Source organism: Eleftheria terrae (assembly GCF_030419005.1).
Lineage (GTDB): Bacteria > Pseudomonadota > Gammaproteobacteria > Burkholderiales > Burkholderiaceae_C > Caldimonas > Caldimonas terrae.
In genome coordinates this window covers 3,067,874-3,181,836 of sequence record NZ_CP106951.1, presented here as the reverse complement: position 1 = coordinate 3,181,836, position 113,963 = coordinate 3,067,874, and the positions used below count along the sequence as shown (strand labels likewise).

The 113,963-nt window shown below is 66.2% G+C and carries 104 protein-coding genes, 1 tRNA gene and 1 pseudogene (2 of these 106 running past the window's edge); 78 read left to right on the top strand and 28 right to left on the bottom strand.

Annotation, left to right across the window (positions count from 1 at the left end; translation table 11 throughout):
* A protein-coding gene (glnE, locus tag N7L95_RS14030; RefSeq protein ID WP_301255866.1) for a bifunctional [glutamate--ammonia ligase]-adenylyl-L-tyrosine phosphorylase/[glutamate--ammonia-ligase] adenylyltransferase crosses the window boundary here: on the bottom strand, positions 1-1,736 show its 5' portion. The gene continues 1,036 nt to the left of window position 1, outside the view; only the first 1,736 of its 2,772 coding nucleotides appear in the window; it begins with the start codon at positions 1,734-1,736; the stop codon falls past the left edge of the window.
* A 193-nt stretch (positions 1,737-1,929) separates the two neighbouring features.
* On the opposite strand from glnE, the gene N7L95_RS14025 reads away from it, so the two are divergent.
* Positions 1,930-6,012, top strand: a complete 4,083-nt coding sequence (locus N7L95_RS14025; protein ID WP_301255865.1) for a YhdP family protein — start codon at positions 1,930-1,932, stop codon at positions 6,010-6,012.
* Positions 6,013-6,032: 20 nt separating this feature from the next.
* On the top strand, positions 6,033-6,869 hold the full coding sequence (locus N7L95_RS14020; protein ID WP_301255864.1) for a carbon-nitrogen hydrolase family protein: 837 nt from the start codon (positions 6,033-6,035) through the stop codon (positions 6,867-6,869).
* Between the two features lie 13 nt (positions 6,870-6,882).
* Here the strand turns inward: N7L95_RS14020 and N7L95_RS14015 are convergent, their stop codons facing one another.
* The 5 genes from N7L95_RS14015 to N7L95_RS13995 form a co-directional block, all read right to left on the bottom strand.
* On the bottom strand, positions 6,883-7,275 hold the full coding sequence (locus N7L95_RS14015; protein WP_301255863.1) for an ElaB/YgaM/YqjD family protein: 393 nt from the start codon (positions 7,273-7,275) through the stop codon (positions 6,883-6,885).
* 141 nt (positions 7,276-7,416) lie between these two features.
* Positions 7,417-7,857, bottom strand: a complete 441-nt coding sequence (locus N7L95_RS14010) for a response regulator (RefSeq protein ID WP_301255862.1) — start codon at positions 7,855-7,857, stop codon at positions 7,417-7,419.
* Between the two features lie 152 nt (positions 7,858-8,009).
* Positions 8,010-8,648 (bottom strand): response regulator, encoded by a 639-nt coding sequence (locus N7L95_RS14005; RefSeq protein WP_301255861.1) that lies wholly within the window; start codon positions 8,646-8,648, stop codon positions 8,010-8,012.
* A gap of 234 nt (positions 8,649-8,882) precedes the next feature.
* On the bottom strand, positions 8,883-9,035 hold the full coding sequence (locus tag N7L95_RS14000) for an entericidin A/B family lipoprotein (RefSeq protein WP_301255860.1): 153 nt from the start codon (positions 9,033-9,035) through the stop codon (positions 8,883-8,885).
* 117 nt (positions 9,036-9,152) lie between these two features.
* The gene (locus N7L95_RS13995) at positions 9,153-9,320 is read right to left on the bottom strand and encodes a DUF1328 domain-containing protein (RefSeq protein ID WP_301255859.1); all 168 of its coding nucleotides are present in this window, start codon (positions 9,318-9,320) and stop codon (positions 9,153-9,155) included.
* A 217-nt stretch (positions 9,321-9,537) separates the two neighbouring features.
* Here N7L95_RS13995 and N7L95_RS13990 point away from each other — a divergent pair, with 217 nt between their 5' ends.
* Positions 9,538-11,040, top strand: a complete 1,503-nt coding sequence (locus tag N7L95_RS13990; RefSeq protein ID WP_301255858.1) for a sensor histidine kinase — start codon at positions 9,538-9,540, stop codon at positions 11,038-11,040.
* An 84-nt stretch (positions 11,041-11,124) separates the two neighbouring features.
* Here N7L95_RS13990 and N7L95_RS13985 read toward each other — a convergent pair whose 3' ends face one another.
* Positions 11,125-12,300 carry an FAD-dependent monooxygenase gene (locus tag N7L95_RS13985; RefSeq protein ID WP_301255857.1) on the bottom strand — a complete coding sequence of 392 codons (1,176 nt, stop codon included), beginning with the start codon at positions 12,298-12,300 and terminating at the stop codon, positions 11,125-11,127.
* A gap of 102 nt (positions 12,301-12,402) precedes the next feature.
* Entirely contained in the window at positions 12,403-13,314 is a 912-nt protein-coding gene (locus tag N7L95_RS13980) for an AraC family transcriptional regulator (protein ID WP_301255856.1), read from the bottom strand.
* Positions 13,315-13,409: 95 nt separating this feature from the next.
* Here N7L95_RS13980 and N7L95_RS13975 point away from each other — a divergent pair, with 95 nt between their 5' ends.
* Entirely contained in the window at positions 13,410-15,560 is a 2,151-nt protein-coding gene (locus tag N7L95_RS13975; RefSeq protein ID WP_301255855.1) for a glycoside hydrolase family 52 protein, read from the top strand.
* Positions 15,561-15,574: 14 nt separating this feature from the next.
* Here N7L95_RS13975 and N7L95_RS13970 read toward each other — a convergent pair whose 3' ends face one another.
* Complete coding sequence (locus tag N7L95_RS13970) at positions 15,575-16,966, bottom strand: aminopeptidase P N-terminal domain-containing protein (protein WP_301255854.1); 1,392 nt, start codon at positions 16,964-16,966, stop codon at positions 15,575-15,577.
* Positions 16,967-17,048: 82 nt separating this feature from the next.
* Here N7L95_RS13970 and N7L95_RS13965 point away from each other — a divergent pair, with 82 nt between their 5' ends.
* Positions 17,049-18,020, top strand: coding sequence for a potassium channel beta subunit family protein (locus tag N7L95_RS13965; protein WP_301255853.1), 972 nt, complete (start codon positions 17,049-17,051; stop codon positions 18,018-18,020).
* A gap of 47 nt (positions 18,021-18,067) precedes the next feature.
* Here the strand turns inward: N7L95_RS13965 and N7L95_RS13960 are convergent, their stop codons facing one another.
* On the bottom strand, positions 18,068-18,778 hold the full coding sequence (locus tag N7L95_RS13960; protein WP_301255852.1) for a hypothetical protein: 711 nt from the start codon (positions 18,776-18,778) through the stop codon (positions 18,068-18,070).
* A gap of 61 nt (positions 18,779-18,839) precedes the next feature.
* The gene (locus N7L95_RS13955) at positions 18,840-19,514 is read right to left on the bottom strand and encodes a nucleotidyltransferase family protein (protein ID WP_301260152.1); all 675 of its coding nucleotides are present in this window, start codon (positions 19,512-19,514) and stop codon (positions 18,840-18,842) included.
* 323 nt (positions 19,515-19,837) lie between these two features.
* Here N7L95_RS13955 and tkt point away from each other — a divergent pair, with 323 nt between their 5' ends.
* The 3 genes from tkt to N7L95_RS13940 all read left to right on the top strand — a co-directional run bounded on the left by tkt (position 19,838) and on the right by N7L95_RS13940 (position 24,933).
* A complete protein-coding gene (gene tkt / locus N7L95_RS13950) occupies positions 19,838-21,853 on the top strand; it encodes a transketolase (RefSeq protein WP_301255851.1) in 2,016 nt (671 codons plus the stop codon).
* Between the two features lie 82 nt (positions 21,854-21,935).
* Positions 21,936-22,946, top strand: a complete 1,011-nt coding sequence (gene gap / locus N7L95_RS13945; protein ID WP_301255850.1) for a type I glyceraldehyde-3-phosphate dehydrogenase — start codon at positions 21,936-21,938, stop codon at positions 22,944-22,946.
* A 310-nt stretch (positions 22,947-23,256) separates the two neighbouring features.
* Positions 23,257-24,933 (top strand): S8 family serine peptidase, encoded by a 1,677-nt coding sequence (locus N7L95_RS13940; protein ID WP_301255849.1) that lies wholly within the window; start codon positions 23,257-23,259, stop codon positions 24,931-24,933.
* Positions 24,934-25,150: 217 nt separating this feature from the next.
* Here the strand turns inward: N7L95_RS13940 and N7L95_RS13935 are convergent, their stop codons facing one another.
* From N7L95_RS13935 to N7L95_RS13925, 3 genes are read right to left on the bottom strand one after another with little or no spacing between them, the layout of a single operon-like run.
* On the bottom strand, positions 25,151-25,996 hold the full coding sequence (locus N7L95_RS13935) for a hypothetical protein (protein WP_301255848.1): 846 nt from the start codon (positions 25,994-25,996) through the stop codon (positions 25,151-25,153).
* Positions 25,990-26,775, bottom strand: a complete 786-nt coding sequence (locus tag N7L95_RS13930; protein ID WP_301255847.1) for a biotin--[acetyl-CoA-carboxylase] ligase — start codon at positions 26,773-26,775, stop codon at positions 25,990-25,992. Before N7L95_RS13930 ends, N7L95_RS13935 begins: the two co-directional genes overlap by 7 nt.
* 37 nt (positions 26,776-26,812) lie before the next feature.
* Complete coding sequence (locus tag N7L95_RS13925; RefSeq protein WP_301255846.1) at positions 26,813-27,325, bottom strand: SET domain-containing protein; 513 nt, start codon at positions 27,323-27,325, stop codon at positions 26,813-26,815.
* 279 nt (positions 27,326-27,604) lie between these two features.
* On the opposite strand from N7L95_RS13925, the gene N7L95_RS13920 reads away from it, so the two are divergent.
* From N7L95_RS13920 to N7L95_RS13855, 14 genes are all read left to right on the top strand, one after another.
* Entirely contained in the window at positions 27,605-30,199 is a 2,595-nt protein-coding gene (locus N7L95_RS13920; RefSeq protein WP_301255845.1) for a DNA topoisomerase III, read from the top strand.
* A 336-nt stretch (positions 30,200-30,535) separates the two neighbouring features.
* The gene (locus N7L95_RS13915; RefSeq protein ID WP_301255844.1) at positions 30,536-31,507 is read left to right on the top strand and encodes an AEC family transporter; all 972 of its coding nucleotides are present in this window, start codon (positions 30,536-30,538) and stop codon (positions 31,505-31,507) included.
* A gap of 49 nt (positions 31,508-31,556) precedes the next feature.
* Positions 31,557-32,837 (top strand): glutamate-5-semialdehyde dehydrogenase, encoded by a 1,281-nt coding sequence (locus N7L95_RS13910; protein ID WP_301255843.1) that lies wholly within the window; start codon positions 31,557-31,559, stop codon positions 32,835-32,837.
* 1 nt (position 32,838) lies between these two features.
* Complete coding sequence (gene queC, locus N7L95_RS13905; RefSeq protein WP_301255842.1) at positions 32,839-33,594, top strand: 7-cyano-7-deazaguanine synthase QueC; 756 nt, start codon at positions 32,839-32,841, stop codon at positions 33,592-33,594.
* A gap of 274 nt (positions 33,595-33,868) precedes the next feature.
* On the top strand, positions 33,869-34,462 hold the full coding sequence (locus N7L95_RS13900) for a LemA family protein (RefSeq protein WP_301255841.1): 594 nt from the start codon (positions 33,869-33,871) through the stop codon (positions 34,460-34,462).
* 38 nt (positions 34,463-34,500) lie between these two features.
* Positions 34,501-36,441 carry a M48 family metalloprotease gene (locus N7L95_RS13895; RefSeq protein ID WP_301255840.1) on the top strand — a complete coding sequence of 647 codons (1,941 nt, stop codon included), beginning with the start codon at positions 34,501-34,503 and terminating at the stop codon, positions 36,439-36,441.
* A 118-nt stretch (positions 36,442-36,559) separates the two neighbouring features.
* Positions 36,560-37,909: a 16S rRNA (cytosine(967)-C(5))-methyltransferase RsmB gene (gene rsmB / locus N7L95_RS13890; RefSeq protein WP_301255839.1), complete on the top strand. Its 1,350-nt coding sequence runs from the start codon at positions 36,560-36,562 to the stop codon at positions 37,907-37,909.
* A 15-nt stretch (positions 37,910-37,924) separates the two neighbouring features.
* Entirely contained in the window at positions 37,925-38,572 is a 648-nt protein-coding gene (locus N7L95_RS13885) for a DUF4390 domain-containing protein (RefSeq protein ID WP_301255838.1), read from the top strand.
* A 50-nt stretch (positions 38,573-38,622) separates the two neighbouring features.
* Positions 38,623-40,911: a sensor histidine kinase gene (locus tag N7L95_RS13880; protein WP_301255837.1), complete on the top strand. Its 2,289-nt coding sequence runs from the start codon at positions 38,623-38,625 to the stop codon at positions 40,909-40,911.
* A gap of 6 nt (positions 40,912-40,917) precedes the next feature.
* Positions 40,918-41,619: a response regulator gene (locus N7L95_RS13875; RefSeq protein WP_301255836.1), complete on the top strand. Its 702-nt coding sequence runs from the start codon at positions 40,918-40,920 to the stop codon at positions 41,617-41,619.
* A gap of 39 nt (positions 41,620-41,658) precedes the next feature.
* Positions 41,659-41,734 (top strand) — tRNA-Phe (locus tag N7L95_RS13870).
* A gap of 459 nt (positions 41,735-42,193) precedes the next feature.
* Entirely contained in the window at positions 42,194-44,221 is a 2,028-nt protein-coding gene (locus tag N7L95_RS13865; protein ID WP_301255835.1) for an ATP-binding protein, read from the top strand.
* A 167-nt stretch (positions 44,222-44,388) separates the two neighbouring features.
* A complete protein-coding gene (locus tag N7L95_RS13860; protein WP_301255834.1) occupies positions 44,389-45,063 on the top strand; it encodes a TIGR02391 family protein in 675 nt (224 codons plus the stop codon).
* An 831-nt stretch (positions 45,064-45,894) separates the two neighbouring features.
* Positions 45,895-46,251 (top strand): H-NS family nucleoid-associated regulatory protein, encoded by a 357-nt coding sequence (locus N7L95_RS13855; RefSeq protein ID WP_301255833.1) that lies wholly within the window; start codon positions 45,895-45,897, stop codon positions 46,249-46,251.
* Between the two features lie 49 nt (positions 46,252-46,300).
* Here N7L95_RS13855 and N7L95_RS13850 read toward each other — a convergent pair whose 3' ends face one another.
* On the bottom strand, positions 46,301-46,876 hold the full coding sequence (locus tag N7L95_RS13850) for a hypothetical protein (protein WP_301255832.1): 576 nt from the start codon (positions 46,874-46,876) through the stop codon (positions 46,301-46,303).
* A 229-nt stretch (positions 46,877-47,105) separates the two neighbouring features.
* Positions 47,106-47,207 carry a SymE family type I addiction module toxin gene (locus N7L95_RS29625; protein WP_363324881.1) on the bottom strand — a complete coding sequence of 34 codons (102 nt, stop codon included), beginning with the start codon at positions 47,205-47,207 and terminating at the stop codon, positions 47,106-47,108.
* 1,208 nt (positions 47,208-48,415) lie between these two features.
* Between N7L95_RS29625 and N7L95_RS13845 the strand changes: the two genes are divergently transcribed.
* The 6 genes from N7L95_RS13845 to N7L95_RS13820 all read left to right on the top strand — a co-directional run bounded on the left by N7L95_RS13845 (position 48,416) and on the right by N7L95_RS13820 (position 58,176).
* Positions 48,416-49,354 carry a LysR family transcriptional regulator gene (locus N7L95_RS13845; RefSeq protein ID WP_301255831.1) on the top strand — a complete coding sequence of 313 codons (939 nt, stop codon included), beginning with the start codon at positions 48,416-48,418 and terminating at the stop codon, positions 49,352-49,354.
* A gap of 250 nt (positions 49,355-49,604) precedes the next feature.
* Entirely contained in the window at positions 49,605-52,376 is a 2,772-nt protein-coding gene (locus N7L95_RS13840; RefSeq protein WP_301255830.1) for a type VI secretion system Vgr family protein, read from the top strand.
* 30 nt (positions 52,377-52,406) lie between these two features.
* On the top strand, positions 52,407-54,971 hold the full coding sequence (locus N7L95_RS13835; protein ID WP_301255829.1) for a T6SS effector phospholipase Tle3 domain-containing protein: 2,565 nt from the start codon (positions 52,407-52,409) through the stop codon (positions 54,969-54,971).
* Entirely contained in the window at positions 54,968-56,719 is a 1,752-nt protein-coding gene (locus N7L95_RS13830; protein WP_301255828.1) for a type VI lipase adapter Tla3 domain-containing protein, read from the top strand. The genes N7L95_RS13835 and N7L95_RS13830 overlap by 4 nt, the downstream gene beginning before the upstream one ends.
* Before the next feature lie 93 nt (positions 56,720-56,812).
* A complete protein-coding gene (locus N7L95_RS13825; protein ID WP_301255827.1) occupies positions 56,813-57,079 on the top strand; it encodes a PAAR domain-containing protein in 267 nt (88 codons plus the stop codon).
* 35 nt (positions 57,080-57,114) lie between these two features.
* Positions 57,115-58,176, top strand: coding sequence for a hypothetical protein (locus N7L95_RS13820; RefSeq protein WP_301255826.1), 1,062 nt, complete (start codon positions 57,115-57,117; stop codon positions 58,174-58,176).
* Between the two features lie 61 nt (positions 58,177-58,237).
* On the opposite strand, the gene N7L95_RS13815 is transcribed toward N7L95_RS13820, so the two are convergent.
* The 5 genes from N7L95_RS13815 to N7L95_RS13795 form a co-directional block, all read right to left on the bottom strand.
* Entirely contained in the window at positions 58,238-58,846 is a 609-nt protein-coding gene (locus tag N7L95_RS13815; protein WP_301255825.1) for a hypothetical protein, read from the bottom strand.
* 297 nt (positions 58,847-59,143) lie between these two features.
* Entirely contained in the window at positions 59,144-59,620 is a 477-nt protein-coding gene (locus N7L95_RS13810) for a hypothetical protein (protein ID WP_301255824.1), read from the bottom strand.
* Positions 59,620-61,014, bottom strand: a complete 1,395-nt coding sequence (locus tag N7L95_RS13805; RefSeq protein ID WP_301255823.1) for a recombinase family protein — start codon at positions 61,012-61,014, stop codon at positions 59,620-59,622. The genes N7L95_RS13810 and N7L95_RS13805 overlap by 1 nt, the downstream gene beginning before the upstream one ends.
* A 17-nt stretch (positions 61,015-61,031) precedes the next feature.
* Positions 61,032-61,505: a DUF2924 domain-containing protein gene (locus N7L95_RS13800; protein WP_301255822.1), complete on the bottom strand. Its 474-nt coding sequence runs from the start codon at positions 61,503-61,505 to the stop codon at positions 61,032-61,034.
* A complete protein-coding gene (locus N7L95_RS13795) occupies positions 61,502-61,735 on the bottom strand; it encodes a hypothetical protein (protein WP_301255741.1) in 234 nt (77 codons plus the stop codon). The genes N7L95_RS13800 and N7L95_RS13795 overlap by 4 nt, the downstream gene beginning before the upstream one ends.
* A gap of 333 nt (positions 61,736-62,068) precedes the next feature.
* Here N7L95_RS13795 and N7L95_RS13790 point away from each other — a divergent pair, with 333 nt between their 5' ends.
* From N7L95_RS13790 to N7L95_RS13715, 16 genes are all read left to right on the top strand, one after another.
* The gene (locus N7L95_RS13790) at positions 62,069-63,022 is read left to right on the top strand and encodes a hypothetical protein (RefSeq protein ID WP_301255821.1); all 954 of its coding nucleotides are present in this window, start codon (positions 62,069-62,071) and stop codon (positions 63,020-63,022) included.
* Positions 63,023-63,422: 400 nt separating this feature from the next.
* On the top strand, positions 63,423-63,707 hold the full coding sequence (locus tag N7L95_RS13785) for a helix-turn-helix transcriptional regulator (RefSeq protein WP_301255739.1): 285 nt from the start codon (positions 63,423-63,425) through the stop codon (positions 63,705-63,707).
* A gap of 10 nt (positions 63,708-63,717) precedes the next feature.
* Complete coding sequence (locus tag N7L95_RS13780; protein WP_363324840.1) at positions 63,718-64,245, top strand: hypothetical protein; 528 nt, start codon at positions 63,718-63,720, stop codon at positions 64,243-64,245.
* Positions 64,245-65,078 (top strand): ATP-binding protein, encoded by an 834-nt coding sequence (locus tag N7L95_RS13775; protein ID WP_301255820.1) that lies wholly within the window; start codon positions 64,245-64,247, stop codon positions 65,076-65,078. The genes N7L95_RS13780 and N7L95_RS13775 overlap by 1 nt, the downstream gene beginning before the upstream one ends.
* The gene (locus tag N7L95_RS13770; RefSeq protein ID WP_301255819.1) at positions 65,075-65,767 is read left to right on the top strand and encodes a hypothetical protein; all 693 of its coding nucleotides are present in this window, start codon (positions 65,075-65,077) and stop codon (positions 65,765-65,767) included. Before N7L95_RS13775 ends, N7L95_RS13770 begins: the two co-directional genes overlap by 4 nt.
* A gap of 12 nt (positions 65,768-65,779) precedes the next feature.
* The gene (locus N7L95_RS13765; protein WP_301255818.1) at positions 65,780-66,259 is read left to right on the top strand and encodes a DUF6511 domain-containing protein; all 480 of its coding nucleotides are present in this window, start codon (positions 65,780-65,782) and stop codon (positions 66,257-66,259) included.
* On the top strand, positions 66,256-66,990 hold the full coding sequence (locus N7L95_RS13760; RefSeq protein ID WP_301255817.1) for a PD-(D/E)XK nuclease family protein: 735 nt from the start codon (positions 66,256-66,258) through the stop codon (positions 66,988-66,990). The genes N7L95_RS13765 and N7L95_RS13760 overlap by 4 nt, the downstream gene beginning before the upstream one ends.
* Positions 66,987-67,220, top strand: coding sequence for a DNA-binding protein (locus tag N7L95_RS13755; RefSeq protein ID WP_301255816.1), 234 nt, complete (start codon positions 66,987-66,989; stop codon positions 67,218-67,220). The genes N7L95_RS13760 and N7L95_RS13755 overlap by 4 nt, the downstream gene beginning before the upstream one ends.
* A complete protein-coding gene (locus tag N7L95_RS13750) occupies positions 67,213-69,492 on the top strand; it encodes a phage/plasmid primase, P4 family (protein ID WP_301255815.1) in 2,280 nt (759 codons plus the stop codon). Before N7L95_RS13755 ends, N7L95_RS13750 begins: the two co-directional genes overlap by 8 nt.
* Before the next feature lie 120 nt (positions 69,493-69,612).
* Entirely contained in the window at positions 69,613-70,086 is a 474-nt protein-coding gene (locus N7L95_RS13745) for a hypothetical protein (RefSeq protein ID WP_301255814.1), read from the top strand.
* Complete coding sequence (locus N7L95_RS13740) at positions 70,083-70,628, top strand: antA/AntB antirepressor family protein (RefSeq protein ID WP_301255813.1); 546 nt, start codon at positions 70,083-70,085, stop codon at positions 70,626-70,628. The genes N7L95_RS13745 and N7L95_RS13740 overlap by 4 nt, the downstream gene beginning before the upstream one ends.
* 11 nt (positions 70,629-70,639) lie before the next feature.
* On the top strand, positions 70,640-70,849 hold the full coding sequence (locus tag N7L95_RS13735; protein ID WP_301255812.1) for a hypothetical protein: 210 nt from the start codon (positions 70,640-70,642) through the stop codon (positions 70,847-70,849).
* Positions 70,842-71,285, top strand: a complete 444-nt coding sequence (locus N7L95_RS13730) for a DUF6362 family protein (protein WP_301255811.1) — start codon at positions 70,842-70,844, stop codon at positions 71,283-71,285. Before N7L95_RS13735 ends, N7L95_RS13730 begins: the two co-directional genes overlap by 8 nt.
* 634 nt (positions 71,286-71,919) lie before the next feature.
* The gene (locus N7L95_RS13725; protein ID WP_301255810.1) at positions 71,920-73,179 is read left to right on the top strand and encodes a DNA modification methylase; all 1,260 of its coding nucleotides are present in this window, start codon (positions 71,920-71,922) and stop codon (positions 73,177-73,179) included.
* 51 nt (positions 73,180-73,230) lie between these two features.
* Positions 73,231-73,458, top strand: coding sequence for a hypothetical protein (locus N7L95_RS13720; protein WP_301255809.1), 228 nt, complete (start codon positions 73,231-73,233; stop codon positions 73,456-73,458).
* Between the two features lie 111 nt (positions 73,459-73,569).
* On the top strand, positions 73,570-73,875 hold the full coding sequence (locus N7L95_RS13715; RefSeq protein ID WP_301255808.1) for a hypothetical protein: 306 nt from the start codon (positions 73,570-73,572) through the stop codon (positions 73,873-73,875).
* A 54-nt stretch (positions 73,876-73,929) separates the two neighbouring features.
* Here N7L95_RS13715 and N7L95_RS13710 read toward each other — a convergent pair whose 3' ends face one another.
* The 4 genes from N7L95_RS13710 to N7L95_RS13695 form a co-directional block, all read right to left on the bottom strand.
* Positions 73,930-74,295 carry a hypothetical protein gene (locus tag N7L95_RS13710; RefSeq protein ID WP_301255807.1) on the bottom strand — a complete coding sequence of 122 codons (366 nt, stop codon included), beginning with the start codon at positions 74,293-74,295 and terminating at the stop codon, positions 73,930-73,932.
* Between the two features lie 97 nt (positions 74,296-74,392).
* Complete coding sequence (locus N7L95_RS13705) at positions 74,393-74,767, bottom strand: hypothetical protein (RefSeq protein WP_301255806.1); 375 nt, start codon at positions 74,765-74,767, stop codon at positions 74,393-74,395.
* A gap of 106 nt (positions 74,768-74,873) precedes the next feature.
* Positions 74,874-75,227, bottom strand: coding sequence for a hypothetical protein (locus N7L95_RS13700; RefSeq protein WP_301255805.1), 354 nt, complete (start codon positions 75,225-75,227; stop codon positions 74,874-74,876).
* A gap of 146 nt (positions 75,228-75,373) precedes the next feature.
* Positions 75,374-75,967, bottom strand: coding sequence for a DUF3489 domain-containing protein (locus tag N7L95_RS13695; RefSeq protein WP_301255804.1), 594 nt, complete (start codon positions 75,965-75,967; stop codon positions 75,374-75,376).
* 127 nt (positions 75,968-76,094) lie between these two features.
* Here N7L95_RS13695 and N7L95_RS13690 point away from each other — a divergent pair, with 127 nt between their 5' ends.
* The 28 genes from N7L95_RS13690 to N7L95_RS13555 all read left to right on the top strand — a co-directional run bounded on the left by N7L95_RS13690 (position 76,095) and on the right by N7L95_RS13555 (position 101,362).
* Entirely contained in the window at positions 76,095-76,616 is a 522-nt protein-coding gene (locus N7L95_RS13690; protein WP_301255803.1) for an elements of external origin, read from the top strand.
* Positions 76,616-78,607, top strand: a complete 1,992-nt coding sequence (locus tag N7L95_RS13685; RefSeq protein ID WP_301260150.1) for a phage terminase large subunit family protein — start codon at positions 76,616-76,618, stop codon at positions 78,605-78,607. Before N7L95_RS13690 ends, N7L95_RS13685 begins: the two co-directional genes overlap by 1 nt.
* 378 nt (positions 78,608-78,985) lie before the next feature.
* A complete protein-coding gene (locus tag N7L95_RS13680) occupies positions 78,986-79,195 on the top strand; it encodes a phage head-tail joining protein (protein WP_301255802.1) in 210 nt (69 codons plus the stop codon).
* Entirely contained in the window at positions 79,195-80,670 is a 1,476-nt protein-coding gene (locus N7L95_RS13675) for a phage portal protein (protein ID WP_301255801.1), read from the top strand. The genes N7L95_RS13680 and N7L95_RS13675 overlap by 1 nt, the downstream gene beginning before the upstream one ends.
* Position 80,671: 1 nt before the next feature.
* Positions 80,672-81,925, top strand: a complete 1,254-nt coding sequence (locus tag N7L95_RS13670; protein WP_301255800.1) for a S49 family peptidase — start codon at positions 80,672-80,674, stop codon at positions 81,923-81,925.
* 3 nt (positions 81,926-81,928) lie between these two features.
* A complete protein-coding gene (locus N7L95_RS13665) occupies positions 81,929-82,306 on the top strand; it encodes a head decoration protein (protein ID WP_301255799.1) in 378 nt (125 codons plus the stop codon).
* Between the two features lie 79 nt (positions 82,307-82,385).
* Positions 82,386-83,387 carry a major capsid protein gene (locus N7L95_RS13660; protein WP_301255798.1) on the top strand — a complete coding sequence of 334 codons (1,002 nt, stop codon included), beginning with the start codon at positions 82,386-82,388 and terminating at the stop codon, positions 83,385-83,387.
* Positions 83,387-83,668, top strand: coding sequence for a head-tail joining protein (locus tag N7L95_RS13655; protein WP_301255797.1), 282 nt, complete (start codon positions 83,387-83,389; stop codon positions 83,666-83,668). Before N7L95_RS13660 ends, N7L95_RS13655 begins: the two co-directional genes overlap by 1 nt.
* 12 nt (positions 83,669-83,680) lie before the next feature.
* On the top strand, positions 83,681-84,106 hold the full coding sequence (locus N7L95_RS13650; RefSeq protein ID WP_301255796.1) for a hypothetical protein: 426 nt from the start codon (positions 83,681-83,683) through the stop codon (positions 84,104-84,106).
* Positions 84,078-84,278, top strand: a complete 201-nt coding sequence (locus N7L95_RS13645; RefSeq protein ID WP_301255795.1) for a hypothetical protein — start codon at positions 84,078-84,080, stop codon at positions 84,276-84,278. The genes N7L95_RS13650 and N7L95_RS13645 overlap by 29 nt, the downstream gene beginning before the upstream one ends.
* Positions 84,279-84,280: 2 nt before the next feature.
* On the top strand, positions 84,281-85,033 hold the full coding sequence (locus tag N7L95_RS13640; protein ID WP_301255794.1) for a phage tail tube protein: 753 nt from the start codon (positions 84,281-84,283) through the stop codon (positions 85,031-85,033).
* Entirely contained in the window at positions 85,030-85,428 is a 399-nt protein-coding gene (locus N7L95_RS13635) for a DUF6631 family protein (RefSeq protein WP_301255793.1), read from the top strand. The genes N7L95_RS13640 and N7L95_RS13635 overlap by 4 nt, the downstream gene beginning before the upstream one ends.
* Before the next feature lie 50 nt (positions 85,429-85,478).
* Entirely contained in the window at positions 85,479-85,619 is a 141-nt protein-coding gene (locus tag N7L95_RS13630; protein WP_301255792.1) for a hypothetical protein, read from the top strand.
* On the top strand, positions 85,616-86,263 hold the full coding sequence (locus N7L95_RS13625; protein ID WP_301255791.1) for a DUF6441 family protein: 648 nt from the start codon (positions 85,616-85,618) through the stop codon (positions 86,261-86,263). The genes N7L95_RS13630 and N7L95_RS13625 overlap by 4 nt, the downstream gene beginning before the upstream one ends.
* 20 nt (positions 86,264-86,283) lie before the next feature.
* The gene (locus tag N7L95_RS13620; protein WP_301255790.1) at positions 86,284-89,832 is read left to right on the top strand and encodes a tape measure protein; all 3,549 of its coding nucleotides are present in this window, start codon (positions 86,284-86,286) and stop codon (positions 89,830-89,832) included.
* 12 nt (positions 89,833-89,844) lie between these two features.
* Entirely contained in the window at positions 89,845-90,777 is a 933-nt protein-coding gene (locus tag N7L95_RS13615; protein WP_301255789.1) for a hypothetical protein, read from the top strand.
* Between the two features lie 8 nt (positions 90,778-90,785).
* Positions 90,786-91,748, top strand: a complete 963-nt coding sequence (locus tag N7L95_RS13610; protein WP_301255788.1) for a hypothetical protein — start codon at positions 90,786-90,788, stop codon at positions 91,746-91,748.
* Positions 91,749-91,751: 3 nt separating this feature from the next.
* Positions 91,752-93,446 (top strand): hypothetical protein, encoded by a 1,695-nt coding sequence (locus N7L95_RS13605; RefSeq protein ID WP_301255787.1) that lies wholly within the window; start codon positions 91,752-91,754, stop codon positions 93,444-93,446.
* Positions 93,443-94,252 carry a phage/gene transfer agent baseplate hub protein gene (locus tag N7L95_RS13600; RefSeq protein ID WP_301255786.1) on the top strand — a complete coding sequence of 270 codons (810 nt, stop codon included), beginning with the start codon at positions 93,443-93,445 and terminating at the stop codon, positions 94,250-94,252. Before N7L95_RS13605 ends, N7L95_RS13600 begins: the two co-directional genes overlap by 4 nt.
* A 6-nt stretch (positions 94,253-94,258) precedes the next feature.
* Complete coding sequence (locus N7L95_RS13595) at positions 94,259-94,498, top strand: hypothetical protein (protein WP_301255785.1); 240 nt, start codon at positions 94,259-94,261, stop codon at positions 94,496-94,498.
* A 5-nt stretch (positions 94,499-94,503) separates the two neighbouring features.
* Positions 94,504-94,707: a hypothetical protein gene (locus N7L95_RS13590; RefSeq protein WP_301255784.1), complete on the top strand. Its 204-nt coding sequence runs from the start codon at positions 94,504-94,506 to the stop codon at positions 94,705-94,707.
* Positions 94,704-96,902, top strand: a complete 2,199-nt coding sequence (locus N7L95_RS13585) for a phage tail protein (protein WP_301255782.1) — start codon at positions 94,704-94,706, stop codon at positions 96,900-96,902. The genes N7L95_RS13590 and N7L95_RS13585 overlap by 4 nt, the downstream gene beginning before the upstream one ends.
* Positions 96,902-97,252, top strand: a complete 351-nt coding sequence (locus N7L95_RS13580) for a DUF2793 domain-containing protein (RefSeq protein WP_301255781.1) — start codon at positions 96,902-96,904, stop codon at positions 97,250-97,252. Before N7L95_RS13585 ends, N7L95_RS13580 begins: the two co-directional genes overlap by 1 nt.
* 96 nt (positions 97,253-97,348) lie before the next feature.
* Positions 97,349-97,612, top strand: a complete 264-nt coding sequence (locus N7L95_RS13575) for a DUF6127 family protein (protein ID WP_301260149.1) — start codon at positions 97,349-97,351, stop codon at positions 97,610-97,612.
* Complete coding sequence (locus N7L95_RS13570; RefSeq protein ID WP_301255780.1) at positions 97,609-98,091, top strand: hypothetical protein; 483 nt, start codon at positions 97,609-97,611, stop codon at positions 98,089-98,091. The genes N7L95_RS13575 and N7L95_RS13570 overlap by 4 nt, the downstream gene beginning before the upstream one ends.
* A complete protein-coding gene (locus tag N7L95_RS13565) occupies positions 98,078-98,560 on the top strand; it encodes an HNH endonuclease signature motif containing protein (protein ID WP_363324839.1) in 483 nt (160 codons plus the stop codon). The genes N7L95_RS13570 and N7L95_RS13565 overlap by 14 nt, the downstream gene beginning before the upstream one ends.
* Positions 98,557-99,024 (top strand): lysozyme, encoded by a 468-nt coding sequence (locus tag N7L95_RS13560; protein ID WP_301255779.1) that lies wholly within the window; start codon positions 98,557-98,559, stop codon positions 99,022-99,024. Before N7L95_RS13565 ends, N7L95_RS13560 begins: the two co-directional genes overlap by 4 nt.
* A 328-nt stretch (positions 99,025-99,352) precedes the next feature.
* Positions 99,353-101,362 carry a hybrid sensor histidine kinase/response regulator gene (locus N7L95_RS13555; protein WP_301255778.1) on the top strand — a complete coding sequence of 670 codons (2,010 nt, stop codon included), beginning with the start codon at positions 99,353-99,355 and terminating at the stop codon, positions 101,360-101,362.
* A 96-nt stretch (positions 101,363-101,458) separates the two neighbouring features.
* Here N7L95_RS13555 and N7L95_RS13550 read toward each other — a convergent pair whose 3' ends face one another.
* Positions 101,459-102,817, bottom strand: coding sequence for a response regulator (locus N7L95_RS13550; protein WP_301255777.1), 1,359 nt, complete (start codon positions 102,815-102,817; stop codon positions 101,459-101,461).
* 900 nt (positions 102,818-103,717) lie between these two features.
* Between N7L95_RS13550 and N7L95_RS13545 the strand changes: the two genes are divergently transcribed.
* Together N7L95_RS13545 and N7L95_RS13540 are read left to right on the top strand one after the other, a co-directional pair.
* Entirely contained in the window at positions 103,718-104,059 is a 342-nt protein-coding gene (locus tag N7L95_RS13545) for a PilZ domain-containing protein (protein ID WP_301255775.1), read from the top strand.
* A gap of 29 nt (positions 104,060-104,088) precedes the next feature.
* Positions 104,089-104,357 (top strand): annotated as a pseudogene (locus tag N7L95_RS13540) (glycoside hydrolase family protein); the annotation flags it as partial.
* Here N7L95_RS13540 and N7L95_RS13535 read toward each other — a convergent pair.
* The gene (locus N7L95_RS13535) at positions 104,354-105,208 is read right to left on the bottom strand and encodes a restriction endonuclease (RefSeq protein WP_301255774.1); all 855 of its coding nucleotides are present in this window, start codon (positions 105,206-105,208) and stop codon (positions 104,354-104,356) included. The pseudogene N7L95_RS13540 and the gene N7L95_RS13535 overlap by 4 nt on opposite strands.
* 168 nt (positions 105,209-105,376) lie before the next feature.
* The gene (locus tag N7L95_RS13530) at positions 105,377-106,069 is read right to left on the bottom strand and encodes an SOS response-associated peptidase (RefSeq protein ID WP_301255773.1); all 693 of its coding nucleotides are present in this window, start codon (positions 106,067-106,069) and stop codon (positions 105,377-105,379) included.
* 165 nt (positions 106,070-106,234) lie between these two features.
* Between N7L95_RS13530 and imuA the strand changes: the two genes are divergently transcribed.
* The 4 genes from imuA to N7L95_RS13510 form a co-directional block, all read left to right on the top strand.
* Positions 106,235-107,044, top strand: coding sequence for a translesion DNA synthesis-associated protein ImuA (gene imuA, locus N7L95_RS13525; protein WP_301255772.1), 810 nt, complete (start codon positions 106,235-106,237; stop codon positions 107,042-107,044).
* Positions 107,045-107,975: 931 nt separating this feature from the next.
* A complete protein-coding gene (locus N7L95_RS13520; RefSeq protein ID WP_301255771.1) occupies positions 107,976-108,779 on the top strand; it encodes a hypothetical protein in 804 nt (267 codons plus the stop codon).
* Between the two features lie 903 nt (positions 108,780-109,682).
* Entirely contained in the window at positions 109,683-110,378 is a 696-nt protein-coding gene (locus tag N7L95_RS13515) for a hypothetical protein (RefSeq protein WP_301255770.1), read from the top strand.
* Between the two features lie 9 nt (positions 110,379-110,387).
* Positions 110,388-113,963: the 5' portion of an SPM autocatalytic domain-containing protein gene (locus N7L95_RS13510; RefSeq protein WP_301255769.1), read on the top strand. It continues 3,495 nt past the right edge of the window; the window shows 3,576 of its 7,071 coding nt (coding positions 1-3,576); it begins with the start codon at positions 110,388-110,390; its stop codon lies off the right edge, out of view.

Here is a 113,963-nt window from a genome sequence, read left to right as displayed (position 1 = left end):
TCGAAGCGGGTGTAGATGAGCCGCGGGTCTGCCAGCTCGTCGATGACGCCGGGATGGCGCATCAGATAGCGCATCGGCCAGCGGGCCAGCCCCAGCAGGCGCAGCAGCCGGTGGTGCACCTCCTGCCGCTCCAGCAGCAGCGCGACATAGCTTTCCCGGCGCAGCAGCGGTTCGACCCAGTCGACGAAGCGCACCGCGGCCTCGATGGTGCAGATGTCCTGCTGCGCCGCCTGGGCCGAGCGCAGGATCAGCTTGGCCAGGCGCTGCCGGGTCTCGTCACGCAGCCCGCGCACCCGCGCCTGCTGCGCCCACGGCCGCACCCGCTCGGCCAGGGGCGCGGGCAGGCGCTCGTAGAAGCTGTCGCTGTCGAGCGAGACCGGCTGGCTGCAGCCCTTGCAGCCCTTGGAGGCTCCCTTGGGTGCCTGGCCGTCGTGCAGCAGCGCGTCGAACTCCAGGGCGACGAATTCGCGCGTCTCCCCCAGGTGCTCCAGCAGCTCGCAGGCGTCCTCGCTGCAGCGGAAACCGAGGCTGCGGGCGATCCAGCCCAGGTCGCCGTCGGCGGTGGGCAGCTGGTGGGTCTGCTGGTCGTCGAGGTACTGGATGCGGTGCTCCAGCCGGCGCAGGAAGGTGTAGGCCGCGGCGAGCCGGTCGGCGGTCTCCGGCGGGATGACGCCGACGGCAGTGAGCCGGCTCAGCGCCTTCAAGGTGGAGCGGGTCCGGATCTCGGGGTATTGCCCGCCACGCACCACCTGCAGCAGCTGCACGGTGAACTCGATCTCGCGGATGCCGCCGCGCGAGAGCTTGACGTCGTTGGCGCGCTCCGGCCGCCCGGCGGCGCGGCGCTGCGCTTCCTCCCGCACCTTGCTGTGCAGGCTGCGCAGGCTCTCGAACACGCCGTAGTCGAGGTAGCGGCGGAACACGAACGGGATGACGATGTCACGCAACTGCAGCGCGCGGCCTGAGGCCACCGACGCGCGTGGCGCCACCACCCGGCTCTTGAGCCAGGCGAAGCGCTCCCACTCCCGGCCCTGCACCAGGAAATACTCTTCCAGCATCGCCAGGCTGACCACCGGAGGACCGGAGTTGCCGTTGGGCCGCAGCGCCAGGTCAACGCGGAACACAAAGCCGTCTTCGGTGGTTTCGCCGATCTGGGTGTACAGCGAGCGCGCCACCTGCGAGAAGTACTCGTGCGCGCTGATGCGGCCGGTGCCGTCGGGGCGGCCGGTGGTCTGGCCGTCTTCCTCGTAGACATAGATCAGGTCGATGTCGGAGGACACGTTCAACTCGCGGCCGCCGAGCTTGCCCATGCCGACCACCCAGAAGTCGATGCGCTCGCCGGCTTCATTGAGCGGCGCACCGTAGCGCTCGTCCTGCTCGGCGAGCGCGGCGGCCAGGGCCCGGTCCAGGGTGACCTCGGCCAGCTCCGTCATGACCCGGGCCACCTCGGGCATCGGCGCATCGGCCTCGATGTCGAGGCTGGCCAGGCGCTCCAGCGTCAGCTGCCGCGCCACGCGCAGCGCGCTGGTGAGCGGGCGGCCTCGGGCGGCCAGGGTGTCGATCAGGGCCGAGAGCTGTTCCCGGCTCGGCAGGCCGGGGGACAACAGCGGCAACTCGGCCTCGTAGCGGCGCCGCACGCGCTGGACAAAACGGGAATGTGTTGCCAGCGCGAGCGGCAGCTGGTCTTGCTGTTGATCTCGGTTCACGGCCGCCTTTGCAACATCGTCATGGAAACCCATCGAACTGTTCCGGCTCTATGCTAGATTGGCCGCGCCTTCTTGTCGGGGGTGCGCAAAGCACAACCCCTGTCCCTGCAAAGTCTTCATGCCGTTTCTCCCCTCCCCGGCCCTGCTGGCGCCTGCGTGGCGCCGTTTTCGCGTGGCCGTGCGTGTTGCCGGAATCTTCGTGTTGCTTGCATGGAGCCTGCTCTTGGTGGCATGGCTCGTTTTGCAGTGGGCGATTCTGCCGCGAATCGAATCATGGCGCCCGGACATCGAGCGAGCGGCCACCCGTTCGCTGGGGGTGCCGGTGCGAATCGGCCACATCCGTGTTGAATCTCACGGCTGGGTGCCGGCCCTCGAACTGACCGACGTGGTGGTGCGGGACGCCGGGGGACGCGATGCACTGCGGCTGGCCAAGGTCAATGCCACGCTGTCGATGCGCTCGCTGCTGCACTGGCGGCCGCGCTTCGAGCAGCTCGTGATCGACCGCCCGACCCTGGAAGTGCGCCGCGATGCCGAAGGCCGCCTGTTCGTGGCCGGCCTGCAGATGCGCTCGCAGCCGGGTGGCCCGCGCGACACGCAGGGGGCCGACTGGTTCTTCAGCCAGCACCAGTTCGCCATCCGCGGCGGCACGCTGCGCTGGATCGACGAGCAGCGTCGCGCACCGCCGCTGCAGCTGGCCGATGTCGAGCTCGTCATCCACAACGGCTCGCAGCTGGGATCGCGCCGCCACCACTGGCGGCTCGATGCGACACCGCCGGCCGACTGGGGGGCCCGCTTCACCGTGCGCGGCCGCTTCACCCATCCCTTGCTGGCACCGGCCGGGGACATCGAACGCTGGAGCGGCACCGCTTACGCCGACCTGCCGCGTGCCGACGTTCAGCGCCTGCGCCAGTATCTGGACCTGCCCTTCGAGTTGCGGGAGGGCGCCGGTGCATTGCGGGTCTGGGCCGACATCACCGAGGGCCAGCTGGCGGCGGCGACGGCCGACCTGGCGCTGCAATCGGTCCATGTCCGGCTGGCGCGCGAGGTCCAGCCGCTGGTGCTGCAGCAGCTCACCGGCCGGCTGGCCGGCCGGCGTGACGCCGAGGCCTACAGCCTGTCGGCCAGCGCGCTTGCCTTTCGCACGGGCGACGGTGATGCCTGGCCGGCGTCCGACTGGTCGCTGCGCTGGCGCCAGCCCGTCGGCCAGCCGGCGGCCGGCGGGCAGCTGCAGGCCGCGCAGCTGGACCTGGCCATCCTGGCGCGCCTGGCCGGCAGCCTGCCGCTGGGCCAGCGGCTGCGCAACGACCTGGTCGCGCTGCAGCCGCAAGGCCGGGTGCAGGGACTGCAGCTGCATTGGGATGGGCCGCCCGATGCGCCCACCGGCTACCGGGTGCAGGGCCGTGTACAGGGGCTGAGTCTGGCGGCCGAGCGGCCGGACCCGGCCCGGCCCGGCCATGTCGGCCGGCCCGGCCTGGCCCGGGCCGACCTGGATGTGGTGGCCAGCGACCGCGGCGGCGAAGCCCACCTGCGCATGCAGCAGGGCCTGCTGGCCTTCCCCGGTGTGTTCGAGCAGGCCGAGGTGCCGCTCGACCGGCTGTCGGCTCGGCTGCAATGGCGGCTCGAGCGCGACACCCCCGGTGGCCTGCCCCATGTCGAGCTGCGAGTGCAGGACACGGAGTTCGCCAATGCCGACGCGGCCGGCTCCCTCAGCGCGGTCTGGCGCACCGGCCGCCCGGCGGACGACTCGCCGCCGGCCGCCCGCCTGCCCGGTGTGCTCGACCTGCAGGGCCACCTGGTGCGGGCCGACGCCACCCGGACCTGGCGCTACCTGCCGGCGGCCCTGCCGCCCCAGGTGCGCGACTATGTGCGGCGTGCGGTGGTGGCAGGCAGCTCCAGCCAGGTCGACTTCGTCGTCAAGGGCGACCTCGAGCACTTCCCCTTCCGGGACCCGGGCCGCGGCGAATTCCGCATTGCCTCGCAGATCGACAATGCCACCTTCGCGTATGCGCCCGCCGACAGCGGCGCGCCGGCAGACTGGCCAGCCTTCACCGAGGTGCGAGGGCAACTGGTCTTCGACCGCACGTCCATGCAGATCCGCGACGCCCGGGCCCGGTTGTTCGGCTTCCAGCTGGCCCAGGTGCAAGGTGGCATCGCCGACCTCGACCAAGGCTCGGTGCTGGTGCTCGACGGCCAGGGCCGCGGGCCGCTTGCCGATGCGCTGCGCTTCGTCAACGAAACGCCGGTGGCGGCCTGGACCTCGCATGCCCTGCAGCATGCCCGGGGCACCGGCGAGGCGCAGTTGAAGCTGGGCATCCGGCTGCCGCTGGACGACATGGAGCGGGCACGGGTGAACGGCCTCATCACGCTGGCCGGCAACGACGTGCAGATCACGCCCGACACCCCGTTGATGAGCCATGCGCGCGGCAACGTCGAGTTCTCGGACCGGGGCTTTGCGATCCGCGCCGCCACCGCGCGGGTGCTTGGCGGGGAGGCCAGCTTCCAGGGGGGCACGCAGCAGGATGGCTCGCTGCATTTCAGCGGCCACGGCGTGGCCAGTGCCGAGGGGCTGCGCCAGGCCGGCGAGCTGGCGATGCTGCCCGCGTTCGGCCGGCATGCCAGCGGGCAGGCCGCCTATGGCATGGAGTTGAAGGTGGTGAAGGGCCATGCCGAACTGGACATCCAGAGCAACCTGGCAGGCCTCGGGCTGGAGCTGCCGGCACCGTTCGACAAGCCGGCCGCCGCCAGCTGGCCGCTGCGGCTGCGGACCGTGCTGGACCCGACCAGCCTGGACGGAGCCGCCGTGCCGCGCGACCGCCTGTCCATCGACCTCGGCGAGGTGTTGCACGCCCGTTACGAGCGTGAGCTGCGGGACGAGGGTGCGCGGGTGGTGGCCGGCGGCATCGGCATCAACCAGCCGGCGCCAGAGCCGGCGGCCGGGGTGACGGCCCAGGTGCAGCAGGGCCGCATCGACCTCGACGCCTGGCAGGCCGCGGCCCGTTCGCTGGCCGGTGGCCAGGGGCCAGCCGGCGCGACGGCTGCCGGTGCCGAGCCGGGTACCGGCGATGCGGACGGCATGGCCCTGCCCGGCTATGCGCCAAGCCGCGTGATGCTGAAGGCCGACGTCCTGAATATCGACCAGCGCCGCCTCAGCCACGTGGTGGCCGGCCTGTCGCAGGACGACGGCGTCTGGCGCGTGAATGTCGATGCCGACCAGCTCAATGGCTACCTTGAATACCGCTTGCCCGGCTCGCCGCGCACCGAGGCGGGCGGCCGGGTGGTGGCGCGGCTGTCGCGGCTGTCGCTGCCCGAGAGCGCGGCCCAGGATGTCGAGAGCCTGCTCGACGAGACCCCGGCCGCATTGCCGGCCCTGGACGTGGTGGTCAACGAATTCGAGCTGCGCGGCATGAAGCTCGGCAAGCTGGAGATCGACGCCGTCAACCGCCGTACCGGCGAGATTCGCGAATGGCGGCTCGAGAAGTTCAGCATCGCCAATGCCGACGCGCGGCTGGACGCCAGCGGCAGCTGGCAGGGCGTGCCGGGCAGCGCCGCCCGCTGGCGCTCGGCCATGGACTTCCGGCTCGATCTGACCGACAGCGGCGCCTTGCTGGCGCGCCTGGGCCTCGGGCAGGTGGTGCGCGGCGGCAAGGGCCGGCTGCAGGGGCAGGTGGGCTGGCTGGGCTCGCCGCTGTCGCTCGACTATCCGAGCCTGGACGGGCAGTTCAACGTGGAGGTGAGCAAGGGCCAGTTCCTGAAGGTCGAGCCGGGCATTGCCAAGCTGGCCGGCATCCTCAGCCTGCAGTCGTTGCCGCGCCGGCTCACGCTGGATTTCCGCGATGTGTTCCAGGAGGGCTTTGCCTTCGATGCATTCACTGGCGACGTCAGGATCGAGCAGGGCGTGGCCCAGACCAACAACCTCCGCCTGCGCGGTGTGACGGCGGCGGTGCTGATGGAAGGGCGTGCCGACGTCGCACGCGAGACGCAGGACCTGCGGGTGGTGGTGGTGCCCGAAATCAATGCCGGCACCGCCTCGCTGGCCTACGCCGCCATCAATCCCGCGGTGGGCCTCGGCACCTTCCTGGCACAGATGTTCCTTCGCAAGCCGCTGATGCAGGCCGGCACGCGCGAGTTCCATGTCACCGGCGCCTGGGCCGATCCGAAGGTCGAGCCGGTGCAGCGCAAGCCGGGCCAGCCTCTGCCCGAAGGTGCGGCCACCGGGCCGCTGTTCGGGCTTGCCCCGGGCCAGGCCACAACGGCTGCACCGGCCCGGCCACAGAACGAGGCCGCCCTGCCGCAGCCGGCCGCCCCTTGATGCCCCAGAGGAGTTCCTTGATGAAGATCGCCGCCGTGCAGATGGTCACCTCCTGCTCCCTGCCCGACAACCTGGCCACCGCACGCGAGCTCATCGCCCGGGCTGCGGCCGAAGGGGCGGAGCTGGTCGCGCTGCCCGAGAACTTCGCCTTCATGGGGCGCGATGACCGCGACAAGCTGCCGCTGGCCGAGCCGCTCGGGCAGGGCCCGGCGCAGGCCATGCTGAGCGCCGCGGCACGGGAGCACGGCGTGTGGCTGATCGGCGGCTCCATCGCCATCGCGACCGAAGACCCGCAGCGGGTGGGCAACACCACGCTGGTCTACGACCCGCGCGGCGAGCGGGTGGCGCGCTACGACAAGATCCACCTGTTCCGCTACCAGGAGCCGGCGAGCGGCGAGGGCCGTGGCCGCCTGTATGACGAAGCGGTGGTCTTGAAGGCCGGCGATCGCCCGGTGGCATTCGAGGCGACGGACAACGGCGGCTCACCTTGGCGCGTGGGCCTGAGCATTTGCTACGACCTGCGTTTTCCCGAGCTGTACCGGCAGCTCACCCGGCCCGCCTGCGACCTGCTGGTGGTGCCGTCAGCCTTCACCTGGACGACGGGCCGGGCGCATTGGGAGCTGCTGTTGCGTGCCCGGGCGGTGGAGAACCAGTGCTACGTGATGGCGCCCGCGCAGGGCGGCATCCACGAGAACGGCCGCCGCACCTGGGGACACAGCCTGATCGTCGACCCCTGGGGCGAGGTGGTGGCGGTGCAGGCCGAAGGCGCCGGCTTGGCCACCGCCTCCCTCAGCCGCGAACGGCTCCTGCAGGTGAGGGCGCAGCTGCCGGCGCTGGCGCACCGCCAGCTGGGTTGACCGTTGACGGGCTTCAGCGCCGCCGGGTCGCGGCGAGGAAGCCGATCACGACGCCGGCCAGCATGGCGATGGACGCCACCTTCCACGGCTGGTCATGCACATAGTCGTTGGTGGCGCTGGCGGTATGCCGCACTCGCTGGGTGAGGCCATGGCTCGCATCGGCCACGGCCTCGCTGGCCAGGTGCAGCGAACGCTGCAGGCGCTGCTTGAGCGCGTTCATCTCGGGCGTGTCCTTCAACTGCGGGTTGGACACCAGCTCCTGCACATCCGCCTTCAGCCCGGCCCATTGTCGCTGCAATGCCGTGGCGCCATGCTTCACCGGGGCGGGCACGGGCTCGTCGAAGCCGCGCATGGCGCGCTCGCTGCTGAAGTCGGAAGCTGGGTCACCGTAGGTGTAGGAAGGCATGGAAGGGCTCCTCTGGGTCTCGCTGCTGGCGCATGCTGGCCTGCAGTCCTGGCCCTGATGCTAGGGAAGCGGCTGGGGATTGCGCGTCGGACGACGGCCGCCAGCGTTGTCGGTCCTCTCCGACAAGGCGCCGCGGTCGGCTCAGAACACCGCTCCGGGGCCGCGCAGCGCTTCCAGCGCCTGGGCCACCCGGTCGAACTCGTTGGACTTGTCGAAGAAGTGATGCGCGCCGAGCGCCAGGCAACGTTCGCGGATTGGACGGGTGCTCGTGTTGGTCAACACCATGGTGAGGGGCCGCGGTTCGCTGCGTCGCAGGGCGGCCAGCACCCCAAAGCCATTGCCCTCGCGCAGCTGGAGGTCGACCACCACTGCGTCGAAGCGGCTACGCTCCAGCGCCGCCAGGGCTTCGGCCTCGGTTTCGGCCTCGGCGCTGACTTCGAAGCCTTCGCAACTGCCGATGAGATCGAGCAGGCGCTCGCGGATCAGGCGCGAGTCCTCGATGACCATCACTTGCAGGGGGCGGGCCGCGTCTGGCGTGAAGGGGGCCGACGCAGCATTCAGGGGTGAGACTGACGCACTCATCTCGCAACGACTCTCTCTCGGCGGGTACTGTTCCTAGCTTGGAACCAGCCTAGTGGCTGCGCCGCAGGGTGTCTGTAGGCCGTTACCCGACGGTCGGCCAGACGTTGTGCGAGCGCCACCCGGGGGCGCGAGAGCAGCCTTTGCGTGGGCCGCTACTGGATGAGCCCGTTCTTGACGGCGTAGTAGGTCAGCTCTGCATTGCTGCCGAGCTGCAGCTTCTCGAGCAGGCGGCTGCGATAGGTGCTGACGGTCTTCACGCTGATGAAGAGTTCGTCGGCGATCTGCGTCACCGACATGCCGCTCGCCAGCTTGCACAGCACCTGGAATTCGCGCTCGGACAGGTCCTGGTGCGCCGGACCGGCGCCGGGCTGGTCGAGCCGGCTGGCCACCAGGTCAGCCGCAGTGGGGCTCAGGTAGCGGCGGCCTTGCAGCACGACGCGGATGGCACGCAGGATTTCGTCGACGTCCGCGTCTTTCTTGAGGTAGCCGTTCGCACCGGCGCGCAGCAGGTTGATGGCGTATTGCTCTTCGGGAAAGGCGCTGACGATCAGCACCGGAATCTCGCCGAGATGGTTGCGAATGAGCCGGAGGGTGTCGACGCCGGTACGGTCCGGCAGCGAGATGTCCAGCAGCACGAGATCCCAATGGCCTTCACGCAACAGGGCAAGGGCTTCGGCACTGGTCGCCGCCTCGCCAGCGACATGCAGGTCGGGCTCCGCGTCGATCAGTTGTTTCAGGCCGGCGCGCACGATCTGGTGATCGTCCGCCAGCAGGATGCGTTTGCGCTCCATGACCCATGACGATTAGTGATGTCAGGCAGTCTGGCACAGCGCAGGCCGGGGCGTCAAAGCCCGCGCCAGCGTGTGCATGCCCGCCCTTGAGCGTTTGCAGGCGCACCCAGTAAAAAAGAAGGGCTGTGCGAGCACAGCCCTTCAAGAACCACGGAGCGGTCGGGGAGGGTCAAAGGAGTAGGAGACTCCGTGGCGGAACCGGTAAAAATTTCCGGGAAACAGCGATTCGGTTGGTTACATTTTTTTCTTAGTTTCTTGTGCCTTGTCTTGCAGCTTCTCGCCTCCCCGCTCGACGTCCTTGCCCACGCCTTGCATCGTGTTGCAGGCGCTGAGAGTGAACATGGCGGCCATCAGGGCGGACAGAAGGGTCAGGAAACGGGTTTTCATGGTTTTCTCCTTGGAAGCGGATCGTTGTGACGCGGGCCCGAGGTCGGGAGCCTGCGGCCGGAAGACGGGAGCGCCGCTTGCTCCTCCTAGGGTCTCGAACAGTGAAGCGGCGCTCGACTACCTGTTGCGCTTGAAGAGACCCACCAGGAACGAAATGACTGTGAGCGCGACGAACACGAAGAACAGAATCTTGGCGATGCCGGCCGCCCCCGCGGCGATGCCGCCGAAGCCGAACAGCGCAGCGACCAGCGCGATGACAAAAAACACGGCAGCGTAATAAAGCATGGAACACCTCCTGTTGTGCCTGCGGGCGCCTGGCGTTGCGCTTGGGCCGCGGGCCTTGATTCGATGGACAGATGGTAGAAATCGCGGCGGTCCTCTTCTGTAGGCTCGCTCATCGGCCAACTGTCGGAACCGTCTTACGCTTCTCGTGATGCCACCCACTCCCCCGGACACCTCCCCTGCAGACGCTCCTGCGCGGCCCTCTCGCTGGCAGGCCGTCGTGGCTCGCCTGCAGGCAGCGCGCCACGAAGTGGAGTCGGCCGCGGCGCGTTCCGGCCAGGTGCCGGCCACGCTGCTGCGACGGCTGGCGGTGCTCAAGCTGGCGGTGCCAATCACCCTGCTGTTGGGCGGCACCATGCTGTGGGTCACCGAGCAGGGCTACCAGCGGCTCGAGCACATGTACGCCGACCTGAGGGTTTCACGCGACTTCACGCGCGAGTTGAACGACTTGTCCTTCCTGGCCGCTCGCGTCGACGCGACCCAGGCCGAGTACCTGCTCGCACGCCATCCCGACAGCCTGGCAAGGCACCGGGCGACGCTGCAGGACATCACCGCGACACGCGAACGACTGGCGGTGGGGGCGGCCGCCGGACTGGCGGAGCCCGACATGGTCACGGTGCTGCGCTACATCGACGGCGAGCAGGCCGAGTTGCAGCGGCTGGAAGCCCTGCCGCCACAGGCACCGCCCTCGCAGGTGGACTCCCAGCTGCAGCCCAACCCGGTGGCCGACGGCACGCTGCGAGACGCGCTCAGCAAGCTGGTGATGCATGAGCGTGAGCGGCTCGACAAGGCCGAACTGGCGGCTGCGGTCGAGGTGAGGCGGCAGCGCTGGTGGTCGCTGCTGTCGATTGCCTTCGGCGTGTTGCTGCTGATCCTGCTGTTCCAGACCTACCGTGCCCAGCTCGACGACGAGCAGCACATGGCGCATCGCCTGGAGCAGGAACGCGACCGGCTCGAACGCGCGGTGCGCGAGCGCACACGCGAACTGTCGGAGCTCGCCACCCACCTGCAGCACCTGGCCGAGCAGGAGAAGGCACACCTGGCGCGCGAGCTGCACGACGAGCTGGGCGCCATCCTCACGGCCAGCAAGATGGACGTCGGCATGTTGCTGCGCCGCCAGCTGGAGCCGCGCCAGGCCGCGCTGGACACCTTGCGGCGCCTGCAGGAAACGCTGGAGCGCGGCGTCCAGCTCAAGCGCCGTGTGATCGAAGGCCTGGTGCCGACCACCTTGCGCAATCTCGGGCTGTCCGCGGCGCTCGAGGTGCTGGCCGAGGAGGTCGAGGCGCTGTCCGGCCTGAAGATCGATCGCCACCTGCCGGAGGAACTGCAGTGTGATGCCGACCGCAGCATCGCGGTCTACCGCATCGTGCAGGAGGCGTTCACCAACGTGCAGAAGCACGCGCGGGCGCAGCGGGTCGAGCTGGACATCGAGGAGCGCGGCGACCTGCTCTACCTGCGGCTGTGCGACGACGGCGTCGGCATCGGCCCGGCCGGCATGCGCAAGCTCAAGAGTCACGGGCTGCGCGGCATGAAGCACCGGGTCGACGCTTTCCACGGCCGCTTCCACATCGGCCCGGGCCCGCAGGGCGGTACCGAGCTGCGGGTGGAGCTGCCGCTGCGCAATGTTCCGGAAGACGAGATCGATACCTCCGCAGACGACAGCCGCCCGGTGGGCGCTCCGGTGCCGGCAGCGTTGCGGGAACCGCGCCGCGCGGCGGCCTAGCCCCGCGCACCCGGCCACGTCACCCGCTGGCCCGCTCCCGCGGCCGTCCGGCGTGGCGCCGCGGCGATTCGCCTCGTTGCGTGCTCAGCGGCGGCCGAACATCATCTGCCGGGCCAGCAGCGACTTGGCCGGACCGAGCCGCTGCAATGCCGCCATGCCGAGGCCGCGCAGGGCAGCCAGCCCCGGCAGCCGCCAGGTGAAGCTGCGTGCCAGGAAGTCGGTGGTGGCGATGGTGCCCCAGCGGTCGGGCGCGCGCTTGAGCTCGAGCCGGCGCAAGGCGCTCTCCACGCTGGCCTCGCGGCCCAGCAGCCGCACCAGCTCGAAGGCGTCACGCAGGCCCAGGTTGAGGCCCTGGCCGGCCACCGGATGCAGCGTTTGCGCGGCATTGCCGATGCGCACCACCCGGCCTTGCGACAGCGAATGCTCGGCATTGAGGCCGAGCGGAAAGCGCTTGAGCGGCGAGATGCCGGTGATGCGCCCGGCTCGCTCTGGCATGACGTGGTTGATCACGGCCACGCGTTGCGCGTCGTCGAGCGGTGCCACCGGGTCGTCGTCGTTCGGCACGCACCAGACCAGCGCGGCCCGGCCGGGCCCGAGCGGCAGCAGCGCTGCCGGACCGTGCGAGGTGAAGCGCTCGAAGGCGGTGCCCTCGGGCAGGCCGTCCACCTCCACCTGCCCGACCCAGGCGACCTGGCGGTAATCGCGGCTGAGCGGCTTGCGGGCCTGCTCGGCGAACACGCCGCCTTCGGCCACCACCACCAGGTCGAAACGCTCGGCAATGTCGGCATCCACCTCGGCGCCGCCGTCCAGCGGCTTGAGGCCGCGCACCCGGGTGCCATATCGGCTGGCCAGGCGATGCGGCTCGGCCAGCACGGCCTGGTCCCAGGCGCGCTGCAGCGGCGCCACGAGGGCGCCATAGCTCAGCACGGCGCCGAGCAGGGGCACGCCTTCCTTGCCCGCATCGATCTCCACCTCGGCCTCGGCCCAGGGGCCGGGCAGGGCGCTGGCCTGCTGCTGCGACACATGCACGCGGCGGATCGGCTGTGCCGCCGCCGGCGACCAGACGCCCAGCCGCTGCAGCAGCTGGACGCTGCCGAGCGACAGGGCCAGCGTGCGCGGATCGCCGCTCACGTCGTGCGCGGCATCCCGGGCGTCGAAGACGCAGAGCCGGGCCCGCGGCAGCTCGCGTTGCGCCAGCAGGGCCAGCGCCAGGCCGGCCGGCCCGGCACCGACGACGGCAATGTGAAGGTCAGCTTGCATGGAGGGGATCCTTGTCGCTTGTGTCTGCATTATCGAAGCAGGCGCGGCGGCCGGGGCATGCGTCCGCCATGGGGCAGCGGCAGGCGGGCCGATGCCACTCGTTCAGGCCGCTCGCTGCCGGAACTGCAGCGGCGACACGCCCTCCCAGCGCTTGAATTGCCGGCTGAAGTGCGCCATGTCGTCATAGCCCAGCGCCTCGGCCACCGCGCGGACGGTCAGCGTTGCATCCTGCAGCAGCAGCCGCGCGCGCCGGTGCTTGAGCCGGGTGCGGTACTGCTGCGGCGCCATGCCAAAGACCTCGCGGAACAGGTGGTGGATGTGGCTGGCGCTGTAGCCCAGCCGCGCCACCAGCGCCTGCAGGCTCTGCTCGCACCCGGGGTCTTGCACCTGCTGCTCGATCCAGCGCGACAGCTGCGTGGCCAGCCGAAGCCGGGCGGCCGGCACCGGCGGGTGGCTGGCCAGCTCGTCCTGCAGGCAGGCGGTGAGGGTGGACAGCACGTCGAACCAGGCAGACAGGCCTGCCAGCCGCTGCTGCAGCCCTTGTGCCTCGGCGTCGGTGCCCGGCGGCGGAGTGGCTTGCGCCAGCTCGATCAGCCGCTGCAGCTTGGGCGTGAGCGCCCGGGCGATCGGGCTGCCGGCCACGAACAGGCGGGTGCCGGAGCGGCACAGCATCTGGCGCAGCAGCGGGTCGTCCAGGTCGAAGTGGAGGCAGAAGTAGCTCAGCGCGCCGCTGCCGGCATTGCGGCTGGAGTGCGCATCGAAAGGGGCAAACAGCAGCAGGTCGCCGGGCCGCTGGTGCAGCTCGCCCGAGGCCAGCGCCGTGCGCTGCTCGCCCGCTGTCACCAGGTTCAGCTCGAAGCAGGCATGGTCGTGCCAGGGATAGCGCCAGCCTTCATTCACCGTGCGCAGGTGGGCCCCCGTGAGTTCGACGGCGGCCTCCAGGTCGGGCAGGTGCACGCTGTGTGCGATGCCGGCGGCGGCATGGGCCGGCAGGCCGTGTGAGGAAGGTTTCATCGGCCAGAGAAAAGTGCAATTCGAGGCGTGATTTGAGCATGGCCGCGCTGCAGCCCGCTTCCTACGATGGCTGCCGACCTGTGGACCGCGCTGCCATGACAGAACACGACGCCTTCAACGCCCACCACGCGCCGCTGGGAGCCTTCGCCAGCTTCACCCTGGGTCACCCGGGTGCCAGCGGCGGCTTCGACCTGGAGCGCGCGGCGCCGCCGTGCGTGCCGGTCTACATCGGGCTGGAGCGCAACAATGTCGTGACCGCGGGCGCCACCCGCTTCGACCTGCTGCCCTTCACCGGCGATGCGGTGGCGGCCGACGCGGTCCTGCGCTACGCCGTGTCGGACGACACGCCGGCCCGTGCCGGCACCCTGGCCACCTGGCCGTTGGCGGCAGTGGACCGCGAGTTCTCGCTGGCTGCCGATCGATGGCGCTGCGGCGACCTCGGCTTCACCCTCTACAGCCCGGTGGTGGGTGCGCCGGACCTGCGGGAGGCGCCATTGGTGGCCCAGCGAGCCGCGCTGGTCCCGGCGGTGCGGGCCGAGCTGGTGATCGACAACCGCCACGGGCACAAGCCGCGCAGGGCCTTCATTGGCATTGATGGCAGCGACCCATGCCGCGGCCTGCGCCACCTGCGCTCGGGCACCCTGGTGGGCGTGGCCCAGGGAGGCGAGACGGCCATCGTCACCGAGGCGCCCGGGGCCTGGAGCGGCATCGGTTTCGATGCCGCCGGCGTGCTGCTGGAGAGCCGGGCCGGCAACCGCGACAGTTTCCTCGGCAACACCGGGCTGGTGGTGGTGGAAGCGCCGCCCGGCCATGTGAGCCGCTTCCGCTTCGCCCTCTGCTTCTATCGCCAGGGGATGGTGACCACCGGCCTGCAGGCGCGCTACTGGTACACGCGGCTGTTCGACAACATCGAGGCGGTGGCGCGGCACGCGCTGTTGAACTTCGACGATGCGGTGGTCGCCGCAGCACGTGACGACGCGCGCTGGCGTGCGGCGGCCGGACTGAACGAGCACCAGCGCTTCCTGCTGGCGCAGGCGGTGCACAGCTACTACGGCAGCACCCAGCTGCTGGAGCACGATGGCCAGCCGCTGTGGGTGGTCAACGAGGGCGAGTACCGCATGATCAACACTTTCGACCTGCAGGTCGACCACCTCTTCTTCGAGCTCGCCAAGCACCCCTGGGCCGTGCGTGACACGCTGGAGCTGTACCGGCGCCGCTACAGCTACGAGGATCAGGTGCGGCTGCCGGGCGAGTCCGTCGAGCATCCCGGCGGCCTGGCCTTCACGCATGACATGGGGGTGGCCAACAATTTCGCACCCGCCGGACGCTCGTCCTACGAGCGAGCCGGCCTGAATGGCTGCTTCTCCTACATGAGCCACGAGCAGCTGCTGAACTGGGTGCTGTGCGCGGCGGCCTATGCCCAGGCCAGCGGCGATGATGTCTGGCTGCTGCAGCAGCGGGCCACCCTGCAGCGCTGCCTGGCGAGCCTGCAGCAGCGCGACCATCCGGAGCCGGCCCTGCGCGACGGCCTGATGGGCGCCGACAGCAGCCGCTGCGACGGTGGCAGCGAGATCACCACTTACGACAGCCTGGACGCCTCGCTCGGCCAGGCGCGAGCCAACAGCTACCTGGGCGGCAAGACCTGGGCCGCCCATGTGCTGTTGCAGCACCTGCTGCAGCGACTGGGCGATGCCGAGGGGGCCGGCCAGGCCGCCACCCAGGCCCGCCTGGCCGCCCAGACGCTGTGCGCCCATCTGCAGCCCGATGGGGCGCTGCCCGCGGTGCTGGAGCCCGCCTCGCCCGGTTGGGCCGCGCGTGTCATCCCGGTGATCGAAGGCCTGGTCTATCCCTGGCATGCCGGCTGCCGCGAGGCGCTGGCCCTCGACGGCCCGCATGCCGAGCTGCTGCAGGTGCTGAGGCAGCATCTGCAGGCCGTGTTGAAGCCGGGCGTCTGCCTGTTTCCGGACGGCGGCTGGAAGCTGTCGTCCACCAGCGGCAACTCCTGGCTGTCGAAGATCTTCCTGTGCCAGCATGTGGCGCGTGCCATCCTCGGCCTGCCATGGCAGGCGGAAGGCCTGGCGGCCGATGCCGCCCACGCGGGCTGGTTGAAGGACCCGGCCAACAGCCGGTGGGCCTTCTCCGACCAAGTGGACAGCGGCCGCGTGGTCGGCAGCCGCTACTACCCGCGCGGCGTGACGGCCTGGCTCTGGCTCGACGAACGCGGCCTGGCAGGGCCGCCGCCCTGAGCGGCCGAACGGCCTCAGGCCTCGCGCATCAGCGCCTCGATCTCGTCCGGCGCGACCGGCACATCACGCGTGATCAGCTCGCAGCCGCCAGGCGTGACGACCGCATCGTCCTCGATGCGGATGCCCAGGTTCCAGTAGCGCTCCGGCACCCCCTCGGCGGGCCGCACGTACAGGCCGGGTTCCAGCGTCACCACCATGCCGGGCTGCAGCCGGCGCGACGGCTTCTTGACCACCCGCCCGCCCATGCCGTCGGGCTGCTCCACCGGCGGCTCGTCGTCTTGCAGGTAGTTGCCCACGTCGTGCACGTCCATGCCGATCCAGTGGCCGGTGCCATGCATGAAGAACTGGCGGTAGGCGGCGCTGTCAATCACGTCGTCCACGCTGCCGTGGCGGTCGCGGCTCAGGAGGCCGAGCGCCAGCATGCCTTCGGACAGCACCCGCACGGCGGCCTGGTGGGCGTCGCGCTGGCGGGCGCCGGGATGGGTGGCGGCCACTGCCGCTTCCTGGGCCGCCAGCACCAGCTCGTACAGCTCACGCTGCGGCGCGGTGAAGCGGCCATCCACCGGGAAGGTGCGCGTGATGTCGCTCGCATAGCCATCGAGTTCGCAGCCGGCGTCGATCAGGCACAGCTCGCCGGGCTTCAGCTCGGTGGCCCCCGCGGCATAGTGCAGCACGCAGGCGTTCGCACCGGCCGCGACGATGCTGGGATAGGCCGGCGCCTGCGCGCCGCGGCGGCGGAATTCGTGCAACAACTCCGCTTCGAGGTGGTATTCGCGCCAGGGGGTGCCGCCCGGCTCGCGCATCCAGCGGGCGCTGTACTGCATGGCGCGCAGGTGGGCGGCGGCCGAGATGCGGCCGGCCTGCCGCATCAGGGCGAGCTCGCCCTCGTCCTTGACCAGGCGCATGTCGTCGAGCGCCACGGTCAGGTCGCGCAGCGCGCGCGGCGCCGCGACGCCCCGGCGCTCCTGCGCACGCAGTTGCGCCAGCCAGCCTTCCACGCGGTTTTCAAGGCCGACATGCAGGCCGAACGGGTAGTGCACCGCCGCACGGTCGGCCAGCAGCAGGGGCAGCTGCTCGTCGAGAGCCTCGACTGGGAATGCGGCATCCACGCCCAGCGCCGCCGGGGCCGCTTCGGGTCCCAGGCGATAGCCGTCCCAGATCTCGCGCTCGGGGTCGCGCGGCCGGCAGAACAGCGTGCTGCGGCCCTGCTCGTCGATCACCAGCCAGCTGTCCGGCTCGGTGAAGCCGGTGAGGTAGTAGAAGTAGCTGTCGTGCCGGTAGGGGTAGTGGGTGTCGCGGTTGCGAATGCGCTCGGGCGCTGTCGGCAGCACGGCCACGCCGCCTCCGCCTTCGCGCAACACGCGCGCCACTTCCATGCGTCTGCGGGAATAAGTTGAGCGATCCATGGGGGATGGGGGCAGCCAGTAGTCTGGCCAGTCTATCGCCGTACCGGGCGCCGTGCCCGTTCAACCACAGAGAGACACAAAGATGCAATATCGACGTCTGGGCCGCGCCGGCCTGCAGGTCAGCGAGCTGTCCTTCGGCTCCTGGGTGACCTATGCCAACCAGATCGACGTGAAGGCTGCGCGCGAGTGCATGGCAGCCGCCTACGAAGCCGGCGTCAACTTCTTCGACAACGCCGAAGCCTATGCCGCCGGCCAGAGCGAGGTGGTGATGGGCGAGGCCTTCAAGGCGCTCGGCTGGCCGCGCATGAGCTACATCGTCTCCACCAAGTTCTACTGGGGCCTGGCCGAGGGCCCCAACCGCAAGAACACCCTCAACCGCAAGTACCTGATGCAGGCCATCGACGGCTCGCTGCAGCGCCTGCAGCTGGAGCATGTGGACCTGGTGTTCTGCCACCGGCCGGACCCGCACACGCCGATCGAGGAAACCGTGTGGGCCATGAGCGACATGATCCGGCAGGGCAAGGCGCTCTATTGGGGCACCAGCGAATGGTCGGCCGAGGAAATCCGCGCGGCCTGGGAGATTGCCGAGCGCCACCACCTGCACAAGCCGGTGATGGAGCAGCCGCAGTACCACCTGTTCCACCGCCGGCGGGTCGAGAAGGAATATGCCCGCCTCTACGAGGACCTGGGCCTGGGCCTCACCACCTGGAGCCCGCTCGCTTCGGGGCTGCTGACGGGCAAGTACCGCGGCGGCATCCCGGATGACAGCCGCGGCGCGATGCAGACCATGGCCTTCCTGCGCGACCAGCTCACCGACACCGCGCGCAACGAGGCGGTGGCCCGGCTCGACGGCCTGGCGCGCGACCTGGGCGGGACGGTGGCGCAGCTGGCCATCGCCTGGTGCGCTCGCAACCCGCATGTCAGCACCGTCATCACCGGCGCCTCCCGCCTGAGCCAGCTGCAGGACAACCTGAAGGCGGTGGACCTGCTGCCCAAGCTGACGCCGGAGGTGATGCAGCGCATCGACGAGCTGACGCTGGACCTGGCTCGCTGAGCGCCGGCGCCCGCCCGCGCTGCCCACCGCAGGTGGGCGCGGGCGCGTCAGCCGAGGTCTTGCGGCGCCGTGTCGGCGCTGGCCGTGCGGCCTTCGCGCAAGGCCTTCAGCTTGGCCCGCAGTTCGCGCTCCACCGGGTCCACCGCCGGGCGACCGCGACGGCGGTCGTTGCTGGCGCGGCGGCGCATGTCCTGCACCTGCTGCATCTGCAGCCGGATGAAGTTGGCCACGTCTTCGGCGCGTCCCAGGCCACCCCAGCTGCTGCAGCGGGGCAGCTTGACGATCTTGCCGTCGTCCAGCGTCAGCACCAGGCGGCACACGCCGGCCGGGCCGCGGCCAGGCTTCTCGTGCACCGTCACGTCGGCCAGCCGGGAGATCGGCACCTGCCGTACCGACTGGCGCCAGCCGCGCCGCCAGCTGACCAGCTTCACGCTGGCCGCCACCCGCTCCCAGCTCCACAGGTCCCAGGCGAGGGCGGCACCCCAGGCCAGAATGGCCGGCAGCAGCAACAGGTACTGCTGGAAATGGAAGGCGCTCCAGCCGGCCGCCGCAGCGGCGACCAGGGCCAGCCAGAGCCAGGCCAGGTCGCGTTCGCCGAAGGTCCACGGCATGCGGTCGTAGGTGAAGGAGTCCGCCTGGTCGCCCGACAGCGGGGCGCTTGCCTGCAGCACCGCGCGCACCATGCGCACGACCAGCTGCTCCAGCCCGAAGGCCGCGGCCAGGCAGGCCAGCAGGGCCAGCATGCTGCCGGCGCTCATGGCCTCACCCCGCTGCGGTGGATGTCGCGCATGCAAGTGCGTTGCAAGGGGCGCAGCGGGTTCATGGCGCATCCTCCCCCAGCGGTGAGGCATTGAGCGCCGCCAGCTGCTGGGGCGTGCCGACGTTCTCCCAGCGGCCCGGGTAGGCCGTCACGCCGATGCGGCCCTGCCGCATGCCCTCGAACAGCAGCGGCCCGAGCGGTGCGCGCGTGCCGCTCGGCACGCCGCGGCACAGCTCGGCCCGCAGCAGGGCGAGGTTGCTGTAGGTCCAGCGGCGGCCGTCCGGGCCCGGCCCGTCGGCCAGGCCAAGGCCATCGGCGGAGATCCCGAAATCACCCCGGGGGTGGAAGTCCGGGTTGGGCACCAGCCACAGCTGGGCCAGCCGGTCACTGGCGGTGAAGTCGTGCGCCAGCCCGGCATCGAAGCGGAAACCGGGGCAGTAGATGTCGCCCGACACCACCCAGAAGGCCTCGCCCAGCCAGGGCAGGGCGCTGGCGATGCCGCCGGCGGTCTCCAGCGCGCCGCCGTGGTCGCGGCCTTCCATCGAGTAGTGCAGCTTCAGGCCCCAGCGTGAGCCGTCGCCCAGTGCGGCGGGGAAGCGCTCCTCCAGCCAGGCGGTGTTGATGACGACCTCGCGCACGCCGTCGCGGGCCAGTGCCTCCAGGTGCCAGACGATCAGCGGCTTGCCATGCACTTCGAGCAAGGGCTTGGGCGTGTGGTCGGTCAGCGGGCGCATGCGCTCGCCGCGGCCGGCGGCCAGCACAATGGCCTTCAGGTTGGTGGCGCTCAAGAGGCGGCCTCCATGCCGAGCCCGGCGGTGCGGGCGCCTTCGGCAGGGTGGGAGCACTCGCTGACGGCGCCGCTGGGCGCAGGCCGCGGTGCAGGGCGGGCGAGGGGGAACATCGACATGGGAGCGGGGGATGAAATCAAACGGGTTTCGGTCGCGCCCGGTGATTATCGGGCGGCCTTTACAATCCGGGCTTCCTCCCAAACCCTTTGAACTTCCGCTTGCGCGCTGGCCGCAGCGTTCCGGCGGGAGGCAGTCTGAACAGGTTCCGCATGGCCGATACGACCCTGATGGCCAACGCAATCCGCGCGTTGGCAATGGATGCAGTGCAACAAGCCAATTCCGGTCATCCGGGCGCCCCGATGGGCATGGCCGACATCGCGGTGGCGCTGTGGAACCGCCACCTGCGCCACAACCCCGCCAACCCCCAGTGGTTCGACCGTGATCGCTTCGTGCTGTCCAACGGCCACGGCTCGATGCTGATCTACGCGCTGCTGCACCTGACCGGCTACCCGCTGCCAATCGAGGAGCTCAAGGGCTTCCGCACGCTGCACAGCAAGACGCCGGGGCACCCCGAGGTGGGCATCACCCCCGGTGTCGAGACCACCACCGGCCCGCTGGGCCAGGGCATCACCAACGCAGTCGGCTTCGCGCTGGCCGAGAAGCTGCTGGCCGAGGAGTTCAACCGCCCCGGCTACGACATCGTCAACCACCACACCTATGTCTTCATGGGTGACGGCTGCCTGATGGAAGGCATCAGCCACGAAGCCTGCGCGCTGGCCGGCGCCTGGAAGCTGAACAAGCTGATCGCGCTGTACGACGACAACGGCATCTCCATCGACGGCGAGGTCGCCCCCTGGTTCATCGACGACACGCCCAAGCGTTTCGAGGCCTATGGCTGGAACGTCATCGGCCCGGTCGACGGCCATGACGTGGATGCGGTGGACCAGGCCATTGCCAAGGCCAAGCTGAGCACCGACCGGCCGAGCCTGATCGTCTGCAAGACCATCATCGGCAAGGGCGCCCCGACCCGCGCCGGCACCGCCAAGGCGCACGGCGAGGCCCTGGGCGCCGAGGAGATCCGCGGCACCCGCGAGGCGCTGGGCTGGCCCCATGAGCCCTTCCTGGTGCCTGCCGAGGCCTATGAAGCCTGGGACGGCAAGACCCGCGGCGGCGCCACCGAGCAGGCCTGGAACGCCACCTTCGAAGGCTACCGCGCCGAGCACCCCGAGCTGGCCGCCGAGTTCGAGCGCCGCATGAAGGGCGAGCTGCCCAAGCAGTTCGCGCAGGTGGCGGTGGACACCGCGGTCGGCGCCCATGCCAAGGCGGAGACGGTCGCCAGCCGCAAGGCCAGCCAGCTCGCGCTGGAGGCCTTCACCGCCGAGCTGCCCGAGCTGCTGGGCGGCTCGGCCGACCTGACCGGCTCCAACCTGACCAACACCAAGTCGACCCCCGCGCTGCGCTTCGATGCCGACGGCAAGGGCAACGGCGGCCGCCACATCAACTACGGTGTGCGCGAGTTTGGCATGGCCGCCATCATGAACGGCGTCGCGCTGCATGGCGGCTACATCCCCTACGGCGGCACCTTCCTCACCTTCAGCGACTACTCGCGCAACGCCATCCGCATGGCCGCGCTGATGAAGCTGCGGGTGATCCACGTCTTCACGCACGACTCCATCGGCCTCGGCGAGGACGGCCCCACCCACCAGTCCATCGAGCATGCCGCCTCGCTGCGCCTGATCCCCGGCCTGGACGTGTGGCGCCCGGCCGACACCGCCGAGACCGCGGTGGCCTGGGCCTGCGCGATCGAGAACCGCCAGCGCCCGAGCGCGCTGCTGCTGTCGCGCCAGAACCTGCCCTACGCTCCCAAGGCCGGCCTGGAGGACATCTCCAAAGGCGCCTACGTGCTGGCCGAGCCGGCCGAGGTGGGCCTGAAGAAGAAGGCGCAGGCCGTGCTGATCGCCACTGGCTCCGAGGTGCAGCTGGCGCTGCATGCTCAGGCCGAGCTGGCCAAGGACGGCATCGCGGTGCGCGTGGTGTCCATGCCCTCCACCAACGTGTTCGACCGCCAGGCCGTCGCCTACAAGCGCGCCGTGCTGCCCGAGGGGCTGCCGCGCGTGGCGGTCGAGGCCGGCGTCACCGATTTCTGGTGGAAGTACCGCGTCGACGCGGTGGTCGGCATCGACACCTTCGGCGAATCGGCGCCGGCCGGCGTGCTGTTCAAGCACTTCGGCTTCACGGCGCAGAACGTCGCGGACACGGTGCGCGTGGTCCTGAAGAAGGCTTGACGGCCGGCGGCGCGGGGCGGCCGGCGTGGCCGCTTCGCGCGGCGGCCCCCCGGTTTTTCCCATCATCACAGGAGAGAAGACAATGACCATCAAGGTTGCCATCAACGGCTACGGCCGCATCGGCCGCAACGTGCTGCGCGCGCACTACGAGGGCGGCAAGAAGCACGACATCGAGATCGTCGCGATCAATGACCTGGGCGACCCCAAGACCAATGCGCACCTGACCAAGTACGACACCGCGCACGGTCCCTTCCCGGGCGAGGTCAGCGTCGAAGGCGACTACATGATCGTCAACGGCGACAAGATCCGCGTGCTGGCCAACCGCAACCCGGCCGAGCTGCCGTGGGGCGAGCTGGGCGTGGACGTGGTGATGGAGTGCACCGGCTTCTTCACCAGCAAGGAAAAGGCAAGTGCCCACCTGAAGGGCGGCGCCAAGAAGGTCATCATCTCCGCGCCCGGCGGCAAGGACGTGGACGCGACGGTGGTCTACGGCGTCAACCACGGCGTGCTGAAGGCGAGCGACACGGTGATCTCCAACGCCAGCTGCACCACCAACTGCCTGGCACCGCTGGTCAAGCCGCTGCACGACAAGATCGGCCTGGAAACCGGCCTGATGACGACCATCCACGCCTACACCAATGACCAGGTGCTGACGGACGTCTACCACGAAGACCTGCGCCGCGCGCGCAGCGCCACGCAGAGCATGATCCCCACCAAGACCGGCGCGGCTGCCGCGGTCGGCCTGGTGCTGCCCGAGCTCAACGGCAAGCTGGACGGCTTCGCGATCCGCGTGCCGACCATCAACGTGTCCATCGTCGACCTGAGCTTCATCGCCAAGCGCGACACCACCGTCGAGGAAGTGAACCAGATCCTGAAGGACGCGGCCGAAGGCGAGCTGAAGGGCATCCTGGGCTACAACACCGCCCCGCTGGTGAGCGTGGACTTCAACCACAACCCGGCCTCCAGCACCTTCGACGCGACCCTGACCAAGGTCAGCGGCCGCCTGGTCAAGGTGTCGAGCTGGTACGACAACGAGTGGGGCTTCAGCAACCGCATGCTGGACACCACCGTGGCCCTGATGGGCGCCAAGTAAGTCGTAACAGCGGCAAGACAATGCTGCCGATCTGCCGGCCTCCGGGCTGGTCGCAAGGGCCCCGCGGGGGCCCTTTTTTCTGGGTACGGCGGCGGCGCGTCGCCACTCCCGGCTTGGCGTGGCGCCCGAACATCACCTTACGGCGACCGTCTGTCGTCTCGGCACGCTGGCTGCTGGGTGAGTGACAATCGGTCCGGAACGCGCGTATTCGCCCCGTCCTCCCGCGACGCCCGGTGCCGCCGAACTGCGGTAGGGCTTCTGCATGGGCAGAGTTTCCGCGTGACTGGTCCTCTCTCTCATAATCGATCCCATGTCGCCGTCCTCTCGCCGCCGCCTCCTGTCCGCCTGCCTCCTGTCCGCCTGCCTGCTGTCCCTGGCGCTGCCTTGCGCTGTGGCTGCACAGGCTGTCGCCACCCCGTCCTCCTCAGCGGCGCCCGCCTTTGGCGTGCTGGTGAAGCTCAAACCGCAGGCGCCGTCGCTGCCTGGCCGCGAGGTGCCGCAGCAGGTGGCGCGCGAACGGCTGGCCCAGGTCTTCTCCGGCAAGTCGCTTGCGATGGGTGAGGTGCGGCCGGTTGGCACCGGCGCCCATTGGGTGCAATGGAGCCGGCCGCTGGAACGGGCCGAGGCCGACCGTCTGGCGCGGGAGCTGGCGCAGGACGCGAATGTCGAATGGGCGGTGCCCAATGTGCGGGAGCACCGCCTGCAGGTCGCCGCGCCGAACGACACGCACTACGGCCAGCAGTGGTGGCTGAGCGCGGCGCCCGGCGCCGGCAGCCGTGGCGTGCCGAATATCGCGGGGGCGTGGCAGGTCACGACGGGCGGTGACATCAGCGTTGCGGTGCTGGACACCGGTCTGCTGCGCAGCCACCCTGACCTGCAAGGTGAGCGCTTCACTTCCGGCTATGACCTGATGAGCCTGGGCAGCAACGGCACCAGCAATCCCACCGGGGATGGCGACGGCCGCGACGAGGACTTCTCCGACCCCGGCGACGGTGTGGATGCAGGCGAATGCGGCTCGGGCGAGCCGGAGGAAGAAAGCTCCTGGCACGGCACCAAGATCGCGGCGCAGATCGGCGCCGACACCGGCAACAGCATCGGTGTCGCTGGCATCAACCGCAACGTGCGCATCGTCTCGGTGCGCATTGCCGGCAAGTGCGGCGCGCTGGTCAGCGACATCGTGGACGGCATGCGCTGGGCGGCCGGGCTGTCGGTGTCGGGGGCACCGAAGAACCCGCACCCGGTGCGGCTGATCAACCTCAGCTTCGGCAGCAGCGAGCAGAGCTGCGCGCCGTACCAGGACACCATCAACGAACTGAACCGCATGGGCGTGCTGATCATCGCCGCCGGTGGCAACGACCTGGGCCCGGTGGGCAGGCCGGCGCGCTGCCCGGGCGTGCTCGGCGTGGGTGCGATCAACCGCGACGGCTTCAAGACGGTCTATGCCAGCCTCGGCCCGCAGATCGGCATCACCACCGTCGGCGGCGACACTGAAGACGGCTCCCTGAAGGCCACCGACGGCGGCCTGTACACCGCCTCCAACGACGGCACCCGTGGGCCGGGCACCAACAACTACGGGGCGTCCTACGGCACCAGCTTCTCCACGCCGGTGGTCGCGGGCGTGGCTTCGCTGATGCTGGCGCGCAACCCGTCGCTGACGCTGGATCAGCTGGTGCACGGCATCAAGTCGACCGCACGGCCGCACGTCACGACCAGCCAGTACTCCACGCTGGAGCAATGTGACGCCCAGCGCAAGCAGGGCCGCTGCTATTGCACGACCACGACTTGCGGCGCCGGCATCCTGGATGCCGAGAAGGCCTTGCAGTACGCAGCCGATCCCAGCGCCGCGCCGGTGTTCCACAACCCCGATGCCGGCTCCGTCAGCGACAGTGGTGGTGGCGGCGGCGCGCTCGGCTGGGGCTGGTTGGCCGGCCTCGCACTGGTCGCCGGACTGGCGCAGCGCAGCCGGCGGGCAGCGGCCACTGCCTGAGCGCAGATCTATCGCCGCGTTGGGCGGCGCGGCACCCCTACCTTAAAAGCGGCGGCGGACAGCAGCCGGGAAGCGGCAGGCCTGCATGGCTCTGGACGCGCCGGCAGTCCGCTCGCTGGAGAGGGCCTGGTTGCCCAAGGGCCGATCGCCAGATGACGGATCCGGCACGTGGCGCGCCTCGTTGCGAGGCGCGCGCTGGCCCAGGGGACGAGGCGGCTCAGGCCGCGGCAGCGCCCCGGCAGGCCGCAAAGCTGCGCCCGCCCAGCCGCGGCCTGAGGGCCGCCAGGCGGCCCTGCAGCGCGGTGTCGGCCACCGGCACCCGCACCACATAGGTGCTTACCGGCGGGGTGATGGTCACCAGCCGCGCCGCGCGCAGGCCTTTCTTCACCAGTTCATCGAGCCGGGCGTCGGCCTCCTTGCGTTCGGTATAGCGGCCCAGCGAGAGGCCGAACTCGAAGCCCGGCGAGTTGCGCACCTCCTCCGACTTGATGCCCAGCGGCCGCAGCTCCGTCTGCCGGCGCAGCATCGCTTCGCGTGTCGGGAATCGGCCCAGGTAGAGCATGAAGACGCCCGCCTTCTCATGGCGGATGGCGCGCCAGGCGTCGGCCGGCAGCTCGCTGCGCAGCAGCGCGCGGGTGGTGCCGAAGTCGGCCTCCGCGAAGGGGCCGGCCTCCATGCAGCGGCTGTCGGCCGGCACGGGCGCGGGCGGCGCCGGCGCAGCTTCGGCCGCCTGGGTGGCGGCGGCCACGGCCACCACCGGAACGGCCGACGCAGCCTCGGCCATCGGCAGTCCGGTGCCGGAAGGGGCGGTGCCCGCAGCGTCGGCCCCTCCTGATGGCGACGCCGGTGGCAGCGCCACGGGCAGGGAAGCCGGCTCGGCGGCGGCGCCACGGCCGGCTGTGTCGTTTGGCAGGTGGATCGCCTCGGGGCGCACCTGACGCTGCAGGCGCTCCGGTTCACGCTGGTCGGACGCCTGGCCGACCAAGCCGCCCAGGTGGCCATGGCTCCAGGCATAGAAGCCGAGGTTGCCCAGCAGCAGCAGGAGCACGATCAATCTCAGCATGGCCTCACGCTCACTTCCCCGCTTTCGATGGCCTGCACCCCGGCCGCGGTCTGCAGCAGCAACGCCCCCTTGCGATCAACGCCCGCGCCGATGCCTTGCAGCGGATCCTCATGGCTGGTGCGCACCGGCACCCCGCGCAGCACATCCAGCATGGCGAAGCGATCGGCAAACGGATCGAACCCCTCCGACTCGAAGCGCAGCAGCGCGGCCAGCAGCGGCAGGGCCACCCGCTGGAGCACGTCGGGTGCGGTGAGGGTGGCATCCAGCTCCTGCAGCGCGCCCACGCGGTTGCGGGCGTCGGGCGCGTCGACCGGCCGGATGTTGAGGCCCACCCCGACCAATGCGTAACGGCCGGCCGGGTTGCCCTGCAAGCCGGTGGTTTCGATCAGGATGCCGCCGAGCTTGCGGCCGCGGCCGGCACCGTCCAGCAGCCACAGGTCGTTGGGCCACTTCAGGCCGATGCCGGCTGGCAGCGCCTCGGCCAGCGCCACGCCGACCGCCAGCGACAAGCCCGACCAGTCGCGCGGCGCATAGGGCAGGCCGAGCGAGAACGTGAGCGAGGCGCCCGCCTGCGAGGCCCAGGGCCGGCCCTGTCGGCCACGGCCGGCGCGCTGGTGCTCCGCCACCATCAGGCAGGGCGCGGCGTCGCCGGCGCGGGCGCGCTCCAGCAGCCGGGTGCTGGTGGAGTCGACCTCGGCCACCGCCTCCACGCTGAGGCCGGGACACAGCGGCTCCAGCCGCTCCCAGAGGGTCTCGCAGGGCCAGTGCAGCGTGGTCATCACAAGGGCTGGACGTGAATACCTGGCAAGGCCGTCGTCAGCGCTTGGGGGCCAGCATCGTGCCGCGGCACTTGCTGCTGCCGCAACGGCACTCGTATTCCTTCTTCAGCTTGGCGGTGTAGCGCGCGTCGATCACCAGGCCGTAGTCGTAGAACAGCTCTTCGCCCGGCTTGATGTTGCGCAGCGCCTTCACGAAGACGCGGCCCTCGACCTCGTCGGCCTCGCAGTTCGGGTCGCAGTGGTGGTTGATCCAGCGCGCCGAATTGCCCTTGTACTTGCCGTCGATGACGTGCTCGTCGTCGATGTGGAAGTAGAAGGTGTGGTGCGGATCGTTGGGGTCGTGCGGGTGGCGGCGCAGCGCCTCCTCCCAGGTGATCACCTCGCCGCGGTATTCGATGATGGTCTCGCCCTTCTTGAAGGCGGTGAGGGCATAGACCCCCTTGCCGTGCACGCCGGAGCGGCGCACCTGGGTGCGGCGGCCGGCGGCCGGGGTGGCGGGCTGCCGAGCGGTGCTGGGCGCCTGGGGGCGAGACGGCCGGGCTTGCGTCATGGATGACTTTGGGTACATTGAAATTGAGCGCGCATGCGTGTGTGCGCGCACGCGCGAGGGAGCCGCATTGTAGGGGGCTGCCTCGCAGACCCGTCAAATCCCGTGGAGACGAACATTCCTAACTGCAGCGTTGACGACCAAGTGGGCTTGGCATTCGCCTTGCCAAGACCTGGGGCGGCCGTGCCCCGGCGGCCGGGGATGTGCGTGCTTGCCGCAGGCGGCGAGCGGGTTCGCGAGGCGTCGCTTCGCGCGAGTTTCGTCTGAGCAGTAGTGAGTACGATGAGCAAAGCATTGGTTATTGCCGAGAAGCCCTCGGTCGCACAGGACATCGTGCGCGCATTGACGCCCTCGGTCGGCAAGTTCGACAAGCACGATGAATATTTCGAGAACGAGCAGTACGTCGTCACCTCGGCGGTGGGCCACCTGGTGGAAATCAAGGCGCCCGAGGAATTCGACGTCAAGCGCGGCAAGTGGAGCTTCAACAACCTGCCGGTGATCCCGCCGCACTTCGATCTCAACCCGATCGACAAGAGCAAGGGCCGCCTGAACGCGATCGTCAAGCTCATCAAGCGCAAGGACGTCACCGAGATCATCAACGCCTGTGACGCGGGGCGCGAGGGCGAGCTGATCTTCCGGCTCATCGTGCAGTACGCCTCGCCAGCCAAGGGCTCGCTCAACAAGGGCATCCGGCGGCTGTGGCTGCAGTCGATGACGCCGCAGGCCATCCGCGACGGCTTCGCCAAGCTGCGCAGCGACGAGCAGATGCAGCCGCTGGCCAGCGCCGCGCGCTGCCGCTCCGAGGCCGACTGGCTGGTGGGCATCAACGGCACCCGCGCGATGACGGCCTTCAACTCGCGCGACGGCGGCTTCTTCCTGACCACCGTCGGACGGGTGCAGACGCCCACGCTGTCCATCGTCGTCGAGCGCGAGGAGAAGATCCGCAAGTTCGTCTCGCGCGACTACTGGGAGGTGCGGGCCACCTTCGGCTGCGAGGCGGGGCAGTACGACGGCAAGTGGTTCAACCCCAAGTGGAAGAAGACCGAGGGCGACCCCGAGCTGCGCGCCGACCGCCTCTGGACGGCCAAGGAAGCCGAGGCCATTGCCGAGGCGGTGCGCAACAAGAGCGGCACGGTCACCGAGGAATCCAAGCCCAGCTCGCAGTCCAGCCCGCTGCTGTACGACCTCACCTCGCTGCAGCGCGAGGCCAACTCGCGCTTCGGCTTCTCGGCCAAGACCACCCTGTCGCTGGCCCAGGCCTTGTACGAGAAGCACAAGGTGCTGACCTACCCGCGGACCGACTCGCGCGCGCTGCCGGAGGACTACCTGGCCGTCGCGAAGGACACGGTGCAGATGCTGGCCACCGACGAGGCCACCCGCCTCTACGCGCCGCATGCCAAGAAGGCGCTGGCCGAGGGCTATGTGAAGCCCAACAAGCGGGTGTTCGACAACGCCAAGGTGTCGGACCACTTTGCCATCATCCCCACGCTGCAGTCGCCCAAGAGCCTGAGCGAGGCGGAGCAGAAGCTCTACGACATGGTGGTCAAGCGCTTCCTGGCGGTGTTCTTCCCGGCGGCCGAATACCTGGTGACCACCCGCATCACCACCGTCAAGCATGCCGGCCAGGAGCACAGCTTCCAGACCAACGGCAAGGTGCTGGTGAAGCCCGGTTGGCTGGCCGTGTACGGCAAGGACGCACAGGAAGACGACGCCACCCTGGTGCCGGTGAAGGCCGGCGAGACGGTGGTGAACGAGGAGATCAACGTCGTGCCGCTCAAGACCCGGCCGCCGGCGCGCTACAGCGAAGCGACGCTGCTGGGCGCGATGGAAGGCGCGGGCAAGCTGATCGACGACGACGAGCTGCGCGAAGCCATGCAGGAGAAGGGCCTCGGCACCCCGGCCACCCGGGCGGCGATCATCGAAGGCCTGATCCTCGAGAAGTACCTGGTGCGCGAAGGCCGCGAGCTGATGCCCACCGCCAAGGCCTTCCAGCTGATGACGCTGCTGCGCGGCCTGGGCGTGGAAGACCTCACCAAGCCCGAGCTCACCGGCAACTGGGAATACCAGCTGTCGCAGATGGAGCGGGGCCGGCTGAGCCGCGAGGCCTTCATGGACGAGATCGCCGCGATGACGCAGCGCATCGTGCAGAAGGCCAAGGAATACGACCGCGACACCATCCCCGGCGACTACGCGACGCTGAAGACCCCCTGTCCCAACTGTGGCGGCACGGTGAAGGAGAACTACCGCCGCTTCAGCTGCGTGGGGGCGGCCGGCAGTGGCGAGGACGGCGGCTGCGGCTTCTCGATGAGCAAGATCCCCGGCGGCCGCAGCTTCGAGCTGCCGGAGGTCGAGCAGTTCCTGCGCGACAAGCGCATCGGCCCGCTGGAGGGCTTCCGCTCCAAGGCCGGCTGGCCCTTCACCGCGGAGCTGAAGCTGGTGTACGACGACGAGCTGCGCAACTACAAGCTCGAATTCGACTTCGGCGAGGACGCCCGCAAGGAGGCCGAAGGCGGCGAGGCCATCGACTTCAGCGGCCAGGAGCCGCTCGGCCGCTGCCCCAAGTGCCAGGCCAGCGTCTACGAGCACGGCACCAGCTATGTCTGCGAGAAGAGCGTCGGCCCGCACACCACCTGCGACTTCAAGAGCGGCAAGATCATCCTGCAGCAGCCGGTGAGCCGCGAGCAGATGGGCAAGCTGCTGGCCGAGGGCAAGACCGACCTGCTCGACAACTTTGTCTCCGCCCGCACGCGGCGCAAGTTCAAGGCCTTCCTGAAGTGGGATGCGAAAGAAGGCAAGGTGGTGTTCGAGTTCGAGCCGCGTGCCCCGCGGGCCGCCGCCAAGAAGGCGCCGGCGAAGAAGGCGGCCGCAAAGTCCTGAGGCCGAGGCGCCGCGGGCGGGCGCGGGCCCGGACGGGCGCCGAGGTCCGAGGTTCCAGGTCCGAGGTCCGGGCTCGTCACGGCGCTGGCTGCGGACGGGCCGGTGCCCTGCGACGGCCGGTGGCGCAGCCGCTGAGCGGAGCCCGGCCACGCCGCCTCGAAGCCTGACCGGCGGACGCCTTGAGCTGCTGAGGCGCCGAGGCGCTGCAGCTTGCGGTCCGGGAAGCACAAGGCCTGGCGCCTGCACCGCAGTAGCGGCCTTCGCCCGCCTACTTTGCCCGCCTGTCTACGCAGTTCCCGCGGCCCGCGGCAGGCTTGCGGTGGCCATACTGGCGCCATGTCCAGCGTCGTTTTCTTCAAGCTGTTTGCCATCTTCTCGGTCGTCGCGCTCGGCTGGGGCGCCGGCCGCATGAAGTTCTTCGGCGGCGGCGAGGCGGCGCGCGCGCTCTCGAATGCGGCGTTCTTCCTGTTTGCGCCGGCGCTGCTGTTTCGCACCACCGCGCGCATCGACATCGCCACCCTGCCGTGGTCGACGCTGGCGGCATTCTTCATCCCTGCCACTGCATGGATGGTGGCCCTCTACCTCTCGCAGCGCGGGCGGCCCGCGCTGCCTCCGGCGGGCCCCAGCGTGCGTGCGCTCACGGCGACCTTCGGCAACACGGCCCAGCTCGGCATCCCGATGGCCGCGGCCCTGTTCGGCGAGCAGGGCCTGTCGGTGCACCTGGCCATCGTCAGCGTGCATGCGCTCACCCTGCTGTCGGTGCAGACGGTGCTGGTGGAGCTGGATGTGGGCCGGGCCGCGGCGCGCGAGCAGGGCGGTCGCCCCCGCCTGGCGCGCATGCTGGGGCAGACCGTGCGCAACACCGTGATCCACCCGGTGGTGCTGCCGGTGCTGGCCGGCCTGGCCTGGAACCTCACCGGCTGGACGCTGGCCGAGCCGGTGGATGGCGTGCTGGCCATGCTCGGCGAGGCGGTGGTGCCGGTCTGCCTGGTGGCCATCGGCATGTCGCTGGCGCACTATGGCCTGCGCGGCTCGGCCACCACCGCATCTGCACTGGCCGCGGCCAAGCTGCTGGTCATGCCGGCCCTGGTGCTGCTGGCCGGCTACGGGGTGGCTGGCCTGCGCGGGCTGCCGCTGACGGTCATCGTGATGGCCGCGGCCCTGCCCACCGGCAGCAACGCGCTGATGTTTGCGCAGCGCTACCGCGCGCTGGAGGCGGAGGCCACCGCCGCCATCGTGACGTCGACGCTGGCCTTCGTGCTGGCGGCCCCGCTGTGGCTGATGCTGCTGGCGGCCCTGCCGCATTGAGCCGGCCCGCCGCCGGCGCGAAAGCGGCGGGTTTGCGACAATCCGGGCCATGAGTGCCACCGACATCCCCACCTACATGGCCCGGCTGGGCGAGGCCGCCCGGGCGGCCGCCACGCTGATGGCGGCCGCGTCCACCGCTGCCAAGAACCAGGCCCTGCTGCGCCTGGGCGCGCTGATCGGCGAGCAGCGGGCGCTGTTGCAGGACGAGAACGCCAAGGACATCGCCAATGCGGAGCGCAACGGCCTGAGCGCGCCGATGGTCGACCGACTGCGCCTGACCGACAAGGTCATCGCCCAGATGGCCGAGAACTGCGTGCAAGTGGCCGCGCTGCCAGACCCGGTGGGCGAGATCACCAACGTGCGGCGTCGTCCCACCGGCATCTCGGTGGGGCAGATGCGGGTGCCGGTCGGCGTGTTCGGCATGATCTACGAGAGCCGGCCCAACGTCACCATCGAAGCCTCCTCGCTCGGCATCAAGAGCGGCAACGCCTGCGTGCTGCGGGGCGGCTCCGAAGCCATCCATTCCAACCTGGCGCTGTGGAAGCTGGTGCAGCAGGCGCTGCGCGAAGCCGGCCTGCCGGCCGAAGGCGTGCAGCTGATCGAGACCACCGACCGCGAGGCGGTGGGCCGGCTCATCGCGATGCCCGAGCATGTGGACCTCATCATCCCGCGCGGCGGCAAGTCGCTGATCGAGCGCATCAGCCGCGAAGCCAAGGTGCCGGTGATCAAGCACCTGGACGGCAACTGCCACGTCTTCGTCGATGCAAGCGCCGGGCTGGAGCTGGCCCTCGCGGTGACCGACAACGCCAAGACGCAGAAGTACAGCCCCTGCAATGCGGCCGAATCGCTGCTGGTGCACCGTGACATCGCGCCGGCCTTCCTGCCGCGCATCGGCGCAGTGTTTGCCGCCAAGGGCGTGGAGATGCGCTGCGACGAGGGCGCGGCCCGCTGGCTGTCCGGCGTGGCCGGTGCCCGGGTGGTGGCCGCCACCGAGCAGGACTGGTCCGAGGAGTACCTGGCGCCGGTGATCAGCGTGAAGGTGGTCGACAGCCTGGACGAAGCCATCGCCCACATCAACCGCTACGGCTCGCACCACACGGACGCCATCCTGACCGAGCACCATTCCAATGCCATGCGCTTCCTGCGCGAAGTGGACTCGGCCAGCGTGATGGTGAATGCCTCCACCCGCTTCGCCGACGGCTTCGAGTACGGCCTGGGCGCCGAGATCGGCATCTCCACCGACAAGTTCCATGCGCGCGGCCCGGTGGGCCTGGAAGGGCTCACTTCGCTGAAGTACGTGGTGTTTGGCCAGGGCGAAGTGCGGAACTGACATGCAAGTGCAAGACCCCCGCAAGGCCCTGGTGCTCTTCTCCGGTGGCCAGGACTCCACTGCCTGCCTGGCCTGGGCGCTGGCCCGCTATGCGCAGGTCGAGACCCTGGGCTTCGACTATGGCCAGCGCCACCGCATCGAGCTGGATTGCCGCCCGCGGGTGCTCGACGCGCTGCGGCAGGCCTTTCCGCACTGGGCCGGACGGCTGGGCCCCGACCACCTGCTCGACCTGGCCTTGCTGGGGCAGATCAGCGACACCGCGCTGACCTCGGAGCGCGCCATCGAGATGGCGCAGAACGGCCTGCCCAACACCTTCGTGCCCGGGCGCAACCTGCTGTTCCTCAACTTCGCGGCGACGCTGGCCTACCGCCGGGGCGCCAGCGTGTTGGTGGGCGGCATGTGCGAGACCGACTATTCCGGCTATCCGGATTGCCGCGACAACACGCTCAAGGCCCTGCAGGTGGCCCTCAGCCTGGGGCTGGACCAGCCGATGGTGATCGAGACCCCGCTGATGTGGCTGGACAAGGCGCAGACCTGGGCCCTCACCGATGCGCTGGGCGGGCAGGCGCTGAACGACCTGATCGTCGAGCAGACCCACACCTGCTACCTCGGCGAGCGCGGCCAGCGCCACCGCTGGGGCTATGGCTGCGGCCACTGCCCGTCGTGCGAGTTGCGCCGGCGCGGGCACGATGCCTGGCTGGCAGGCCAGGCCCGCTTGCCCGGGCCGCCGGACGACGCAGCCACTGGCCAGCCCTGAGCCGGGGCCGCTGCTGCGCCGGCGTTGCGGCGGGCGGGCTGCGGCGGCACATCGACCTTACGCTCTTTCCGCTTCCGCTTCCGCTTCCGCTTCCGCTTCGGCTTCGGCTTCGGCTTCGGCTTCGGCTTCGGCCGGCCGTGCGCCTTTGCGGCTGCGGTGGCGCGCCGCGCTGCGTCGAATGCGAGAACAAGGCGTTCAGCGCCTCCTCTGCTTGGCCGGCCGCAGGGGCTGTCGTAGAGTCGCGGGACTTCGAGGATGAGGAAGGAGAGTGCCAATGAGCACGACGCAGATGGTGGCCTGGGTGGTGGTGGCTGTGCTGTTTTTTTGGGGAGTGGGCGCCTACAACCGGCTGGTGCGCTTGCGCAATGCGATTGCCAATGCCTACGCGCAGATCGACGTCCAGCTCAAGCGCCGCTACGACTTGATTCCCAACCTGGTGGAAACCGCCAAGAAGTACATCGCGCATGAACGCGAGACGCTGGAGGCGGTGATCGCCGCCCGCAACCAGGCCCGCGCCGCGGCCGACCAGGTGCGCGCCCGGCCCACCGGCCGCGGCCCGGTGGGTGCCCTCATGGTGGCCGAGCAGGCGCTGCAGGGCAGCCTGGGGCGCCTGATGGCAGTGGTCGAGAACTACCCCGAGCTCAAGGGCGACCAGACGCTGCGCGAGCTGTCCGAGGAGCTCACCAGCACCGAGAACAAGGTGGCCTTCGCGCGGCAGTCCTTCAACGATGCGGCGCTCGACTACAACAACGCCGCCCAGCAGTTCCCCACCACGCTGATCGCCGGCCTGTTCGGCTTCACTCCGGCGGGCATGCTGCAGTCCACCACTGGCGAGGCCGAGCGCCAGGCGGTGCGGGTGCAGTTCTAGCCGGCGCCGGCCCGCCCCCTCCCGCGCCGCGCGCCGCCATGCGTTTCCGCGACCACCAGGACCAGGCGCAGGCAGCCACACGCCGCCTGCTGCTGCTGTTCGCGGCCGTGCTGGTGCTGCTGGTGCTGGCCGTCAATGGCGTGCTGGCGCTGATCTACCGCCTCAGCTTCCCGTGGGCAGCCGACTGGCCCCGCTTCTTCTTCGAGACCAACACCGGCCTGGTGCTGCTGTTCGTGCTCGGCGGTTGCTGGTTCGAGATGCTGAGGCTGCGCGAAGGCGGCGCCCATGTGGCCCGGCTGGCCGGCGGGCGCTGCATCAGCGAGCCCGAGGGCCGGCCTGGCGACCTCTACGAGAAGCGGCTGCTCAATGTGGTGGACGAGCTGGCCATCGCCTGCAATGTGCAGCCACCCCAGGTGTGGGTGCTGCACCGGGAGGACGCCATCAACGCCTTCGCCGCGGGCTGGCAGGTCGACGACGCGGTGGTGGCCGTCACCCGCGGCGCGCTGGAGCGCCTGACGCGCGACGAGCTGCAGGGCGTCGTGGCCCACGAGTTCAGCCACCTGGTGCACGGCGACACCCGGCTCAACATGCGCCTCATCGGCCTGGTGTGGGGCCTGCAGATGATCTACACCTTCGGCCATTCGCTGGTGGAGCCGGATGAGCGCGGCCATCGCAGCCTGGCGGTGTTCTTCGGTGCTGGCCTGATGGCGGTCGGCTCGCTCGGCTGGCTGGCGGGCCGGTTGTTGAAGGCGGCGGTGTCGCGGCAGCGCGAGTTCCTGGCCGATGCCTCGGCCGTCAAGTTCACACGCAGCGTGCAGGGCATCGGCGGGGCCTTGCGCAAGATCGCCGACCAGGCCTGGCGCCGTCAGGACCGCCTGCGCAACGTGCAGGCGGAAAGCCTGTCGCATCTCTTTTTCGTCTCCCGCCTCCGCTGGGGCAGCCTGGACAGCCACCCGCCCTTGCAGGAGCGCATTCGCCGCATCTACGGCCATGCGGTCGATCCGCTGCCGGCACGCCAGCTGGCACCCCAGGACGACGATGCACCCGACACGCAGCCGATGCAGCAGGGGGTGGTGCTGTCCTTCGCAGCCGGCGTGGCGCGCCGGGTGTCTGCCGAGGTGGTGCAGGCGGCGGCTGCCGCCACGCCGCCCGAGGCCGAGCGCCACGACGCGGTGCAGCGTGCCGCGCTGGACCCAGCGGCCGACACGCGGCAGGCCGCCCTCGGCCGCGCCGGCTACTGGCAGGGGCCGATGGAGCGCCGCGCCGCCGTGCTGGCCCTGCTGCTGACCCCCGGCAACATGGCCGAGCTGAAGGCCTGGCAGCAGGAGACCGACGGCTTCGCGGGGGCTGCGGCCGTGTTCGCCGATGTCGAGCGGCTGGGCGATGCGAGCCGCATGCCGGTGTTCGAGCAACTGCTGCAGCGCAGCGCCGCCGCACCGGTGGCCGAGCGCCGTGCCCTGCTGGAGGCGGCGCGCCGCATCATGGGCGCCGATGGCCATGCGAGTCCGCTTGACCGGCTGCGCTGGCTGGTGATGCGCCATTTGCTGGCCGGGCCGACCCCGCGCGCCCTGGCTGCCGGCGGCGACCAGGACATCGAGCCCCTGGCCGAGCCGATCTCCGTGTTGACCGCCTTCCTGGCCCGCGTGGTCGCGGCCGACGCCCTGCTGCAGCTGCCGCCGTCCGAGGCGCCGCCCTGGTACCGCGCCGTGTGGCGCGGCCTGATGGGCGACCGGCCGATGCCCGCCTGGCGCCTGCCCGACGGTGACGCGCTGGTGCAGGCGGTGCACCAGGCCGGCCGCCTGAAGGCCGTGCAGCGGCCGGTGCTGCTGTGCACCTGGTGCGAGCTGGCGGTGCAGCTCGCACCGCAAGGCCGGCTCGATGCGGCCAGCGCCGATGCGCTGCGCGCGATGGCCGTGCTGCTCGACAGCCCCTTGCCGCCGCTGCTGGCAGCCCAATACCAGGAGCTGGAGGGGCGCTGAGGAACGGCCCGCCGGTGGTCCGGCGGCTGCTCCGGCGCCAGCGAGCGGGGCCGACGCAAGTCGGCTGCGGAATCCCGCCTGCCGGCGTGCGGCTGCCGCCTGCACTAGACTGCCGGCCGTGAACGTCTCCCCCACTTCGAGTTCCTTGCCCCTGTCGCGCCTGCTCGGCCACACCGCGGACGCGGTGCGTGCGGTGCGCAGCGGCGCCTCGCTCAACGACGCGCTGGCTGCCTGCCCGGCCCCCGCTCGCCCCGGCACGCAGGCCCTCAGCTTCCAGGTGATGCGCGGCCTGGGCCGTGCACAGGCGCTGCGGGCCAAGCTGGCCAAGCGGGCACCGCCCGCCTGGGTGGACGCGCTGCTGCTGACGGCGCTGGCCTTGCTGTGCGACAGCGCCGATGCCGCTGCCTATGCCGAGCACACCCTGGTGGACCAGGCGGTGGAGGCCGTCAAGCAGCGCGAACGCGCCAGCGCGCCTTTCCTGAATGCGGTGCTGCGGCGCTTCCTGCGCGAGCGGTCCGCGCTGATGCAGGCCACCGATGCCGACGTGGTGGCCGCCTGGAACCACCCGCGCTGGTGGGTCGAGCGCTTGAAGCGCGACTGGCCGCAGCACTGGCAGGGGCTGCTCGCCGCCAACAACGAGCGCCCGCCGATGACCTTGCGCGTGCATGCCGGCCGCGGCAGTGCTGCCGCCTACCTGGAGCGGCTGCAGCAGGCCGGCCTGTCGGCCAGCGTGATCGGCCCGCAAGCCATCCGGCTCGACGAACCCTGCCCGGTGACCCGGCTGCCTGGCTTCGAAACCGGCGACGTCTCGGTGCAGGACCTGGCGGCCCAATGGGCCGCGCCGCTGCTGCTCGGCCTGGCGGGCGAGGGCGGCCCGGCCGCCGTGCCCGCTGGCGCCCGTGTGCTGGACGCCTGCGCCGCGCCGGGCGGCAAGACGGCCCACCTGCTGGAGCTGGCTTCGCTGGACCTGCTGGCCATCGACAGCGATGCCAACCGCCTGGCCCGGGTGGCCGACACCCTGCAGCGCCTGCAGCTGCGGGCCGAGCTGAAGGCGGCCGACGCCCGCCAGCCCGAGACCTGGTGGGACGGCCGGCCCTTCGATGCCATCCTGATGGACGCGCCCTGCAGCGCGGCCGGCATCGTGCGGCGCCATCCGGATGTGCGCTGGCTGCGGCGCGATGCCGACATCGAGCAGCTGGCCCGCATCCAGCGCGAGATGCTGGAGGCCTTGTGGCCGCTGCTCAAGCCGGGCGGTCGCCTGCTGTACTGCACCTGTTCTGTCTTCAAGGCAGAAGGCCAGCCGCAGATCGACGCTTTTTTGCAACGGCATCGCGAGGCGCGTGCACTGCCCGCCCCGGGGCATGCGCTGCCCTTGCGACACAATGCCGACGTGGCTGCCCAACCGGGGCCGGCGGCCGCCCCGCACGACGGGTTCTTCTACGCCTTGCTCGAAAAGCGTCCCGCCTGAGACTGAAGTCGTAACGTGCGTCGCGATCAACGGGTTGCCGGCTGTGTTTCTCCCGCTGTCGCGCCGGCAGCGGACCGCATCGTGGCGGCTGCGCGCGGGGGCTGGCCCGGCATGGCGGCCTGGCTCGCATGGGCGCTGGCCCTGCTCCTCACCGTCTTGCCCGGCCCCGTGGCGGCGGCCGGCATCGACTTGCACGAGGTGGAAGTCGGCCGTGGCGAGGACGGCCTGCTGATCGGCTTCAGCGCCCGCTTCGAGTTGCCGCGTGCGGTCGAAGACGCGTTGATGAAGGGCGTGCCCCTGCATTTCGTGGCCGAGGCCAGCACCTGGCGCTCGCGCTGGTATTGGCGCGACCAGCGCATCGCCCGGCAGAGCCGCTCCTGGCGCCTGGCCTACCAGCCGCTGATGCGGCGCTACCGGGTCAATTTCGGCAGCCTGCACCAGCAGTACGAATCGCTGGCCGAGGCGCTGGCGGCAGTGCAGCGGGTCAGCCGGTGGAAAATCGCGGACGTGTCGCAGCTCGAACCCGGTGAGCGGCATTACATCGAGCTGGCCTACCGGCTCGACACCACCCAGCTGCCGCGGCCCTTCCAGATCGGCATCGGCGGCCAGGCCGAGTGGAACCTCTCGGCCGAGAGCACCGTCGTGATCGACGACCCGACCTGAGCGGCGCCCCCGCCCAGCCTGACGACCCCTTCTCCTGCGCGCACCGTCCCGTGACCAAAGCCACCCGCTGGGCCTGGATTCTTTCGCTCATCGCCGTGTCGGGCGGCGGCCTGGTGCTGGTCTTCCTGCTTGCGCTGTCGACCAACAACCGGCGGCTGTACGAGCAGCACTTCGAATGGCTGGTGTGGCTCAACGGCGCCATTGCCGCAGTGCTGGCGCTGGTGATCGCCAGCGCGGCGGTGCGCCTGGTGGTGCGCATGCGCCGGCGCAAGTTCGGCAGCCGGCTGTTGTTCAAGCTGGCCGGCATCTTTGCGCTGGTGGGCGTGATTCCGGGGCTGGCCATCTACATCGTGAGCTACCAGTTCGTCTCGCGCAGCATCGAGAGCTGGTTTGACGTGGAAGTGGAAAGCGCGCTCGACGCCGGCCTGAACCTGGGTCGCGTCACGCTCGACACCCTGGTCAACGACCTCGGCAGCAAGACCCGGGCGGCTGCCGACCGGCTCGGTGCCGATGGCCGGCAGGCCGCCCTTGCGCTGGCCTTGGAACGCGTGCGTGACCAGTTGTCGGCCGAAGACGCGACGCTGCTGGGTCCGGCCGGCCAGCCGCTGGCCAGCGTGGGCGTGCAGCGGGCTGCGCTGGCGCCGGAGCGGCCGCCGAGCGCCCTGCTGCGGCAGGCGCGCAGCCAGCGCATGGTGAGCCAGCTGGAGGGCCTGGACGACGACACCGGCCCGCCACGCATCCGGGTGCTGGCCTATGTGCCGTCGGCCAGCTTCACCTTGCTGACCGAAGACCGTTACCTGATGGTGACGCAGCTGCTGCCCGCCTCGCTGGCGGCCAATGCGCTGGCGGTGCAGAAGGCCTACCGCGAATACCAGCAGCGCTCGCTGGCCCGGGAGGGCCTGCGGAAGATGTACATCGGCACGCTCACCTTGTCGCTGTTCCTGGCCGTCTTTGGTGCCGTGCTGCTGGCGGTGACCCTGGGCAACCAGCTCGCGCGGCCGCTCTTGCTGCTGGCCGAAGGCGTGCGCCAGGTGGCCGCCGGGGACCTGACGCCCAAGCAGGTCTTTGCCTCGCGCGACGAACTGGGCGGCCTGACCCGTTCATTTGCCGACATGACACAGCAGCTGTCCGATGCGCGCGCCCTGGCACAGCACACGCTGAGCCAGCTCGAGGCGGCCAAGACCAATCTGCAGACCATCCTCGACAACCTGACGGCCGGTGTGATGGTGCTCGACCACGAGGGCCGCATTGCCTCCGTGAACCCCGGGGCCACGCGCATCCTGCGGCTGCCGGTGGGCGCCTATTGCGGGCGGCCCTTGTCCGACGTACCGAGCCTGGCCGACTTCGCTGGCGAGGTGGCGCGGTTGTTCAGCCTGCATGTGGCGGGCAACGACGCCGGCGAGCGTGACCAATGGCAGCAGTCCTTCGAGCTGCAGCCGCCGGCCGACGCGCTGCCCGAGCGCGGCCCCATCACGCTGCTGGTGCGGGGTGCCTGGCTGCCCCAGCAGGCGCAGCTGCTGGTGTTCGACGACATCACCGAGGTGGTGTCGGCCCAGCGCTCGATCGCCTGGGGCGAAGTGGCACGGCGCCTGGCGCACGAGATCAAGAACCCGCTCACACCCATCCAGCTGTCGGCCGAGCGGCTGCAGCTCAAGCTGGAAAGCAAGTTGACCGGCGCCGACCAGCAGATGCTCACCAAGTCGGTGACCACCATCGTCAACCAGGTGGGTGCCATGAAGCAGCTGGTCAACGAGTTCCGGGACTACGCCCGCCTGCCCAGTGCGATACTGAAGCCGCTGGACCTGAACGGGCTGGTGTCCGAAGTCATCTCGCTGTACGGCCACGCGGTGGAGTCCGGCCACCTGCACGCCGAACTGGGGGCCGGGCTGCCGATGATCCTGGGCGATGCCAGCCAGCTGCGGCAGGTGGTGCACAACCTGCTTCAGAATGCGCTCGACGCAGTGGCCGACCGCCCTGAAGGCCTGGTGCGCATCGTGACCGAGGCCACGCGCGGGGACGATGGTGGCTTGAAGGCCGTGCGGCTGGTGCTGTGCGACAACGGGCCGGGCTTTTCCGAGAAGGTATTGAAGCGGGCGTTCGAGCCCTATGTGACGACCAAGACCAAGGGCACCGGCCTGGGCCTGGCCGTTGTGAAGAAGATCGCTGACGAGCACGAGGCACGAGTGCGCTTGAAGAACCTCGGCGGCAGCGAATCGGGTGCGGGGGAGGAGGCCCAGGTGAGGGGTGCGCAAGTTTCGATATCATTTTCAATGATTGCCCCACCCCATCCCGCCCCCAACGACACCGGAACATCCACTGTTGCCGAAGCGGGGAGCTGAGACTGCATGGCCACCATTCTTGTTGTTGACGACGAACTCGGCATACGTGCGCTGCTCTCGGAGATCCTCTCCGACGAGGGCCACAACATCGAGCTTGCCGAGAACGCCGCCCAGGCGCGCGCCTTCCGTGAGCACACCCGGCCCGACCTGGTGCTGCTGGACATCTGGATGCCCGACGTCGACGGCATCACCTTGCTGAAGGAGTGGGGCGCCACCGGCCAGCTAACCATGCCGGTCATCATGATGTCGGGCCACGGCACGATCGACACGGCGGTGGAGGCCACCAAATTCGGTGCGATGGCCTTCCTGGAAAAGCCCATCACGTTGCAGAAGCTGCTGCGTTCGGTGGAGCAGGGCCTGGCCCGCCAGACGCAGCGTCCCGCTGCTCCGCCGACGTCTTTGCCGCTGTCCGTGCCAGGTGGGCGCGAGCTGACGGTGGAGCACACGCTCTCGTCGTCGGCCACGCCGACGCTGAACACGCCGTTGGCCCTCGGCCCGCAATCCGAGCAGCTGTTCGGGCTGGACCGCCCGCTGCGAGAGGCGCGCGACGCTTTCGAGAAGGCCTACTTCGAATTCCATCTCGCCAAGGAAAACGGCAGCATGACCCGCGTGGCCGAGAAGACCGGCCTGGAGCGCACGCACCTGTACCGCAAGCTCAAGCAGCTGGGCGTCGACTTGTCGCGTAACAAGCGGTCCGGAGGCAATTGACGAGCCGGCCGGAATTGCTATATACTTTCAGTCTTCGTTGGCCTGGTAGCTCAGTCGGTAGAGCAGAGGATTGAAAATCCTTGTGTCGGTGGTTCGATTCCGCCCTAGGCCACCAAAATTCAGCGCCCAACCGGTCTCGGTTGGGCGTTTTGCTTTGTGCCTTTCCCGCGTCAGTGCGGGCTTCAGGGCCGTTCTTCCTGTGCCAAGGGGCCGCTACTTTGGGTCTGTTTTCGGCCCAGTTGGATTCCTTTCTGCGCTCTCTTCTCTAAAAAAGAGACAACTTTTTCTGGTCGGCGCGAGAAGAAGTTCTTTGCTGACAAGGACTTATCCGTGTGTCGAGTAGAGCGGTTGCGAACCGTCTTGGCAGGGCAGAGACGGAGACCGCCATGCCTTCTCGGACGACCGCACGGAGCCAAAAAATGGGTATCCACTTCTCGCGAAGTTGGCGGTACCAGAACGGCCTTCTCCAGTATCTCTTGACCATCACGGTGCTTACTGGAGCTCAAAGCTGATAGCCCAAAGCTAGCTACGTAGTCTCACAATACGGTCGGGCGAATGATCTATGAGTCTTACCTTGGCCCTCATCGGAGAAGCAACAGTGGCCGTTACGCAATACCGAGTCGAAGTTGAGCCGGACCATCTAGAGAAGAACGCGCGTGCCAAGCCGGTCCAAGCACTGTCCGAACTGATCTGGAATGGACTTGACGCAGATGCTGACCGGGTGAGCGTCTCCTTCGAGCACAACGCGATGGGTACCTTAGACCGAGTGACCGTCCGCGACAACGGACTAGGTCTTCAGCGTAGTGAGGCCGCGGAATGCTTCCGCAAGCTGGGCGGGTCGTGGAAGAAGAATCGATCAACAACGCCAAGCGGCCGCCACCTGCATGGACAAGAGGGGCGTGGGCGCTTCAAAGCGTTTGCGATCGGATCGCACGCGGAGTGGGAGGTTGTGTACGACAAAGGTGGAACACTTTGGTCCTACAAAATCAGCATGTCCACCAGCGACATTCGTCATGTCGCGATCTCTGACGAGGCTGAGGCGGCGCCCGGCGTAGAGCGAGGCGTGACGCTGGTTGTGTCCAATCCTCACAAGGACTATCGGACGCTCGACAGCGATGCTGCTCTTGATGAGCTAACGGAGATATTTGCGCTCTATCTGTCCGACTACGAAAACCTCCGGGTAACTGTGGGAGGTAGGCGAGTTGATCCTACCAAGGTAATGGCTAACCGACAGGCCTTCAATCTCAGTGACATCGTCTCTGAAGGTAAGAATTATCCTGTTCGCCTTGAGCTAATTGAATGGAACGGTATCTCACAGCGGGCACTATTTCTGTGCAACGATAAAAAGTTTCCGTTGGTTCACGTCGGGCGTCGATTCCATGTGGGAAATTTCCAGTTCACGGCCTATCTCCAGTCGCCGTACATGAACAAAACTCAAAAGGACGGTGTGGCCGATTTGGCGGAAATGCAGGAGCCAGTTATCCTTGCGCTCGATGAGGCGCAAAGGGCCATCAAGGATTATTTTCGAATGAGGGCGGCATCGGAGGCCAGTAGCTTCGTTCAGGAATGGAAATCTGAAAAGATATATCCATATGTCGGAGACCCCGCGACTCAAGTGGAGTACGTTGAGCGTCAAGTTTTTGATATTGTGGCGCTGAACGTTGCGCGTCATCTCCCTGAGTTTAGTCGATCGCCTCCAAAAAATAAGCAGTTTCAATTACGGATGCTTCGGCAAGCAATCGAAAAGAGTCCCGAAGATCTGCAGTTGATCCTAACGGAGGTGCTTAATCTTCCTAAGCGCAAACGAGATGAATTGGCTGGGCTACTACAGGACGTTTCTCTTTCATCCATTATCAGTTCGGCAAAAGTGGTGGCCGACAGAATCAAGTTTGTTGCGGGACTGGACGCGATCTTATTTGATGATGAGTCTAAAAAGAGGCTCAAGGAGCGCACTCAGCTGCACAGAATAATCGCAGAGAATTGTTGGTTGTTCGGTGAAGAGTTTACATTGTCTGTCGACGACCGCTCATTAACTGAGGTGTTGCGCGCCCACATGAAAATCCTTGGTGAAGAGGTTGTTATCGATGCCCCAGTGAAGCATGTTTCACAGACCAGAGGGATTGTGGATTTGATGCTCTCGAAGGCTACACGTCGGCACAAAGCTAATGAGGTCACTCACTTAGTTGTGGAATTGAAGCGGCCAAAGGTTTCAATCGACTCCGACGAAATTACCCAGATCGAAAAGTATGCCTTCTCCGTTGCTGCCGACGAGCGCTTCAAAGGTGTGGGCGTGCGTTGGATTTTTTGGGTCATTAGTGATAGCTATGGTGAATATGCGGCGCGACGGATCGCAGACGAGAGTGGGCAGATCTACAAGAAGGACAACGTCTCGGTGTATGTGAAGACTTGGGCACAGGTACTTGACGAGAATCGTGCGCGCCTCCAATTTTTCCAGGAACGATTGGAGTTTCAGGCTGATAAAGGAGATGCTTTAAAGTACCTGCAGGAGCGCCATGCACAGTACCTGGAAGGAGTATTTGATGATGGATTTGTGCGTGAACAAGACAGTGAAAGTTTTAATCACGATGATTCCATCGACTAATCTTGCTGCTGCACTCATTGCAGCGGAGCGGCGATTTGCAGTGCAACAATTTGGTACGTAGATTTGGTCATCCGATTTGAGGCGGCCTTCAGTTTTCGGGGTGAAATAAGATGGTTGAATGGTTGGTGTCAGTCTACGAAAAGTGTCGTGAAATAAAGGAGAAGGCGTTGGATGCCCAAGCGCATCTCGAAATTGACGAAAAGGAGGCGGCGAAAAAAATCAATGGTTATCTTAAAGCAGACTATGAAGCGCTGCTTCGTTTATGGAGGCAAGCCGATCCGGATCTCGGCAATTCTGGCCGAGTAGGCGCCCTCGGTCGCCATATACACTTCGGCATGGCCGGTGACTATGACGATATTTTGGGCAGTGACTTGCCTGACATCCTCGTTGCAGCGGAAAGAGTGGCGAGGATGGGTGCTAATGTAATGAAACCGGTCGGTTTTGAAGAGTTGCTGCATCCTGCGATCGTCGAAAGTTCCTTGCCTCAGTATAAAGCTGATTTTCTACGGGAGTCGGTGCTTAATGGGGTGATGGCGGTAATGGAAATGCTGCGGGCCCGCACAGGATTAAAGCTTGATGGAAAAGATCTCGTTGGGCAGGCGTTCGGTCTAAAAAACGGCATCCTGATCTTAAGCGATTTGGATAGTGAGTCCGGCCAGAATGACCAAAAGGGGTTTCTCATGATATATGAGGGGGTTTATACCGGCGTTCGCAACGTGAAGGCACATTCTCTGACGCACGACCTGAATGCCGTGAAGGCGGCGCAGTATCTTGTCATGCTCAGCTTGCTTGCAAGGCGGATTGACGAAGCGAAAGTGCGGCCGAATGAGAATGGGAGCTGATCGCCAATTGCACCAAATTGGAAGGGGCTGCTTCTCCGGCTATCCGGTAACAAGTCGCCTGGCTTCATACTGAAGAATGACGGCGGCCGTAAGGCGAATTGGTCCAGTACGGAAGACCTCTAAACGGCCCGTGTCTGCGCGGAGCCATGGCGGGGCGTGTTGACCGCAAGTTTTCAGCCCGGTGGACACTTCCATGCCCGACCATCTGGTGCCCGCACTTTGTCGAAGGCAGAATGCGATCACCGAACACCCTCACACGTTACAACCGTCCTGCGCTTTCGAGCTCCGAGTTCAGCCCGCACCACGCTCCGGTCAGTGTCGGAAACCGCGTTAACGGGGCGAACACAGATCTGCGCTCGCAACAGGCCTTCCAGTCCAAGACCGCGCGAGTCAGCCCTTCTCCAACGCCTATGATTCGCATCATTCGCTGGCGGACACGTCCGAACAATCTTGGTCCCGAATAATCGCAGGGCCGCCTTTAGCGCAGGGCCGAGTTCCCAGATGCTCGCACGGTGGATGAAACACCCGTTTAGGAACCTCTGCCTTTTGCGCTCCTGCGCAGTGGCGTGGGGCTTGTCAATCTCCTGCTTCTGGGCTCGAAAGAGTTCCTGTTATATCGGTCGGATCGTCCTTCCCCATGTATGCTGCGTTGATCCTGATTCCAGGAGAGCCGTGCAATGCCGAAAGCCTCCTCCGCTGCTAGATGTAAGTGGCGAAGGGAAGGCGCCGGCGTTCTCCAGCAGATCAAGCAGCAGATCGCGCTCTACGGGTTTACGGCGGACGAAGTGTTTGGCGGCGGGAAGGTCCCTACGCGAAACGCGTTCGGGCGTCATGCTGGATCCGCTGCGGCTTTCAAATACCAAGACGGCCAGGGGCAACAGTTGGTCGGGACGTGGCCCCCACCCGCGGTGGCTGCGCAAGGCAACTGAGAACGAAGCAACGCTCGAATGCTTCCTCGTCGTTGTCCCGAACACCGCTTCCAGCGCTACCGCAGAAGCGGGTCCAGCGTCAGCCAAAAAGCGGCGCCTTGCAAGCAAGCGGCCGGCCACCAACAAGGCCTCGCGGCGAGCCGCAGGAGCGGGCAACCGCAAGACCGGTCCAAAGAAGGCGGCGAAACCGGCCGCCAGGAAGCGCAAGGCGGCGGTGTCCGCCGCCGCGGAGACGCCCGAGGCGGGCACCGTCCAGTGAGAGCTGCCGCTTCGTAAGGGTGGGGGCAAATGCGGCCGCTCTCCGCGCTTTAGGCCGCTCGCGCTACGGAGCTATTGGGAACGCGTGCTAGGACCTGCGCCTCCAGCACCTTGATCCGATCAGCCGCATCGGTGACGGAGTCGGTGATGTACTGCGTGATTTCCAAGGGAATATCGAGGCCAGCCAGCTCGTTGATGACCTGCTTGGCCTGACGGAGCCATTCGACGTGCATGGCGCTCAGCGTCGCGAGCTGCTGCGCCAGCACATCCGGCGCTGCAGCGTCGAGGCAAGACTGAAACGCCATCTCCAGCGCGGCCGTCGCCGACAGCATCGCCGAGAACGGCTCATGCAGTGCACGAGGGATGGCGAGCTCCGCGCTCTTGAGCGAGTCCTGCTGGCTCACCCAGTCCGAGGCATGGCGCCACAGGCAGGCGAACGTCTGGAATCCGACGTAGCGCTCGTACAGGGCAGCAAGCTCCGCTTCTGTCGCTCCTTCGAGGATCTGCCGCAGGCCAGGCAAGAAGCCCAGCATTCGGTCGAGAATGATCTCCACAGACGCGCCTTGGGCGGCGAGTTGTTTGATGCGCAAATCGATGGCCGCAGCCACCTGATCATGTGCGTGCATGCTCATTTCCTTCAGAGGTGAGTGACGGTTGGCGAGGTGAGCCGGGGCACCTGCTAGAAATTGCAGCGTGCCACTGGGAACCAGCTACTGGAGCCCGTTCGCAAGGGGTCTGCACCGTCTGCTCACAAACCTGTCCACAGCTGTGGTGGACAAGTGCAGGAGCGACGGGCGCCGACGGCTCAACGCACCATGGGGAGGGGGCCGCTGCTAGCGGCCTGTTCGCCCTCCTTCAGTCCGTCGTCAGTACCAAGCACCCGGCCATGACGCGGACCCGCACCTGCGTGTCCACCTCGAAGCCTGCGTCCCTGAGCCACTTGCCACGCAGGCGCACCCACGGTACCGGTGTGTCCGCCACGCCAGAGGGTTGGCGGCTTCGGTCGTAGGGGAGGAACGCCCCATTGACGCTGAGGTAGCGCTCGTTCCTCTCTAGCTTGCTGGTTGTGGGCAATGCTTCGCCCGGCCTATGATTGACATCAGCCACGATTGACTTCCTGCGTAAGTTGGTTGTGGTTAGCCGATCCGAGGTGTTGCTGCACCTTCGGGTCGGCGCCTTTACGGCGTCGCCGCGCGGACAGAATAAAGAGACAACCTCCCACAGGGAAGGACCCAGCGGGCGCTTTTCTGGCTCATCCAGCTACAAGCGCGTCTGCTTGATCGCTGGCCCGGTCTCCTCCTTCTATCCTTTCGCGCGACGAGCAGTAACCGTCTACAGCCGCAGTGCTGCAAGCACCGCGTGCTGTGGTGGAGGAGCAGCCGTCGTCGACGGGCTCTTCCCGATTCGCCTTTCCACATTGCATCGTGCCGCTGAACGGCTCGCGTCACACCGCAGTGAATGCTGTGCAAGGTCGCCCTCGAGAACGCGGGGGAGGACCCATGCGGCAGCCCTGTAGCCTTCCATCCAAAGGTCCCCGAGGCATCACCTGCATCGATCTCCAAGATTGGCAAAAGGTCGCCGAGCTGCGCCACGATCAGGATGGGGTCCTGCAGCAGTACCTGAACCAGCCGATAGCGGTACCGGCGCTCTCCACTGGGGCAGCGGTCCAGTGCCACCAGCACCGAGCGGTGAAGCCCAGTGATGAATCCATCTGAGCGTAGCTGTCGCTCCAGTCCCCGGTACCAGATGCGCCTTCGCTGCCACGAGACGTCACGTGCAAGCGTTGCGCAGCACCAGAAGCCGTATGGCGTGTGACCGTCGAGCATGCTTCTCCTTCAGATCGCCTGCAAAGCGCGCAGGCAAAGATCGCCCATCCCACACCCTCTTTGGGGCAGGAGCCTTTATCGGTTAAGGAATGCAGTCAGCCGGTTCTGATGCTGCTGACGGTAGTTGGGGAGCCGAGCCTATGAGGGTGACGCAGCACGTGCGACCGGGCTCTGAATGGATGGCAGGATGACCGCCAGGCTGCCGTCGCCTTAATCTCGACCAATCCTTCTTTCCCCATTGCTGCCTCCCTGTGTACGCGCTATTTTTCGCCGAGTTGGGCCCGCACTTCAATGACATATTGGATCTGGGACCCATTCCTCAAAGTTATGGGAGGTCCAATGGAGCTAAGACACCTGCGCTACTTCGCAGCTGTTGCAGAAGCCGGCAGTTTCAGTGTGGCGGCAGAGGGGCTGTTCATCGCTCAACCAGCCTTGTCGAAGCAGATCCGTCAACTAGAAGAAGAGCTAGGGGTCCTGCTGTTCGCTCGGCATGCAAGAGGAGTTGTGTTGACGCCCGCCGGCAAAGCGCTGCTGCCCGAGGCCCGCGTGCAACTTGCGTCCATGGGTCGCCTGGCAGACCTAGCGCGTCGTGCAAGGGGCGTGGAGAAGCACCGACTCAGGGTCGGCATCGCTCCTTCGTTGGCCATTCCGGTGCTGCCTGGGCTCGCAGCTCGGCTTCAGGCGCACTTCTCCGAATTCGACATGGACGTGCGCGACATCGCAAGCACCGAGCAAACCGAAGCCTTGCTTGCGAATGAGATCGACATCGGTATGGCGTGCCTGCGGCCGAGGCATTCCGCGGTGTCGGTGGCGTGCCACTTGGAGGACCGGCTCTGCATAGCAATGCATCAGCAAGATCCTCGGGCCAGACAAGAGTCCTTGAGCTTGCAGCAGTTCGTCGAGGACCGTTTCGCGGCCTTCAGTGAGCAGTCTTGGCTAACACGCGGGGACCGGCCCGACCCGATCTTCGCGAAGGCCAGATTCCAGCCCTACGTGCACTATGAGGTCGCGACGGTGCACCGGGTCCTGGACTTGGTCGCGGCAGGGCTGGGTGTGGCCTTGCTTCCCTCAGTCCTTGCGCTTCACCGGCCCAAGGAGGTGGCACTGCGACCGCTGCGCAACGTGCCGCGCTGCACCGCGCTCGCGCTGCTTCGGCGGCGAGCCGACAGCAATCCGGTGCTCGCATTCGTGGATCCGGCGATGCGGGAGACCTTCGCCCGTCTCCAGCAAGCTGCGGCGGATGCGCTTGATGGCGCAACGCTCCAGCGCTGTCCCTGACCGGCCTCGCCGCTCCCCGGGACGCGCACCCCGATTGATACTAATCAGAAGCAACGGCAGCTAGAAGGCGGCGTTTTCCGCTCATTTGAGGGAGATCGGCGCCAGCAGCCCCCCAAGAGAGGGGGGCTGCGGCCGTGGAATCACCTAGGGCGCACGATAGACTTTCGCGGCGCAAAGCCGGGTACTGCGATCAGCACCGATCGCTGGCCGGCACAAATAGCAAAAAAGATCCGAGGGAGGTCTTCCAAGCATGAATCTGTCTGACCTGACAGACGCACTCGCGAGCGTCTTTGCCGAGCAGGCGTTTGACGAGGTCAATCGTCCGATGCGCATGCGCCTGGCAGGGCGCCACGGCGTGCTTGACAAGGTGCTGCTGCTCCAACGGATCGACATCCGCGAATCATTGTGCGGCGGCATCGAGGGCCATATCACTTGCCTCAGCACTCGATCGGATCTGCCGCTGCAGCAGTTCAATGCGCTGCCATTGGAAGTGCAGTTGGTGACCGACAGCGGGCGTCTGCGTCCCATCTGCGGTCTCGTGACGGCGGCCCGACGCGGCCAGTCGGACGGCTCGTTGACGTCGTACCAGTTGACCCTGAGCGATGCGCTCGGTGTCATGGAACGGCGCGTCAACAGCCGGGTGTTTCGCAACCTGAGCGTGCTGGAGATCACACGGGTGCTCCTGGACGAGTGGCTGCAACGCTACCCAGCGCTGGCCCGTTCATTCACCTATGAACTGCTTCGTCTTGAAGCCAGTCGCTACCCCAAGCGCGAGTTCATCCGCCAGGCCAACGAAACCGACGCGGCCTTTCTCCGCCGGCTGTGGAAGCGGTCGGGATTGGCGTGGTTCTTCCGTCCTGTGGCTGGCGAGGGCAAGGACGACACGCCGCGGCACCAATTGGTGCTGTTTGATGACGCGATGCAGCTGCCCCAGAACGCGGCGGGGGAGATTCGCTATCACCGCCTGGACGGTACGGAGCGGCGCGACAGCATCACGCTGTGGGCTTCGGCGGTCCAACTGGTGCCGGGTAGCACGCGGCGCAGCAGCTACGACTACAAGGTATCGGGCATCAGCCAGGTCGAAGAGACCACGGTGATCGATCAAGGCGAGAGCGGCAACGAGTTCGCGGCGCTGCTGCAGGATGCGGTGGTTGAGCCGCCGCATGCTGGTGACAGCTACGCAGATCATCAGCGGCTGACGCGGTTGCGCATGCTGCGCCATGAGTTCGAGGCGGCTTGTACTCACGGCAGCGGCGGCAATCGTGACCAGGCGGTCGGGGAATGGAACTCCATCGCCGGCCATCCGGAGTTGGACACTCGCTCCGCTGAGCAACGCCAGTACATCACCATCGAGCTGCACCACGAGGGCGACAACAATCTGCCCAAGGAGCTGAACGACCGCGCACAGGCGCTTTTCGCGGCGTGTGAGAGCAACGTCCCCGGTTGGGCGAGAGGCCGCCTGTCCAGCGATAGCACGGGCCGCGCTCATGCCCAGCAGCGCTATCGCAATCGGTTCATTGCGGTGCAGCGCGGCACGCCGCTGGTCCCGGCATGGAATCCCAAGCAGGACCTGCCGCCCACACCACCCACCACGGCCATCGTGGTTGGTCCCGAAGGGGAGGAAGTGTGGTGCGACGAGCAAGGCCGCGTGAAGATCCAGTTCCCCGGCTTGAACGCCCGTGACCACGAGCACGGGCAGGGCGCCGGGACCAGTGGCACCGACGGGGACAGTGCCTGGGTGCGCTGGATGACCCTGTGGGCCGGGGCGCACTATGGCCTGGATGCCATTCCGCGCGTTGGCATGGAGGTCAAAGTCGAGTTTGCTGACGGCGATCCCGATCGGCCGTACATCGCCGGTGTACTCCACGGTTCCACCACACCGCCGGTCAACTTCAGCCACGTGGGCAGCCTGCCCGGCAACAAGCACCTGACAGGCCTCAAGACCAAGGAGGTGCACGGTCAGCGCTACAACCAGGTGCGGGCGGACGACACTCCGGGCGAGATTAGCCTACAGGCCGCCAGCGAGCACGGGCACAGCCAGCTCAACCTGGGCTACTTGACGCATCCTCGGCAAGACGGCAGAGCAGATCGCCGGGGAGAAGGCTTCGAGTTGCGTACTGACGAGAGCGGCACGATCCGCACCGCCAAAGGTCTGCTGATCTCCGCATGGAAGCGCCTCAACGCGAGCGACGGCCAGCTCGCGCGGACGGAATATGAAACGCTGATGGAAGAGTGCCTCGAGCTGTTCAAGACGCTCGGCAAGTACGCCGCTGAGCACCAGGCTCTGGCAATCGATGACAAGCCTCAGGACGAACTGAAACAGGCGGTCCGAGAGTGGGAGGCCGGCAGCAACACCGACCCGAAGTCACCGCCGGGCGGCGCGCCCAGTATCGGTGTCACGGCGCCCGCCGGTATCAGCTTCGCCACGCCGAAGTGCCTCGTCAGCTATGCCGGGGCGAACATCGACACCGTGGCCCAGCAGCACCTGCAGCTCACCAGCGGCCAGCGTTTCAACGTCAATGCCGGCAAGGGGCTCAGCCTCTTCTCCCATCATGACGGGCTGAAGGCGATCTCGCACCACGGCAAGCTGCAGCTGCAAAGCCAACACGACGATACGCAGGTCGATTCGGCCAAGGACATCGTCCTGCGGGCCCAAGGCAGCATCACCTTGATGGCCAAGGACATCAAGCTCATCAGCGAGTCGGGCTCCTTCATCAAGATTGACGGCGACATCACGCTGGGTACGAGCGGCAACATCTCCAGCAAGGCATCCAGCTTCCCTCACTCAGGGCCGGCGACGATGGGTACCGAGCTTCCGCAGTTTTCAGAAGGCGCTGCCGATCAGCGGTTCCAGTTGCTGTACGGGGCGGGCGTCGATGCACTGCCGGCTGCCAACCGACGGTTCGAGATCACCATGAGTGACGGGCGGACGGTTGCCGGCCTGAGCGACGCCGAGGGCAAGACCGAAGTGCTGCAGAGCGACGCCATGCACATTGCCAACATCCGCATCTTCAAAGATTAAGCGACGTTCGTAGGGGAAGAGGGACCGCACATGGGGATCTATCCAGAAGACAAGAGCGGCGAGGCAGGCCAAGGCAGCGCCGTCCTGCACAGCAATCGCGTGGCGGATAGGCCAGTGCCCGTCCGACCCGACCTGCCGGGGACAGTCATTGTGATTCACGGCGTCAATGACGTCGGGGTTTCCTTCGGTGAGGTCGAGCAAGGTATCTGTGAAGGCCTCGAGAAACGTCTGGGCCAGCGCTTTACTCCGGGCTCGTTTTGTGCGCCAACTGAAGATGACAAAGGTCAGCTGGTCGTTGATCCAGATGCGGTCTTCTTCAAGCGCACATTCGATCAGAGCACGCACAGCCCGGTCGTACCGTTCTACTGGGGCTACAGGGAGGTCAACGGGAGGTACAAGAACGGCGCCGAGACGAAGCATGGCCAGGCCATGGATCGCTATGGCAACCGGCTCGACAAAGATTTCTCCAAGGGAGGTGGCCCCTTCGCCAACGCGACCACCACGCTTCCTGACATGTGGAAGTGGGGCGTCGGGTCGGGGCCACTTCAAGCCGGGGACCGCCTTAACGGCGATCCCCTCCGGCCTGTCCTTGATTGTCCCGGACGCATGTACATGATCTTGGCCGCCAAACGGCTGGCAGCCCTGATCTCCATCATCAGAGACTGGGACCAGAACGAAACGGTCTCGATCGTCGCACATAGCCAAGGCTGCATGGTCAGTTTGCTGGCGCAGGCGTTCTTGCTGCAAGACGGGCTCCGCCCTGCTGATACGCTGATCCTCACGCACCCGCCGTACAGCTTGGTCGAGGATATTCCGGCCAAGTTTGATTTCGTGGACATGGTGACGAAAGGCGGGGTCGATGACCGTATGGCTGGGCGATATGAACGCTCGGATGGCGGTCGCAAGATCCAAGCCGATCGCTATGAGGTCATCAAAGACCTTCAGACTGTTCATGCGCGGGTCCGCACGCTGGCGAAGATCGTAGAGGGCGTGGCAAAGAACCGCCACACCGCGCCGGCATTCCGCACACTGAAGGACCCGCAAGCTCGAGGTGTGGTGGGCGCGCGATGGGAAGAATCGAAGGATCGCGATAACCGAGGGAAGGTCTATCTGTACTTTTGCCCAGAGGACAGAACCGTCGCGATCGGCCACGTGCAGGGCATCGGCTGGCAAGGGGTACCGGACTACATGCGGGGCCGGAGGGTGGAGGCGTCACAGCGACAAGTGGATCCCGCACAGCGGACGCCGCAAGTTTTCGTGAACAGCAACTACGGGCGACCCAACGAAGTCGCGTATGAGCTGCGGCAACCGCTGAAAGAAATCGGCGCCGGCTTCTTTCAACGTGTTTTCACCGCCCGAAAGCGACGCGGCAAGGACGGGAAAGCCGGGCCGGTATTGGTCGGGCAAGGCGCACCGCACGACTTCATCCTCCGGTTGAAAGGCGAGGACGACGCTGGGCATGTGGGCCCCAAGTCACGAGCCAACCGCGCTGAGCATCCCGAAGTAGACCCAGCGCAGGTCAGTGCCACCCCTGACGGACGCCTTGGCGTCAGAACGATCAACGGTGAGCCATTACCCCAACCAGTGGTCCCAGCCATGCATGAGGGGGCGGTCGCCGTGGCAGGAGCCCCGGTCGGTGCCTACGAGGAGGTAGACCCGGTGGACGCCGCCATTGCGACAACCAGTCGCTTCGGCTACCAGCAGCGGTGGCTCGTCCTTGACGATCCGCGAAGAACTCAGTTGCCCCGGGTGCCATTGAGCGGATCACATTCGCCGATGACTAGTCCGCAGCCGAAGCTGCATACGGGTCCGGTTTCCCAGGACGACATACGCAAGGGCGAGATCGAGGCGCTGCTCAATGAAGGGAAGAACGAGCCAGGCCAACGATGTGAGGTTGAAGCGATCTACATGTGTCTAAGCGGCGCTCCACCGCGGCCGAACGGCAAGCTTCTGGTGTGCCGAAAAGAGACGCCGGATGAGGCTCGCGCCCGCTGGCAGCATGGCCTGTCCGAGCGATCTTTCCATGGAGCGATCTTCGGCAGCCGCACAAACCACCGTCAGGTGACAGCCTACGACGTCGCTGTCGGGCAAGGTCGCGCGCCATCTGATCCCGAGTTCTATGCCTACCTCTGCGCTATCGCCGACTGGCGTATGAAGCAGCCCAGCAAGCTAGAGAAGCCGCGCCTTGGAATCATGACGTGGAGCCGCTTCATCTCGAATTTTGGCAAGTTCTACAACGTCGAGCCGGACTGGCGCAAGGCGATCATCAGCGGCAATAGTGCCTACTACAGCTCCGGTGTGCTGCCTGCCTGCTTACCGCTGTTGCCCGAGGGCCTTCCTCCCGCAGTCGAATGCCAGACCGTCAACGGTGTCCGAGTGAAGCACTCCACCGCGGAGGACTTCGAGAAGCAAAAGCGACGTGAGGAGGAGGACCAGCGGCTGCGTGAAGAGATCAAGCGGAATCAAGCCTCGCTCTGGGAAACCAGAACCGTCAGGAAAGGCATATTGACGGGCGAGCAGAAGTTGATGCCGCAAAGCAACCCGGGTGCAACGACCCCATCTCCGACCAATGTTCGCCAGGGAGGCAAGGAGTGAGTTCCGCTTCTCGCGAAGTCCCGCGAGCCAAGCCGTGGAAGTACCTGCTGGGTGGCATAGTCGCGCTTCTCGTATTAGTGCCGCTGTGGATGCTGTTTATCATGCTGATCCACCCGGAGCCCTCAATGAGCGAAACAATGATGAGCAAACGCTTGGCTTGGTGGGCTGCAGCCCCTGTGATTGCGGTGATCGCGGTCGTCGGATGGCGCTGGCATGGCGCTTCGCAGGGCAGCAACACGGCAGGGTCTACCTCCCGCAGTTCGACTACCCTTGAGCAGCCCTCTGCGTCCACCGGAACTGCTACGTCTGCGGACCGCGAGTACGTTCTTGAAGTCGTGAGCCTCGGTATCACCCTCGACAAGTACCGGCAGGGGCAGCTTTGGGATGCGCTGCAGAAGAGCGGTGCCTACGTCAGCATTCGGGAACAGGATCCAAAGAAGTACCCCTGGAAAGCCGACGACAAGGCTGCGCTGGAGGGCGCGCGCGAGGCAAGTACGCTGGAGAACGGAGCGAAGCCAACGCCAATGTACTGGGGCGTGCCCTCGTTCTACGCCGGGACACCGATCCTCGATCCCGCGCAACAGCCTGTCCCTGGAAAGGAGCCCATTGCCGGGACGGTGGGGAGTGCGGTTTCCTCGGGAATGGCATGGCACCTCTTCGTCACTGCGCCGTGGGAGTTATCCGAACGACCCGACCGCTTGCTGGAAAAGGTGTTCGCCTTCTTCGACGCGCACCCAGATGTCCCGTATGTCGTGCTGTCGGCATCAGACGGCCTGTATATACGCGACCTGTATCGCCTGCCGGGCCGTCCTGCTGTGATCAAGGACGGGCACTATGTGCCGGAGATGCCGGACGCATCGGCATTGCTGGTTCTCGCTCGACGAGAGCGGGTAGATGCCTTGCGGAAGTTCGTCTGGGATGAGCCGTTCGACACTGGTCTCACCCGCAAGTTGTACGAGTTCTACACGGAGCTGAGCCAAACGGTCCCAGTGGTTGATTCGCTCGTTGGCGTGGGCCGGCAGCCGACGACTGACGAATGGCTTGAAGCAACCCGCAAGTTCACCCAGTCTGACGAGGCGCATTCCCGAGGCGTCTCTGCTCTGGCCGGTGATCTGGGTTTTCCGGGCGGCTCGCGTCTCCCGAGGGACTTCAAGCCGACACCATGGCTGCCGCTGCCATGGAACAAGAGTCAGATCTCGACCTTCGACAAGCTGCCGACCTTGGGGTATTTGCATCGACCGGTGTTTGTGAGTACGGCTGGGGATGATGGGAAGCCTCTGACCCGTAGTGAGCAGCGCATTGCTGCCCTTGCCGCGGGCTGGGAGCAAGCGCTGCAAACACTTCCGGAGTCTGAGCGCAAACGCGCTCCTGCACGAATCGTCGCGGCTACGGGTGGCGACACACAGCAAACCGTCGCACTCCACGCAGTGCTGAATCAGTGGGCAGAGGCCGGCGGTCCTGAACTGGACGTCAGCAAATCGGAGCAGTGGATTGACGCTGATCGAAAGCTAGGGAATACAGGGGCGGCGACTTGGTTCGTTCAGATGGCTGTCGGTGTTATGGGGAGTTATCGCCAAGGAGGCGTCTCTGCAGCGATCAACCTTCGTGACCCGAAAGAAGCCAGCATCGTTCTGATCAGCCCACCACCGGAGGACAAGCGGAAGAGCCAGCAGCATCCGAGCGGCGGAGACGTGTTCAAGTCCACTACCGTGCCAGCGGTCGATCCCTCGAACTATGAGCAACAGTGAGTTACGCCTCGCCGCATTCGCTGATGCCTCGTGCTATGTGGGATGTTGATTTGGAATGCAGGGGGCGCGTGAAAGCGGTAGCAGAGCAATAGCATGCCAAACGTCATTCGTCTAGGCGATCCGACCAGCCACGGCGGCAAGGTCGTTGGCGTCGCGGCGACTCATCACACCGTGATGGGCATCCCAGTAGCTCGTCTCGGCGACAAGTGCACGTGCCCAAAGAAGGGCCACAAGAACTGCACCATCGTCGAAGGCGACCCAAACTACACGATCGACGGGGTGCCGGTGGCGTTCGAGGGGCACAAGATCAGTTGCGGCGCCACGCTGATCGCCACGCTGGGCAACTTCTCCAAAGGCTGAGCTGTTCCGGGCGTGCTCCTTCCCGATCGATTCCCATGAACGACAGCCTCTCCGAATCACCGCACCCAATCCTGAGCCGCAGCGAAAGGCTGCGGTCGCGTGTGGCGAGCCTCCGGTGGCGGTGTCTCGACGACACCTGGTCCGGCTGGCACACCCGTCACCGCTTCCTCTGCGGGAGAGGACACGAGCTGAACGTCTATCCCAGCGTGCTGCTGCGCGGCAAGGGCTTCTGCGAGCAGTGCCGCTGCGAGGGGATGCTTCAGGACTTGCACGAAGCCGCCAATCGGGATGGAGTGACATGCCTCGAGTCGCAGTGGAAGGGCGTGGAGAGCGCGCACCGATTTCGCTGCGCTTGCGGGCATGAATGGCTGCGCGCTCCGAAGCACATGTTGTCGACAGCTGGTCGAGGAGCGTGCCCAAGGTGCACAGCAGAGAAAACCAAGAGCCAGCGGCGGCTGGTGGACGGATTGCAGCGCCTGCAAACGATCGCCGCTGGTCTCGGCGGGCAGTGCCTGAGCGACGCTTATCTTGGAGGCCTACACCGCTATCGCTTCAAATGCGCGCGGGATCACCAGTGGGACGCGATCGGTGCGGAAGTGCTGCGCGGCTCTTGGTGCGGCACCTGTGCAGATGAGCACAAGCGGCACGCCTACCTACTGTCGGACGGCCTTGAGCGATTGCACGCGGCCGCGGCAGACAAGGGCGGCTGCTGCGAAAGCGATGCCTACCTTGGCAAACGCCATCGCTATCGATTCCGCTGCGGAAACGGCCACAGGTGGGAAGCTGTAGGCGGCAACGTCCTCAACGGGTCATGGTGCCTCGAATGCACGAAGGACAGCAAGCGGCTGAGCATCGAAGCGGCGCATGAAGCGGCTCGAGCCCGAGGTGGCGAGTGTCTGTCGAGCACCTATATCAATGCCGCCACCAAGCTGAGCTGGGTGTGCGACCGAGGCCACCTTTGGCACGCGCCGCTCTCAAGAATCCGGCGGGGCCATTGGTGCCGTGAATGTGCCAACGCGGCACAGATCGCGAATCGAAAATCGAAGGCCAGAATTCGATACAACGGCGGAGGACGGCACGCGGCCTTGCCAGAATAGGGACGCCGAAGCTACTTCCGGTTGAGCCTCGGCCTCCACCTCGAAGAGGCAATGCAGCAGTTCAGCGCCGAGTGCCGGTAGTCACAAATCCGCCGTTGCCGTCGAGCGGAATGCGCTTCTCGAAGGTGCCAATCGTCTGCCCAGAATGGTTTCCTGCCAGCCGCAGGAACGGGCCGCTCTGGCGCCCACCGGTCGTGGCGAAATGGAAAAGCAGGACCGGCTGACCTCGGGTGTCGACAACAAACACCTCGGCGTTCGGAAAGCTGTCACCCCGCACCTTCCCTTGCAGCACCAGAGCGTTGCTGCTGAACGAGGCAACAATGTCGACGAAGGTGTCGATTGTTGGCGCGCCAGGGACCATTGGGTTGGCTCCCGCGGTCATCGCGGTGAAGCGCAGCTGCTGCAGGCTGCGGCCGGTCACCTTCACCGACGAGCGCACAGCGGAGTAATGCCGGCGCAGCAAGCGCTCAACATACGCCCCCAGGCCGACGAACGTGCTGCCCGAACTCGTGCCGCAAATCGGCGTAACCGACCCCCGCTCGAAACCCACGGTTCCCATCGTTCGGGACGTGTCCTCGAGACGTGTTGAGGGTCCTTCTCTTCCGTCGCCCTCGAAACCGAAACCGAAACTTTTGAAAGGCGCATATCGCCTGAAGACAAGCGTGTACATGAAAAGCCGACTGTTGTTCGTATTCCGAAGTGCATCCTGAAGTGGCACTCCTCCCGGGCGCGACTGTAGTAGCGGGATGGGCAGACGTCCCTCCCTAGTTCAAAGGGGCGCATCGACCGCAGCAACAGTGATGAGGGCGCGCACATGTCCGGGGCGATGCCGTTAACGGCGAGCGCTGGCGGCGTCGATGCGGGTCGGATGCCCTTTGCGCCGCGGCCACATAGCCGGCCGACGGTGAGCAGGTACTCCGGAGCACCGCCGCGTAGATGGCGCCACCTTGGCGGCGACCACCCCAGTTCATCGAAAAGGCAAGCCCAGCAACTCGCGCTGCGCCTGCCACATCCGCGGTAGCAAGTCCTCGCGCCCCCGCAACAGGTGGAAGTGCAGGTGCGGTGGCTGCTTGCCTTCCACGACGGCCTCCACGATGTCGGGCGCAAGCAGGGTCAGCCGCAGCACCTCGGCCACCCAGCCGGGCTCCAGCTTCAGCTTGCGGGCCAGGTCGCTGGCATGCAGCACTTCGCCGCTGTCGATCAGCCGCTGCCAGTAGAACGCCTTGCCCAGCATCTTGATCATGGAGGCATCCAGTGTGGCCTGCGTCTTCAGCGCCGGGGCGCCAGGTGGCGGAGTAAGCAGCTTGCGGTTGTGACGCCGCTTGATGGACAGCGGCACGAAGGTGACGTTCTGTACCCCATCGCGGTACTGCCGTGGTTCGCCCGCCGGCTCAACGGTGACCGTACGTCGTGGGCTGACGACCGGACGCGTTGCTTGCTCCATCACGCCAACTCCACTTCGGCATCCACCATCCGCTGCTCCTCCACGAAGGGATGCCCGTGGATCTCCGGCCCAAAGCCCTGCCAGCCGTCGCTGTGCCAGACGATGTCCAGCCCGTCGTCGCGCAGCTGGACCCGTTCGATGAGCAAGCGGGCAATGCGCTGCTGCTCGGCCGGGAAAAGCTGATCCCAGACGTCACCGATGCGCTGCAGCGTCACCACTGCCCGGGGCTCGTCGATCTCAGCACCGGCAGCGTGACCTTGCGCTGAGCGCCAGGTGGCAATCAGCATCTCCGGCTGCCGCAATGCGGCGTGGATCTGCTGCAGCACGGCTGCTTCGATCTCGGCCGCTGGAATCAACCCGATGCTGCGGCGGCCAGGGTGCTGCACCGCGGAGGCTGACCGACGCTTGTAGAGGTAGGGCGCGTAGTAGCGATAGCGCTTGCCGTTCTTCTTGTCGGTGTAGGTCGGCAGCATGCGCTGGCCATCGGGCGCGAACAGCAGGCCCGTCAGCAGCGACGGGTTCTCCGAGCGGCGCTGGCGGGGACCCTGCTTGCGTTCGTCGATCAACACATGCGCAGCGTCCCACAGGGCAGGGGAAACGATGGCCGGGTGCTGTCCCGCATAGCGCTCGCCCTTGTGCACCATCTCGCCAAGGTAGACCCGGTTGCGCAGCAGCAGGAAGAGGTACTGCTGGTCGATGGGCCGGCCCTCGCGCAGCTTGCCGGACTGCGTTACCCACGTCTTGGTGGTGCGCCCCTCGACGGCCAGCTCGCGCACCAGCGTGGCCGCCGAGCCATGCTCGGCGTACCGGCGGAAGATGTGTCGCACCAGCTCCGCCTCTGCCTCGTTGACCACCAGCTTTCGGTCCACGACGTCGTAGCCCAGCGGCGGCATGCCGCCCATCCACAGCCCCTTGGCCTTGCTGGCCGCGATCTTGTCGCGGATGCGCTCCCCGGTGACCTCGCGCTCGAACTGGGCGAAAGACAGCAGCACATTGAGCGTCAGCCGGCCCATGCTGGTGGTGGTGTTGAACTGCTGGGTGACCGAGACAAAAGACACGCCACAGCGGTCGAACACCTCCACCAGGCGAGCGAAGTCGGCCAGGCTGCGGGTCAGGCGGTCGATCTTGTAGACGACCACGATATCGATGCGACCGGCCTCGATGTCCTTCATGAGGCGCTGCAGCGCGGGGCGCTCCAGGTTGCCGCCGGAATAGGCCGGGTCGTCGTAGCCATCGGCCACCGCCACCCACCCTTCATGCCGCTGGCTGGCGATGTAGGCCAGGCCGGCGTCCCGTTGGGCTTCCAGGCTGTTGTACTCCTGGTCCAGGCCCTCGTCCGTCGACTTGCGGGTGTAGACGGCGCAACGACGCTTTGCAACCACAGGCGCGGACATCGCTCCTCGTGCCGTCCTCATGCCTTGTCTCCCCGGCGAGACGCTTTGAGGCCAAAGAAGGCGGGCCCGCTCCACTGTGTTCCCGTGATGGCGCGGGCGATGGCCGAGAGGCTCTTGTAGCGCCTGCCCCGGTGCTCGAAGTCGCCCGGCCCCCGGACGACCACCCGGTGCACGACCCCGTCGTACTCACGCGTCAGGAGCGTGCCGGGCAGCAGGCTGTTTGCTTCCCGTTGACTGAGCCGCGGCACGATGCCGGTCTCGCCGATCCGCTCCAGCCGACGGCGCACCGAGGGCGACAAACCGCCGAAGGCGCGCTCCTGCAGCCGGTAGGCGAGGCGGGTCTCCAGGTAGGTGCGATTGCGATGGTTCGGCCGCTGCTCAAAGAGCTCATCCCACAGCGTCCACAGATTCTCCATCGGCAGGTAGGGCAACTGAGCGATCTGCTCAGCGATGTGGCCAGTGCCGGCGTTTGCAGATGCCGGTGTCTTCATGCGTCAACTCCTTCTAGTCGAGACGGGTTGGCATTGACGCTCTGCTCGGGCAGGAAGTGAAGTCCAACCAGCGGGGCCGGCGAATGCAGTGGCGTAGGCGCCGCACTGGTACGCAGCTGCAGCCGCAGTAGCGCGAGGGCCAGCAGGTCGGCGATCTCCTGGTGTGGATGACGAGGTGGGTCGGCTTGCGCTTGGCGATGGCCGAGAAAGGAAGGTTCTTGCAGACGCATGAGAAGAAGTTCACGAACAAACCAATCCGATGCTAGGACGCAGCCTCGGTTGGCGTAACTCCTTTGCGCTCCCTCGCTGGGCTGACAGGGGTGGATGGCTTGATAGCAGATGTATGCGCAACTACCATTTGCGCTCGCAGTAAAGAACCTTAACTACTTGGAGACCTTATGAACAACTTCAGCAGCAAACGTGCAGAGGCCGATCAGCGCCGAATGGCAGATCGACATCGCATAGCCGTCGAAGGCCGGCGCATCCGCTGGTGGATTGAGCAAACCTGCAGCACTGCGTGAGCAACGGGCCGGAGGTGCCGGCCCGGATCTTGGAGAAGAAGAATGAAGAAAAGGCGGGCCTCGAACGAGGCCCATTCGCATCTTGGTCATCACCAGGTGCGGCAGCAGCGGCCTCAGCAAGGCCCCCACTTCCGTTATCAGCAACGCCCCGTGGCCCTCAAGGAGATGGCACGGATCCTGGACTGCGCCATCGAGAAGCTGGCCAGCGGTGAACTGCCGCCCGAGTTCATGGAGCGATTCCAGCGTGGCGCGCGGCTGGCCAACTCCCTGGGCCGTAAGGCGATGCTCAAGGCGGCTGACGGGCGCGACGACGTGCTGCACGGCCTGGCCGGCTGCCAGCATGATCTGCACCGGTCCTTCTGGTTGCTGGTCCACCATCGCGATGTGTTCGAGCAAGCCTGTGACGCGATCGATTTGTGCCTGGACGGACTGCGCGGGGGCCATGTACAGGAGGTCAGCGCGGGGGCAGCTGAGGCGGTGCCGTCCGGATTCGACAGGGCGGCCCGCCCCGGGCGAGCGCAACCATGCAGTCGCGCTGAGGATGGCGCATCAGCGCAGGAGGGCACGAAGCGCCTGGCCGAACAACGGACCCCTGCCAGTGACGCCCTCGAAAAACCGATCTGGCGGCCCGGCGCGATTGAGCCCACGCCGGCGCCCTTTGCATTTGACTTCCGCTGCGTGCAGCTGGCCGACTGGCCGCATGGCGTGATCTGGCTGACGGATGCCCAGGCTGCGATTTTCAAGGCGCTCTGGTTGGCCAAGGGGAAGTGCCTCGCCGCCGAGGAGATCATGCGCCTGGCCGGGCTGAGCAGCGAGAAGCCCGGTGACCTCTTCAAGGTGAAGGCGTGCAACAAGGGCGAACCGGAGTACGAAGGGCCGCTGTATGCCTATCGAGCGCTGGTCATCACGCATCGACAGCGCGGCACCTACTCGATGCCCATCGCCAGGCCGGGGCATTGCCTTCGCTCCAAGCCGCCTGCCCGCACATCACCGTGAGCAGCAGCTGAGTCGAGCGGATCGTTCGACATTCGAAGCGACAACGGCGAGCCGTCGGCTCGCCGTTTGCGTTTGGGAGGCCGCGGCCCTTGGGGTCTGCGGCGTCATTTGTTGCAGCAGCGCTACGTCATAAGGAACCGATGTCAGTCCTATAAGGAACTGCATAAGGAACCGCATGAGGAACTGGCCCGATTCATAGGGAACTGCATAAGGAACTGGGGCGAATCTTAAGGAACTGCATGGGGAACTCGGTTCGCCATGAAGGCAAGAAGCCAGTGTTCATGCGGCTTCCATAAGGAACTGAACAACCGCTGAATGAGGAACTTTCGTTCCCTTATCAGTTCCTCAAGATAGTTCTTCAATCCTTCCTGTGCATCGCACATCAACACAGGAAGGTTCCATGTTCATCTCTTCACCCAAGGGCCGAGCGGCGCAAAGCGCGGCCCATCAGCTCGCCGCAGCGGTGGCGGATCTCGCCACGCCGGTACAGCGCCAAGTCCTCAGCGAGCACGAGCTGGCCCACCGCTGGGGCATCAATCACAAGACGCTGGCACGCTGGCGCCACGAGGGCCGCGGCCCGAAGTACCTGAAGCTGTCGAAGCGGGTCGGCTACCCCGTCGAGGCGATCGTGGAGTTCGAGCGGGCCGCGGTCTACAGCTCGACGTCGCAGCGTGCGGGTCAGTGAGGGCGCGGTCATGAACCACATCACCACGACCGATACGGCGCTGCCCGGCTGCCACGTGACCGAGCTGTCCGCGCTGCCGGCGATTGCCGCCCTCACCGTTGCCGAGCTGGCAGCGATGCCCGCCGTTCACAAGGCCGACGTCCAGCGCCAGCTGCAGGACGCCGCGGCATGGCTGCGCCAGGCGGAGCAGAAGCTTGCCGCGGCGCTGGACGCCGCCTACGGCGCCACCAGCCGGCAGGCCCTGCGGGACTCCGGTCGCGACTTCGGCACCGTGAACGGCCGCGACGGCAGTGTCCAGATCACCTTCGAGCTACCCAAGCGCGTCAAGTGGGACCAGCAGCAGCTGCACCAGCTGGCCGAGCGCATCGTCGCTGGCGGCGAGAAGGTCGAGCACTACATCGACGCCAAGCTGTCCGTTTCCGAGACGAAGTTCAAGAGCTGGCCACCCAGCCTGCAGGAGCAGTTCGCGCCGGCACGGGCGGTTGAGCCCGGCAAGGCGAGCATCACCCTGCACCTCGATGCCAAGGAGGCGAACTGATGGCGCTCCCCATCATCACCGCCGAGCAGCGGCTGGCGGAGCGCACCGGCGTGAAGCTGGTGCTGCTGGGCAGGCCGGGGATTGGCAAGACAAGCCAGCTCAGGACGCTGCCCGAGGCGAGCACACTGTTCGTCGACCTGGAAGCGGGCGACCTGGCCGTCAAGGACTGGCGGGGCGACACATTGCGCCCGGCAACTTGGTCCGAGTTCCGCGACACGGTGGTGTTCCTGGCAGGGCCGAACCCAGCGCTGCCTGCCGACGCGCCGTTCTCGCAGGCGCACTTCGATCACGTCTGCCAGCGCTACGGCGACCCCGCGCAGCTGGACAAGTACGACTGCTACTTCGTCGACAGCCTCACGGTCCTGGCCCGCTGGTGCCTGGCGTGGGCCAAGACGCAGCCGCAGGCGTTCTCCGAGCGCACCGGCAAGCCGGACACGCGCGGCGCCTACGGGCTGCTGGGCGCCGAGATGATTGGTGCGCTCACGCACCTGCAGCACGCCCGCGGCAAGCACGTCGTCTTCGTGGCGATCCTGGAAGAGCGCCTGGACGACTTCAACCGCAAGGTGTTCCTGCCACAGATCGAGGGCAGCAAGACCGCCAACGAGCTGCCCGGCGTGGTCGACGAGGTCGTGACGCTCGCCAAGATCAAGTCCGAGGACGGCAGCGCCTTCCGCGCCTTCGTCACCCACAACCTCAATCCCTACGGCTACCCCGCCAAGGACCGCTCCGGCTCGCTCGACCTGCTGGAGCCGCCCGACCTCGGCGCGCTGATCGCCAAGTGCGCCGCCACTCACAAAACCATCAACAACGAACCGCAAAGGACCGCCGCATGACGATGTGGAACGACTTCAACGACGCCGAACCGCAATCCTTCGACCTGATCCCCAAGGGCACCATCGCGCCGGTGCGCATGACGCTCAAGCCGGGCGGCGTGGACGACGAAGGCATGGGCTGGACGGGCGGCTGGGCCTCGGTCTCGCAGGAGACCGGCTCCGCCTACCTAGCAGCCGAGTTTGTGGTGCTGGCTGGGGACTACGCCAAACGCAAGCTCTGGACAAACATCGGGCTCTACAGCCCGAACGGACCGACCTGGGCGCAGATGGGCCGCAGCTTCATCCGCGCGGTGCTGAACAGCGCCCGCAACGTTCATCCCCAGGACATCAGCCCGCACGCCGCGGCGGCACGCCACATCGCCTCCTTCGGCGACTTGGACGGTATCGAATTCCTGGCTCGCATCGACGTCGAGGTGGACGGCCGTGGCAACCAGAAGAACGTGGTCAAGGTGGCGGTGGAGCCGGATCACCCGGATCACGCCCGTCTGATGGGCGTCGCGTCGCGCGTGAGCCAGGCGCCTGCCAAGCAGGTCGCTGCGGCGCCCACAGCACCGCCGGCTCCGGCCGCAATCACGCAGACGGCGCCGGCATGGAGGACGTCGCAGACTGCCCCAGCTCGTCCCCCGTCGGGACCCCAGCCGACCGCCACCCGTGCGCCGGTGACGGCCAAGCCGTCCTGGGCGCAATGAGCGGGAGGCCAAATGAAATGCTGGGTGTGCTCAAGGGACGCCCGCGGCTTCGGCCACACCGACAACCGCTACGCGGTGGTCGATCCGCGGCGCTATCCGATCGATTGGGCGTTCTGCTCCGGCCGATGCCAGGCAGCGTTCCACGCGCTGTATGGCAACTGGGTAGCCGCACGCAGCGGGGAGATCGAGCTCAAGGAGGTCACCGTGGTTGATGCGTCCGAGATCGAACGGGCGTCGATGCGTCGCTGCCTGCGTGCTTTCGGCGAAGCGGGCTCGGCCATCGGCTTCGACAAGCCGCTCGGGCAGTACACCGAAGCCGAGGCGCTGCAGGTGGTGGATGCCATCGTCACCTGCTACACCGTGGCGATGGTCGAGCACCACGAGGCGACCAAGTACCCGCCGGTGCGCGGCATGGCGCCAACGCCGGACCCGCTCGCGGTGCCGTTCGCCGACATGGCCAGCGAAGCTCCCTGGGAGGAAGCGACCCGATGATGGACTTCAACCCGACAGCCCGCTTGGGCGAACGGGTGGAGGCGCTGATCGACGACGGCCTGCAGCGGCGGGCCGCCGAACAGACCGTCCGCAGCTACCTCGGCGCCTCGCGCGTCGGCGTGGCCTGCGAGCGGGCCCTGCAGTTCGAGTACGCGCAGGCCCCCGTGGACCCGGGACGCAGCTTCACCGGTCGCCTGCTGCGGATCTTCGAGCGCGGCCACCGGATGGAGGAGTGCATGGCCGCCTGGCTGCGCGCCGCCGGCTTCGATCTTCGCACCTGCAAGGCGGACGGCGAGCAGTTTGGCTTCAGCGTCGCCGACGGTCGGCTGCAAGGCCACGTTGACGGCGTGCTGCTCTCCGGCCCGGACGGGTTTGCCTGCCCGGCGCTGTGGGAGATGAAGTGCCTCGGCGCCAAAGGGTGGAAGGAGCTGCAGAAGCACGGCCTGGCCGCCGCCAAGCCGGTCTACGCCGCCCAGGTCGCGCTGTACCAGGCCTACCTGCAGCTGCACGAGCACCCGGCGCTCTTCACGGCCCTGAACGCCGACTCGATGGAGATCTATGCCGAGCTCGTGCCCTTCGATGCGGCGCTGGCCCAGCGGATGTCGGACCGCGCCGCACGGGTCATCCAGGCCACCGAGGCCGGCGAACTGCTGCCGCGGGCCTTTGTCGATCCGACCCATTTCGAATGCCGGTTCTGCGCCTGGCAGGACCGCTGCAAATCACTGTCATGAACAACAACCAATCAACTTTGACTGCTGAGGATCTGATGCAAGAGCGGCTGCTGACGGTGGCTGAGACGGCGCACGCTTTGAACCTGCCGTCTTCCATCTTGAGTAGCCCGGCCAAGCGAGAGCGGCTGCTCATCCCTCACTACTACATCAACAAGCTGGTCCGCTTCAAGCTCCGCGAGATGCTGGCGTGGCAAGCGCAACGCGCCCGGAAGGAGGCGCCCGATGCTTGACTTCAACGACTACGGCACGCCAGTGCACCACCAGCTCAACGCGCAGCGCGACGAGATCCGAGCCGCCTTGCTTTCCCGGCTGGAGTCGGTGCTGGCCGTGATGTTTCCTGCCGCGAAGAAGCGCGGCGGCAAGCTGCTGATCGGCGACGTGCTCGGCAGTCCCGGCGACAGCCTGGAGATCGTGCTGGAAGGCGAGAAGGCGGGCCTCTGGACCGACCGCGCCAATGGCTCTGGTGGCGACGTCTTCTCGATCATCGCTGCGCACTACGGCCTGGACGTCCAGCGCGATTTTCAGGCGGTGCTGCAGAAGGCCTGTGATCTGCTGGGTCGTGCACCGGTGCAGCCGACGGCCAAGCCACCCCGCAAGCAGCCGGTCGACGAGTTGGGCCCAGCCACGGCCCGGTGGGACTACCTCGACGCTGCCGGCCTGCTGATCGCCATCGTCTACCGCTACGACCCGCCGGGCGGCAAAAAGGAGTTCCGGCCCTGGGACGTGCGCCACAAGAAGGCCACCGCTCCTAACCCGCGACCGCTGTACAACCAGCCCGGCATCGCCACCGCTGACCTGGTGGTCCTGACGGAAGGCGAGAAGTGCGCGGATGCACTGATCCGGCTCGGCATCTGTGCCACCACCGCCATGAACGGCGCCAACGCGCCGGTGGACAAGACCGATTGGTCACCACTGACCGGCAAGACCGTGCTGATCTGGCCCGACAAGGACAAGCCGGGCTGGGAGTACGCCGAGAACGCCGCGCAGGCCGTCCTGCGGGTCGGCGCGGCTTCATGTGCCATCTTGTACCCCCCGGAGGACAAGCCGCAAGGGTGGGATGCAGCAGACGCGGTGGCTGAGCAGTTCGACGTCCATGGCTTCCTGACGGCGCGCCGGGGCATGCCAGTCAGCTTGTCGGCCGCCGCGCTTTCGGCACAAGAGGTGCTCCACGGTGTGGAGTGGGCCACGGAAGACGGCCTGGCGACCGCATTCACCCGCCGCTACGCCGAAGACTGGCGCTACTGCGCTGCATGGAGCAAGTGGTTCGTCTGGACCGGCACGCGCTGGAACACCGACGAAGTGCAGTACGTGCTGCACCTCAGCCGGGGGATCGGCCATTGCGCGTCCACCCTGGCGGATACGCCCCGGCTGCGCGGCCGGTTGGCCAGCGCAGCCACCTTCGCTGCGGTAGAGAAGATCGCGCGCTCGGACCCGCAGCATGCGTCCCGGGCCAGCGACTGGGACAACGACGTCTGGGCGCTGAACACGCCGGGTGGTGTAGTTCAACTGCGTGATGGCTCGATTCGCCCGCACAGCCGCAATAGCTGGATGACCAAGATCACGACCGCCCGCCCGGAGGGCGATTGCCCGACGTGGCTGTCTTTCCTTGAAGCGGTGACCGACGGGAATGCTGACCTGCAAGCGTATCTGGCTCGGATGGTCGGCTACTGCCTCACCGGATCTACGCAGGAGCAGGCCCTCTTCTTCCTATACGGCACCGGCGCCAATGGCAAGTCGGTGTTCATGAATGTGCTGACCACCATCCTCGGCGACTACGCCGCCAGTGCGCCCATGGACACCTTCATGGAAGCACGCGGCGATCGTCACCCCACCGAGTTGGCGGGATTGCGCGGTGCCCGCTTTGTCGCGTCCATCGAAACCGAACAGGGGCGCCGGTGGAACGAGTCAAAGGTGAAGGCGATCACCGGCGGGGACAAGGTCTCCGCGCGCTTCATGCGCCAGGACTTCTTTGAGTACACGCCGCACTTCAAGCTCGTCATTGCGGGCAACCACAAGCCATCCATCCGAAATGTAGATGAGGCCATGAAGCGGCGGCTGCACCTGGTCCCCTTCACGGTCACGATCCCGCCAGAGAAGCGGGACGGCCGCCTCACGGAGAAGCTGCTGAGGGAGCGAGACGGCATCCTGGCCTGGGGGGTGCGAGGCTGTCTCGCGTGGCAGCGGGAGGGTCTATCCGCGCCCGCCTGCGTCGTGGCGGCCACCGAGGAGTACTTCGAGGCCGAGGACGCCAGCGGTCAGTGGCTCGACGAACGGATCGTGCTCATGCCTGGTGCCAAGGTCGCTACCTCGGTGCTCTATGCCGACTGGCGGGACTGGGCGGAGCGAGCCGGCGAGTTCGTCGGCTCCATCAAGCGCTTCGCGGAAATGCTGAAGGCCCGCGGTTTCGAGCAGTCCCGCCTCAGCGGCGGCGTGCGGGCGTTCAAGGGCCTCAGTCTCAAGCCGAGGCAGCACGGGCACCACAGATTCAACCCCGAGGACTGACCCGCACGTGACGTTTGGTGATGGCCTTTCCAATTTATCTCTACGGCCGCGCAGGCGTAAAAAAAATACCGGAAGGGGTTCACCAATCGTCACGCAGTCCCGAAATCATCGGAACACGAGATGACGAACATGGCGATTCTTGCCCTGGATCTGGGCACACTCACTGGCTGGGCACTGCGCCAGCGGGACGGTACGACCACGAGCGGTACGCAGCACTTCAAGCCGCAACGCTTCGAAGGCGGCGGGATGCGCTTCCTGCGCTTCAAGCGCTGGCTCACAGAGCTTCGCGCTGCGGCCGGCGACATCGGGGCGGTGTACTTCGAGGAAGTGCGCCGGCACACCGGAGTCGATGCGGCCCATGTCTACGGCGGCCTCATGGCTCACCTGACGGCCTGGTGCGAACAGCACCAGGTCCCGTACCAGGGTGTGCCCGTCGGGGCCATTAAACGGCACGTAGCAGGCCGCGGCAACGCGAGCAAGGGGGAGGTGGCCGCCGCGGTCAAAAAACGCGGCTACGGGCCTTTGGACGATAACGAGGCCGACGCACTTGCGCTGTTGCTGTGGGCCGTCGACACGGAAGGAGATGCCGCGTGAACGACAAAGCAGTGATTCCAGTGCTGTCGGGTCGCATCCATGGGACCAGCGTGCCGCTGGTCAATGCCCGGCGTCTGCACGAGTTCCTGGAGTCCTCGCAGGACTACACGACCTGGATCAAGGGGCGCATCCGCAAGTACGGCTTCGAGGAAGGTGCCGACTACTTGCTCCACAAGTTTGTGGAGCAAGTCCCCCACCAGGGAGGCTGGCGCACGGTACATCGATCGGAGGTGCACCTCACGCTGGACATGGCCAAGGAGCTGGCGATGGTAGAGCGCACACCGCGCGGTCGGGACGCACGGCGCTACTTCATCGAATGCGAGCGGCGCCTTCGGCAGGAGCAGTCCTCGCCCGTTGCGCCGACGGCGCTCAGCCGCGGACAGCGGCAGGCGATCAATCGGAGAGCTTGGGCGGATGTCGCTGGCGAGGCCTATGCAGCTTTTCATGCAAGGCGGGAGGAGTTGATCCGAGAGGCGGCTGCGCAGCCCGTGGCGCGGCCGGCATACCTGCCGCTTAGCCATCGCCCGAAGTGGGCTCGGTGAGGAGGGAAGCTATGAAGATCGACACGTACCGGTATCGTTGCCCGCTGGGCAAGCTGCAGCCGCAGACGACCGACCTGGATGCGGTCAAGGAACACGGCTGGCGTGAGCAGCGCATCCTCGTTGTGAACGAGGCCGACGAGCGCTTGGACTTTGTCGAGCGCGAGATCGTCCGCCGCATCGGCGAGCGGCTCTACGGCAAGGGAGGCAAGCGCTATGGCTGAGCAGTGGACAGTCGAGGCAGTGGCCATGCGCTTCGCCGATGCTGCAGAGACCTCGCGACGGCTGCCTGCCGTTCGGGTGCAGGGCTACCTCAGCACCTGGCCGCGGGTCGTTCGGGAGGCGTGGGAAGCGCTGGGACTCAGGGAGGAGGCGCCGGTGCGCTTCCCGCCCAGCCCGCAGGACATCGACCGCCTGCTGCAGGCCATGCAGTGGGTGCAGTGGCTGCAGGTGGAGCAGCGGCACCTGGTGTGGATGCGGGCGCAGCGCTACGGCTGGCAGGAGATCGGCAAGCGCCTGGGCTGCGAGCGGACCACGGCCTGGCGTCGGTGGATGGTGGCCCTGCAGGTCGTGGCCGATCGGCTCAACCAGCAGGCCGTGGGTGCCAGCGCTCCTTTGCGCTCCTTTGCGCACCCTGGTGCTCCTGAAATGCGGCTGTAGCTCCCATGCGCGCCCTCAAGCGCTACGTGAGGGCTGCAACACTTCGGCCGTTTTTGGGTACATTTTTGGGTACGGTGGCGCAGGGACCAGCAGTAGGGAGTGATCTCCCGGAGCGGAAAGCAGGCCTTGGTAGCGAGAGTTACTTTGCGCTCCGGTCCGCGGCGATAAGAGGGCTGGCGCTCCCACCCGCGGTGTGGCCGGGGTCTCGGAGTGGAAGACGGCCGGCATCGTTCTCGGTACAGTTCGAACTGCGACTGCACAAGGACCTTCTGTAGAGCGACGCGATCCACCTCAGATCGCCGTTGGCGCCCTCATCGCCAGCCCACAGGACAGTTTGTGGGTCCTTCCTTTTGGTACCCAATGCGGGCGGAAACCGCGCGACGCTTGAATAGCGTCCGGGTGCAAACCCGGTTGGCACAGTTGGCACTCACGCGCCTCCCGCGCGCTACTATCGATTTCGTCCTTCCTTTCCTTGCTCCGACCGGCCGTTCACCACGGCCTTCAGCGGCCCGACGCCAGTGTGATATTGGTGGCCGGGCCGTCTTCTTTCCTCCTGCTCCCACTGAAGCCGCCACACGGCGCCCACAAGCCGTCACAACCTCTTCGGGGTGGGCCGTCCGTCACTCGACCGCAAATGCCATCGCACAGCTTCTCTCCTCCGCTCAAGCTCGAACACTGGCCTACGAGCAAGCTCATCGCGTATGCCCGGAATCCGAGAAAAAATGACCACGCGGTCGACCAAATGGCGTCCGTCATCGCGGAGTTTGGGTTTCGTTTGCCTGTGGTGGCCCGCAGCACTGGCGAACTCGTTGACGGGCACCTTCGCCTAAAGGCCGCGATCAAGCTCGGGCTGGAGCAGATCCCAGTGGTACTGGCCGATGAGCTGACCGACGCACAGATTCGTGCTTTTCGCTTGCTTGCGAACCGGTCGGCGACCTGGGCGGAGTGGGACGACGAGCTCCTCCAGCTTGAAATGGCCGAGCTGAACGAGGCGGATTTCGACCTGTCGCTCACCGGCTTCGACGCCGATGAGATGGCGGACATCCTGTCCGAGGATGAGGTGGAGCAGGAAGGGCAGGCGGACGATGACGCTGTTCCGGAGCCGGAGGCGCCTCCAATCTCCCGCCCGGGTGATGTTTGGCTGATGGGGAAGCACCGCCTGGTCTGCGGCGATGCAACCACCGCCGAGGCCTACCAGCTGCTGCTCGGCGATGGCCAGGTCGACATGGTGTTCGCAGACCCTCCTTATAACGTTGCGTATACCGAAAGCGCCATGCACCGCAAGCGCGGCGCGGCCCGCCCGATCTTGAACGACGCCCTCGGAGCGGGCTTCCAGCAGTTCCTCGCCGACGCTTTGGCGCTGATGGTCCCGCGCTGTCGCGGCGCGATGTACATAGCCATGTCCTCCAGCGAGCTCGACGCGCTGCAGGCCGCCTTCCGAGAGGCAGGCGGTCACTGGTCCACATTCATCATCTGGGCGAAGAACCGCTTCTCGCTGGGAAGCGCGGACTACCAGCGCCAGTTCGAACCGATCCTCTACGGCTGGCCGAGGGGCGCCAAGCGTCACTGGTGCGGGGACCGCGACCAGAGCGACGTCTGGCAGATCGATCGGCGAGCAAAGAACGACCTGCACCCCACGATGAAGCCGGTCGAGCTGGTGGAACGGGCGATCCGCAACTCGAGCCGGCCGGGTGACGTTGTCCTCGACCCATTTGCTGGCTCGGGAACGACCCTGATCGCCGCTGAGAAAACTGGCAGGGTTGCGCGGGTGATGGAGCTGGATGCCAAGTACGCCGACGTGGTTATCCGCCGCTGGCAGGAGTGGACAGAGCAAAGTGCTGTTCGTGAGTCAGATCAGCAGCCATTTGATGCACTGGCCGCCGTCTCTGTTTGAGCGCGGGCGCTTCATGTGGTTGGATCGCAGCGATCGCAATACGAAGAAGGAATGATCGTGACGGACCGTGCACAGCAGTTCTACCATCTTGAGAGCATCGATCGGAACATCGAGAAGGTGAACGCGCGACTCGCGGAGCTGGAGGAAACAGCGAAGACCATTCCAAAGGGGCACGTCGAAGAGGCGAACAGCAAGACGCTTATGGCCGCCTTGCGAGCAGCGCTGATTGTTCTCGAAGACCAACGCCGATCCATTGCCACGTCCGGCGGTGTCGTATAGACCGATAGGCACTGCTACGGCCGGCAGTGCGCGGATGCTCGGGCGCACAACCGATGGTGCGCACTCCGGTACGGAATCAGCACGGTTCAGCGTTTATGGAAGGGACTTGTCATGGCGACCCTAGAGCAAGAACTTGAGCACCTGGCAGACGCGGACCGCGATATTGCGAAGGCCGAGCTGCACATTGCGGAACTGGAGCTGACAGCCCGTCGTCTTGCCGAGACGGGTGGGGACACCACCTTGACCCATCAACTGCTGGCAACCATGCGCGAGTCGGTGACGACTTTCCGGGAGCAGCGCCGCTTGATTGCAGAAACTATCGACGACATGAGGTCCGGCAGGCGACTGGAGATTGAAGATGCCGTCGCCCTCGCCCCGCCGGGTGGCAACGAACCGATCCCGCCCGCCACTCGTTGAGCAAGTCAGGTCGCGCGCATTGAGCAAGCAATCGGCCAGTCGACGCTGGTGGCACTACTCAACGCGCTCCTCTTCGAACGCTGCCGCAACAACGAAGCCGGTCAGGTAGCTGATGCCGCGCGGGATGCCGGTGTGGGTTGAGGATCGCGCACTCACCCGCCACGACTGCCAGCGGTTGACCGCCGCTGCGACCGCTGCGTCTAGGTCGAGGCCGGCATGGTGGAAGTTGAGGACGTCATCCGCAAATTGGCGGCCGTACCGGCTGTCAAGGAATGCCCGAACCGACTCAAACCGTTCGCCGGTCGCTTCGGCGATTCGCGTCATTGCTTTGGGCCAAGCGGCCGATGCTCGCTGGCCCATAGCGCCAATGAAACCCGAAGCTTGGTTGTGTGTGCCGAGTAAGCCGTCGTTGGGGTGCATGCTGTTTTTCTCCTGATGGGTGCGTGTGATGACCCTATTCACGCTCTGAGCGGGCAGGAAGCCAAGGGGTCTTGGCCTCCTACCTGATACCGATTGATCAGCCGAGCCGCGCCACGTAGCGCGCGTAGTCCGCGCCTTCCGGGTTGACGTAGAGGGTCGGACGCTGCGGCGCCACGACTTCGATGCAGAGCGCGGCGTCGTGGAATGATCCACCTGCACCGGCCAGCCAGCTCCGCCGGCGCATGAAGTGCGAGGTGAACTCGTCGAATTCGGCCGCTGTCAGGTGGTGGGTGGTGGTGATGTACACCCTCTGCGGGTCGCCGTGAATCGCCACGTGGTCGAGGCAAACCGGCTTGCGGGTGAAGCTGAGCGCGACATCCAAAGCCAGCACGTGGACTTGCCGTCCGTTGAAGGTCACCGTGCGGGGCGTGCGCGTCACGTCCCTGGCCGGTGCCGGGGTCATGTTGTTCATCTCTGCCTTCCTTCTTCAATGCGCCGCGAAGCTGCGACACCGCTATGAACGCTCCGCCGGTGGAAGAAGTGAAGTCCTGGTGCTCCTCGAAATGGATACTGTTTGATCACTCCGAGTACAGGGCCCACGGTCCCTTCGGCAGTGGCTGGTGCACCGTGTGACGGCCCCCGTTCAGCGCCCGTTGCACCGTCGCGATCTGCTGGAGCTGCTCGACCTCGGCAAACGGGTCACTGACGGGCTTGCGTGGCCGCTCCCGCCCGAGCAGGTCATAAGCCAGCACGGCGACGAACCACCGCGCGCCGTCGGTGGTGACGACGCCGAGGTTGAACAGGTCCTGCAGCAGCGCATCTCGTGCAGAGGCCGGAATGCTAGGCGGCAGCGAATCCATCCGCCCTTCGGTGTGGTCAATCGCGTGCTCCAGGATGTAGCGCTGGAGGTCGTTCACTGCGGTGTGGGTCATCGTCTCTCCTTGAATGTCGGCGTGCCGCGGGACCAAGCTGGCCGGCACAGCCGTGCATGAACGCTCCAGGGGTGTCCCGGCGTCAAGGGGTCACTGGCAGATGTGCCGGTGTTCGCAAATGGGCCGCTTAGCGGCCCACCCGGGAATTACCGCAGCTCAGCGATGCCGAAGACGCCGCTGCCAGCCGTCTCGCTATCGCCCGCTTCAACGATGCGGTAGACGCGCTTACCGTCATCTTCCTTGTCAGAGACCACCTGCAGGCCCAGGCGCTTACGGAAGGTGCCAGAGAAAGTGCCGCGCACGGTGTGCGGCAGCCAACCGGTCAGCGCCTGGATCTCGGCCACCGTGGCGCCGCTGGGGCGGCGCAGCAAGGCAATGACCTGCGCTTGCTTGCTGCCGTCGCGGGGCGCGCGTGTCTTGCGTGCCGGCGCCGCTTGAGTGCCAGCCCAGCTGGCTTCCGCAGCCGCCACGTCATCCTCCAGCGTGTTGTCCTCATCGAGCGCCACCGCTTCTTCTTGTGGTGCAGGTCGCTCTTGGCCGACGGCCTGGTAGCCCGCGTCGGTGACGGCGTGGTGTTCCCCGTCCCGATAGGCCCAGCCGCGGGCCACCAGGCCCTGCAGCACCTTGGCGCGGGCACCACCCTTGACGCTGGCGGGGAACCACTCGATGCGGCCTTCGTTGTGCTCGGCCGCGTGGGCCAGGGTCTCGCGCTGGGTGGCGGTCAGGGTCGTTGCGTTCATGTTGTTCATCCTTTTCGGTTGGTTGGCTGTCGCTGTGCGACGTCGCTATGAACGCTCTTCTCGGGCCGCGCAGCAACGGAAGAGTTGATGCGAGTTGATTCCGCAGGCCCAGTCCTGCATGAGCACGATGGGACTTTCAATCCGGGCCTATGCGCGCCACCGCGGCGTCAGCGACACGGCGGTCCACAAGGCGATCCGAGCGGGCCGCATCACACCGCAGCCGGACGGCACCATCGATGCGGAGAAGGCTGACGCCGAGTGGGCGCAGAACACGGAGGAGCCGCGCGTCGGCACGCGGCAGCAAGCCCCTCGGGTGCAAAGCGACCTGATGGAGCGCGGCGGTGCGTCAGCGGGTGGTACCTCGCTGCTACAGGCCCGCACCGTCAACGAGGTCGTCAAGGCGCAAGCCAACAAGGTCCGGCTGGCCCGCCTCAAGGGTGAGCTGGTCGACCGCTCGCAGGCGCTGGCCCACGTTTTCAAGCTGGCGCGTGCGGAGCGCGATGCCTGGCTGAACTGGCCCGGTCGGGTCTCGTCGGAGCTGGCGGCCCGGCTCGGCGTGGACCCGCACGAGATGCACGTGGCGCTGGAGCGCGCCGTGCGCGAGCAACTGCACGAGCTGGGCGAGGTCGAGCCACGGCTGGACGGATGATGGACTTCAACTACGAAGGGGCGGTCGAGATCGAACGCGCCTGGCGGCAGGGCTTGACGCCGGATCCACTGCTGACGGTCTCCGAATGGGCTGACCGACACCGAGTGCTGTCCAGCAAGGCATCGGCCGAGCCGGGACGCTGGCGCACCGCCCGCACGCCCTACCTGCGCGAAATCCTCGACTGCCTCTCGCCGACGTCAGCTGTGGAGCGCGTGGTGTTCATGAAGGGAGCGCAGGTTGGGGCCACTGAGGCAGGCAGTAGTTGGATTGGCTACGTGATCCATCACTCTCCCGGTCCCATGATGGCAGTCTGGCCGACGGTGGAGATGGCCAAGCGCAACTCCAAGCAGCGGATCGATCCGCTGGTGGAGGAGTCACCGGCACTGGCCGAGCTGATTGCGCCGGCTCGCAGCCGGGACGCTGGCAACACCATCCTGTCCAAGGAGTTCCGTGGCGGGGTGCTGGTGATGACCGGGGCCAACAGCGCGGTGGGCCTGCGTTCGATGCCGGTGCGCTACCTGTTCCTGGATGAGGTGGACGGCTATCCGCTGGACGTTGAGGGCGAAGGGGATGCCATCTCGCTGGCGGAGGCCCGCACTCGCACCTTCGCCCGGCGCAAGATCTTCATCGTGTCGACGCCGACCATCGCCGGAGCGTCGACCATCGAGCGCGAGTACGAAGCGTCGGACCAACGTCGCTACTTCGTGCCGTGCCCCCACTGCGCCCACAGCCAATGGCTGCGCTTCGAGCGACTGCGCTGGGAGCGGGAGCGGCCGCACACCGTCGCCTACATCTGCGAGGATTGTGACGCGCCCATCCCGGAGCACCACAAGACCCGGATGCTGGAGCGCGGGCAGTGGCGGGCGACGGTCACGGGCGGCTCGCGGCGGACGGCTGGCTTCCACTTGTCGTCGCTGTACAGCCCGATCGGCTGGCGGTCGTGGCGCGACATTGCCGCCGCCTGGGAGAGCGCCACCGCCAAGGAATCCCGCTCGTCGGCGGCCATCAAGACGTTCAAGAACACGGAGCTCGGCGAGACCTGGGCCGAGGACGGCGAAGCGCCCGACTGGCAGCGGCTTTTGGAGCGGCGCGAGAGCTACCGCCCGGGGACGGTCCCCTGGGGCGGCCTGCTGCTGGTGGCTGGCGCCGATATCCAGAAGGACCGCATCGAAGTGTCGGTCTGGGCCTGGGGCCGGGGCAAGGAATCCTGGTTGATCGAGCACCGCGTGCTCATGGGCGACACCGGTCGAGCCGACGTGTGGCGCCAGCTCGGCGCGCTGCTGAACGAAACCTGGACCCACGAGAGTGGGGTGCAGATGCCGCTGGCCAAGCTGGCGGTGGACACGGGTTTCCAGACGCAGGAGGCCTACGCGTTCGTGCGCGCCTGCCACGACAGCCGGGTGATGGCGGTCAAGGGTGTGCCGACCGGTGCCGCACTGATCGGGACACCGACCGCGGTGGATGTCACGGCGGCTGGCCGCCGGCTGCGGCGCGGCATCAAGGTCTTTGCGGTGGCAGTGGGCCTCGCCAAGCAGGAGCTGTACAGCAACCTGCGAAAGGCGCCGAACGTCGATCCGAGCACTGGGGAGATCGCCTATCCGCCGGGCTACGTGCACCTGCCCACCATGGACGCCGAGTACCTGCAGCAGCTGTGCGCGGAGCAACTGGTCACCCGGCGCGACCGCAACGGTTTCCCGGTGCGGGAGTGGCAAAAGATGCGCGAGAGGAACGAGGCCCTGGATATCGCGGTCTACGCCCGAGCTGCCGCCGCTGCTTGCGGACTCGATCGATTGGAGGAGCGCCACTGGCGTGAGTTGGAGCGTCCCTTCAAGATCGATCAAGTACAGCCGCCAGCGCTCCGGCCCGATCCCGAACCGCCGCCTCTCTTCAACGTTTCCCGCCATGAAGCCACCGATCGCGGTGGCTTCGCTGCTTCTGGGGCCCCCAGCCCGTTGCGGCGTGTCGTCAAGAGCCGCTGGATGTCGTCATGAGCAATCCGCTAAGGCGGTTCCCGATCCTGCTGCACTGTCCCGCGGAGCAAGGCCCGGCGGCTCGCCCACAACCGGCGTGTGCTCGCCTGCGTCACCTCCGGGTCCACAACCGCGCGCAAGGATTCCCAGTAGTCGCTGCCCGCAGGAAAGCCGGCAGCGAGTCGGCGAGCGCAGGTGCATCGGCGCTCATCCGACAGGATCAGCTGCTCCAGCCTCAAGACCAAACGGTCATCACAACCATCAGCCTGATTAACCATCGGACCTCCTGCATGCCGATGCACGTGAGTCTAGGTCACAGCATCTTCAATTGCCACCTGCACCCTTCCACGGATGCGCAGGGGCAGCAGGTCCTCCCACCAGCTGTCAGCAGCCATCACCATGCCGTATACCTCCAAAGACCTCCAGCACCTGGAAGCAGCGCTTGCCAAAGGCGAGCGCCGCGTTAGCTTCGGCGACAAGACCGTCGAGTACCGTGACGTCGACGAGCTGCGGGCGGCTCTGCGAGAGGTCAAGCGGGACCTGGCGGCGCAAGGCGTGACGGCTCGCCCGCCGCGACAGATCCGCATCACGACCAGCAAGTCCACCTGATGGGCTGGTTGGCCAAACTCAGGCGTGGCCTGTTCGGGGCGACGCCCACCTACGACGGTGTCGGCGGTGGCCGCCGAGCTGTTACCTGGCAGGTCGGCAACCCGGGCGCCGTGGCGGCGCTGGCGTTCAGCCAGAACGAGCTGCGCGCCAAGAGCCGTGACCTGGTGCGCCGTAACGCCTGGGCAGCCGCCGGCACCGAGGCGTTTGTCGCCAATGCCATCGGCACCGGCATCAAGCCGCAGTCGCTGGTGCTGGATGTCGCGCAGCGCGAGATGATCCAGGCGCTGTGGCGCGACTGGTGCGAAGATGCCGACGCCGCAGGCCTCACTGACTTCTACGGCCTGCAGTCGCTGGCCTGCCGGGCGATGCTGGAGGGCGGCGAGGCGCTGGTCCGCCTGCGCTACCGTCGGCCCGAGGACCGCCTGCCGGTGGCCCTGCAGATCCAGGTGCTGGAGCCGGAACACCTGCCGGCCACGATGAACCTGGAACTGCTGTCGGGCAACGTGGTGCGGGCGGGCATTGAATTCGACCGATTGGGCCGGCGGGTGGCCTACCACCTCTACCGCTCGCATCCAAACGATGGCGCGCTGGCGCCCATGTCCGGCGTCGGTGGCATGGAGACGGTGCGCATCCCGGCCAGCGAGGTAATCCACCTGTTCCGTCTTCTGCGCCCCGGCCAAATCCGCGGTGAGCCCTGGCTCGCCCGTGCCCTGGTCAAGCTGCACGAGCTGGATCAGTATGACGACGCGGAGCTGGTGCGCAAGAAGACCGCCGCCATGTTCGCGGGCTTTATCACCCGTGGTGCCCCCGAGGACAACCTGATGGGCGAAGGCGAGCCGGACGCCCACGGCGCGGCGCTCGCCGGGCTGGAGCCTGGCACCCTGCAGTTCCTGGAGCCCGGTGAGGACATCCGATTTTCCACACCGGCGGACGTTGGCAGCTCCTATGCCGATTTCATGCGGCAGCAGTTCCGCGCCGTAGCCGCCGCGATGGGCATCACCTACGAGATGTTGACCGGCGACCTCACCCAGGTGAACTACTCCTCCATCCGTGCTGGGCTGCTGGAGTTCCGCCGTCGCTGCGAAGCGCTGCAGCACGGCGTGATCGTGCACCAGCTGTGCCGGCCGATCTGGCGGGCCTGGATGACCCAGGCGGTGCTGGAAGGGGCGCTGGAGCTGCCCGGCTACACGCGGCGCCGCCGACAGTACCAGGCGGTGAAGTGGATCCCGCAAGGCTGGCAGTGGGTGGACCCGAAGAAGGAGTTCGACGCGATGAACACCGCGATCCGCTCAGGTCTGCTCTCACGCTCCGAGGCGATCTCTGCGTCGGGCTACGACGCCGAGGACGTTGACCGGGAGATTGCGGCCGACAACGAACGCGCCGACGCGTTAGGGCTGGTTTTCGACTCCGACCCGCGGCACGACCGGCCTGCGGCGACGACACCGGCACCCGCCGTCCATGAACAGGACCTCTGACATGTCACTCCCCTACCTGGCGTCCCGGCTGTACGGGACGCCGCTGCTGATCACCCGATCCAAGCTGGACGTCATCCTGGCGGTGCTGGGGTCGCGCCTTGGCTGGTCCAGCGCCGAGGCGTACCCGGCGTTGCCGGTGCCCCGTACAGCGGCCAGCCCGCCCGCCCCCGGCATCGCCCTGATCCCGATCCACGGCACCCTGGTGCGCCGCTCGATGGGTCTGGAGGCGGCCTCCGGCTTGACCTCCTATGCCGAGATCGGCGCCCGGCTGGACGCGGCGCTGGCCGATCCGGAGGTCAAGGGCATCCTGCTGGACGTCGATTCGCCTGGCGGCGAGGCGGGTGGCGTGTTCGAGCTGGCGCAGCGCATCCGCACGGCCAGTCGGAGCAAGCCGGTCTGGGCCCACGCCAACGATGCCGCCTACTCGGCGGCCTATGCGATCGCCGCAGCGGCAAGCCGGTTGACGCTGTCGCAAACCGCGGGGGTGGGCTCCATTGGGGTCATCGCCCTGCATGTGGACCAGTCCGCCAAGGATCTGCAGGACGGACTGGCGTACCGCGCGGTCTACGCTGGCCACCACAAGAACGATTTCAGCCCGCATGCGCCCCTGACGCCCGAAGCCGCCTCTGCCTTGCAGACCGAGGTCGATCGCCTCTACGGGATCTTTGTCGGCTCCGTAGCGCAGATGCGCGGGCTGAGCGAAGACGCCGTGCAGGCGACCGAGGCGCGGTTGCTGTTCGGCCACGCTGCTGTCGACGCTGGGCTGGCCGATGCCGTGCTGAGCCTGGATGCGGTGCAGGCGGAGTTTGCCGCCCACCTCGCCGGTCCAGCCACTCTCCTTCCTTCGCTTGCCGCGGCGATGTCGCGGCCCGCTTCCGCTTCTCCTTCTTCCTCACTCACGGAGCACTCGATGCACTCCACCGACCTCATGGACCCGCCGGCTGACGCGGTGCCGCCCGCCACCGCTGCTCTGCCGTCGGCAGCCGTCTCGGTGCCTGTCGCAGCAGCGGCCTATCGCAACGAGGCGCACGCCATCGCCGAGCTGTGCCTGATCGCTGGCGCGCCGGGGCGCACCGCCGAGTTCCTTGGTGCCGGCATGACGCAGGACCAGGTCCGCCGGGTGCTGCTCGACGCCCGGGCCAGCCAGCCGGAGATCAGCTCGCGGATCACGGCCGACGCCGGCACGTCGGCATCGGCTTCGCCGGAATCGAATCCGCTGATGTCAGCCGTCAAGAAACTGATCTCCCGGAGCTGAACCGTGCCCGTGCTCCGTGAACCCAACAACCTGGGCGACCTGCTGAAGTACGAGGCGCCGAACCTGTACTCCCGCGAGAACGCCACCGTGGCCGCCGGCCAGAAACTCGCCCTCGGCGCCGTCGTCGGCCGAGAGGCGGCCACCGGCAAGATCAAGGCGCTGGCCCCTGCCGCCAAGGACGGTACGGAGGTGGCCGAGGCCGTGCTCGCCTTCGACATCGATGCGTCGCTGGGCGAGCGGGCCGATGCGGTTCTGATCGTGCGCCACGCTGTCTTCGCCCGCGCCGCGCTGGTATGGCCCGCCGGTATCACGCCGGAGCAGCGCTCCGCTGCGATCGCCCAGCTCGCCGTCCGCGGGCTGGCCGTCCGCGACAGCGCGTGAGCGCCTCGCTACCGACGTCTTCCCCTCATCCGACCCGCCCGGCGCCACGCGCCCGGCGGGTCTTCTTTTGTGCCATCGCATGCAGAACCCCTTCAACAACCCGGCGTTTTCCACCGCCGCCCTGACGGCAGCCATCAACATCCTGCCCAACCGCTACGGCCGGCTGGAGTCGCTCAACCTGATGCCGGTCAAGTCGGTGCGGCTGCGCCAGATCCTGATCGAGGAGCGCAACGGCGTGCTCAACCTGCTGCCCACACGGCCGCCCGGCGCGCCGGGTACGGTCGGCACGCGGGGCAAGCGGGGCATCCGCTCCTTTGTCGTGCCGCACATCCCCCACGACGACGTGGTGCTGCCCGAGGAAGTGCAGGGGCTGCGCGCCTTCGGCAGCGAAACCGAGCTGGAGTCCATCGCGGGCGTCATGGCCGGCCACCTGGACACCATGCGCAACAAGCACGCCATCACGCTGGAACACCTGCGCATGGGGGCCCTCAAGGGTGTCATCCTCGACGCCGACGGCTCGGTGCTCTATGACCTCTACCGCGAGTTCGACATCCAGCCCAAGACGATCAGCTTTGGGCTGGAGAACGAGAAGACGAACGTCAAGGCCAAGTGCATCGAAGTGCTGGCCCACATCGAGGAGAACCTGCGAGGGGAGTTCATGACGGGCGTGCACTGCCTGTGCTCGCCGGAGTTCTTTGCCGCGCTGACCGGTCACGCCACGGTGATCAAGGCCTACGAGCGCTGGCAGGACGGTGCGGTCCTCATCAACGATGTGCGCCAGGGTTTCCGCTACGGCTCCATCCTGTTCGAGGAATACCGCGGTCAGGCCAGCGACGAAGACGGCAACACCCGGCGCTTCATTGCAGCCGGAGAGGCCCAGGCCTTCCCGCTCGGAACGATCAGCACCTTTGCCACCTATGTTGCGCCGGCCGATTTCAATGAGACGGTCAACACGCCGGGGCAGCCGCTGTACGCAAAGCAGGCGCCGCGCAAGTTCGATCGAGGCACCGACCTGCACACGCAGAGCAACCCGTTGCCGATGTGCCACCGGCCGGCCCTGCTGGTGAAGCTGAAGGTGTGATGTCCATCGAGGACCTGTACCTCGCCGCTGCTCGCGCGGGATTGCTGACCGATGTGGAGGTCGGCGGCCGCACTGTGGCCGTGGACTTCCGCGCTCCCGACGAGACCGTGCTAGATGGCCTGTCGCTCTCGGCCGATCCTTCACTCCGCTACCCCGCGTCGTGGCTGCCTGAGTTGGCCGCCGGCCATTTGCTGCGCCTCGGCGACCGGAACTACCGGGTGCGCCTGGTCCGCGCGGTCGGCGACGGCAGCGAGCGGCAGGCGCTGCTCACCTCAGCCTGACCTCTTCATTCCATGTTGTCCGTCCGCGAGCGCCTCCTACGCGCGGTGATCACTCGCATCTGTCCGGCCGTGGCACCCGCTCCGGTACTGCGTTCCCCAGCGACGCCGGTGCTCCACGAGGCCAGCTCGGCGCTGCTGCTGTTCCCGGAAACTGATGCGGTGACCGAGCACAGCAACGGCTTAACCACCCGTGCACTCACGCTGCGCCTGGTGGCGGTGGCGCGAGGCGACAGTGCTTTTGAGCTGACCGATCGCCTGATCGTCGCCGCCCACGCAGCACTGCTCGCCGATCCGAACCTCGGTGGCCTGGCACTCGCCGTCCGTGAGCTCGATTGCGAGTGGGACAGCGACGACACCGACACGGGCACGGTTGCTCAGCCGGCCCGCTACGAGATCCGCTACCGAACCCATGCCCACGACCTCACCCGATCCGGTTGACCGTCGCCGCCTGCGCGATCTGCGGCCGGTGGCCGACCTGCGGCATCGCCGCCACCGCATCGCGAACCCGAAGGAACTCGACCGACGCCACCTGCTGGCGCTCGGCCTGATCCAGGTCGCCGAAGCCCTGGCCGCGACTCCTTCATCCGCCTACCACCTCGACAGCAACTGACCATGCCCTACTTCTCCGGCCAAGGCCGCGTCTACATCGGTGCCCGCGATACCGCGGGCCGCCCCTTGGGCCTTGCCTACGTCGGCAACGTACCCGAGCTCAAGGTGTCCCTCTCCGTCGAGACCCTGGAACACCAGGAATCCTCCAGCGGCCAGCGCCTCACTGACTTGCAGCTCATCAAGACCAAGAAGGGCGAGTTCGCCTGCACGCTGGAAGAGCTGGTGCCGGTCAACCTGGCGCTCGGTCTCTACGGCACCACCACTCAACAAGTCGCCGGCAGCGTGACGGCCGAGGCCCTGCCCAATCCGGTCACACCCGGCAGCCTCTACCTGCTGGCCAAGCAGAACGTCTCCACGGTGGTGGTCAAGGACGCGTCTTCCACTCCGAAGACGCTGCCGGCCGCGCAATACAGCGTTAACGCCAAGCACGGCTCACTGGTGGTCAACGACAAGACCGCCGGCGGCCCCTATGTCGAGCCCTTCAAGGTGGACTACGCCTACAGCGTCGCGCAGGTGACCTCGATGTTCACTCAACCGCTGCCGGAGCGCTGGGTCCGCTTCGAAGGGCTGAACACGGCCGATGGCAACGCCGAGGTCGTCATCGACCTGTACCGGGTCGCCATCAACCCGGCCAAGGAGCTGTCGATGATCACCGACGAACTGCTGAAGTTCGAGCTGTCGGGCCAGGTGCTGGCTGACACGCTCAAGCCGGCCACTGGAGAGCTGGGCCAGTTTGGTCGGCTGATCCTGCTGTGAGCGAGGACGCCACCATGGATCTGGATGTCATCTCGCCCCCGGCGGTGACCGTGAATGTCGCTGGCGAGCGCCTGGAAATCCGCCCGCTGGTGCTGGGCGAGCTGCCGGCGGTGCTTAAGGCCGTCCGGCCTTTTGCGTCGCAACTGTCCGCCGAGCCGGAATGGTTGACGCTGCTGTGCGAACACGGAGAGGCGTTGTTGCAGACGCTGAGCCTGGCGGCACGCAGGCCGCGGGAGTGGATCGACCGCCTCGCTGTCGACGAGGCGCTGGTGCTGGCCGGCGCCGTGTTCGAGGTGAACGCCGATTTTTTCGTGCGGCGGGTGGCGCCGCGCATCGGCGAGCTGGCTCAGGCGATCAGCAGCCGCTTGGCTGGGCCGACGCCATTGCGCGGCTGATCGGGGCTGGCCACCGGTATGCCGAAATCCTGGGCTACACGGTGGCCCAGGTGAACGCCTTCCTGGCGGCCGATGCCCGGCTGGAGCACGAGCGGCTCGCCGCACAGCTGACCGTCATTGCGGTTGCTGCGCAGGGCAACCGCGACACCATTCAGCAACTGCAGCGGGAGCTGCAGAAGTACAGCGCATGAACCTGCGACTCACCGCTGGCGGCCTGCTGGGATCGGGCGGTTTCGACGCATGGCAGGAGAACTTTCGGCGTTCCCTCCGAACCGACGTGGTCAAGGCCATGCGGGAGACCGGTAAGGAGATAGCCGAGACCGTCCGGTCCGAGATGCGGGCAGTCTTCAAGACTGCCAAGCCATCCTTCCTGAAGTCGATGCGCTCCAAGGTCTTCGACAGCAAGCCGGACCGCTTGCCCGCGCTTTACATCGGTTCCAAGGTCCCCTGGCTTGGCCTCCACGAGCAGGGTGGCTCCATCAAGGACCGCATGTTGATCCCGCTGCTGCCGCAACACCAGCGCTTGGGCCGCAAGGCATTTGCCCGCGTGGTGCGCGACCTGACGGACTCCGGCAACGCGTTTTTCGTCCAGAGGGATGGGCGCACGATCCTGATGGCGGAGAACCTCTCTGCCAACAGCCGGGCGCTCACCCGCTTTCGGCGCACCGAGCGGGAACGCAGCGGCGTCAAGCGGCTGAAGCGGGGACAGGAGATCCCGATTGCCGTGTTTGTGCGGCAAGTTCGCCTGCGGCGCCGGTTCGACCTGACGCGCACGGTGAGCCGCGACTTGCGCCGCTTGGTCGCGGCCATCGAGAAGGCCTCGACCTCAACCTGATTTCCTTCCAAGGAAATGTCATGGCTCAAAACCGAGCGCAGATCCTTATTACCGCCGTCGACGACACGCGGCGCGCCTTCCAAAGCATCCAGGCCAGCCTGGCTCAGTTGGGCGAACTGGCCGCGCAAGTGGGGGCTTCACTGCAACAGGTGGGTGCGGGCATCAGCCACGGGGCGGGCGTGCGCGAGCTGCAGGCAGCCGCCGAGCAGTACGCCGCGCTGCAAGGCCGGCTCCAGCTGGCAGCAGTCTCGAAGGACGTCTCACGCGCCGAGGCGCCGCGGCCGGATATCACGGGGCGCGAACAGACAGCTCTCGCCGAGACGGCAGCACTACACGCGCGGCTGACAGTGGCAGCGCGCAACGCTGCCCGACCGCAGGGCGACGTGGTGTCCGCCACGGCCGGTATCGGCCAGGCTGCTGCACAGTCGGTCCGCGCCCTGCAACCGCTGCAGGCCGGGATGGCGCGCCTGCGGGCAGAAGCCGGCCAGCTGGGCTCGGCTCTCGGGCAAATGGGCGCGGCCCTTGGGGTTGGCGCGGGCGTGCGCCAGCTGACGGGGGCGGCAGACCAGTACAAGGGGTTGCAGGCCCGCCTCAAGCTGGCGGTCACCTCCCAGGAGGAGTTCACCCATGCCGAGGGTGAACTGTTCGAGATGGCTCAGCGCAACCGGGCGCCCTGGGCGGAAACGGTGTCGCTTTACACCAAGCTGGCCCCGACCCTGCAGGCCCTGGGCCGGTCCCAGTCGGAGGCGCTGGACACCACCAACGCTGTCGGACAGGCCATGGCGTTGTCCGGCAGCTCCGCAGAAGGTGCCTCAGCCGCGCTGATGCAGCTGGGCCAGGCCCTGGGCAGCGGCACGCTGCGCGGCGACGAGTTCAATTCGGTCATGGACCAAGCCCCCCGGCTGGCGACCGCCATTGCCGCCGGCCTGGGTGTCCCGAAAGACGCGCTGCGCCAACTAGCGGAACAGGGCAAGCTGACCTCCGCCGCGGTCATCGATGCCCTGCTGAAACAGCGCAGCCGGCTGGCCGAGGAGTACGGCAGCCTGCCGGACACCGTATCCGGTGCCTTGACCCGCCTGCAGAACGCCTTTGTGCGGGCCTTTGGCAGCCGGGACAGCGCCAGTGGCTGGACCGCCGGGCTGGCGCAAGGCATCCAATTGCTGGCGCAGCACATCGATGGCTTGATGACGCTGGTGGGCGTTGGGTTGATGGCGGCGTTCGGGCGGCTGGTGAGCTCGATGGTCGCCAGCACGACGGCGGCCCGAGCTGAGGCGGCCGCGCGCCTCGGCCAGCTGCGGGGGCTCGAAGCCGAAGCGGTCGCCCGCATGCGGGTCACTGCGGCGGCCCTCGCTCAGGCGCGGGCCCAAGGCACGACATCGGTCGCACTCGCCACGGACGCGGTGCAGGCTCGCAAACAAGCTGGCGCGGCCAGCGCCGCTGTGGCGCAGGCGGTGGCCTCGACCGGTCTGCTCGGCCGGGCTGCGGCGGCGCTGCGGGGCGCCTTCGCGCTCCTGGGCGGTCCCATTGGTATGGTGGTGACGGCGGTCGGCCTGCTGGGCTCTACCTTGTACACCGCCCGGGACGCAGTGGTCGAGTTCGGCGGCAAGACCGCCTCGATCCGGCAGATCGTCGCCGCCGCCTGGTCGCTGGTGACCGAGAAGGTGCAGGCGGCCTGGGGCGCCTTGGTGGAGTTGGTCCGCATCAACGACCGCACCTGGGCGCGTCTGCGCGACACCGTCAACGGTGGCCTCACCCGCCTCGGCATCGGACTGCGGGCGCTGGTGAACACGGGAATCGGCGCCTTCACGGCGATCGGCTCGGTGGCGGCCAGGACAGCGGAATTCCTGGTCGAGCGTTTCAGAACCGCGTTCTCGGACATCGGAGCACTGACCCGCGCCTTGAAGCAGGACATCGCGGCGGCCTTCGAGGGCGATTTCTCGATGAGCGCGATGAAGGGTGAAATCGACCGCAACCTGCAGCAGATGCAGAGCATCGGCGACGAACTTGCCGGCAAGGTGCGGGAGGCGTTCGACCGCGACTACGTCGGCGAGGCGGCCCAGGCCATTGCGGCCCGCATCAAACCGGATCCGAAGAAGCAGGACATCTATGCCGATCCGCCGAAGCCCGGCCCACCCCCGCCGCGGGGCGCAGCCGCCCGGCAAGCGTTGCTGAAGGCGCAGGCGGACGCCGCGTTCCAATTGCTCAAGGACAGCCTCGAGCGGGAACAGCGGGCGCTGGACCGGGCACTGGAGGACCGCACGATTTCGATCCGCGGCTATCACGAGCGTAAGGCGCGGCTGGAGCAGCAGGAGATTGACGCGGAGATCAACCGCACCAGGCAATCCATCGCTGAACAGCAGCGCGCCGTCAAGGCAGCGGAGAAGCCGGACGATCGCGCCAAGGCGCAGGCCGAGCTGGCCAAGACCAACGCCGACCTGACGGTGCTCCTGCGCAAGCGTGGCGACGTCGCTGTGACCGCAGCCCGCGCCGCGGCCACAGCAGAACGCGAGCTGAGGGAGGAGCTCACCAAGCTGCGAGAAGAACTGCTGGACCTGACGCAGGCCAGCACGGCGCAGGACCGGCGTGCGGCCATCGAGGAGCAGTACCGCAAGCTGATGGAGCGGCTACGTGCCGAAGGCGACGGCGCCGGTATAGCGACCCTGGGCCGCCTCGTCGACGTCAAAGCTGCTTCAGCCGACCTCGCCACCTACGAACGGGAGTTCGACACCACCCTGGCCCGCATGCGCGCCGCTGAGCAGTCCATCGACCTACAGCGCCAGGCCGGCCTGCTGACCGAATCGCAGGCGAAGCGGCAGATCCTGGCGCTGCACCGGGTGACCGGCACCGCGCTCGATGCCCTCCTGCCCAAACTCGAAACCACCGCCACAGCGATCGGCCCGGACGCGGTGGCCCGGGTGCAGGCGTGGAAAAACGAGATCGCTCAGGTGAAGCTCGCGGTCGACGAGGTGGCGGTGGCCATCGACGGCAGCATCCGGGACGGCTTCGGGCAGCTGTTCGAGGACATCGGCCGTGGCGCGAAAACCGCCAAGGAGGCCTTCGGGGACTTCGCTCGCTCGGTGCTGGCGACCATCCAGCGGATTGCGTCGCAGAAGCTGGCAGAGTCGCTCTTCGCCAGTTTGCCGAAAGGAAGCGGCGGGAGGTCGGGCTTTGCTGGGTTTATTTCCTCCCTGGTCAAGGGCTACGCCTCGGGGGGCTATGTGTCGGGCCCGGGCACTTCCACCAGCGATTCAATCCCCGCCCGCCTGTCTGCCGGGGAGTTTGTCGTCAACGCGGCAGCGGTGCGCCGGGTGGGAGTGGCCTTCCTGCAGTCGATCAATGGCGTGGCGCAGGGACCGGCCTTCAAGGGGCCGGCACTTGCCTTTGCGGCCGGCGGCCTGGTTCCCGACGTCCAGCCTCGTCAGCCAGCTCCCGCCGCCCAGGGCGTGCGCATCGTCAACGTGATCGACCCCGCAATGGCGGCCGACTACCTCAACTCGTCGGCGGGCGAGCGAACCATCCTCAACGTCCTGCAGCGCAACGCCGGTGCGGTGCGGCAGGTCCTGACCTGAATGAACACCCCCATGGCTTTCGAGATCGGTGTCGCGGTGAACTACCGCGACCTGCTGGAGCGCTTGCGCACTTTCCTTACAAAGCACCCGGCGCTTATCGCCGCGAACCAGCAATGGACGCAACTGCGCTGGGTGTCGGACGCCACCACTCAGGAACTGCTCCTGCGCGCGCCGGGCCTCGCCGGCGCCGATGACATCTACTGCGGCGTGCGGTCCTATGAGAACCCCACCTCCGGCTACTACATGTGGGACCTCAATGGGAGCATCGGCTTCAGCTCGGCGGACACCTTCTACGCTCAGCCCAGCTGCCTGACGGGCTGGCTGCCGATGATGAGCCTGTGGAACGAGGCGACTCCCTACTGGTTTGTTGCCAACGGCCGCCGGGTGGTGGTCGTGGCCAAGGTCTCCACGCTCTACCAGGCGGCCTACCTGGGCTTCATCCTGCCCTACGCCACGCCGGGCCAGTACCCCTATCCCTTGCTGATTGGTGGTTCCATGACCGGCCAGCGGGGGCGACGCTACAGCATCACCGGGCCGAACCACCGGCATTTTGTGGATCCGGGCGAGGACGTGCAAAACGCCAGCTCGACCGCCACGATGCTGCGGGGGCCGGCCGGCGCCTGGCTGCCGTTTCAGAACACCTACAGCCCGACAACGGAATCCCGATACGACAGCGCCCGCCAGGTCTGGCCGGGCAGCTACGCCTACCTCAGCGTGTTTCGGGAAGCGCTGGACGGCACCTACGTGCTGATGCCCATCGTGCTGTCGCAGGGCAACTCGGCCGGCGACCACGACCTGTTCGGTGAGCTGGACGGCGTCTACCAGGTCTCCGGCTTCAACAACGCCGCCGGAAACCTGATCCAGGTGAACGGCGTGGACCACTTGGTGGTGCAGAACGTCTTTCGCACCTCGGTGCGGGACTACTGGGCCTTGCGCCTGGCCTGAGGAGCGCAATGGCCTACCAAACTGGAACCGCAGCGGGTCCGACCCCGCTGCTGGACGCACTGCGGCTGTTTGCCGTCGCCAGCGGCTGGCAGGAACTGCGCTGGGGGCCGTCCGGCCCCGGCCAGCAGCTGTCGCTGCGCAAGGGCGAGCTGATTTTTCACCTGCGCAGCGCGCTGGATGAGGCGCTGCGCTCCGGCTACCAGCGGGTGACCGGCATCTTTCTGGTCGGCTCCGACCAGTTCGATCCCGCGCAGCCTTGGAACAACCAGCCGGGCATGCCACGCGACCCGTCGAAGCGCATCGAGGCGGTGGGCCTGTACGAGGTCGAAGGTCCCTGCACCTATCACCTGTTCTCGTCCGAGTCGCCGGTGCAACTGACGATGGTGGCCGAGGTCGCGCCGGGGGTGTACCACCACCTCGCCTTTGGGCAACTCGTGAAATACGGCGACTACCCGGGCGGCGCATTTGTGTCGGGCGCCTTCGGCTCGTCGGACGCGCTCACCGCCAGCGCGAGTGACTACATCTTCGGGGACACGCAGGACCTGCATTTCGGCCTGCCGTTCAACGACTATAAATATGCAGGTGGGAACTACGTGCGGGCGGCGGCCGACGGCTTCGATGGCTGGTGGTCGGTCTGCCAGGCGTCGCCGATCACCGGCAAGCGCGCCATCTCGGTCTGGGAGGAAGGGCCGCGCAGCCCGCGCGAGTCCCTGGCCAACTACTGGTGGAGCCGCACCCCGAACACGCTGAACGGCATCGCGCCCCTGTTGCCGCTTTATGTTTACCTGGAGCGGCCGGATGGGTTCTTCTCGCCTTTTGGCTACCCAGCCCACTTGCGCTACCTGAACATCACGCACCATGCACCGGCGGAGGTGTTTGCGATTGGTCCCGAACAGTGGATGGCGTTCCCGGCGCATTCGAAGAACAACAAGTCCGGTGTGCACGGCTACGCCGTGCGGCTGGAGCGCTGAGCGATGGCCGCCTTCGCAGGGATCGTGGCTCCGGGCTCGGCCGTCGGAGAGCCGGTCCACTATGAGCGCGCCAGGGGCATTTCCGGCTACCGGCCGGTGCGTTACCCCTTTGCCGCCGCCGACAGCGTTTCGCCCTTGGCGGGTACCAGGGGTGATGCTCGGCCAATCAGTGAGCCGCAACGGCGGCTGGCCGGCGCCCGGGTGCCGTCCTTCGCGGACGACTGGTACCACCGCATCCACCTGCTGCCGCCGCGGATCGACCTTGGCAATGTGATCAGCCCCATCGAGCGCCGGCTGGAGGTGTGGAATGCGCATCTCCAGGAGCAGACGGTGCTGGCCATCGAGGCCACTGGCGCAGATGGCCTGGCGCTGTCAGGGCCGCCCGCGCCACCGCTGGCCTTCGGCGGCCTCCAGTCGCGGACGTACAGCTTCTCGGCCAGCCACCGCGGGGCGCCGGTGATCAACGCCCAGTTCGCCTTCCGGTTCGCCGGCGGTGGCGAGATGCGGTTGACCGTCACCGGCCGGCGAGTGGTGGTGTTTGGCATCCGGCCCGACTGGTCGGATGGCCTGACGGAGCGCTTGGAATGGCTGAGCGATGTGCTGGAGGCACACGACGGCTCCGAACAGCGCATCCGGCTGCGGCAACTCCCGCGGCGCAGCTTCGAGTACAGCTGGCTCCTGGATGGGCAGGACGTTCGCCTGCTGGAGCACCTGCTGTTTGCGTGGGGCACCCGCATCTACTGCCTGCCGGTCTGGACGGACGGCAGTCAACTCTTGCAGGACGTGGCGGCCGGCGGCCGCGCGCTTGTGGTGCCCAACGCCCCGCACGTCGACTACCACCCGGGTGGCATGGCGGTGCTTTGGCGCTCCGCCGTTGAGAACGAGGCCGTGGAGATCGCATCGATCGACGGCGGCGGGGTTCTGACGCTCACCCTGGCGCTGGGCCGGTCCTGGCCGGCCGGCACCCGCGTGCTGCCGGCGCGGCTCGCCCGCTTGGAAGGCACGACCACCGTCCGGCGGGTGACGGACACGATTGCCAGCGGGCGCAGTCGGTTCACGGTGGAGGACCTGATCGCATCCGCCGCTGCAGACGCGCGGCCCACCTATCGCGGCTACGCGGTGTTCGACTACCGGCCCGACTGGAGCGAAGAGATCGACGTCAGCTGGCAGCGCAAGCTGGCCGTGATCGATCAGGGCACCGGACCCCGGGGCTTTGACGACGAATCGGGCGCGCCGCAGGTCGGTCGGCGTCTCACGTGGCTGCTGCCGAATCGGCCACACATCACTGCGTTCCGCCAGTGGCTGGCCGCCCGGGCGGGCCGCGTGCACCCATGCTGGCTGCCAACGTTCACCTCGGATTTGCAGGTCAGCCGAGTGGTCGTCAGCGGCGGCTCGGGCCTGGTGGTGCGCAACACCGGCTACAGCCGTTTTGTAGCGGCCCATCCACAACGCCGCGACCTGGTACTGCGCACAACAGCTGGCACCTTGTTCCGGCGCGTCACGGGCGCACAAGAGTTGTCGGTTGAAGAGGAGCTTCTCTCCCTGGAAGAGCCGCTGGACGTGACCGTAACCGTCGATCAGGTGCTGCAGGTCTCCTGGCTAGAACTGGTTCGGCTCGATCAGGACGCGGTCGAGCTGTTCTGGGAGACGGATAGCGTCGTGCGCGTTCAGATTTCAACCCGAACCTTGCCGTCATGAACTACCTCGAGCAGGACCAATCAGCCCACGACGGACAGCCGCAGGAGCTGTACCGATTCGCACAGGAGCACCGACGCTGGTGCTACACCTCAGGCCAAGAGTCCGTCACCTACCAGTCGGAGACCTACGAGCCGGCGCCGATCTCGCGCAGCAATATCGAGCACAGCAACGAGCTGTCGCGCAATGCGCTGGAGATCCGGGTGCCGCGGGACCTGCCGCTCGCCGCACTGTTTTTGGCCGCGCCGCCGGAGGGCGTGGTCAGCCTCACGCTGTATCGGCGGCATCTCGGACGAGGCGGCAACGCCAGCGAGTTCGTCACCTACTGGAAGGGGCGTCTGACGGTGGCCCGCCTGGCCGGCGCGGAGGCCACGCTCAAGTGCGAGCCGATTGCCTCATCGCTCAAGCGGCTGGGCCTACGGGCTCGGTACCAGATCGCCTGCCGCCACGTCTTGTATTCGCCTGCTTGTGGAGTAGCCAAGGAGCGGTTCAGGGTGGAGGGCCAGGTCGACCGGATTGCAGGCACCTCAGTCTGGGTCGCTGCGGCGGCGGAGCGGGAGAACGGTTATTTCGTCGGCGGCTACCTGCAGTGTGCTGTTGGCGTCCGCATGGTGACCGGCCACAGCGGTGGCGAGCTGACCCTCACCGCGCCAATGGTGGGCCTGGTCCCCGGTGAGCGGGTGCAGCTCTACGCTGGCTGCGACCACTGGACCGCCCACTGCCGCGACCGCTTCCAGAACCTGGACAACTTCGGCGGCTTTCCGTTCATCCCCTGGAAAAACCCGTTCTCGGGCGACGCCATCGTCTGATTCTCCATGTGGCCTCAAATCATTGTCTGGATCGCAACGACGGTCCTGTCGGCGCTGCTCGCGCCCAAACCCAAATCGCAGGAAGCGCAGCCGGGCCAGATCGGCGACAAGGACCTGCCCATCGCATCGCAGGACGCGTCCATCCCGGTGCTGTTCGGCACCCGGGTGATCTCCGGCCCGAACGTCGTCTGGTACGGCGACGTGCAGGTCAAGCCCATCAAGAAGAAGGGAGGCGGCAAGAAGTGACGGAGGTGATTGCCAAGCTGGAGCACGCCCGGCAGCTGGGCTACTGCGCCCGCGGCATGCGGCGCTGGTTTGACGGCCGAGAGCGGTCCTGGGCCGAGTTTGTCGAGCACGGCGTGCCGGCGCGCTGGCTGCGCGAGAGCGGGGACGCCCTGGCGAAGCGGGTCGCTGAGCAGGCAGAGCAGGTGGCAGCAGAGGAGCGTCATCGATGAGTGGCGGCGGCAGCAAGAAGAAGGTCACCGTCGGCTACTGGTACGGGCTTGGCGCACAGCTCGCGCTGTGCCATGGGCCGGTGGACGCCATCACCGAGATCCGGGTTGGCGAACGAGTCGCTTGGTCGGGAGAAGCAACGGGCAACACCACGTTGGGGATCCACCAGCCCGGCCTGTTCGGCGGCGAAGAGCGAGAAGGCGGCGTCGATGGCGCGGTCGAAGTGCTGATGGGTGGCCCCGACCAGGGACGCAATGCCTACCTTCAGGAGCAGCTGGGACCGGACATTCCGGCGTTTCGCGGCATCGTCTGCCTGGTGCTGCGCCGCCTGTGGGTCGCAGCGATGAACCCGTACATCAAGCCGTGGTCGGTCCGCGCACGGCGCATGCCGCGCGGGTGGTACACCTCACGTGCGGCGATCGGTGCCGACGCCAACCCGGCGCACATCGTCCGAGAGTGCCTGACCAACGCCGATTGGGGCATGGGATATCCGGCGGTGGACATGGACGATGCCAGCTTCCGTGCCGCTGCCGACACACTGTACGCCGAAGGGTTCGGGCTCTCACTGCTGTGGAGCCAGGAAGAGACCATCGAGAGCTTTGTGCTTTCCGTGCTAAAGCACATCGACGGTGTGCTCTTCGTGCACCCGCGCACCGGCCTGTTTGTGCTCCAGCTCGCTCGAGCGGGCTATCAGCTGGACCGGCTGCCGGTGTTCGATCCCTCGAACGTCCTGCGCATCGAGGAGTTCACCCGACCCTCCTGGGGCGAGACGGTCAACCAGGTGACCGTGGTGTACCGCGATGCGGCCAGTGACAAGGATGCCTTGGTCACGGTGCAAGACGTGGCGGCGGTGCAGCTCAATGGCGGTGTGGCGGCCACGTCGATCCAGTACCCGGGTATCAGCCATGCAGCGCTGGCCAACCGCGTGGCGATGCGGGAGCTGAAGCAGCTATCCGCCAGCTTGGCGAAGTGCACCTTCATCGGCAACCGGCAGGCAGCGGGGCTGCAGATCGGGGACGTCATCAAGCTCGCGTGGCCGCCCTACGGCATCGAGCAGCTGCCGATGCGAGTCGTGCGCATTGCCTACGGCGAGCTGACGAACGGTGCTGTGCGCGTCGACTGCGTGCAGGATGTCTTCGGGCTGCCGCAGTCGGTCTACTCGGCGCCGCCGTCCTCCGGCTGGAGGGAGCCGACCAGTGAGCCGCAACCCTGCCCGCAGCAGTTGCTGTTCGAGGTGCCGTACTGGTGGGTCGTGCAGGACCTGACCGGGGAGTCGGACAGCCGGCTCGACGAGATCGACGAGCTGGACGGGCTCGTGGCTACCTGCGGCACGCGGCCGAGCAGCGATGCATTTGGCTTCAAGGTGATGGCGCGGTTGTCGGGTGGATTCGAGGAGAAAGGGCAGGCGAGTTTCACCCCCTCGGCGGTGCTGATGGAAGCGTTGCCGCAGTCCGCAGCACCGGTCCGGGTGCCACTGTCCTCCGTAAGCGAACTCGCCGAGGTCGCGTTCGGCGGCCTGGCGCTGGTTAATGGCGAGTGGCTCAAGGTCACCGAGGTGGACGCTGCAGCACCCGCCGTGGTACTGGAACGTGGCTTGTTGGACACCGTTCCAAGCCACCACTCAGCCGGCAGCCGTCTCTGGTTTGTGGAAGAAGGGCGGCACTACCTGCAGCCGGAGTACGTAGCCGGCGAGACAATGCGAGCGAAGCTCCTCACGCGGACGCCTCGCGGCACGCTGCCGGGCAATGCGGCGACCGAAATCAGCCTGCAGCTGAGCAAGCGGTTCATCCGGCCATACTGCCCGGGCCGCCTGGAAGTGAACGGTCGCGCGTACCCGGTGGCCGTGGCCGGCCCGATCTCGGTGAGCTGGGCGACCCGCAACCGGCGTAGTCAGACAGCCTACTTGGTGCTGCAGGCCGAGGGCAGCGTGACGCCGGAGGCGGGCCAGACCACCACCGTGCGTTTTTATGGCGAGACCGGACGGCTGTGCCGAACCATCACCGGCGTCACTGGCGACAGCGCCACTTGGTCGCTGGCGCAGGAGCTGGCGGATTCCGGCCTGGGGCGGATCAACGGGCGGCTGCGCGTTGAAGTTGAAGCAGCGCGCGACGGCCACACCTCCTGGCAGCACCACAACATCGAGTTCGAGCGGGCGGGCTACGGCCTGCACTACGGCAAGTTTTATGGAGGCGCGTAATGGCGATGACCGATCCGAACCTGGGCCTGAGCTATGGCTGGACCCAAGGGGAACACAACTGGAATGGCGGCATGGACGCCAATCTGAAGCGACTGGGCGCAGTCGTCAGCCTGGCGGTCAAGGACCGCGATCTCGCTACGCCCCCGGCCGCTCCCGTGGAAGGTGAGCGCTACCTGATCCCGGCAGCTGCCACCGGCGCCTGGGCAGGAAAAGCCGGACAGATCGCGGTGCGCATCGGTGCGAGCTGGGAGTACCACGTACCGAGGCCTGGGTGGCTGTGCTTCATCGAAGATGAAAGCGTCCTCGTCGTCTTCAAACCCACTGGCTGGAGTTCCGGCCTGCCGATCTGACCGCAGCCCTTTCCCCCTGAACCCGCCCTCGAGGCGGGTTTTTTGTTTCTGGAGATCCATGTGAACGATCAAACCAAACCCTCCCTCGTGAACAACATGCTGGTGCTCAACAAGGAGGACTTCGACGACCTGCTGGACCGCGCCGCCGAGCGCGGTGCCGAGCGAGTGCTGGCTCACCTGGGCCTGGAGAACGGCCACGCCGCCCGCGACATCCGCGAGCTGCGGGATTTGCTCGACGCCTGGCGGGATGCGCGCCGCACCGCCTGGCGCACGGCCGTGAAGGTGTTCACCACCGGCCTGCTGGTTGCGCTGCTGATCGGGACGTCCGTCAAGTTCAACCCCTGGGGAGGCAGCCAATGATCGAGACGCTGCTGGGCGGCCTGCTCGGTGGCGCTCTCCGGTTGGCACCCGAGCTGCTGAAGTGGCTCGACCGGGCCGGCGAGCGCCGGCACGAGCTCGCCATGCAGGACAAGGCACTTGCATTCGAACAGCTGCGCGGTGCACAGCGCATGGCCGAGATCGGCGCAGCGGCCGACGCCGCCTGGGGGGGCGGCGTAATGCAGGCCTTGAAGGAAGCGGTGGCCGCGCAGGGCCAGCGGTCCGGCGTCAAATGGGCCGACGCGCTGTCTACCAGCGTCCGCCCGGTCATCACCTACACGTTCATGGGCCTGTATTGCACCGTCAAGGCCGCCGTGCTCGTGGCTGCATTGAACGCCGGCACAAGTTGGCAGCTGAGCATCCCGCAGATCTGGACCGAGGGGGACCAGGCACTGTGGGCCGGCGTGCTGAATTTCTGGTTCATTTCGAGGGCCTGGGAGCGTCGAAATGGCCGGGCGTAAGGGGCGGCAGCCCCGACCTCTCGCCGAGCGTTTCTGGGAAAAGGTGCAGCGGCATGGAGACGACGAGTGCTGGCTCTGGATCGGCTCGATCGACACGCGAGGCTACGGCAGTATCGGAGCGGACGGTGGCAAGCCGCTTATGCGCGCACACCGAGTGGCGTATCAACTGGAGGTCGGCCCAATCCCAAAGGGGCTGGTCGTCTGCCATTGCTGCGACAACCGGGCCTGCGTCAATCCGCGTCACCTCTTCGTCGCAACCCAACGCGAGAACGTACTGGACATGGTGCGTAAAGGGCGCCGCCGTTGGCCCGCGGGTGAGTGTCACCCGCGTGCGCGTCTCACCTCCGAACAGGTCTTAGCGATCAGGCGGGACACTCGATCTTCCAGCCAGATTCGTGCTGAGTACAAGATCTCGAAGTCAACGCTGAGCGATCTTCGACATCGAAAATCGTGGAGGCATCTGCCGTGATCCAGGTGCCGCCGCAGGCGGTGGAGCTGGCTAAGCGCTTCGAGGGATTCCACAGCGTTCCGAAGCACGACCCTATGAGCCGGGCCCACCCCTACATCTGCCCCGCTGGATACCACACGATCGGTTTCGGGCGTCTGTGCCGGCCTGACCATCCGCCGATCACCGAGGCGGAGGGCGAGGCCTATCTGATGCAGGACCTGGCGAAGGCTTTGGAGGCGACGCTGCGCTACTGTCCGGTGCTGGCCGTTGAGCCGCAGGGCCGGCTGGCGGCCATCGTTGACTTCACCTTCAACCTTGGCGCCGGACGGCTGCAGACGTCGACGCTGCGCCGCAGGTTGAACCAGGGAAACTGGCTAGCCGCCGCCGGCGAACTGCGTCGCTGGGTGTACGGTGGGGGACGGGTTCTGCCCGGCCTGGTTGCACGTAGAGCTGCCGAAGCGCGCTTGCTGCAACAGGGCACATGAGGAGCACTGACACAGGTGTCTGGCTCCGCTCGCCCCAGCTACCGCAAGTGAGGCCGGAACGAGTGAATCCAGTGCAGAGCATCAGCTCACAGGCTGTCTCCCACGGCTAGCGAACGGATTCGATGGCGCGGAAATTGCTGCGAATCAGTTTGCGGCGCCAGCTCCTTGCACCGCCCGCAGCCCGAGCCCGGCGATGTCCGACGATCTCTACAAGGGGTACGTCCGGGCTGCACTCTGGAGCGCATCCGGGGGGACAAGTATGACCCGAGACAGATCCAGTAGCTTGCAGCGCGCGGCCAGGCACAAGCGCTTGACACCTGAGAGCGCAATGCCCGCAGTGCAGACAGACGACGGTAGTTTGCCACTGGCCGACGTGGATGTCGCATGGTTGCCTGCCTTCATCCTTGCCCACCTGCGGGATGTCGTCTGCGTTCACGAGCCGGACGGGCGTTGCTGCTACGTCAGCCCGTCGGTGTCGGCGGCATTGGGCTATATGCCGAAATCGCTGCTCGGCAAGCTGCCGATGGATCATATCCACCCTGACGACCGAGCCGGTGTTGCCGCCCGGATTGCTGCGCTGCGGGAGAGCGGCGAGCTGAACGGAATCGTCTGCTATCGATATCGGCACTCGGACGGTCACTGGGTCTGGCTCGAATCGCTCACGACACCAGTGAAGGATATTTCGGGCAAGGTGACCGGCATGGTGTCGGTGTCCCGCGATGTCAGCGAGCGCTTTGCAGCCGAGCAGCGCGCTGTCGCCCAGGAGCGCCTGCTGCAGAAGTTGTCCGAGCAGCTGCCTGGCATGCTGTACCAGTATCGTCAGCGGCCGGACGGAAGCGCTTGCTTCACGTATGCCAGCGAAGCGATACGCTGCTTGTTCGGCGTTTCTCCACAAGCCGCTAGCGTATCCGCCGAAAGCGTCTTCAAGCAGATCCAGCCGGACGATCTTCCGTTGATCCGCCAGCGCATTGAGCACTCTGCACAGACGCTGACACCCTGGCGCTGTGACTTTCGCGTTGCTGCGAACGGTGAACGCAATCGTTGGCTAGAGGCGCACGCCATGCCGGAGCGTCTGCCAGATGGCAGTGTGGTATGGCATGGATACTGTACTGACGTCACGGAGCGACGCGAGCTGGAGCAGGAGCTGAGCGCCCGTGGGGCCGCGGCTAATGCCAACCGGGCCAAGACCCAGTTCCTTACCCGCATGAGCCATGAGTTGCGCACTCCCCTGAACGCCGTTATTGGGTTTGCCCAGTTGATGTTGATGGATCAGCAGCTACCGCTAAGGGCCAGTCAACGCCGGCATGCTGAGAACATCCTAGCGGCCGGGCGGCATGTTCTATCAATGCTCAATGACGTGCTGGAGCTGTCCACCATCGAGGCCGGTGGAGTTTCACTGTCGATGGAGCCAACGCTGGTCTGCGCTGTCGTCGGCGAAGCGGTGGCGCTTGTCACCCCGGACGCCACGCGTCGGCAGGTCGACTTGCACATCCACCCTTCCCAGACCCTCGCCCACGTGTGTGCCGACCGGACCCGCCTGCGTCAGGTACTGGTCAATCTGCTGAGTAATGCGATCAAATACAACCACCCGGGAGGGGCCGTCAGCGTATCAATGGACGTTGGCGACGCAGATGTAGCGGTGCACGTGACTGACACGGGACGCGGTTTGTCACCTGAGCAGTTGGAGCAGCTGTACCAGCCGTTCAACCGTCTCGGCGCAGACCGGTCAATCGAGGGAACCGGTATCGGCCTGGTTATCACCCGCACTCTGGTGGATGCAATGAAAGGCCGCCTGACGGTGCGCAGTGCGGTGAATGAGGGCAGCACATTCACGGTGGAATTGCGTCGTGTCCACCCTCCTGTGGCAGCGGCGCGGCCGACCGCCATGGAGAAGGGACCAGCGCTAGCTGCACAGAAAGAACGCCTCGTTGTCTATGCAGAGGACAACGAAGTGAATGTGATGCTGCTGAAGGAGGTTCTTCAGTTTCGTCCATTCATTCGCCTGTGCGTGGCAGACAGCGGGTCAGCAGCTCTTCAGCTACTCGAAAGTGAGACACCCGACCTGTTGCTGCTGGACATGCATTTGGGCGACATGACCGGGACGGAACTGCTGGAAGAAATCAAGAAGACGCCGCGTCTAGCAGGCGTGGTAGCGGTGGCTCTCTCTGCCGACGCGATGCCGGAGCAGGTGCGCCTGGCGCTGCGGCGCGGGTTTGCGGATTACCTTGTCAAACCCATCGACGTGACCGCGGTGCTTGAATGCGTGGACCGGCACCTGTCGGCAGTAGCGGGGGGGGCTCAGACCGGCGCAACGCCATCGCCCAAAACGCGCGAGTAGCGCAAGACCGGCGCGCTCCCGATCTCTGTTGTGAGTGCCGCCACCCGGAGGCCTCTACCGAGGCGGCCAGGATCGCTTCGTGGCACCTCCTCCACCTCAGCTGAAACTGAGTCGATTTGGCCTGGTCCTTGGTGCCCCGGTCGCCCCAACCTCACCGGCCGTAGACCAGGAATGAGAACCTGGCACGGCTACTCGTTGGAGGGCAGTCTCCAAACTGACGAGGCTCAACGGCTTGGAGAGATAGGCGTCCATGCCGGCGCGCATACATTCGGCAGCAGCGTGCGGCGCCAAGCGGGCTGTCAATGCCACGACGGAGAACGGTGGCAAGTCCCCTCTGCTCTGCTTCCGCCGAATGCGATGCGTGGCCTCGATACCGTCCAGCCGTGGCATGTCCAGGTCCATCAGCACCACCTGAGGAGGCTCCCGCATGCAGCAGTCAATCGCTTCCAGCCCGTCCTCCGCGACGGACGAGGAGTAACCCAGAATTTCTGCCATCTCGGCACCGAGCATCCGGTTCACCGGGTTGTCGTCCACGACGAGTAGCCGAGGGCGTTGATCACGCGAGAGTGGTGCTGGCAGGGTGAAGCTGGAGACGGCCTCACCCCGCATCTCTGCCGTCCACTTCCACAGCTCCGCGGGATTGAGGGGGTACATCTCGACATCAAACGTGCCGGCCAGACTGCCACCGCTGAGCCAGCTCGACCTGGGTGGTGCTGTCAGCGTCCGCCGGGTTGAGGGAGCCAAGAGACCGTCCAGCGCCTCCACCCAGGCGCCTGACACCTCCTCTGCCTCGGCCAACAGCATCCACCCGGGGGGCCGGACGCCTTGGGTCGATGTCGACAACTGGTCCACTGCGGCTTCACAAGAGGCAAATTCGATGGTCCGCCAGTTGAGTTGCTGCAACTGCCGCGAAAGCGACTTTCGGACGATCGGATCGGCTGCCACGATCCATGCCACAGCGCCTTTCGCGTCGGGCGCGTTCAGGACCGAGATCTCAGCCCGGGAAGTCAAACTGATATCAAAGAGAGCCCCTTCACGAGGATGGCACGTGAAGATGACTCTCGCCCCAGTGTTGGGGCAGCGCCCCGCCGCGCAACGGGGCCAGTCGGAAGAGGCGCCCTGCGTGACGTCCACCAGATGCAGTCGTTGGAGTACTTCAGAGACGTCGCGGGCGCATGAGAGCGGTCCCGCACCGCCAATGGCCATCTGGATTCCTACTCTTTCGGCCGATTGCGCGGCGACTGTGGCGTTGAGGTAAACAAAACCGCCGGACACGACCTCCGCCGCTCCGCATAAGAGCCGGTGGATGGCGCACTGCATCTGAACCGCGTCGCCTTCCATGCGAACCAGGGGGCCGCGGTAGTCGAAAGAGAAGGCCTGACCTTTGGAGCGCACTGCTCCCAGGATGTGCCGGGCGCCGGCCGTGAACACGTCAGCAAAATCGAACGTCGGCACAATGGCGCACTCCCGCGGGCGAAGTGAGTTCGCAGCAAGAGCCGCAATTGCTTCCCGCATGATTCCGTCAAGCGGAAAGAGTTTAGCCAGCGACAGCAGTCATCAGCACCTCTCCCTCATGCCTTCGCGGGAAATCGGCATGCGCTCTCACAAGCCGATTCTTCTACCAGTACTCGACGGCAGTGGCTCCGATGACGACGGCCTCCCACTCGCTCACGACGGTTTGGCTCGCTATAGTGCTCTCCTATTGCATCATGTATCTGCTGGACGGCAGGCGAGGCAGTCTCGCGAATGCCTCTCTGGATCGAGGTCCGGTGGAAGCGTTTCGCAGTGTTCAGTTTGTGAAATGTTGTCTTGATCAGCTTCCTGACTTCCTTTGGAAAGAAGAGTGTGAAGAAAGACCTTGCTGGGATCACCCTGTCCTCATCGGACTATGAGCTGCTAGCGCGACTTTGCTCGGCCGATCCAAAGTTCCCGCAGGACTACGTCACATGGCGAGAACTGCTCGAGCGCGCTCGTGTGGAGGCAGCCGATGCGGCACTACCCTTGATACCGGTCAACGTTAGGCCGTTCGAGTTTGCGGAGTGGTGCCAGTTGGTGGGAATCGTTCCTTGCCTGGAAGCACTGCGAGCATTTGTAATCGTGAAGAGGAATCGGCATTGGACCGAGGCGCCTCTGACCTCGGACCACGCCATGTGAGAGGGGATGTCATCCGCCCAGGCGACACCCCGACCTGAAGGAGCGTTGCAAGCAGGCGATGGCCGCGACTGTCGCAACACCTCAACCCGCAGGTGCCACGTCAGCTGCGTTTCATATAGGCGTCGGAGCGATTGCCGGTTCACTACGCAAGCTGCCACGCGGCGAGGTAGGACCGCTGGAAGTTGATCGTCGGATGACGTCTTGAGGCTGACATTGAGTATTGATGAGCGCCGCGCCAGCGCGCGGAAAGTACTACGCGTCCCTGCGGTTGTGCAACTGGCGGCCGGTGATCGACTGGAAGGCAGGGCCTTGGACGTGAGCAGCGGTGGTGTAAGTATTGCGGTGTCGAAGAACCCACGAGTGTCAACGCAATGCAAATTGTTCTTCACACTACCGCTCGAAGGTTCGCTCCATGCGATCAACTGCCAAGCAGTCGTAGTTCACGCGATCCTTTCAAACGAGTTGGGGTTCAAGGTTGGTCTGAAGATCAACGAGATCACGGCTGAATCGAAGGCCAAGCTGGAGAGGTATTTGCGCCGGTGAGGTCCACGGTGCAGACGTCATTTTTTCCATTGGCGAGGGCTGAAGAGGCGACGCTGCACTACTGCCCGGTGCTGGCCGTCGAGCCGCAGGACCGGCTGGCGGCCATCGTTGACTTCACCTTCAACCTCGGTGCCGGACGGCTTTGGACGTCGACACTGCGCCGCTGAATCAACGAGCGCGCCTGGCTTGTTAGCGCAGGCGAGTTGTGCCGCTGGGTACATGCCGGAGGGCGGGTGCTGCCGGCTTAGTGGCTCGCAGGCATGCAGAAGCAAGTCTGCTGCTGGCCACTTCTCGTTAAGAGGGCCGCGTACCACGGCATTTGGGATAAGCAGTGCACCCCCAGAAGGAGCGCCCTGCATGGGCGCCGCGCTTTGCTTCCCTTCGTGTCATAGCGGAGGAGCAGAGCGGGCAGATCGGCTTCACAGCTTCGGCTGGCGCCTGCGGATCTTCGCCGACGGCCTGTGCAGGCGCCGGCTCTGATTTGGCTGCTGCCCGACGCAGCATCGTCTCCAGCTGCGCGCCCTCTATCAACACGACCGCCTGCTGCTTGGCAAAGGCGCGCGCTTCGTCGGTGAACCGCCCAGAGGTCACCACAAAGCCGCCATCGGCTGCGGATGCCTTCATCACGCCATACAGCTCACGGATGACGGCGACCCCGACCCTGGTGGACTTCCACTGCTTGCACTGGACCAGGTACTTGCGGCCAGCCTTGCGCAGGACCAGATCGATCCCGCCGTCGGCGCCAGCCCCTCCTCGCTCGATCACGGAGTAGCCTTGCTGGCGAAACGCCTCCCCCACCAGCTGCTCGAACTGCTGCCAGCTGATGTCCTCCAGCGGCCGCGTCGATTCACTGCTGGCAACGCTCGCCGCCAGGCTCCTGCCGCGATGGCGCTGCCAAGCCGACAGACCCGCTCCCGCCAGAAAGATGATGGGCAGAACGTACTGCCCGACGCCCGCGGCCGATCGGTACAGTGCCACGATGGTGAAGTGAGCGATCTGAGCCGGATCGCTGGTCACCGGCATGGGAGTGGTCGCTACGCCATGCAGCCAGAGGTAGGACGCAATTGCGAGGCTGACGCCTACCCACCAAGGGAGCCAAGCGACAATTTCGATCAGATCAAGGGCGGGACTGGATTTTCGTTTGGCCATGAGCAACGCCTGCCGAGGTAGGGCGGCGCATTCTCACGGACGTCCCGAGGGGCGCATGGATCGACTCACCAAAAAAGCGTGCCTTCGAGAACAAGTTCTCCGACTGCCGCGGCCTGCCGATACGCGCGGCGGACCGATCTTGCTCCTCACGCCTTCGGGCCGCTACGGTCAGAGGTCCAACGACGCCTCCCCATTTAATCCGGTTTGTTGTGCGGCTTTCGTTGGAAGGGGCGCGGGCTCCGCGTCAAGCGCCTCGGCCGGATAGGTACTGAGCAGGCGACGCGCTTCCTGCAGGGGTGCCCCTAGCCAGGGCGCGTACTGCTCCTCCGACAGAATCGCCATCATCCGCTTCTCCTCGCCCGGCTTGTGCATCCGCCGCATGAGCGGATGGTCGTCGGCGTTGACGGTGAGTGCCGTGAAGGTGATCAGCTCCTCGCCGTCCTGCTCCTTGGGCCGCCATCGCTCCCAGAGCCCGGCGATGCCCATCGGTGCACCGTCGCCACGCCAGAAGCGCCAGCGCACGTGCTGGCCGCTTTCCCAGTTCGGCTCGAAAAAGCTCTCCATCGGGATGACGCAGCGCTGGCCGCGTTTCCAAGCGTCCCGGTACGAGGCCTTGCTTTCCACCTCCTCCGCACGCGCATTGACGGTCGACCAGGCGATCTTCGGCGCCTTGGCCCACCACGGCAGCAAACCCCAGGTGGCGGCGATCGACTCCAGGCCCAGGTCGATGCACTCGGCGTCCCGCCGGACGATCGGCCCCTGGTAGCGCGGCCACAGCTCCGGCCTCCAGTCCTCGCTTGGCAGCCCAATGCCAAACGCAGCGAGCAGCCGCGCATTGCTGCGAACCGGGACGTAGTTCACGCACATGTGCTCACCTCACTGAAGATGTGAAATGCTGCGCCGCAACAGCCGCCGACCCTCTGGCCAGGGAACGCGTGCGGTTCTTCTGGCGCTGAGTGTGTAGGCACCGGCCTGACTCGACAAGGACGGGGCGGTGAGATACTGTATATATAAACAGGTATCCGCATGTCTGCCGCCGCTCCCTCTCCGTCACGTGTGCCTGCCGACCGGTGTGCCGAGACCGTTCTGGATTCACTCGATCCAGCGATCGAGTGTTCACTGTGGCGCGGCACCGAGCTGTCGTGCGGCGAGCAGCGGACTGTGAGTACCGGCTTCGACGGCCTGGATGCTGAACTACCGGGTGGGGGTTGGCCCCTGGGCGCGGTGACAGAAATCCTGCAGCCGCAGGCCGCTCTGGCGGAATGGCGACTGCTCGGGCCGGGACTGCGCCAGCTGGCGACCGCAGAGCGTCCCTTGTGGCTGGTGGGGGCGCCCCATGCACCCTACTGTCCCGGGCTGCGTTTGGCTGGCCTTCCTGAAACCCACTTGATTCGGGTGCGTGTCGACACCCCGGCCGAGCGGCTGTGGGCAACCGAGCAAGCGGTCAAGGCCGACGGTCTGGGTGCCGTGCTGGCTTGGCTGCCCCAGGTGCGGCCGGCGCAAATCCGCCGATTGCAAGCCTGTGCAGCTCAAGCCGACATGCCCGTCTTCTTGATGCGGCCGGAGCTTGCCCTGCGTGATGCTTCCGCGGCGCCACTGCGGCTGGTGGTATCGCTCGGTGACGCATGGACGCTGCACGTGCAGATCGCAAAGCGTCGCGGCCCAGTTCATGAAGATCAGTTATCGCTTCCCGCTGTGTCGCCTCAGTTGGCACGGCTCGCGGCGGCCCGCTTTCAGTCCATCGGCCGTAATGTTGTGGAGCGCTATCAAGTTGGATCGGCAAGGACTGGTTCTCCTTACCCCGCGCTTGTCACCGACCACGCTGTTGCGGAATAAACGTGCTTGGTAGGCAGCGAAAAAATGCTGCCCCGCGGGCCAAAGGGCGGGGCGCGTCCTGTCGGACCTGGTTCTTAAGCGCGAAGCGAGCGCGCTTGCTCCTAGCAGAGCTGACGGGCTAAATGGTCGCGAAGGATCGTCCTGCAGCTAGACGGTGCCCAGCCCGCTCTGCTTCTTCTTGCGTCACATATCGGTGATCGGGTTGCAGGAACCACCGTGCTGGACAGTCGTGCCCGGTTCGCCCTGCTGTAGCAAAAAATGCGGTTCTGCTCATCGACGAGCTGGCTCTTGCTCAGAGCGGCCTATCCTGAGCCAACCCCCAGCACTGGGCCTGAGCGTCGCGTCTCGGAGCGGTTGCAGCTCCTCGGACATGTTCGCTTGAGGGGCTGGCATTCCAGGCGCCGACTTCACTCTCGCTTCACCCGCTGCGCCTAAAGTCTTCTGACGAAATTAGAAGGGTCGAATGGAGCCGCGGCAAGGGAAATCAATCTTGATCACTTCATCCTTCCCTATGCCTGCCCGGGGCGACGCTTTCGCAACAAGCGAGTCCAGAACGTTCCGTCTTGTCCGTTAGCACTCGCATTTTTTTGCAATGCATGCACTGGTGAGGCCCCCACATTGGGGGCAGACGTAATATTAAATATCGATAAAATTAACTATTTGCCATTCCAGCACTTCAGCGCGGGCCGTTAAAAATACCAATTGCCGCGTCAGAAAATACCATTTCTACTTCATCTCAAGCATCTATTGATGCCTCTGAGTTGCGACGGAAATATCAGTGTGCCGACTGCTGTGCGAGGAATATTAAGGGAGTGTTGGGGCGCGGATGGAAAAATGTTGCCAATGCTGTTCGGTGGTTTTTGAATCGCTGATGCCATATAAGGTGTTATGTAATGCCGTGCAATTCGCAACAATTTGACAGGCCACAAAGATGTCAAAAACGATCCAGCTGAAGTTTTCGCTTTGCACTATTGTCGTTGCACTTGCGGCATTTGTCTTCACCTATGCGGGGGGCGCCAAAAAAACGCACAGAAGTGAAATTCCCGCAGGGGGCGAAAATCATCTCGACTTTGCGCTTCCATCGCCACCGAAAAGCGCCGAAAAGTCAGTGAGGCTTCGCATTCCTCGAGAGTATGTCTGGCTCGAAGGGATAATGCGCGAAGAAAGTGGAGAGATCGGCGAAATTCCTATTCAAGTTGAACTGCCTGGGCCGAAACCTTGGCCAAGTGGAGACACAAAAGGCAGAGTTGCGGCTCAGCAGAAGTCTGAGCGTTTCATTGTGCGCCTTGGAGCGGGAAGCGCTGTAGGCGGGCGTTCGCGCTTCTTACGCTCACTTCAGCCGACCATGCCTGAGGGATATCGTACGACGGATATGCATCCGGACGGCGAACTTTACGGGCTGGTGCGCCATTCGCAGATTCGGTGTTACACCGCCGACGCTCTTAAGCAAACCGAACTGACCGAGTTTTGGAAGTCGAAACCCGCGGACGACCCGCTTAAGCAGACGAACTGCAGGCTGGACCGTCGAAGCGCCGTATATTTCTCGCCACCCTCTGTCCTGGACACCGCTATTGAGCAGGTGATCTTCGCGAGGTGCTCGCCCAGTTCATGCAGCCTGACTTTCCATGTCGGGCATCTATCTGCAAGCATGCATGTCGAACCGGCTCAGCTCTCCAAATGGCAAGACCTAGTGCTTCCCATCCAAGACCTGCTTCGGAGTTTTATTGTGAACTGAAGGTCAGAGCGTCGTCAATCTTGCCAAGTGGCAAGCGACCGTGGAACTCTCACTTCCTAAATCGACGTAGAGCAAAAACGGAGGCCTACTTGCAGAGGACTTCATCTTCACTTCACCGGAGAAGGCCATAGTTGCGACGGTGGCTACAGACGGCGGAGGTCGCCGGGTGGACCGCTTGATTTTGGCGCAGCATAGAGGGCCGCCCATAGCACTCCTTCTTTCTGGGGGGGCGTGGAACCCCTCGCTAGCAGTTACACTGCCCGCCCCTGCGTTGAGCCAGCAATTGAAAGAGTGCGATGCCGCAGAGGCAGCGTTGGTAGCGGCTTGTGGCGCCGTTAGAGTTGTCCCCTCAAAAGCCATAGAAGTCTAGGCTTGAGACGTCGAGGTTCGGCTGCCAACTGCTCTGCTGCACGCGTTACTCCCCGCCGTAAAAATAAGATGGGCGGCGCTATGCTGAACAACGACCGTCAAGTAGGCCGGGACGTTCGGCTTCATCGAGTTCTGCGGGCCGGCGACGGCAAACGTGATAATCGAAGGCAATGCAGTAGCAAACGACTGCAACAAATTCCCAGGCGGCAAACCAATGGAACGAGGTCTGGCATTCCTGTCAGTGGTGATTTGTCAGGTTAGTGCGGAGAAATGTTAGTGGAAAGATTCAGGCGGGAAGTGCATGCCCATTGAGTAATTGGTGCCGCCCGTTCAGCAGTGCTCTTAAGGAGTGGCTGCGAGAAAGATTGGTCCACAGTGAGTACGATCGCAATTCGGAGTTCAGCGGGAGTAACCGTAAATATGAAACTAAGTTTTCCGTCGAAGGCGCGCACGCGTTGGCGCGCGACGTTGAGCGGTTGCGCGCTCGCAGCCGTTGCACTTTCCGGAGCGGCTAGCGGCGCCCCTACGAGCGCCATGCCCCTCAATGATCGCGGCCCGAAACTCGTCTGCCCATCGGGAGGCAACCTGTATTTCCAGATCGGTGGTCGCCGTATTCGCGTCGCAACTGAACGCTGGGCAGTGTGGGTGCGGATCGGCGATGGCTTTGAGGACCTGCGCGGTCGGACGCTTGAGGCATGCCGCGCGGCGCCGCTTCCGGTTTACGAGATCCGCATCGGCGGTCCTGCTGAGCTCCCGATCGGCGAGCGCTGGACCATCGCCCTGCTCGATACCCGATCTGATCTCATACGCGACCTGCGCAGCGATTTCCTGCCACATGAGGCGAGCTGCCGTCGAGGGCCTCACTGGACGTGGTGCGGTACGGCCGCCACGATGCGGGAGGCGGGGCCGACCGATTGGACCGTTAGCTTGCGTTTTGATCCCGACTTCTATAGCGCGCCAGACGGCGCGCCGTTCTTTATCGTCGGCAGCAACGGCTATCCAATGATCGGCAACTTTGGGCCGGTCGCGTTTTATCGCTGGGACGCTGCGCTCGCTGTCGCCTACCGCGCTCGGCCCTGCCGGTCGCGCAGCACGGATCTCCCTCCAGACTGTGAGCCAAGTCACTACATCGAAGCCGATCGAGAACTGCGCCGTTTTGTGCAGGACTTGATTGAGCCTGGTTCGCCCGCGGCGCGTGCCGGCAACCGCCGTCCCTCCAGACAACCTTGACAAGCATCGATGGCAACCTTGACCTATGACCGCGGCGTCTGTAGCACCGCTGCTGGCACCTTTCAATTCACAGAAGCTCAGATCGCACGGATTAGGGCGGCCTACGAGGCGCAGAAGAACAAGCACAGCGATGTCGGGGCCGGCGTGCCGCTGTACCAGCTGATTCTCGATTGCATTAAAACCACCGACGCCAACGGCAATGAGGCGCCGCGGCCCGATGTCGACCCCTCTGTCTATGCATGGATCAAGGGCGCGGTTGACGTCAACAGCGGCACGGGCTTCTACGCAGACTATATTCGCGAGTACACGCGTGTGCAGTATGAGCTGCGCGGCGGGGCAGGCGATTCAAACCTGCGTAACCAGCAGGCGTCGAATATGATTGCCTTTAACCTCGCCGCAGACGTGATCCGGTCCACCGATCGCACTTTGCCGAGTATTGTCGGCCTCGGTGCCATTGACGCGGGTGCTGCAGCTTCGCTGGTGTTCAGCGGGCTGGCTGACTACGGCGCCGATGGCGACTATGCGGGCTGGGCCGGTACTGAGCTGTTCCCTTTCCTCAGCTACGGCTCGACCTTCTACCAGGATCTGCTATTGCGCAGCGACCGAGCCAGCGGCTCGGCTGGTGACGTTTTCACTCAGTTCAAGCATGAGACGGGCACCTACGACCTAATCGCGTCAATCCAGGCACATCAAACGATCGCGTTCGACGTTGGCAATCGAAATATCTTCGAAGGGCTCAAAGCCTATTTCGGTTGGGGCAGCGCACCGATTTCTGACCGGAGCGATCTCGCAGCAGCGACAACGAGCTTCTTCAACGATTACTACAAGATCAACACTGTTCGCGTCGGGGAGTTCACCGTATTCCGGCCGTCGCTAGGCACCGTCGTCACTGACGTGGTGGACTTCAAGGTCGGCAAGATGACCGGCGACACTATCGACGCAAAGGGTAGCGACGTCATCAACGCCGGTCGTGGGGACGACACCGTCAATCTATTTGCGGGCAACTACCGAAACGGCGTTGTTGACGGCGGCGAGGGCAAGGATGTGCTCAAGCTGGCCGGTGTGATGGGCACAATCGTGCTCGACGGGCGCAGCTTCAAGGGGGATCAGAAGGAGTTTGACTTCCGATTCGTCTACAACGATTCACAAAACTACTACAGCATCGAGAAGCTGGACATCCAGCTGATGAGCGCGGTCAAGCTGAAGATTGACAGCGCCGGCTCGGCGCTGAAGGGCCTTGAATCGATCAAGCTCGGCGAGAACGACAACAACGAACTCGATGCCAGCACGGACCGCAAAGTGGTTATTAAGGATTCCGGCGGTGGCAAGAGCTCGGTTCGGCTTGACGGTGCCGAGAAGGCTTTCGAGCTGCAAGGGATCGCCAAGTTCACCGGGTCGAATGAAGACGACCAGGTCGAGGGCGGCGACGCCCAGAACGTCATTAAGGGCAAGCAGGGCAACGACACGCTGAAGGGCGGCGGCGGAGCCGACCAACTGTACGGCGATGAAAACGATGATCTGCTCGACGGTGGTGCTGAGAACGACCTGCTCTACGGCGGCACGGGCTTCGATCGCTACATTTTTGATGGATCCTTTGGAAATGACAAAGTCAGCGACAGCGATGGGCAGGGTGCACTGATCGTCGGGAATGTCACCCTCACAGGCGGCAAGCGGAAGGAGGGCAAGGCGTTCTACGAAGATGAGGCATCAGGCACCGTGTATGCGCGCTATGGCGGTACCGTGTCCATCGCAAAGAGGGGTGCCAAGGGTACGGTAACCCTAACTGACTGGTCGGATGGCGACCTGGGCATTCGCCTCGTGGATGAGATTCCGAAACCGAAGCGGATCACGTCGCCTATCGTGCTCGACCTTGACGGTGATGGGGTCGAGACCACATCGAAGGCGTCAGGCGTGCATTTTGACCACGCGGGCGATAGCTTCGCGGAGCTAACGGGGTGGGTCGGCGCCGACGATGCCTTGCTTGTCCGGGATCTAGACGGCGACGGTCGTATCACATCCGGCAAAGAGCTGTTTGGCAGCGAGACTTCCCTGAAGTCGGGCGCAAAGGCTGCGCACGGCTTTGCTGCGTTGGGGGAGTTGGACGAAAACTCGGACAAAAAGATCGATTCGTTGGACGGCGGCTACGCCAGTCTCGCCGTCTGGCGCGACAAGAACGGCAACGGTGTCACGGACGCTGGGGAGCTTGTCGCCTTAGCGGATGCAGGTATCCGCTCGATCAACACAGCGCACACCGCCTCAAAGGTCATTGATGCTCAAGGCAACGAGCATCGCCAGATCGGAAGCTTCACCAGCGTTGACGGCAGCGTTCGGTCCGCCACGGACGTCTGGTTCGCAGTGGACACCGCGGATAGCGTCTCTACGGAGCCACGGCATGATGTGCCAGCGGATATTGAGGTGCTGCCGGACATCGAGGGCTACGGTAAGCTGAAGTCGCTGCACCAAGCAATGGTCGAGGACGAGGCGCTTCGTCGTTTGGTGAGGGAGTTCGTCGAAACAACTGTGCGCGAGCGACGAGACATCCTTGTTCGAGACATCCTGTGGCGGTGGACAGGCGCAGACCGGTTCACGGCGGGCAGCCGTGGCCTCCACATGGGGGACGGTCGCTGGCTCTACATGGTTGAAGCGATAACCGGTGCTGGATTTACCCAGTATGCCGGTTTGAATGGGGGGGATGCTTCCAAGCCTGGGCCGAGCGCAGCTGTTGATATCCGAAGTATCAGCAGGGAGCTGTACGAGGCAATGTATGCCAAGCTTTCCTCTCAGTCGATACTGGCTCCATTATTTAAGGAGATTGCTTGTTCTTGGAGCGATGAAAGCGGCCAGTTCGTCTACGACTATTCCGCTGTATCACAAAAGATCATCTCGGCCCTAAAATTGGACCGGGCAGCGGGGCTGAACATGCTCGGCGATTTTGTGCGCGCTCTTCATGGGGATAGGCTGTTCACCCCGGAGGTTCATGCCTCGCTCAAATTGTTGTTTCAGTCGCAGGGGGCGGACGCACTTGCAGTGGTCGAAGCGAAGCCTGAAACTGGGTTTGGTCTTGATGCTAGCGGCCCGCGCCAAGGCGACGACATGATTCTTGGCACTAGCGCCGCCGATCAAATATTTGGCTACACCGGTAACGATGTTCTGCGTGGGCTTGATGGAAACGATGAATTAACGGGGTGGACCGGAAACGACGTCCTGGAGGGAGGGGCAGGCAACGATTCCCTGTACGGCAATGATGGAGCCGATACATATCTGTTCGGTAGCGGTTGGGGGCAGGACACTATATACAACATGGACGGTGACGGACCCGGCATCAATGCAGATAAGGTAGTTTTCGGGGCAGCAATTGACCCGGGGCAGATGGAGGTGAGCCGAGATGGCAGCCATCTCATCCTGTCGCTGAAAGGAACCTCAGATCGCTTGACGATTCGCGACTTCTTCGCGAAGGCCGAAGTGGGCAGCACGTCGATCGATAGATTTGAGTTCGCTGGTGGAGTCGTCTGGACTCCGGAAACCATCGATCGGATATTGCTCGTGAACGGTTCCGGCGCGGGCTACCTGCGTGGCTCAAGCTCT

What these genes read in the sequence shown, in the direction of transcription:
- N7L95_RS14020 (WP_301255864.1), top strand. Translation starts at nt 6,033, where the DNA reads ATGAAGATCGCCGCCGTGCAGATGGTCACCTCCTGCTCCCTGCCCGAC.
- N7L95_RS14015 (WP_301255863.1), bottom strand. Translation starts at nt 7,275, where the DNA reads ATGCCTTCCTACACCTACGGTGACCCAGCTTCCGACTTCAGCAGCGAG.
- N7L95_RS14010 (WP_301255862.1), bottom strand. Translation starts at nt 7,857, where the DNA reads ATGAGTGCGTCAGTCTCACCCCTGAATGCTGCGTCGGCCCCCTTCACG.
- N7L95_RS14005 (WP_301255861.1), bottom strand. Translation starts at nt 8,648, where the DNA reads ATGGAGCGCAAACGCATCCTGCTGGCGGACGATCACCAGATCGTGCGC.
- N7L95_RS14000 (WP_301255860.1), bottom strand. Translation starts at nt 9,035, where the DNA reads ATGAAAACCCGTTTCCTGACCCTTCTGTCCGCCCTGATGGCCGCCATG.
- N7L95_RS13995 (WP_301255859.1), bottom strand. Translation starts at nt 9,320, where the DNA reads ATGCTTTATTACGCTGCCGTGTTTTTTGTCATCGCGCTGGTCGCTGCG.
- N7L95_RS13985 (WP_301255857.1), bottom strand. Translation starts at nt 12,300, where the DNA reads ATGCAAGCTGACCTTCACATTGCCGTCGTCGGTGCCGGGCCGGCCGGC.
- N7L95_RS13980 (WP_301255856.1), bottom strand. Translation starts at nt 13,314, where the DNA reads ATGAAACCTTCCTCACACGGCCTGCCGGCCCATGCCGCCGCCGGCATC.
- N7L95_RS13975 (WP_301255855.1), top strand. Translation starts at nt 13,410, where the DNA reads ATGACAGAACACGACGCCTTCAACGCCCACCACGCGCCGCTGGGAGCC.
- N7L95_RS13970 (WP_301255854.1), bottom strand. Translation starts at nt 16,966, where the DNA reads ATGGATCGCTCAACTTATTCCCGCAGACGCATGGAAGTGGCGCGCGTG.
- N7L95_RS13965 (WP_301255853.1), top strand. Translation starts at nt 17,049, where the DNA reads ATGCAATATCGACGTCTGGGCCGCGCCGGCCTGCAGGTCAGCGAGCTG.
- N7L95_RS13960 (WP_301255852.1), bottom strand. Translation starts at nt 18,778, where the DNA reads ATGAGCGCCGGCAGCATGCTGGCCCTGCTGGCCTGCCTGGCCGCGGCC.
- N7L95_RS13955 (WP_301260152.1), bottom strand. Translation starts at nt 19,514, where the DNA reads ATGCGCCCGCTGACCGACCACACGCCCAAGCCCTTGCTCGAAGTGCAT.
- tkt (WP_301255851.1), top strand. Translation starts at nt 19,838, where the DNA reads ATGGCCGATACGACCCTGATGGCCAACGCAATCCGCGCGTTGGCAATG.
- gap (WP_301255850.1), top strand. Translation starts at nt 21,936, where the DNA reads ATGACCATCAAGGTTGCCATCAACGGCTACGGCCGCATCGGCCGCAAC.
- N7L95_RS13940 (WP_301255849.1), top strand. Translation starts at nt 23,257, where the DNA reads ATGTCGCCGTCCTCTCGCCGCCGCCTCCTGTCCGCCTGCCTCCTGTCC.
- N7L95_RS13935 (WP_301255848.1), bottom strand. Translation starts at nt 25,996, where the DNA reads ATGCTGAGATTGATCGTGCTCCTGCTGCTGCTGGGCAACCTCGGCTTC.
- N7L95_RS13930 (WP_301255847.1), bottom strand. Translation starts at nt 26,775, where the DNA reads ATGACCACGCTGCACTGGCCCTGCGAGACCCTCTGGGAGCGGCTGGAG.
- N7L95_RS13925 (WP_301255846.1), bottom strand. Translation starts at nt 27,325, where the DNA reads ATGACGCAAGCCCGGCCGTCTCGCCCCCAGGCGCCCAGCACCGCTCGG.
- N7L95_RS13920 (WP_301255845.1), top strand. Translation starts at nt 27,605, where the DNA reads ATGAGCAAAGCATTGGTTATTGCCGAGAAGCCCTCGGTCGCACAGGAC.
- N7L95_RS13915 (WP_301255844.1), top strand. Translation starts at nt 30,536, where the DNA reads ATGTCCAGCGTCGTTTTCTTCAAGCTGTTTGCCATCTTCTCGGTCGTC.
- N7L95_RS13910 (WP_301255843.1), top strand. Translation starts at nt 31,557, where the DNA reads ATGAGTGCCACCGACATCCCCACCTACATGGCCCGGCTGGGCGAGGCC.
- queC (WP_301255842.1), top strand. Translation starts at nt 32,839, where the DNA reads ATGCAAGTGCAAGACCCCCGCAAGGCCCTGGTGCTCTTCTCCGGTGGC.
- N7L95_RS13900 (WP_301255841.1), top strand. Translation starts at nt 33,869, where the DNA reads ATGAGCACGACGCAGATGGTGGCCTGGGTGGTGGTGGCTGTGCTGTTT.
- N7L95_RS13895 (WP_301255840.1), top strand. Translation starts at nt 34,501, where the DNA reads ATGCGTTTCCGCGACCACCAGGACCAGGCGCAGGCAGCCACACGCCGC.
- N7L95_RS13875 (WP_301255836.1), top strand. Translation starts at nt 40,918, where the DNA reads ATGGCCACCATTCTTGTTGTTGACGACGAACTCGGCATACGTGCGCTG.
- N7L95_RS13855 (WP_301255833.1), top strand. Translation starts at nt 45,895, where the DNA reads ATGCTGGATCCGCTGCGGCTTTCAAATACCAAGACGGCCAGGGGCAAC.
- N7L95_RS13850 (WP_301255832.1), bottom strand. Translation starts at nt 46,876, where the DNA reads ATGCACGCACATGATCAGGTGGCTGCGGCCATCGATTTGCGCATCAAA.
- N7L95_RS13845 (WP_301255831.1), top strand. Translation starts at nt 48,416, where the DNA reads ATGGAGCTAAGACACCTGCGCTACTTCGCAGCTGTTGCAGAAGCCGGC.
- N7L95_RS13840 (WP_301255830.1), top strand. Translation starts at nt 49,605, where the DNA reads ATGAATCTGTCTGACCTGACAGACGCACTCGCGAGCGTCTTTGCCGAG.
- N7L95_RS13835 (WP_301255829.1), top strand. Translation starts at nt 52,407, where the DNA reads ATGGGGATCTATCCAGAAGACAAGAGCGGCGAGGCAGGCCAAGGCAGC.
- N7L95_RS13825 (WP_301255827.1), top strand. Translation starts at nt 56,813, where the DNA reads ATGCCAAACGTCATTCGTCTAGGCGATCCGACCAGCCACGGCGGCAAG.
- N7L95_RS13820 (WP_301255826.1), top strand. Translation starts at nt 57,115, where the DNA reads ATGAACGACAGCCTCTCCGAATCACCGCACCCAATCCTGAGCCGCAGC.
- N7L95_RS13815 (WP_301255825.1), bottom strand. Translation starts at nt 58,846, where the DNA reads ATGTACACGCTTGTCTTCAGGCGATATGCGCCTTTCAAAAGTTTCGGT.
- N7L95_RS13810 (WP_301255824.1), bottom strand. Translation starts at nt 59,620, where the DNA reads ATGGAGCAAGCAACGCGTCCGGTCGTCAGCCCACGACGTACGGTCACC.
- N7L95_RS13805 (WP_301255823.1), bottom strand. Translation starts at nt 61,014, where the DNA reads ATGTCCGCGCCTGTGGTTGCAAAGCGTCGTTGCGCCGTCTACACCCGC.
- N7L95_RS13800 (WP_301255822.1), bottom strand. Translation starts at nt 61,505, where the DNA reads ATGAAGACACCGGCATCTGCAAACGCCGGCACTGGCCACATCGCTGAG.
- N7L95_RS13795 (WP_301255741.1), bottom strand. Translation starts at nt 61,735, where the DNA reads ATGCGTCTGCAAGAACCTTCCTTTCTCGGCCATCGCCAAGCGCAAGCC.
- N7L95_RS13790 (WP_301255821.1), top strand. Translation starts at nt 62,069, where the DNA reads ATGAAGAAAAGGCGGGCCTCGAACGAGGCCCATTCGCATCTTGGTCAT.
- N7L95_RS13785 (WP_301255739.1), top strand. Translation starts at nt 63,423, where the DNA reads ATGTTCATCTCTTCACCCAAGGGCCGAGCGGCGCAAAGCGCGGCCCAT.
- N7L95_RS13780 (WP_363324840.1), top strand. Translation starts at nt 63,718, where the DNA reads ATGAACCACATCACCACGACCGATACGGCGCTGCCCGGCTGCCACGTG.
- N7L95_RS13775 (WP_301255820.1), top strand. Translation starts at nt 64,245, where the DNA reads ATGGCGCTCCCCATCATCACCGCCGAGCAGCGGCTGGCGGAGCGCACC.
- N7L95_RS13770 (WP_301255819.1), top strand. Translation starts at nt 65,075, where the DNA reads ATGACGATGTGGAACGACTTCAACGACGCCGAACCGCAATCCTTCGAC.
- N7L95_RS13765 (WP_301255818.1), top strand. Translation starts at nt 65,780, where the DNA reads ATGAAATGCTGGGTGTGCTCAAGGGACGCCCGCGGCTTCGGCCACACC.
- N7L95_RS13760 (WP_301255817.1), top strand. Translation starts at nt 66,256, where the DNA reads ATGATGGACTTCAACCCGACAGCCCGCTTGGGCGAACGGGTGGAGGCG.
- N7L95_RS13755 (WP_301255816.1), top strand. Translation starts at nt 66,987, where the DNA reads ATGAACAACAACCAATCAACTTTGACTGCTGAGGATCTGATGCAAGAG.
- N7L95_RS13750 (WP_301255815.1), top strand. Translation starts at nt 67,213, where the DNA reads ATGCTTGACTTCAACGACTACGGCACGCCAGTGCACCACCAGCTCAAC.
- N7L95_RS13745 (WP_301255814.1), top strand. Translation starts at nt 69,613, where the DNA reads ATGACGAACATGGCGATTCTTGCCCTGGATCTGGGCACACTCACTGGC.
- N7L95_RS13735 (WP_301255812.1), top strand. Translation starts at nt 70,640, where the DNA reads ATGAAGATCGACACGTACCGGTATCGTTGCCCGCTGGGCAAGCTGCAG.
- N7L95_RS13730 (WP_301255811.1), top strand. Translation starts at nt 70,842, where the DNA reads ATGGCTGAGCAGTGGACAGTCGAGGCAGTGGCCATGCGCTTCGCCGAT.
- N7L95_RS13725 (WP_301255810.1), top strand. Translation starts at nt 71,920, where the DNA reads ATGCCATCGCACAGCTTCTCTCCTCCGCTCAAGCTCGAACACTGGCCT.
- N7L95_RS13720 (WP_301255809.1), top strand. Translation starts at nt 73,231, where the DNA reads ATGATCGTGACGGACCGTGCACAGCAGTTCTACCATCTTGAGAGCATC.
- N7L95_RS13715 (WP_301255808.1), top strand. Translation starts at nt 73,570, where the DNA reads ATGGCGACCCTAGAGCAAGAACTTGAGCACCTGGCAGACGCGGACCGC.
- N7L95_RS13710 (WP_301255807.1), bottom strand. Translation starts at nt 74,295, where the DNA reads ATGCACCCCAACGACGGCTTACTCGGCACACACAACCAAGCTTCGGGT.
- N7L95_RS13705 (WP_301255806.1), bottom strand. Translation starts at nt 74,767, where the DNA reads ATGAACAACATGACCCCGGCACCGGCCAGGGACGTGACGCGCACGCCC.
- N7L95_RS13700 (WP_301255805.1), bottom strand. Translation starts at nt 75,227, where the DNA reads ATGACCCACACCGCAGTGAACGACCTCCAGCGCTACATCCTGGAGCAC.
- N7L95_RS13695 (WP_301255804.1), bottom strand. Translation starts at nt 75,967, where the DNA reads ATGAACGCAACGACCCTGACCGCCACCCAGCGCGAGACCCTGGCCCAC.
- N7L95_RS13690 (WP_301255803.1), top strand. Translation starts at nt 76,095, where the DNA reads ATGGGACTTTCAATCCGGGCCTATGCGCGCCACCGCGGCGTCAGCGAC.
- N7L95_RS13685 (WP_301260150.1), top strand. Translation starts at nt 76,616, where the DNA reads ATGGACTTCAACTACGAAGGGGCGGTCGAGATCGAACGCGCCTGGCGG.
- N7L95_RS13680 (WP_301255802.1), top strand. Translation starts at nt 78,986, where the DNA reads ATGCCGTATACCTCCAAAGACCTCCAGCACCTGGAAGCAGCGCTTGCC.
- N7L95_RS13675 (WP_301255801.1), top strand. Translation starts at nt 79,195, where the DNA reads ATGGGCTGGTTGGCCAAACTCAGGCGTGGCCTGTTCGGGGCGACGCCC.
- N7L95_RS13670 (WP_301255800.1), top strand. Translation starts at nt 80,672, where the DNA reads ATGTCACTCCCCTACCTGGCGTCCCGGCTGTACGGGACGCCGCTGCTG.
- N7L95_RS13660 (WP_301255798.1), top strand. Translation starts at nt 82,386, where the DNA reads ATGCAGAACCCCTTCAACAACCCGGCGTTTTCCACCGCCGCCCTGACG.
- N7L95_RS13655 (WP_301255797.1), top strand. Translation starts at nt 83,387, where the DNA reads ATGTCCATCGAGGACCTGTACCTCGCCGCTGCTCGCGCGGGATTGCTG.
- N7L95_RS13650 (WP_301255796.1), top strand. Translation starts at nt 83,681, where the DNA reads ATGTTGTCCGTCCGCGAGCGCCTCCTACGCGCGGTGATCACTCGCATC.
- N7L95_RS13645 (WP_301255795.1), top strand. Translation starts at nt 84,078, where the DNA reads ATGCCCACGACCTCACCCGATCCGGTTGACCGTCGCCGCCTGCGCGAT.
- N7L95_RS13640 (WP_301255794.1), top strand. Translation starts at nt 84,281, where the DNA reads ATGCCCTACTTCTCCGGCCAAGGCCGCGTCTACATCGGTGCCCGCGAT.
- N7L95_RS13625 (WP_301255791.1), top strand. Translation starts at nt 85,616, where the DNA reads ATGAACCTGCGACTCACCGCTGGCGGCCTGCTGGGATCGGGCGGTTTC.
- N7L95_RS13620 (WP_301255790.1), top strand. Translation starts at nt 86,284, where the DNA reads ATGGCTCAAAACCGAGCGCAGATCCTTATTACCGCCGTCGACGACACG.
- N7L95_RS13615 (WP_301255789.1), top strand. Translation starts at nt 89,845, where the DNA reads ATGGCTTTCGAGATCGGTGTCGCGGTGAACTACCGCGACCTGCTGGAG.
- N7L95_RS13610 (WP_301255788.1), top strand. Translation starts at nt 90,786, where the DNA reads ATGGCCTACCAAACTGGAACCGCAGCGGGTCCGACCCCGCTGCTGGAC.
- N7L95_RS13605 (WP_301255787.1), top strand. Translation starts at nt 91,752, where the DNA reads ATGGCCGCCTTCGCAGGGATCGTGGCTCCGGGCTCGGCCGTCGGAGAG.
- N7L95_RS13600 (WP_301255786.1), top strand. Translation starts at nt 93,443, where the DNA reads ATGAACTACCTCGAGCAGGACCAATCAGCCCACGACGGACAGCCGCAG.
- N7L95_RS13595 (WP_301255785.1), top strand. Translation starts at nt 94,259, where the DNA reads ATGTGGCCTCAAATCATTGTCTGGATCGCAACGACGGTCCTGTCGGCG.
- N7L95_RS13585 (WP_301255782.1), top strand. Translation starts at nt 94,704, where the DNA reads ATGAGTGGCGGCGGCAGCAAGAAGAAGGTCACCGTCGGCTACTGGTAC.
- N7L95_RS13580 (WP_301255781.1), top strand. Translation starts at nt 96,902, where the DNA reads ATGGCGATGACCGATCCGAACCTGGGCCTGAGCTATGGCTGGACCCAA.
- N7L95_RS13575 (WP_301260149.1), top strand. Translation starts at nt 97,349, where the DNA reads ATGCTGGTGCTCAACAAGGAGGACTTCGACGACCTGCTGGACCGCGCC.
- N7L95_RS13570 (WP_301255780.1), top strand. Translation starts at nt 97,609, where the DNA reads ATGATCGAGACGCTGCTGGGCGGCCTGCTCGGTGGCGCTCTCCGGTTG.
- N7L95_RS13565 (WP_363324839.1), top strand. Translation starts at nt 98,078, where the DNA reads ATGGCCGGGCGTAAGGGGCGGCAGCCCCGACCTCTCGCCGAGCGTTTC.
- N7L95_RS13555 (WP_301255778.1), top strand. Translation starts at nt 99,353, where the DNA reads ATGCCCGCAGTGCAGACAGACGACGGTAGTTTGCCACTGGCCGACGTG.
- N7L95_RS13535 (WP_301255774.1), bottom strand. Translation starts at nt 105,208, where the DNA reads ATGGCCAAACGAAAATCCAGTCCCGCCCTTGATCTGATCGAAATTGTC.
- imuA (WP_301255772.1), top strand. Translation starts at nt 106,235, where the DNA reads ATGTCTGCCGCCGCTCCCTCTCCGTCACGTGTGCCTGCCGACCGGTGT.
- N7L95_RS13520 (WP_301255771.1), top strand. Translation starts at nt 107,976, where the DNA reads ATGTCAAAAACGATCCAGCTGAAGTTTTCGCTTTGCACTATTGTCGTT.
- N7L95_RS13515 (WP_301255770.1), top strand. Translation starts at nt 109,683, where the DNA reads ATGCCCCTCAATGATCGCGGCCCGAAACTCGTCTGCCCATCGGGAGGC.